Source organism: Pseudomonas corni, assembly GCF_057128765.1.
On the sequence record NZ_JBSKHW010000013.1, the window covers coordinates 1 to 114,349 of the forward strand.

A 114,349-nucleotide genomic window follows, 5' to 3' on the forward strand; every position below is an offset into this window, starting at 1 on the left:
GCGTCATGTTTAAAGCCTCGCGAACAAGTTCGCTCCTACAGGTTCGAGGTGCGTCAGATAGCGCGGTTCTGTAGGAGCCAACTTGTTGGCGAGGCGATCTTATTGCGCGTCATGTTTAAAGCCTCGCGAACAAGTTCGCTCCTACAGGTACGGGGTCACTGATCCGCAAAAAACGTCTTCGAGTCCTGCAGATATTCTTCCCGCTTGGCCATCCATTCTGCATAGAAGCCAATCAGTTTGGTGACGCGCAGCACGCGCATTTCCCGGTTGATGATTTCCATCGCCTGGTGACCTTTCACGCTGTTGGAGCAGCCGATGTGGGCGAACTGATATTTTGGGGCGTCCTTGACTGGGAAGAATTCCAGTTCATCGAGTGGGACTCCCTGTTGTTGAGCGTGAAAGCGCGCTTCCGGCCAGTAACTGATCAGCGCCTGAAAACGCCCCATTCGCTCCATCTGCAACATGCTGCCAACGGCGGCATTGCCGTAATGCAGCACCAGGTTGTCTTGCGCGGATTGGTGCAGCACCTTGTCGATGACCGGCCCGTAGCTGCGCTCGGCGACAATGCCGACCTTTACCGAATTGCTGGTCAATACAGCCGCCAGATCGATGTGCCCGTCTTCGCTGACGAAAGGCGCAAACCGCGCATGATCCCTGCGCTCGGTGATCAGGCCATTGCCCGGCGTGGCGTAGGTGGGGATGGAAAACAGAATGGTTTTTGCCCGCTCGGCCGTCCACAGCAGCGTCGGATCACAGGCGAAAATCTCCGGGTCCTGAAGCATCTGAATCCCGCGAGCGCGGTTAACGTGCACGATTTGGTGATCGTATTCGGGCATCCGTGCGATCAGTTCAGGCATCAGTTTGTCGATGGCGCCCTGACCCTTCAACGGCCCGGTAACAATGTTGAGCGGCGGGAAGTCACGCAGCACCCAGACCAACGTGTCCTTGGCCTGGCTCTCACGAGGCAACGCTGTGAAGAGCGCCGTCATGAACAACAAAGCAAATAGACAAGGCCGGGCGGACCCCCAGGATCGATAGACCATCCGTTGCTGTAATCCTTAAAAAAATGGGCCGAAATCAAAAGGCATCAAGCGAACGCCGATCCCAGGCGAGCGATTACTGACAACACGGTAAGTGCACCCCTGAGATCTCCTGGCCCAGGATTTCGCTAAAGGGTATCGCTGATGTGGATCATTTGCTTAACAGCCGTAACCTTCGCGTGAGTAAAGCACTGCTCGCAGCACCCGGCACGCTCTATTTGCGCCAGCCGGTCGCCCGATGCTGCGAGTTCGGTCGTTCAATGGTGGCGCATCGGTTAGACTTGCCGCCTTTCTTTATCTTCAGAAGCCCGTTCATGGCCCAGCCGTCCACGACCTACAAGTTTGAATTGAATCTCACCGACCTTGATCGCTCGGTCTACGAGAGCGTCAAACAGACCATCGCCCGGCACCCGTCGGAAACCGAAGAACGCATGACTGTACGCCTGCTGGCCTACGCCTTTTGGTACAACGAGCATCTGTCTTTTGGCCGTGGTCTGTCAGACGTAGACGAACCCGCGTTGTGGGAAAAAAGCCTGGATGATCGGGTTTTGCACTGGATCGAAGTCGGCCAGCCTGACGCCGACCGTCTGACCTGGTGCTCACGGCGCACTGAGCGTACCAGCCTGCTGGCCTATGGCAGTCTGCGTGTCTGGGAAGGCAAAGTGATCCCGGCGATCAAGACGTTGAAGAACGTCAACATCGCCTCGGTCCCGCAAGAAGTGCTCGAAACCCTGGCCAAAGATATGCCCCGCGTCATCAAGTGGGACGTGATGATCAGCGAAGGCACCATCTTTGTGACCGATGATCGCGGTCAACACGAAGTGCAGTTGCAGTGGCTGGCCGGCGAGCGCGGCTGATCGTCGCCGCATATCGTCGTTACAGCGAAATGAGTACCTGAAAACCAAGCGGAACCCGAATGCGCATCGAACCTCGTCTGTTGCCCGACACCTTGCCTTTTCTTGGCGATCTACCGCCTTTGCTGACTCGCCTGTACGCCGCCCGCGGTGTGCTTTCGCAGGAAGAACTGGACAAGGGTCTGGCGCGGTTGATTCCGTATCAGCAGCTCAAGGGCATTGACGCTGCGGTGGACCTGCTGGTGATCGCGCTGCAACAACGCCAGCGCATCCTCATCGTCGGCGACTTCGATGCCGATGGCGCCACGGCAAGCACCGTCGGCGTGCTGGGTTTGCGTTTGCTGGGCGCCGCTCATGTCGATTATCTCGTGCCTAACCGCTTCGCATTCGGCTACGGCCTGACCCCGGAAATCGTCCAGGTCGCGCTGGAGCGCACGCCTGATCTGCTGATGACCGTGGACAACGGCATTTCGAGTGTCGAAGGCGTGGCAGCGGCCAAGGCGGCGGGGCTTCAAGTCCTGGTCACCGATCACCACTTGCCGGGCCACGAGCTGCCGGCGGCCGACGCTATCGTCAATCCCAATCAGCCGGGCTGTACTTTCCCGAGTAAAGCGCTGGCCGGCGTCGGTGTAATTTTTTACGTGCTGATGGCTCTTCGTGCGCGGCTGCGGGACATCGGCTGGTTCGCGGCCAATGGTCAGGCGCAGCCTAATCTCGGGGAGCTGCTGGACCTGGTTGCGCTGGGTAGCGTCGCGGACGTTGTGCCGCTGGACGCCAACAATCGCATCCTCGTGCATCAAGGCTTGATGCGCATCCGCGCCGGTCGTGCGCGGCCTGGGCTGCGGGCAATCCTGGAGGTTGCCAAGCGTGAGGCATCGCGCATCACTTCCACCGATCTGGGCTTCATTATCGGGCCTCGGCTGAACGCCGCCGGTCGTCTGGATGACATGAGCCTGGGCATCGAATGCCTGCTATGTGAAGACGAAATCCAGGCGCGAGAAATGGCCGTGCAACTGGACGAGTTGAATCAGGACCGCAAATCCATCGAGCAGGGCATGCAGCGCGAAGCGTTGGCCCAGCTCAAGGACTTGCCGATCGAATCAATGCCCTTTGGCCTTTGTCTTTACGAGGCCGAGTGGCACCAAGGGGTTATCGGCATCCTCGCTTCACGCATGAAAGAGCGCTATCACCGCCCGACCATCGCTTTCGCCAGTGCGGGGGAGGGCGTGCTCAAAGGGTCGGCGCGTTCGGTGCCAGGTTTTCATATTCGCGATGCGCTGGATGCTGTCGCCGCAAGGCACCCCGAGCTGATCAGCAAGTTCGGCGGGCACGCGATGGCGGCAGGGTTGTCGTTGCCGGAAGAAAATTTCCAGGCATTCGCCGAAGCCTTCGATACCGAAGTGCGCCGCCAGCTCAATGAGGAAGACCTTACCGGTCGGTTATTGTCGGACGGCACGCTGGCGGTCGAAGAGTTTCATTTGGAGCTGGCGCGCGCTCTGCGCAATGCCGGGCCTTGGGGACAGCATTTCCCGGAGCCGCTGTTTCACGGCGTCTTTCAGTTGGTTGAGCAGCGTATCGTCGGCGAACGGCATCTGAAAATGGTGCTCAAGACCGAATGCGGCACGGTGAAGCTCGACGGTATTGCGTTCAGCGTTGATCGCGAAGTGTGGCCCAACCCGACCATTCGCTGGGTCGAATTGGCCTACAAGCTGGACCTCAATGAGTTCCGGGGAAATGAAACGGTTCAGCTTCTGGTGGCGCACCTGTCGCCGCGCTGATCATAGCAGTGCAAGATGCGCTGAACCCTCTCTTAAAGGCAGTTGTCGACTAGGCTCAATGTTCTGAAAAGACAATGTGCCTGGAACCCGATTCTTCCACTTGAGAGGTCCCCATGAGCCTGCTGCTTGAACCCTATACCATTCGCCAACTGACCCTGTTAAACCGCATCGCGGTGTCTCCGATGTGTCAGTACTGCTGCGTCGATGGCCTGGCCAATGACTGGCATCTGGTACACCTGGGCAGCCGCGCGGTTGGCGGCGCCGGTTTGATTTTTACTGAAGCCACCGCTGTAACAGAAGATGGTCGCATCACCCCCGAGGACTTGGGGCTGTGGAATGACGATCAGATCGAACCCTTGCAGCGCATCACCCGTTTCATCACCGCTCAAGGCGCCGTCGCGGGCATTCAGTTGGGGCATGCCGGTCGCAAGGCAAGCACGTGGCGGCCATGGCTGGGTAAGCAGGGCAGCGTGCCGCTGGACCAGGGCGGCTGGCAGTCATGGGGCGCATCGGCTATCGCCTTCGATCCTAATCACAGGGCGCCAACGCCGCTGGATGAAGCGCAGATCAAGGACGTGATTCAAGCGTTCGTGGATTCCGCCAAGCGTGCGCTGACCGCCGGTTTCAAGGTGGTAGAAATTCACGCGGCCCACGGCTATCTGCTGCATCAGTTCCTGTCGCCGTTGAGCAATCAGCGCCGCGATCAATACGGCGGCTCGTTCGATAACCGCATTCGCCTGACCCTTGAAGTTACCGAAGCGATCCGTGCCGTCTGGCCGGAAGAGTTGCCAGTGTTCGTGCGGGTGTCGGCCACCGATTGGGTGGAAGACGGCTGGAATCCCGATGAAACCGTGGAGCTGGCTCGTCGCCTTAAAGCCTTGGGCGTGGACTTGATCGATGTGTCGTCAGGCGGCACGGCAGCCCATGCGGAGATTCCCGTTGGGCCGGGTTATCAGACCCGCTTTGCCGAGCGCGTGAAGAAAGAGGCCGGAATTGCCAGTGGTACCGTGGGTATGATCACTGAACCTGCGCAGGCGGATCACATCTTGCGCACTGGGCAGGCGGATTTGATCCTGCTGGCCCGCGAGCTGCTGCGTGACCCTTACTGGCCGCTGCACGCCGATGACGATCTGGGCGGTCGAAAAGCGATCTGGCCAGCGCAATACCAGCGGGCAACTCATCGCGATCAGCCGATTCATGAGTCCGATTTGCGCGATTGATCAAAGTGGTCCTCCGCGCGCTTCGGCTTTTGATTCTGGCCGAAGACCGCAGGAGTGCTGCTGCTTGCTCGCGATGCGTTCGCTCAGCCGAAGACGTACCGACTGACTTACCGCAATCGCGAGCTAGCTCCCTCCCACATGGCTATGTGGTGCCCGGCTTGATGAACAGAATCAACGCCCACCCATGATCGCGATGTAGTCCTTCGTCCACCTGCTATACGGCACGAATTTGCCGCCTTCGGCCTGCGGGGTTTTCCAGAAAGCGATCTTCTCGAACAGGTCGAACCCGTTAGTGGTGCAGCCCTCGGCGCCAAGCAGTTCGCTGGATTTGCACGCCGCAGGCACCACCGGCAACGAGCCGAACCACGCCGCTACATCGCCCTGGACTTTCGGTTGCAGCGACCAGTCCATCCATTTGTAGGCGCAATTTGGATGTTTGGCGTCGGCGTGCAACATAGTCGTGTCCGCCCAGCCCGTGGCGCCTTCCTGCGGGATGGTCGAAGCCACCGGCTGTTTGTCCGCCTGCAGGCCATTGACCATATAGCCCCACGAACTGGAAGCAGCCACGCCTTCGTTCTTCACGTCGCTCATCTGCACAGTCGCGTCGTGCCAGTAACGGTGAATCAACGGCTGCTGTTCGCGCAGCAGATCGAGCACTGCCTTGTACTGGGTTTCAGTCAATTGATACGGGTCTTCGATCTTCAAATCAGGCTGTTTGGTTTTCAGGTAGAGCGCCGCGTCGGCAATGTAGATCGGTCCGTCATAGGCCTGTACCCGGCCTTTGTTGGGCTTGCCGTCGGGCAGGTCCTGAGGCTCGAACACCACGCTCCAGCTCACCGGCGGGGTTTTGAACACATTGGTGTTGTACAGCAGCACGTTCGGGCCCCACTGATACGGCGTGCCGTAGGTTTGCTTGTCGACCACGTACCACTGGCCCCCGACCAGGCGCGGGTCGAGGTTTTTCCAGTTGGGGATCAGCGAGGTATCGATGGGCTGTACCCGCTTGCCCGCGATCAAGCGTAACGAAGCGTCGCCGGAAGCGGTCACCAGGTCATAGCCGCCCTTGGTCATCAGGCTGACCATTTCGTCCGAAGTGGCGGCGGTCTTGACGTTGACCTTGCACCCGGTTTCTTCTTCGAAGCCCGTCACCCAGTCATACGCCTTGTCACTTTCACCGCGCTCGATGTAACCCGGCCACGCCACGATATCGAGCTGGCCTTCGCCAGTGCCGACAGCCTTGAGCGTTTCAGCGGCCTGCAATGTGGCGCTGGCGAACAATGCGGTGATTACAGCGCTTAACAGCGTGGTCTTGTGCACTGACATGGGGTTCCCTCTTTTTCAAATTATGGTCGGGGCAGTGTGAAGTGACGAATCTGGCGCAATGGCCTTATCGACGGGGCTATGCGCTTGTTTTTGTCGGATGCGATGAGTCTATATCGTTTTAATCAAAGGGCCATTACGTGATAGCAACATCTGGAAGCACTCCTGAGAACAGCCCATGAGCTGTTCGTTTTAATCTGCGAGCCGTTGAATTTTCCGACGACAACTCAGGAGAACTCCTATGAATACCCGTGGATTGTTGGATCAGTTGCTCAAATCCGGTCAAGACCTGCTACAGAACAAGGCAGGCGGTGCCGGTCAATCTCAAAACAAAAGCGGCGGCCAGGGCGGCCTGAGTGATCTGCTTGGCAAAGTGGGTGGCGGCAATCTTGGCGGTTTCTTGTCCGGCGCAGGTGGCGGCGCGGCAGCCGCGGGGGCAATGGGCCTGCTGCTGGGCAATAAAAGCGCGCGCAAGATGGGCGGCAAGGTGCTGACCTACGGCGGATTGGCCGCCCTCGGGGTAATTGCCTACAAGGCATATGGCAACTGGCAGGCCAATCAAGGCAGCGCGCCGCAGACTGAACCGCAGACTATCGACCGCGTGCCACCCGCGCAGGTTGAACTGCACAGTGAAGCCATCCTCCGCGCCCTGGTTGCTGCGGCCAAGGCAGACGGCCACGTCGATGACCGTGAGCGCGAATTGATTGAAGGCGAATTCACCCGATTGACCGGCGATCAGGAATTGCAGCACTGGCTGCATGCCGAACTGAACAAACCCCTGGACCCTTCCGACGTGGCCCGCGCAGCAAAAACGCCGGAGATCGCCGCCGAGATGTACATCGCCAGCGTGATGATGGTCGACGAAGAGCATTTCATGGAGCGCGCCTACCTGGATGAACTGGCCAAGCAACTCAAGCTTGATCCTGCGCTCAAGACCGAACTGGAGACCCAGGTCCGACAAGCCCAATAAGCGCGCTGCTCGCAATCTGTAGGAGTGAACTTGCTCGCGATGGGCTTGCGAAGTGGCGTCAAAACTTAGCGACCGTGTTACGCCTGACACACCGCATGCACCGGTTTACTGCCGCTGCGCAGCAGATCGCGAGCAAGCAACGCTCCTACGGCCTGCGGCCAGAATCAAAAGCGTTCGATGGCGCATTCCGATTCGTGTGCGGCCTGCGGCCAGAATCAAAAACGGGTAGCGCCACAGATCTGCTTCTGCGCGGAGCGCGTAGGAGTCTGGCTTGCCGACGATGGGCTGCGCAGCGGCCCCAAAACCTGCAAACCGTGTTTACGCCTGACACACCGCATGCACTGGTTTACTGCCGCTGCGCGCTAGATCGTCCGGATGCGGCCCAGAGCAAGCAACGCTCCTACGGCCTCGGCCAGAATCAAAAGCGTTCGATGGCACATTCCGATTCGTGTGCGGCCTGCGGCCAGAATCAAAAGCTTCGCGAGCAAGCCTCGCTCCAACGGGGTTGCGCCGTTGATCGCGGTTAGGTCCCAAGGGCTGGGCCGAGAATCAGAAACCCCGCACCCACTCTTAAAGCAACTCCCCTTCATGCCGACAACTTGTCAGAAGCGTCTGATATCCGTGTCGGAAAGTCAGCAAAACAGGTCAGAAACAGTCCGGTAAGTGCGTAAGCCGCTGGGCTATACTCCCGCTCGCTTTGGACCGTTGATCGGTCCGCTTCTTGAACCCGGCGTGGCCGCTGGCGTTGAACTCTTGAGGGCTGACTGTGAAGAACTGGACGTTGCGTCAACGGATTTTGGCGAGCTTTGCTGTGATCATCGCCATCATGCTGCTGATGGTAGTGGTGGCTTACACCCGGCTGTTATCGATTGAGTCCAGTTCGGAGGCGGTGAGTGAGGATGCCATTCCCGGCGTTTATTACAGCACTTTGACCCGCAGCGCCTGGGTCGAAAGTTACCTGCGCACCCTTGAGCTGCTCGGCGAAGACGAAGGCCGTCCGCTGACCAAGGAAGAAAGGGATCAGTACCAAGAGTTCGAAACGCGCCTGAACGCGCAGATGAACAACTATCGCAAAACCATCTTCGACGCAGCCGATCAGGCCGGTTTCGACAATTTCGAGAAGCTGCACCAAGTCTTCAATAAAGCGCTCGATGACACGCTTCGTGCCTACGAGGCCAACGATTTCATTGCTGCGCGGCAGATCTTCAAAGAGCGCATGAGCCCTGTCTGGATTGACGGTCGCCGTCAGCTCAATGACATTATTTTGATGAACAAGAAAGTTGCGGACGATGCGTCCCTGGCCATCCATTCCTCGGTGCAGAGCGCCAAGATCAGCATGGGCGTTTCCCTGTTGGTGGCCGTGCTTGCGGCAGGCGCCTGCGGGCTGCTGCTGATGCGCACGATTCTGGCGCCGATGACGTTGATCGTGCGCATCCTCGACACCATGCGCACGGGCGATCTGAGCAGCCGTTTGAACCTGGACCGCAAAGACGAATTCGGTGCAGTGCAAACCGGCTTCAATGACATGGTCGCCGAACTGGCGGCACTGGTGTCCCAGGCGCAGCGTTCTTCGGTGCAGGTCACCACTTCGGTCACCGAAATCGCGGCCACTTCCAAGCAACAACAGGCCACCGCCACGGAAACCGCAGCCACCACCACTGAGATTGGCGCGACTTCCCGGGAAATTGCTGCCACCTCCCGTGATCTGGTGCGCACCATGACAGAAGTCACCTCCGCCGCTGATCAGGCGTCGATTCTCGCAGGCTCCGGCCAGCAAGGTCTGGCGCGCATGGAAGAAACCATGCATTCGGTGATGGGCGCCGCAGACCTGGTGAACTCCAAGCTGGCGATCCTCAATGAGAAGGCGGGCAACATCAATCAGGTGGTCGTGACCATCGTCAAGGTGGCCGATCAGACCAACTTGCTGTCGCTCAACGCCGCCATCGAAGCGGAAAAAGCCGGCGAATACGGCCGTGGTTTCGCCGTGGTTGCCACCGAAGTGCGTCGCTTGGCCGATCAGACCGCGGTCGCAACTTACGACATCGAACAAATGGTGCGCGAGATTCAATCCGCCGTGTCCGCAGGCGTCATGGGCATGGACAAGTTTTCCGAAGAAGTGCGCCGCGGTATGTTCGAAGTGACCCAAGTGGGCGAGCAGCTTTCGCAGATCATCCATCAGGTGCAGGCCTTGGCGCCGCGCGTGCTGATGGTCAACGAAGGCATGCAGGCTCAGGCCACTGGCGCCGAACAAATCAATCAGGCGCTGGTGCAGCTGGGTGATGCCAGCAGCCAGACTGTGGAATCCCTGCGCCAGGCCAGTTTTGCTATCGACGAGCTAAGCCAGGTGGCGATCGGGCTGCGCGGCGGCGTTTCGCGATTCAAGGTCTGAGTCGGATCGATGATCGAGCACTCAGCCAGACGCGGGGCGCCCGTGTTGCCCAAGAACAAGCTGTTTCTGCTGTTTCGGATTGGCGCCGAGCGTTATGCGCTGGAAGCTGTGGAGGTGGCCGAAGTGTTGCCTCGGCTGGCGCTCAAACCCATCGCCCAGGCGCCACATTGGGTTGCCGGTGTGTTCGCTCATCGCGGCGCGGTCATCCCGGTTATCGACCTGAGCGCGCTGACGTTTGGTCATCCCGCGCAATCACGCACCAGCACCCGTCTGGTGCTGGTGCATTACCGGCCGGATGCAGAACGAGGGGCGCAACTGCTCGGGTTGATTCTGGAGCAGGCCACCGACACCCTGCGTTGCGCTGCTGCCGAGTTCAAGGATTACGGCGTGGACAACCGTCAGGCGCCGTACTTGGGGCCAGTGCGCGAAGACGAGATCGGTCTGTTGCAGTGGATCCGCGTTCAGGACCTGCTCAACGAACCGGTACGTGAACTGCTGTTTCCGTCCCAGCCGCTGAGTGTTGAAGCGTTCGAGGCGATGCCATGAGCGAAGACTCGCGTTTCTTCGCGTTTCTCAAGGATCGCATCGGCCTGGACGTGGCGTCGGTGGGCGAGGCGATCATCGAGCGTGCCGTTCGCCAGCGCTGCACCGCCTCCCACTCGGCGGACAACGATACTTATTGGCAATTGCTAGCAGGCTCGGCGGACGAGCAGCAAGCGCTGATCGAAGCAGTGATCGTCCCCGAGACCTGGTTTTTTCGTTACCCCGAATCCTTCGCCACGCTGGGCAAACTGGCTTTGGCGCGATTGGCGGAGCTGGGCGGTGCAAGGCCATTGCGTATCCTCAGTCTGCCATGCTCAACCGGTGAAGAACCGTACTCCATCGCCATGGCGCTGTTCGATGCAGGCGTGGCGCCGGGGCAGTTCAAGGTCGATGCGGTGGACATCAGTCCGCTTTCGATCCAGCGCGCGCGGCGTGGCGTGTACGGCAAAAACTCGTTTCGTGGCGATCAGTTGAGCTTTCGTGAACGTTATTTTCAGCCGGTCGAAGAAGGCTATCGACTCGATGAACGAGTGGCCGATCGGGTGGATTTTCAGCCCGGCAACCTGCTTGACCCGCATATGCCGCTGGCCCAGTCGGCCTACGATTTCGTGTTCTGCCGCAATTTGCTGATCTATTTCGACGTGCCAACCCAGCGCCTCGGTTTTGAGGCTCTCAAGCGCATGACCCGCGAGGAAGGCGTGCTGTTCATCGGCCCCGCCGAAGGCAGTTTGCTGGGGCGCATGGGCATGAGTTCCATCGGCATAGCGCAGTCGTTTGCCTTTCGGCGTCGCTCTGAAGTGGCGATAGAGCTACCCGTCATTGCTGCCACTTGGCCGATAGCCGAGCGCGCCAGGTTGCCCGTCAAAGCGCCGGTCTCGATGCCGTTTCGCACGCAAGTTCCAGCGCCGGTCAAACCCTTCTCGACGATCAAAACGCCCATCGCGAGTGCGCCCAGCAGCGACGCCAACACCTTGCTCGCCACCATCGGCAGCCTGGCCAACGAAGGCAAGACCGCTGACGCCAAAGCGGCCTGCGAACGCTACTTGAAGCAGCACGAACCGGTGGCGACGGTGTTCTATTGGCTGGGTCTGCTCAGCGAAGTCGCGAGCGACACGGCTCAGGCGTCGGGTTTTTATCGCAAAGCGCTGTATCTGGAGCCGCAGCATCCCGAAACGCTGGCGCAAATGGCTGCATTACTCGCAAGCCAGGGCGATGTGGCCGGGGCCAGACGGTTGCAGGAGCGTGCTGCGCGCGGGATGAATAAAGAAGGACGCAATCGATGAGCCAGTTGCACAGCGAATTGATGGTCACCGATGACGCGCACACCATCGATGATTGCTGGAACCGGATTGGCATCCACGGCGACCGTTCGTGTCCGTTGCTGGTCGAGCACATTCATTGCCGCAACTGCTCGGTGTACTCGGCGGCGGCCACCCGGCTGCTGGACCGCTACGCCCTGGCGGTGCAGGACCGCGCGGTGGTGCAGTCGAGCATCCTGCCGGGCGAAATCAAGACCCGTTCGATTGTGGTGTTTCGCCTCGGGGAAGAATGGCTCGGGCTGCCGACCCGCTGTCTGGTGGAGGTAGCAAACCTGCAGGCCATTCATTCACTGCCGCACCAACGCTCGCGGGCGCTACTGGGCGTGGCCAACGTGCGTGGCGCGCTGGTTGCCTGTATTTCGCTGGTGGAATTGCTTGGGCTCGACACTGCAAGCGGCGTGGCGCCTTCGGGCCGGATCATGCCGCGCATGTTGATCGTCGCTGCCGAAGGCGGGCCGGTGGTAGTGCCGGTAGACGAAGTCGATGGTATTCACGCCATGGAACAACAACTGCTGGACGCTGCCTCTGCGCCAGGTGAACACGCCACCGCCAGGTTCACCCAAGGCGTTTTGCAGTGGAAGCAACGCAGCTTGCGCCTGCTGGATGAAGCGCAGGTGCTGTCTGCTGTGAACCGGAGCCTCACATGACCCCCGACTGGATGCGTGACGCTTCGCTGTTCGAACTCTTCACTCTGGAAGCCGAAGCCCAGACTCAGGTATTGAGTGCAGGCTTGCTGGCGTTGGAGCGCAACCCGACCCAGGCCGACCAGCTCGAAGCCTGCATGCGCGCGGCTCATTCGCTCAAGGGCGCGGCGCGGATCGTCGGAGTCGACGCTGGCGTCAGCGTTTCCCACGTCATGGAAGATTGTCTGGTCAGTGCCCAGGAAGGCAGGCTTCACTTGCAGCCCGAACACATCGACGCCTTGCTGATGGGCACTGACCTGCTGATGCGCATTGCGACACCGGGTGCCAGCAGCGTCGGGCCGTCTGACGTCGACGGTTACGTGGCGCTGATGAACGATCTGCTCACTCCACTGACCACTGCCACGCCACTGGGCGAACCGCTGTCGGCTGATGAAATGCTGCTGGCCAACGCGCAGTTGCTGCTGGCTGTCTCACCCGGATCAGCGCCGGCACCCGCCGCGCCGCTGCCACCCGCGCCCAGCCAAAATGCCGCGCTGCCGGTTGCTGCGCCTCAATTGGCGACCTCGCCAGATCCAGAGGCCGATCCTGAGCCCGTCGCTAAAAACGCTGTGCCCCGAGGCGAGCAACGCCCGGCTCCCGGCAGCGAACGGGTCTTGCGGGTGACGGCTGAGCGTCTGAATAACTTGCTGGATCTGTCGAGCAAATCGCTGGTGGAAACCCAGCGCCTGAAGCCGTATCTGGCAGCAATGCAGCGGGTCAAACGCTCCCAAAGCGGAGCGAGCAGGGCCCTCGACAGTCTTGAAGCGCTGCTTGACGCAACGGTAGATCCCGACGCGCAAAAAGCGCTGGAAGAAGCGCGCCGCCTGTTGAGTGAAGCGCAGCATTTATTGATCCAGCAAACCGCCGACCTGGACGAATTCGGTTGGCAGGCCGGTCAGCGCGCGCAATTGCTCTACGACACCGCGCTCGCCTGTCGCATGCGCCCGTTCGCTGACGTCTTGGCAGGCCAGGCGCGGATGGTCCGGGATCTGGGCCGTTCCCTTGGCAAGCAAGTGCGGCTGGAGATCGATGGCGAGAAAACCCAGGTCGATCGTGACGTACTGGAAAAACTCGAAGCGCCGCTGACCCACCTGCTGCGCAACGCAGTGGATCACGGCATCGAATCCCCTGAGCAAAGGCTGGCGATGGGCAAGCCTGCCGAAGGGTTGATCCAGCTCAAGGCTTCGCATCAGGCTGGTTTGCTGGTGGTGGAACTGATCGATGACGGCGGTGGCGTCGATCTTGAAAAACTGCGCCAAAGCATCATCGAGCGCAAATTATCGCCGGTTGAAACCGCATCCCAACTGAGCGAAGAAGAACTGCTGAGCTTCCTGTTTTTGCCCGGTTTCAGCATGCGCGACAAAGTCACTGAGGTGTCCGGACGCGGCGTCGGGCTGGACGCAGTGTTGCACATGGTTCGTCAGTTGCGGGGCGGCGTCGAACTTGAGCAGCGCGCGGGCGAAGGCAGCCACTTTCATATCGAGGTGCCGCTGACCCTGTCGGTGGTGCGTAGCCTGGTAGTGGAGGTGGGCGGAGAAGCCTACGCCTTCCCGCTGGCGCACATTGAACGCATGCGCGACGTCCAGGCCGACGAGATTGTGCAGCTGGAAGGGCGTCAACACTTCTGGCACGAAGAGCGACACGTCGGCCTGGTCGCGGCCAGCCAGTTGCTCAATCGACCCCAAAGCCAAAGCGCCGAAGACGTGCTCAAAGTGGTAGTGATCCGCGAGCGCGATGCCGTGTACGGCGTGGCCGTCGAGCGGTTTATCGGCGAGCGCACGCTGGTGGTGCTGCCGTTGGACCCGCGTCTGGGCAAGGTGCAGGACATCTCCGCCGGAGCGCTGCTGGATGACGGTTCTGCGGTATTGATCATCGATGTCGAAGACATGCTGCGCTCGGTAGAGAAACTGCTCAATACCGGGCGCTTGGAGCGCATCGATCGACGTAATCGTCAGACCAACGCGGTACCCCGCAAGCGTGTGCTGGTGGTCGATGACTCCCTGACCGTGCGCGAGCTTGAGCGTAAATTACTCCTCAGCCGTGGCTACGAAGTGGCGGTGGCGGTGGATGGCATGGATGGCTGGAACGCGTTGCGCGCCGAAGATTTCGATTTGCTGATCACCGACATCGACATGCCGCGCATGGACGGTATCGAACTGGTCACCTTGCTGCGGCGCGACAGCCGGCTGCAGTCCTTGCCGGTGATGGTGGTGTCATACAAGGACAGAGAAGAGGACCGCCGTCGCGGGCTGGACGCAGGTGCCGATTATTATCTGGCCAAGGCCAGCTTTCACGACGATGCACTGCTCGATGCCGTCGTTGAGTTGATAGGAGAAGCGCAAGGATGAAGATCGCTATCGTCAACGACATGCCTATGGCGATCGAAGCGTTGCGCCGGGCTATCGCGTTCGAGCCGACGCACGAAGTGGTCTGGGTAGCCCGCGATGGCGCCGAAGCGGTCGACCGCTGCGCCGAGCTGACACCCGATGTCATCCTCATGGATTTGATCATGCCGGTGATGGACGGGGTAGAGGCCACTCGGCGTATTATGGCGGCCACGCCTTGCGCCATCGTGATTGTGACGGTCGACCGCGAGCAAAACGTGCACCGCGTCTTCGAAGCCATGGGCCACGGCGCGCTGGATGTGGTGGATACCCCGGCCATTGGCGGCAGCAATCCGAAGGAAGCGGCGGCGCCGTTATTACGCAAGATCCTGAACATTGGCTGGCTCATCGGCCAGCGTGACAGTCGGGTGAAGTCAGCCCCGGTGCCAATGCGTGAAGCTGTACAGCGTCGCAGTCTGGTGGCGATCGGTTCATCGGCCGGCGGACCTGCAGCGCTGGAAGTACTGCTCAAAGGGCTGCCGGTGAACTTTCCGGCCGCTATCGTCCTGGTGCAGCATGTTGACCAGGTGTTTGCCGCAGGGATGGCCGAATGGCTGAGTTCATCGTCGGGCATGCCTGTGCGACTGGCGCGCGATGGAGAGCCGCCGCAGCCCGGCCAAGTATTACTGGCGGGAACGAATCACCATATTCGCTTATTGAAAAACGGCACGCTGGCTTATACGGCGGAGCCGGTGAACGAAATTTATCGGCCGTCGATCGATGTGTTTTTCGAGAGCGTGGCCAGCTATTGGAACGGTGATGCAGTGGGCGTTTTGTTGACAGGTATGGGCCGTGATGGAGCTCAGGGGCTCAAGCTGATGCGTCAGCGCGGGTTTTTGACCATCGCCCAGGACCAGCAAAGTTGTGCGGTTTACGGCATGCCCAAAGCGGCCGCTGCCATTGATGCTGCCAAGGAGATTCGCCCTCTGGACACCATCGCGCCTCGCTTGAAAGAGGCATTCAGCCAATGATTTTCCAGGTGAATTCACAGTCCGTCTGTGACCAGGAGACTGTTAATGCATGATTTGCAGTTGGACGACGTGAAGACGACCGACGAGAACGCCGCGATGGTGCTGCTGGTTGACGATCAGGCCATGATCGGGGAAGCAGTGCGGCGCGGGCTGGCCCATGAAGACAATATCGATTTCCATTTTTGCGCCGATCCCCATCAGGCCATCGCTCAAGCCGTGCAGATCAAACCGACGGTCATTCTTCAGGACCTGGTGATGCCGGGTCTGGACGGGCTGACGCTGGTGCGCGAATACCGAAACAACCCGATGACCCGCGATATCCCGATCATCGTGCTGTCGACCAAGGAAGACCCGCTGATCAAGAGCGCGGCTTTCGCGGCCGGGGCCAACGATTATCTGGTCAAGCTGCCGGACAACATCGAGCTGGTGGCGCGTATTCGCTATCACTCGCGCTCCTACATGACGCTGTTGCAGCGCGATGAAGCTTATCGGGCGCTGCGAGTCAGTCAGCAGCAATTGCTCGACACAAACCTGGTGTTGCAGCGCTTGATGAACTCCGACGGCCTGACCGGGCTGTCTAACCGTCGACATTTCGACGAGTACCTTGAGCTGGAATGGCGTCGCGCGATGCGTGAACAGGGTCAGTTGTCGCTGATGATGATCGACGTAGATTATTTCAAGGCCTACAACGACAGCTTCGGCCATCTGGAAGGGGACGAAGCGCTGCGTCAGGTGGCCAAAGCCATTCGCGCCAGCGGCAGCCGCCCCTCGGACTTGCCTGCCCGTTATGGTGGCGAAGAGTTCGCGCTGGTGCTGCCCAATACTTCCCCGGGCGGCGCGCGTCTGCTGGCCGAGAAGCTGCGTCAGACCATCGCTGGCATGAGCATCCCCCACAACGCCCCGGTCGAGGGTTCGGTGCTGACGGTCAGCATCGGGCTGTCCACGGTGGTGCCACAGGTGGGCAGCCACAGTCGCCAGTTGATCCAGAGCGCCGACCAGGGTCTGTATGCAGCCAAGCACAATGGGCGTAATCAGGTGGTGGTGGGCTGAAACCTGGAGGAGCGCGCTTGCCCGCGATTGCGTTGTGTCAGATAAACCGCGAAGCAATACCGCTGACACGCCACCTTCGCGGGCAAGCGCGCTTCTACAATGGGGGCATTCTCATATTGACAACCCTGCCCAACGGCCTGCCATACCGAGGCCGGCTAGGGTATACTCGCCGGCTTTGAAAATTTCGCCTGCGAGTGCTGCCTACCATGGAAATCAACCCGATCCTAAACAGCATCAAGGACCTGTCCGAGCGTTCCGAAACCATTCGGGGGTATCTTTGACTACGATCACAAACATGATCGTCTGACCGAAGTTAACCGCGAGCTCGAAGATCCAAACGTCTGGAACAAACCCGAATACGCACAGAGTCTGGGCCGCGAGCGTTCGCTGCTGGCACAGATCGTCGACACCCTGGACGAAATGTCCACCGGGCTTGCCGATGCCAAAGACCTGCTGCTGATGTCTGCCGAAGAAGAAGACCAGGCTGCCGTCGATGACGTCGCTGCCGAAGTCGAGCGCTTGCGCGAATCGTTGGAGAAGCTTGAATTCCGTCGCATGTTCAGCGGCGAAATGGACCCCAACAATGCCTACCTCGATATCCAGGCCGGTTCCGGCGGCACCGAGGCTCAGGACTGGGCCAACATCCTCTTGCGCATGTACCTGCGCTGGGCCGACAAGCGCGGCTTTGAAGCCATCATCATGGAATTGTCTGCCGGCGAAGTCGCCGGGATCAAAGGCGCAACCGTCCACATCAAGGGCGAATATGCTTTTGGCTGGCTGCGTACTGAAATCGGCGTGCACCGTCTGGTGCGCAAGAGCCCGTTCGACTCCGGCAACCGCCGTCACACCTCATTCTCGGCCGTGTTCGTGTCGCCTGAAATCGATGACAACATCGAAATCGACATCAACCCGTCGGACCTGCGCATCGACACCTATCGCTCCTCGGGTGCCGGTGGTCAGCACGTAAACACCACTGACTCGGCGGTACGTATCACCCACGTTCCGACCAACACCGTGGTCAGTTGCCAGAACGAACGCTCCCAGCACGCGAACAAAGACACCGCCATGAAAATGCTGCGGGCGCGCTTGTACGAGCAGGAAATCCAGAAGCGCAATGCAGCCTCGCAAGCGGTTGAAGACACCAAGTCCGACATCGGCTGGGGTCATCAGATTCGCTCCTACGTGCTCGACGCCTCGCGGATCAAGGATTTGCGCACCAGCGTTGAACGCAGCGATTGCGACAAAGTGCTCGACGGCGACATCGACGAATACCTGATCGCGAGCCTCAAGCAAGGGCTGTAAACGCGACACCACTGTTGCGGGCCGGCACGTCATCATGATGCTGCCGCCCGCGATCCCTCGATCAAGTCGAGGGGCAACGAACCTGTGACGGAAAATCAAAAGACATGAGCGACCAACAACTCGACCCGCAAGCCCTGCAACAGGAAGAAAACTCCCTGATCGCCCTGCGCAAGGAAAAGCTTGCCGCCGAGCGCGCCAAGGGTCAGGCCTTCCCCAACGACTTCCGCCGCGACAGCTACTGCAATGACCTGCAGAAACAGTACGCGGACAAGACCAAGGAAGAGCTGGCAGAGGCTGCGATCCCGGTCAAGGTTGCCGGTCGCATCATGCTCAACCGTGGCTCGTTCATGGTGATCCAGGACATGACCGGTCGCATTCAGGTTTACGTCAACCGCAAGACCTTGTCCGAAGAAACCCTGGCCTCGGTGAAAACCTGGGACATGGGCGACATCATTGCTGCCGAAGGCACGCTGGCGCGCTCCGGCAAGGGCGACCTGTACGTTGAAATGACCACCGTGCGCCTGCTGACCAAATCCCTGCGTCCGCTGCCCGACAAACACCACGGCCTGACCGATACCGAGCAGCGCTATCGTCAGCGCTACGTTGACCTGATCGTCAACGAAGACGTGCGCGAAACCTTCCGCGTGCGCTCGCAAGTCATCGCCCACATCCGCAGCTTTCTGATGAAGCGCGACTTCCTCGAAGTCGAAACACCGATGCTCCAGACCATTCCGGGTGGCGCAGCGGCCAAGCCGTTCGAGACTCACCACAACGCGCTGGATCTGGAAATGTTCCTGCGTATCGCGCCGGAGCTGTACCTCAAGCGTCTGGTCGTGGGTGGGTTCGAAAAGGTGTTCGAGATCAACCGCAACTTCCGTAACGAAGGTGTTTCGACCCGCCATAACCCCGAGTTCACGATGCTTGAGTTCTATCAAGCGTATGCGGACTACGAAGACAACATGGACCTGACCGAAGAGCTGTTCCGCGAGCTGGCGCAGCTGGTTCTGGGCAGCACCGACGTGCCGTATGGCGACAAGGTGTTCCATTTCGGCGAGCCGTTCGTGCGTCTGTCGGTGTTTGATTCGATCCTCAAGTACAACCCTGAGTTGACTGCTGACGATTTGAACGACATCGACAAGGCTCGCGCCATCGCCAAGAAAGCCGGCGCTAAGGTGCTGGGCTTCGAAGGTCTGGGCAAATTGCAGGTGATGATTTTCGAAGAGCTGGTCGAGCACAAGCTGGAGCAGCCGCACTTCATTACCCAATACCCGTTTGAAGTCTCGCCACTGGCCCGTCGTAACGATGACAACCCGAACGTCACCGACCGCTTCGAGCTGTTTATCGGCGGCCGTGAAATCGCCAACGCTTATTCCGAGTTGAACGACGCGGAAGACCAGGCGGAGCGCTTCATGGCGCAAGTGGCCGATAAAGACGCGGGCGACGACGAAGCCATGCACTACGACGCCGATTTCGTCCGCGCGCTGGAATACGGCATGCCGCCAACGGCGGGTGAGGGCATCGGTATCGATCGTCTTGTCATGTTGCTGACCAACTCGCCATCGATTCGAGATGTCATCCTGTTCCCGCACATGCGGCCGCAAGCGTAATTGCTGTATGAAAAAGCCGCCTGAGTTGGGCGGCTTTTTTTTGGCTGTTCAGTGAGTGTTCAGGTGACTCAACGGACGCTATCGCGGGCAAGCGTGCTCCTACAGTGGACCGCGTTCCAAAGTAGAAGCGCGCTTGTCCGCGAAGGCGTCGGTCCAGACGATAAAGATTTTCGATCCAATCCACTACAACGCACCAAAGAGGAAAACCTGTCGTGAATCGTACGATCGCTCAAAAGGGAGCCGCCGGCCTGGCAACGGCCGTGGCGGAGAGTGTTCAGTATCAGGGCCGCAAGGCCAGTCGACAGGGAAGCGAACAGCGTCGACAGCAGATTCTCGACGCGGCAATGCGCATTGTCATTCGTGACGGAGTGCGCGCGGTGCGTCATCGGGCGGTGGCGGCAGAGGCCGCTGTTCCGCTCTCCGCGACCACCTACTATTTCAAAGACATCGACGACTTGCTCACTGATGCCTTCGCCCAATACGTCGAGCGCAGCGCGGCCTACATGGCAAAACTGTGGGCCAACACCGAAGTCGTACTGCGCGAAATGCTCGCCCGCAACGACGGCAGTCACGACGCCCGCGCGCGCCTGGCTGATGAAATCGCGCGTATGGCCATGGACTACATCCGCCATCAGCTAATGACCCGTCGCGACCAATTGATCGCCGAACACGCGTTCCGTCACGAGGCGTTGATTAACCCCAGGCTTGGCGCGCTGGTCAGTGCTCACCAGCAGATTTTGCTGCAGGGCAGCAGTCAGTTTCTGGAGGTCATGGGCTCTAAACAGCCTCATCTGGATGCTCAAGTGTTGACGGGCATTATCTGTCGGATGGAATATCAGGGCCTGCTGAACGGACCACAGCCCCATGCAGATGAAGAAATGCTCGCTATTCTCAGTCGCCAAATGCATCTGGTGCTGGGCACTGCGCAGCCAATAGGCGCGTAAGATCGCTCATTTCAGGAGAACCCGATGAAAGCCTGGCGCGTGTTGCTCGCTTTGTCGTTCGCGCTGTTGAGCGGATGCCTGGTGACGTTCAAGGACCCCTTGCCCGCCAATGAAACCGCCCCGACCAAGCTGTTGGGGACCTGGACCAGCAAAAACGCCTGGGGCGAGCCGCTGGAACTGGAAATCAGCCGGGCTGGCGCCAATCAATACAAGGCCGTCAGTTATCGCAAGGGCGATCGCAAGAACCGCGATGAGTACGCCTTCACCGTCAGCCGTCATGGCAGCCGTTGGTATCTCTCGGCGGCGCTGCCGGAAAAATACGGCGCCAATTACGTCATGGCCGGTTTCGAATTGATCGACAACGACGCATCGGCAGACGAGTTAGTGGTCTACGACCTGGACGTGGACCGCTTGCAGCAGTTGGTCGATCAGAAAGTATTCGACGGGCAGGCAACGGATACGGAAAAGGGCCCCGGCGTATTGATCACCAGCCCTCTGAACAGCGTTTTCGCCTATCTGGACGACCCGGCCAACTCCGATGTATTTCTCAAAGCAGCTCAATACCAGCGTATGACCAAGCAGTAGTGCTGCTAATCAAAAAGGAATGTTGAGTGGACGAATACCAGCTAACCATTCGCGCGTTATCCGACCGTATCGTCGTCGCGCAGACGCCCATTCGTGTCCTAGATGCGGTGAAGTGGGACGACTCCATCAAGCAGGATTTTCTGGCGGCCAAAGGCAAAAAAATGCCTGCCGTTGATCGTGCGTATTACGAAAACCGTCCGCTGGGGTTTGACTCCGGAGCTGCCAAACTGGAGTTCCAGAACATCGAGCGTGACATCACCCGACAGTTGGGCCAGTTCAACCCGGTCGGGCAAATCATGCGGCGCATGTGCAAGGAATACCGAATGGTAATCCGCATGCTGGAAGCGCGCGGCACGCCGGATTTCGGGCTCATTTCCCAAGAGCTCTACGGCTCGGCGTCCGATGCATTTCACGCCGGCGACCCGACATTGGCCGATCTGGGGCTGATGCTCTCGGATTATTTGAACAATATCGCCGGTCGCGGCGATTTGAAGGACGAGCCAAAAATCCTGACAGCCAAGGATGCCGTGGACTTGCTGCAAAGCCGGTTGAATCGGGTGTTCGGTGAAGCTGAAGGCACGATCCGGGTTTTCGAGTCGGACGGCATCGTGGCTGACGCAGCGGCGGGCGCCGATTACATCAAGATCCGCAGCGACGCGATGTTCAATGAACGTGATGTTCGGGCGCTGGAGGTTCACGAAGGCCTGGTACACGTGGGCACCACGCTCAACGGGCAGAATCAACCGATCTGTACCTTTCTCGCCAAGGGCCCGCCGTCGTCGACAGTGACGCAGGAAGGCCTGGCAATCCTCATGGAAGTCATCGCCTTCGCGTCCTACCCGAGTCGTCTGCGCAAGCTGACCAACCGCACTCGGGCCATACACATGGCCGAAGAGGGCGCGGATTTCCTGCAGGTGTTCGAATTCTACCGTGAGCAGGGTTTCGGCATGCCGGAAAGCTATGGCAATGCCAGCCGCGTTTTCCGCGGCTCTGTGCCCAATGGTCTGCCTTTCACCAAGGACTTGTCCTACTTGAAGGGCTTCATCATGGTCTACAACTACATCCAGTTGGCCGTGCGCAAAGGCAAACTGGAGCAGGTGCCGTTGTTGTTCTGCGGCAAGACGACCCTGGAAGACATGCGCACCCTGCGGCAGTTGGTGGACGAGGGACTGGTGGTCGCGCCCAAATACCTGCCCGAACAGTTTCGCGACATGAACGCGCTGTCGGCATGGATGTGCTTCTCCAACTTCCTCAATCACCTGAGCCTGGACCGGATCGAGGCGGATTATTCCAATATCTTGTGAGCTGGTGAATTGTAGGAGCGCGCTTGCCCGCGATGGCGATATTGCCCGCAACAAAAGGGTTAACTGACACACCGTAATCGCGGGCAAGCGCGCTCCTACAACGGCATTTGCCTGGCTGGATGATTCAAAATAAAAAGGAATCCGCTTGAAGCCCCTCATTACCCTCGCTCTGACACTGATCCTCTCCGGCTGCACCAGCCTGCTGTTTTATCCGGAAACCGGCCTGCCGCTGACTCCCGACAAAGCACATCTGCAATATCGCGACGTCAACCTGACTGCCGCAGACGGCACGCATCTGCGCGGCTGGTTTTTGCCCGCTAAAGAGGGTGTGCCGGTCAAAGGCACGGTGCTGCACCTGCATGGCAACGGCGGCAATATGTCGTGGCATCTGGGCGGTACGTGGTGGCTGCCTGAAGAGGGATATCAAGTCCTGTTGCTGGACTATCGCGGTTATGGATTGTCCGAAGGCGAACCAAGCCTGCCGGCGATCTATCAGGACATCGACGCCGCATTCGACTGGCTGAACAAAGCCCCTGAGGTGCAAGGCAAACCATTAGCAGTGCTGGGCCAGAGCATCGGCGGCGCGCTTGCCGTGCATTACTTGGCTGAGCATCCGCAGCAGCGAGCTCGGGTCAAGGCGTTGGTGCTCGATGGAGTGCCAGCGAGTTATCGTGAGGTCGCGCGCTACACCCTCAGCACGTCCTGGCTGACCTGGCCATTCAAGCGTCCGCTGTCGTGGGTGATTCCAGACGAAGACAGCGCCATCAATGGCCTGCCGAAGCTGGCGGGTACACCCATGCTGTTGTTCCAAAGTCTGGACGACACGCAAGTGCCGCTCTACAACGGCATCAGTCTGTATCAAGCCGCGCCCCCGCCCCGTGTGCTGCAGCTGACCCGAGGAGCTCATGTCCAGACCTTCGCAGACCCGACCTGGCGCCAGGTCATGATTCGTTATCTGGAAGACCCGCAGCACTTCAATGGCCTGCGCCGTCTGGCCGAAGTGCCCAATTATCCTGAGACTGGCACGCCGAAAGCTTCGCCATCTACCGAGACTGCGCAATGACCGAAGAACGCAACGCCATCCCCCTCATCATTACGGGCATCGCCTGCATCCTCGGTACGGTAGGGGTGCTGTGGTACTACGGTTATCTGCACTTCGCCAAGCCGGAGGATGCGTTGCTATTAGATCAATTCACGCTGCTCAAGACAGTGCCGGGCGAGGACTACAAAGTCGCGCTCGAACCCGCGGCGCAAGTTGCGCAATGCATCGACGGAGTCCTGGTGCTATTCGACACCGAGCAAAAAGGCCTGACCGGCGTGCTGATCAATAGCAAAAAGCAGGCAGTGCGTTGCATGGGGCAGGAGACGCCGCAGCAGTTGCTGCCGTGAGATTTCCCTTACACCATGGCACCGTGGAAGCGGACCTCTCCGCGAAGAGGGCGGCACATTCGCCGGATTTGTAGCGTCTGAAACGCCGCATTCGCGGACAGGTCCGTTCCCACAGGAAAGGGCCATTGCCTTTCGGAATCGGTTTATGGCTCACACAAAAAAGCCCCGCCTGTTATCAACAGGCGGGGCTTTGTTTTACAGCGTCAGTCGATCACTGCATCGAAGTACGCGGTGCAACCGGCTGGTTGTCGTTGGAAATGGTCACTTCCACACGACGGTTCATGGCACGGCCCGAAGCGCTGGTGTTATCAGCAACCGGGTATTCCTTGCCATAACCCTGCGACACGATGCGCTCAGGACCTACACCCATTTTGACCAGGGCCATGCGCACAGAATTGGCGCGACGCTCGGACAGGGACTGGTTGTAAGACGCCGAACCGCTGCTGTCGGTGTAGCCTTCAACGATCACTTTGCGATCAGGGTTTTCCTGCAGGAACTGGGACAGCTTGTTCACGTTGACCAGACCGCTGGATTTCAGCTCAGCCTTGTTCAGGTCAAACAGCACGTCACCGAAAGTTACCAGCGTACCGCGTTCGGTTTGCTTGGCGTTCAGGCTGTTCTGCAGTGCCTTGATCTGTGCATCGCGAGCGTCCAGACGCGCTTGAGCACGTTGGGCTGCGGCGTTTTTCAGATCGCCTTCGGCGGTTTTCAGATTGATGGTCTGCTTGGCCAGCTCAACGCGCTGGTTAGTCAGATAAGCCAGCTGATCGACTTTTTTCTCGTCGTCATTGTGGCGGTAAGCAGCGTCGGCCTTGTCCAGCCACTCGCTCGCATCTTTGGTCTCCAGAGCCGCCAGTTGGCTGGCTTTTGGATTGCTTTGCAGCGCCGTGTAGTTGGTGCGCGCTTGTTCCAGGTTCACGTTAGGTGGTGTGGAGCAAGCAGCCAGACCAACGCTCAGGGCCAACAGGGCAGGGATAAGTACTTGTTTACGCATAATAGGTTCGTCCTTTAAATCAATGGCCAATGCTTGAGGGGCGCAGAGTTACTTGCTGATCGGCTGGATCTGACGCATGCCGTCTTCACGCAGCTCGTTGACACCCTGACGCGCGTCTTGCACAGCTCTCTGAGCCTTGGCAGCCTGAGCTTTACGCTCTGCTACGCGAGCATCCCATTCAGCTTGTTCGGCATATTTGCGGGCTTCGTCGTATTTCTTTTCTTGCATGGCCAGTTCAGATTGCTTGAACTTGTCTTGCGCCGACTTCATTTCCACTGGGGCGAATTCGGTACCGCCGGCAGTCACGGCAGCATTGACTGCCGATTGAGTGACTGCGTATTGCTCGGAAGGCGGGTTACCTGCACAACCGGCGAGGATAAAGCTGGTACCGAGAGCCAGCGCGGCCAATTTAAGCCCGCGCAGGCCATTGAACTTGGTTTTGGCAGTGCTGGTGTTCATCGTAATCAACTCCATTGTGTTACTCCTGAAAACATAGTTTTTCCAAGACAGTCATTGCGCCTGTAGAGGTCTGGCCCAAAGGCCGCGAGCCTCTGCCATCTGTCGGCTTTTTCTGTAATGGCTAACTGCTCGGACCTGCGCGGTTTTTGAATAGTTCAGCCTTTATCATGAACATTCGGCCTGCATTTGTTTCGCGTTGTAAAATTGACGCCTCAAAATTGACACAAGAAAATACACACCGAGCCCGATTTAGAAGGGCTGGCGTGCATTATCCGAAGGTGAAAAGCGACGTCGTAATCAGTGCTGCTGCGTGTCTTGCTGATCGGTCAAATCCTGCAGATAGCGCTTGGACAATTCCAGAAAACGAGGCGTGGGACCGACGTCTTCGTAAAGCGGATCACCTTCTTCATCCGTAGCGACCACGTGCGACCCTTTCACGTACGGGAAGCTTGCCTCCAGTTCCTCCAGCGCAGCGCCGATCAGTTCACCCAGTAGCTCTTCGGGAACGCGTTTGGGATACATCTGGGCGATGGCGGCCAGACGCGCTGCGGCCTCGACGTCCAGATGGACCTCATAACCGGTCTTTGTCAGGCGACCTTTGGCGGTTTGTTCCCAGTGGTTGGCGAGTTCGCGAATTTTCATACTGACCTCTTCAAAGACCCGCGTAGCGGCGGGTGCAAGCAAGTATTAGCGCCCTGATGGGGTTCGTTGATGAGACTAGCCGGATCTGGGCGGTCGGTAGCACTTGTGTGAATTTGTTGCGCTATGCACAGTAGATAGAGACGGATTTTGCGCGCGCGTTCAGTTTCGACCTGGTTCAGGCTGAACCGTCCCCGGATAAAAACGCTAAGGAGAAGGGCTAGATGGCTGATATCGATGCACGTTTGCGCGAGGACGTTCACCTGCTGGGTGAACTGCTGGGCAACACGATCCGCGATCAACGCGGCGCTGATTTTCTTGAGAAGATCGAGCGCATCCGCAAGAGTGCCAAAGCTGGGCGACGCGCCTCGACCCAGAGCACCGAGCAGTTGAGTTCCAACCTGGAGAGCCTGAGCGAGGACGAGTTGCTCCCCGTCGCACGGGCCTTCAACCAGTTCCTCAACCTGGCCAATATCGCCGAGCAATATCAGCTCATCCATCGTCGCGACGACAGCAAGCCGCTGCCCTTCGAATCACGGGTTCTGCCAGAACTGCTGGAGCGACTCAAGCAAGCCGGTCACGCGCCTGAAGCCCTCGCGCGGCAAATCAGCAAGCTTGAAATCGAACTGGTACTGACTGCCCACCCCACGGAAGTGGCGCGGCGAACCCTGATTCAGAAATACGACGCCATCGCCGCGCAACTGGCTGCCCTGGATCACCGCGACCTGAATAAGCAGGAGCGCGCGCAGATCACCGAGCGCTTGCAGTTGCTGATCGCTGAAGCCTGGCACACCGAAGAAATCCGCCGTACGCGTCCGACTCCGGTCGATGAAGCGAAATGGGGATTTGCCGTCATCGAGAACTCGCTTTGGCAGGCCATCCCCAATTATCTGCGTAAAGCGGACAAAGTGCTGCATGCGGCCACCGGCTTTCATCTGCCCCTTGAGGCCGCGCCAATTCGCTTTGCTTCCTGGATGGGCGGCGACCGCGATGGCAACCCTAACGTGACAGCTGCGGTGACCCGTGAGGTGCTGTTGCTGGCGCGCTGGATGGCGGCCGACCTTTACTTGCGTGATGTCGATCAACTGGCCGCCGAGCTGTCGATGCAGCAGGCCAATGACGCCCTTCAGACGCTGGCAGGTGACAGCGCCGAACCCTATCGCGCCGTGCTCAAGCAATTACGTGAACGACTGCGCGCTACTCGCAACTGGGCACATGCCTCGCTTGCGGTTACGCAGCCTGCGCCGGAAGCGGTGTTGCACAATAATCGCGAGCTGCTGGACCCGTTGCAGCTGTGCTATCAGTCGCTGCATGAATGCGGCATGGGTGTGATCGCCGATGGACCGCTGCTCGACTGCCTGCGCCGGGCCGTGACCTTCGGTTTGTTCCTTGTGAAGCTGGATGTGCGTCAGGACTCCACCCGACACAGGTCGGCGATGACCGAGATCACCGATTACCTAGGCCTGGGTCGTTACGAGGACTGGGACGAAGAAGCGCGTATCGAGTTTCTGCTGCGTGAGTTGAGCAACCGCAGGCCACTGCTACCGAGTCATTTCAAACCAGCGGCCGACACCGCCGAAGTGTTGGCGACCTGCCGTGAAGTGGCGGCTGCGCCCGCTGCGTCGCTGGGCTCCTACGTTATTTCCATGGCGGGCGCTGCGTCGGACGTCTTGGCGGTGCAGTTGTTGTTGAAAGAGGCGGGGCTGCAGCGGCCGATGCGGGTGGTGCCGCTGTTCGAGACCCTGGCCGACCTGGATAACGCAGGTCCCGTGATCGAAACTTTGCTGAGCCTGCCGGGCTATCGATTGCGTTTGCACGGGCCTCAGGAAGTCATGATCGGCTATTCCGATTCGGCCAAGGACGCAGGCACCACCGCTGCGGCGTGGGCGCAATACCGTGCTCAGGAAAAACTGGTCGAGATCTGCCGTGCCCAGCAGATCGAACTGCTGTTGTTCCATGGTCGTGGCGGCACGGTGGGTCGCGGCGGCGGTCCCGCCCACGCGGCCATCTTGTCGCAACCTCCAGGATCGGTTGCCGGTCGTTTCCGCACCACCGAACAGGGCGAGATGATCCGCTTCAAATTCGGGCTGCCGGACATTGCCGAGCAAAACCTCAATCTCTACCTGGCCGCTGTGCTGGAAGCGACTCTGCTACCGCCGCCGATGCCGGAACCGGCCTGGCGCACGATGATGGATCAATTGGCCAGCGATGGCGTGGCGGCCTATCGCGCAGTGGTGCGCGAGAACCCCGAATTCGTCGAATATTTCCGTCAGGCCACGCCCGAGCAGGAACTGGGTCGGCTGCCATTGGGCAGTCGTCCAGCCAAGCGGCGTGAGGGCGGCGTCGAAAGTTTGCGTGCTATCCCATGGATCTTTGCCTGGACCCAGACCCGCCTGATGTTACCGGCCTGGCTGGGTTGGGAGTCGGCGTTGAGCAAGGCGCTGGAACGTGGCGAAGGGGATGTGCTGGGACAGATGCGCGAGCAATGGCCGTTTTTCAGAACCCGTATCGATATGCTTGAAATGGTGTTGGCCAAAGCCGACAGCGACATTGCTCAGCTGTATGACGAACGTCTGGTGGAGCCGGGCTTGCAACATTTGGGGGCGCATTTACGCGACTTATTGTCGCAGGCATGCAAGGTGGTGCTGGGTCTGACCGGGCAGGAGCAATTGCTTGCCCACAGTCCTGAGACCCTGGAGTTCATCAATTTGCGCAATACCTATCTTGATCCTCTTCATCTATTGCAGGCTGAATTGCTGGCTCGTTCGCGCACTCAGGATGCAACGCTCGAAGGTCCGCTTGCGCAGGCACTGCTGGTGTCTGTCGCAGGGATAGCCGCCGGATTGCGCAACACCGGTTGAGGGCGGCAGGTCGCGAGCGGGACACGCGCCCCCGTGATTCGCGGCGCAAGGATGATCGGGAACGGCGCATCCCTATAAGGTTGCGCCACGTCATACCCACTCGTTGAACGCCAGCAAGCTACCGATTTGTCTCGGGTTACTGCGACTTTCGGCGGCTTGTGCCGCCTGTGTCGGCTGTGTATCTTGATCAGCCTTTGGCCGTTGGGTCAGTATTTCTTTTTTTTAAGATTGGCCCCACGAGGCGAATCCGACGACATCTTTATAAAAATTGAGGAGCACAACAATGCGCGTGATTCTGCTGGGAGCTCCCGGGGCCGGAAAAGGTACTCAGGCAAAGTTCATCACCGAAAAATTCGGTATCCCGCAAATTTCCACTGGCGACATGCTGCGCGCAGCAGTCAAGGCCGGTACTGAGTTGGGCCTGAAGGCTAAAAGTGTCATGGACAGCGGCGGCCTTGTGTCCGACGACCTGATCATTGGTCTGATCAAGGATCGCCTGTCAGAACCCGATTGCGCCAATGGCGTCCTGTTCGACGGCTTCCCCCGCACTATTCCTCAAGCTGAAGCACTGCTGGCTGCCGGTCTGACCATCGATAACGTGGTCGAAATCAAAGTCGACGACGAAGAGATCGTTCAGCGTATTTCCGGGCGTCGCGTTCACGAAGGCTCGGGCCGTGTTTATCACCTGGTCTACAACCCGCCAAAAACCGAAGGCGTGGACGATGTGACCGGCGAGCCGCTGGTGCAGCGCAAGGACGACGTTGAAGCCACCGTGCGTCATCGTCTGTCGGTCTATCACTCGCAGACCAAGCCGCTGGTAGATTTCTACGAGAAACTCGAAACCAAGAATGGCAAGCCAAAGTGCAGCCATATCGAAGGCGTAGGTTCTGTAGAAGCCATCACCGCCAAGGTGCTGGAAGCGCTGAGCTGATAGTTGCTCGGACGCAGTTAACGACGGCCCGCTTGCGGGCCGTTGTTGTTTATAATGCGGCACTTTTTACCTACCATGGAAACCCCGATGAGCACCTTGCTGGCCCTGGATACCGCCACTGAAGCCTGTTCAGTTGCTTTGCTGCATGACGGCAAAGTACTGACTCACTACGAGGTGATCCCGCGCCTGCATGCCCAGCGCCTGTTGCCGATGATCAAAGATTTGCTGGCCGAAGCCGGTATTGGTCTGTCGGCGCTGGACGCCATCGCTTTTGGCCGTGGACCGGGGGCTTTCACTGGCGTGCGGATCGCCATTGGCGTGGTTCAGGGGCTGGCGTTCGGTCTCGACCGTCCGGTGCTGCCGGTGTCGAATCTGGCCGGTCTGGCCCAACGTGCATATCGCGAACAGGGCGCTCTTCAAGTTGCGGCCGCCATCGACGCGCGTATGGATGAGGTGTATTGGGGTTGCTATCGGGCTGCATCCGGGGAAATGCGTTTGGTCGGCGCCGAAGCCGTATTGCCTCCCGAACATGCCGCGTTGCCGGTCGATGCCAGCGGCGACTGGTTCGGTGCCGGAACCGGCTGGGGCTACGCCGAGCGCATGCCCGTGACTCTGGTCGGCGCGGACGCAACCATGCTGCCCCATGCGCAAGACCTGCTCACCTTGGCCACCTTCGCCTGGCTGCGCGGCGAAGCGATTGTCGCTGATGATGCTCAGCCGGTTTACCTGCGCGACAAGGTCGCTACACCCAAAGCCCGCTGAGCCGACGATTGTAGGAGCGCGCTTGCCCGCGATAGCTTCCGCCCATTCAATATTGATCTGCCTGACCCACCGTGATCGCGAGCAAGCGCGCTCCTACAGGGGGTAGTGGCGGACTCAAGGGTGCCAAGCGGCCATAACCCCGTTGAAGCGAGGCTTGCCCGCGAAGTTGACGCCTCGGTGTATCTGACACCCCTCGTCGTGCTCCTATGGACCGCCGCGTACGCAACATTCGGCAGCCAGGTCACGCAAATCACGACCGTTCGGCGACAAAACGTTTATTTCCGCTCGGCGGCTTTAAACGTTTTGTAATAACTGTGGTCTAGTTAACGTTCGCAGGTTGCATAAGGCTGGCCCGCGAGATTAAATTGCCACTACAAGACGCCGAGTAAGTATCGATGCGCATCACTGGTCCCTCACAACAGTCGTATCCGATCAAGCGCAAGCCTCGCAAAGGCTCTGCGCAGGTGGACGCGAGCTTTGAAGAACTGGATAGCGACATCGAAGTGGTTGCCCAGCAGCCGCGCCGTCAAACCGGCAGCACAGCCAACGTGCCCGCCCGCCAGCAAGACATCATATTCCCCCGCGCCATGAGCACCCGAGTTGCCCACGCCCTGAGCAGCTATCTGACGACTTCTACGTTTGTCGATTGGGACCTTGAGGTCTCAGGACTCGATTTACACGTTTGAACGTCGCCAACCCGCCTTATTACATCGGTTGTCCGTCCTGGAGTGAAAGCGCCTGGCGCCAGTCGCTGTACCCCGAAGACGCCCGTAGCACTGATTTCCTCGGGCTTTACGCCCAAGTGTTCAACGCCGTAGAAGGCAATACCACGTTTTACGCAAGCCCTGCGCCGAGCACGGTGCAACGTTGGGCTGAAACCATGCCCGAACACTTTCGATTCACTGCCAAGTTCCCCCGTGACATCAGCCACGGCGGCGACCTGCGCGATCACCTTGTCGCCATGGAAGGTTTCGTCCAGTTGCTGGCGCCGTTGGGCGCACGGGTCGCGCCATTCTGGCTGCAATTGTCGGCGAGCTTCACGCCGTCGCGACTGAACGAACTGGCGGCATTCATTGATGCGCTAGAGCGACCGCTGGCGGTGGAAGTCCGCAATCTGGCGTTCTTCGAAAAAGGCGACGACGAGAAACAGCTCAATCGCCTGTTGCTGGACCGCGGCGTCGAGCGCATCTGCCTGGACTCCCGCCCGTTGTTCAGCTGCGTGTCCACTGACCCTGCCGTACTGCATGCACAATCGAAAAAGCCCAAGGTGCCGCCACGTCCGGCTGCGCTCACTCAATTTCCGCAGGTGCGCTTTATTGGCCATCCGCAACTTGAGGCCAACGATAGCTTTGTCGAGCAATGGGCTCAGAAAGTAGCTGGCTGGATCGAGGAGGGCCGCACGCCGTATGTGTTCCTGCATACCCCGGACAACATTCAAGCGCCTGATCTGGCGCGGCGTTTTCATGAGCAGATGATGATTTTGCTGCCCGGACTTCCCCCGTTGCCGGTGCTGGATCGCGGGCCAGAGGTCGAGCAGTTAGGCTTGTTGTAGGCAACGATTAGCAACGTTTTGCGCTGAACTCTTGCGTAGGAAATTGCACTACTCTTTGCCATCCCTATCCTTCCCCCAATCCCCAGAGACCGGTCCGATGGAACCCTCACAGCTAATCCGCGCGCAAACCTTCAAAGCGCTGCATGAGCGCGACGGGGCGTTCGTCATCCCTAATCCATGGGACGCAGGCTCGGCCAAGATGCTTGCCTCCATGGGCTTTGAAGCGCTAGCCACCACCAGTGCAGGCCTGGCGTTTGTTCTGGGGCGGGCGGACGCCGAAAGCGCAATCAGCCGCGAAGAATCTCTGGCCAATGTCTCAAGCATCGTTGCCGCTACCTCACTTCCTGTGGCGGCTGATCTGGAAAATTGCTTCGCTGACTCCCCCGAAGGCTGCGCCGACACGCTGTTGAAAGCTGCGGCGACGGGTATCGTTGGGGGTTCTATCGAAGACGCAAGCGGCAACCCGGACGATCCGATTTATGACTTCGAGCTGGCAGTCGCGCGAGTCAAGGCAGCGGTGGCCGCCGTACGTAGCCTGCCGTTCCCCTTTATGTTGACGGCCCGCGCGGAGAATCTTCTGAACGGCCGGATGGATCTTTCCGACACGATCAAGCGGCTTCAAGCCTATGCCGATGCAGGCGCGGATGTGCTGTACGCGCCGGGGTTACGCACCCGAGAAGAGGTGATTGCTGTGGTGCATGCCGTCGCGCCGAAGCCGGTGAATGTGCTGATGGGCCTTGGCGGCGTGACGCTGTCGGTGGCGGATTTGACTGAGTGCGGGGTCAAGCGCATCAGCGTCGGTTCCTCACTGGCCCGTGCGGCATGGGGTGGTTTCTACCGCGCTGCCGAGGAAATCCGCAGCGCCGGTACATTCAGCTACGCCGAGGACGCATTGCCGTTCGATCACTTGAACACGTTGTTCAAAGGCTGACGGTGCGCGGTTTGTGGCTATTTCTTTTGTTGGTGCTGGCTTGTGCGGGCGCGGTGTTTTCGGTCTGGAGGGGCTGGCTGGACGTGCCGCCACGCTGGAATCCCTGGGCGCCGCTGGACGTGCGCGATACGCCGAATCTGCTGACCTCCTACAAACTGTCCAGACTGCAGAACGATCCTGAGCTGTGTGATCAGGCGCTGCGCACCTCTTCCCTACGTTTCAGCCATCAGGCCGACAGTGCGCCCGATGCGAAATGTCCACTGACCAATACGCTGCGGATTCAGGGGGGGGATGTCGCACTCAGCAGCAGCTTTCTTGCCAGTTGCCCGCTGGCTGTGGCTTACGCGCTGTTTGATATCCATGCGCTGCAACCGGCTGCACAACAGGTGTTCGGGCAAAAGGTGACGCAGGTTGACCACCTTGGCAGCTTCGCCTGTCGCAATGTCTACAACCGTTCCGAGGGACGACTCAGCCAACATGCCTCCGCCAACGCGCTGGATATCGCCGGATTTCGGCTCGCAGACGGGCGAAGGATTTCGGTGCTAAAGGATTGGAAAGAGGCGGCCGATGACGGGCGGTTTCTAAGGCTGGTGCGCGATGGCGCCTGCAAGAACTTCAACACCGTGCTCAGCCCGGACTACAACGCCGCACACCGCAATCACTTTCATCTGGATATGGGCGGTTGGCGGGTTTGTCGGTGAGTAAGTAATTTCGCGCGGGCTTGATGTCGCGGACCCCGCTTCTCTGTAGGAGCGAACTTGTTCGCGAGGCAATCTTGCGGATGACGCTGAAGCCGCCTCGCCAACAAGTTGGCTCCTACAGGGCGCGGCGACGCTTCGATAAAAGGCGTGTGTCGCGCGCGAAAATCAAGCAGCCTGACGCAAATTCTGCAGCACGATCGGTCGCGCCCAGCCGTTGTCGAAATCCAGGTTGCGCTGTTGTTCGATCATCTCGTTCAGGCTGAACGGCTCGGCAGGCTTGTCGGCCAGATCCCATTCCAGCTCGGCAATCGGCAGAAACAGTGGACGGGGTTGCGGCCCAGGGCCAGGTATGACGCTGTCGTCATAAGGTGCCAACACCGTTGGGCGAACCCAGTTGCTGTCGAATTCCAGATTGCGTTGTTGTTCGATCAGTTCGCCAGCGCTGAACGGCTCGGCAGGTTTGTCGGCCAGATCCCACTCAAATTCGGCGATGGGCAGGAACAGCGGTTCTGGTGGTTTGCGCTCAGTGTCGTGAACCTGCAGTTCGCGTTGATCGACGATTTTGCCCAAGACCTTCGCGCCAGCGACTGGCTCGCCAGTCATGCTGTCCATCGCAGCTTCGACGGGGAATTGCGGCGCCTCGCCAGCGTTGTCCTCGACCTGCTGCGCCATCGCCCGTGCGAATGCATCCTGCCAGAGCTGCGTGACGCCGCTCAGGGTCTGGGTATTGCGTACGCTGTAGTCACCAGCGTACGTCAAGTAACCTATGGAGGATGATTGCTGAATGTCTGACATTGGGCTCAGTACATACCGTGGGTTCTGGCAAAATGCCGGATACTTTTGTTATCGGCAGTCGTTGCCAATCATTAAGAAAATTTGAGCGTGTGGACACAATGAGTGAGCAACAAACGGGCAGTCGCATCCGGGTCCAGGCATTGACTGCCGAGGGGCAGGCGCTCGCTGAGCAGTGGGCGCAGCGTCTGGGTTTGCCGCTGGAAGATGCCGAGGCGGATTTTGCCCTGCAAGTGACCGACGCCGGTTTGCAGTTGCAGCAGTTGGGCGATGACGTGCCGGGCGCTGTGCGTGTGGATTTCGTCGAAGGGGCAGTGGCTCATCGGCGGTTGTTCGGAGGCGGCAGCGGGCAAATGATCGCCAAAGCGGTCGGCATTCAGCCGGGGGTTCGCCCCAAGGTGCTCGACGCGACTGCGGGGCTGGGAAAGGATGCTTTCGTGCTGGCGAGTCTGGGATGCGAGATGAGCCTTATCGAACGCCAACCGATCATCGCTGCGTTACTGGAAGACGGCCTGGCGCGGGGTCGACGAGACCGGGAAGTGGGCGCGATCATCAGCCAGATGCGCTTGTTGACGGGCAATTCCATCGAGTTGATTCGCAACTGGGAAGGCGAGCCGCCGCAGGTGATCTACCTCGATCCGATGTTTCCCCATCGTGAGAAAACGGCACTGGTGAAGAAGGAAATGCGCCTGTTCAGACCTTTGGTCGGCGATGACATGGACGCCCCGGCGTTGCTCGAAGCGGCCTTGGCGCTGGCAACCCACCGTGTTGTGGTCAAACGCCCGCGCAAGGCGCCGTGCATCGAAGGGCCTAAACCGAGTTATGCGCTGGATGGAAAATCCAGCCGGTATGACATCTATCCGAAGAAGGCGTTGAAGTCCTAGGTTAGGCCCCGCTCCTTCTGTGGGAGCCAACTTGTTGGCGAGATCCGCCACTGCGGTGTGTCAGGCGTATCGCCTCGCGAACAAGTTCGCTCCTACAGGGTTTATCACGCGTTTCTATAACCCCGCAAAAACAACCCCACCACGTCCTGCACATGACGCTCGGCCGCCTCGTCGTCCGGCAATTCGCCGCAGCCAATCAGCAATCGAAAATTGCACGCGCCCTTCACCAGGCTCAGGAAATGTTCGCCTGCGCTGGCCGGCGAATCGAAGTGCAGGCCTTCGGTGTCGTTGACGTGTGTGAGAAATCGCTCCATCTCATGAAGAATTCGCTGCGGACCCGCCTCGAAAAACACCCGTGACAGCTTTGGGTCCTGACTGCCAAGGGCAATCATCAGGCGGTGCAGCTCTAACGATTCCGGGCTGTTGATCAGCGTCTGAAACCCTCTCGCAATACCCAGCAACACTTTCTCCACCGGCATATCCACGGGCAAATCCACAAACAGTTCGGGCACCTGCTCTTCACAGCGCGCCACCACCGCCGCAGAAAACAGCGTCTCCTTATCGGTGAAATGACTGTAGACCGTGAGCTTGGATACCCCGGCTTCAGCCGCAACCGCATCCATGCTGGTGCTCGCATAACCGTTGCGCACGAACAGGTTTTTCGCCGCGTCGAGAATCGCCTGGCGCTTGATCAGGTCTTTCGGGCGACCAGGGCCGGAAGGGGAGGTTGGATCGGTCATGGGTTGGTCAGGCATATTCATTTCAATAGTGGACTGGTCAGTTTGGTAATTTTAAATATACTCGGCAGTACAATTATTCCAAGCCCTCCTTGCGCAGGTTTCACATCATGTTCCGCGATGCTTTGTTCCTCGCCGTCTCCATCAGCCTGGCGTCATTTCTGACAGCCTGCGGTCAGGAAGTATCAGTCCCCGCCACCGTGCGCCCGGCCATGGTAGTGCAACCACAGCCTACCGCCCAATCGATGGACAGCTATCCCGGTGAAGTGCGCGCCCGGTTCGAGCCGGAACTGGCGTTTCGAATCCCCGGCAAAGTAAGCAAGCGCCTGGTGGAAGAGGGCGAGCGAGTCAAGGCCAATCAACCGCTGGCAGAGCTCGATGCCCAGGACGTGCGCCTGCAACTGGATGCCACACGCGCTCAAGTCGCCGCCGCCGAAGCCAATCTGCAGATGGTCCGTTCCGAACGTGACCGTTACAAGACGCTGATGGACAAGCAAATGGTCAGCAAATCTCAATACGACAACGCCGAAAATCTCTACCGCGCCGGGGACGCGCGCCTCAGACAGTTGAAAGCAGAGTTCACAGTGGCCGGCAATCAAACCAGTTACGCCGTGCTTCGTGCTTCTCAGGACGGGGTGGTTGCCAAGCGCCTGGTGGAAGTCGGGCAAGTAGTGGCGGCGGGGCAAACGGTGTTTACGCTGGCCGCCGACGGCGAGCGTGAAGTGCTGATCAGCCTGCCGGAGCAAAACTACGGTCGTTTCAAAATCGGCCAGCCGGTGTCGGTTGAGCTTTGGACCCAGCGCGATCAGCGTTTCCCCGGCCGTATCCGTGAACTGTCCCCGGCAGCCGATCCAAGGTCGCGTACCTTCGCAGCCCGCATTGCCTTTGCCGAGGGCAAGGTGCCTGCCGACCTGGGCCAAAGCGCCCGGGTGTTTATCCAGTCAGAACAAAATGTTCCGTTGTCGGTGCCCTTGTCGGCGCTGACTGCCGAGAACGGCGAGACTTACGTCTGGCGCGTGCAAAGCGACAACACGCTCAAGCGTACGCCGGTGCAGGTCGGCGCCTATGGGCAGGAAACGGTGCCCGTCCTGAGCGGGCTTGAAGCCACCGATTGGGTGGTCGCAGCCGGTGTGCATGTGCTGCACGAGGGCGAACCGATTCGTCCAGTGGATCGCAGTAATCGAGCGGTGAAACTGGCGGCGAAGGAGTAGGCCCGGATGCGTTTCAATCTCTCGGAATGGGCCCTGCGCAACCGCCAGATGGTCCTGTATTTAATGATTCTTCTGGCGGTGGTTGGCGCGCTGTCTTACACCAAGCTGGGGCAAAGCGAAGACCCGCCGTTCACCTTCAAAGCCATGGTCATTCGCACGTTGTGGCCCGGCGCCAGCGCTGAAGAGGTTGCGCGGCAGGTTACTGATCGCATAGAAAAGAAGCTGATGGAAACTGGCGATTACGAGCGCATTGCCTCGTTTTCGCGACCCGGCGAGTCTCAGGTGACATTCGTCGCGCGGGACAACCTGGTGTCGGCAAAACTGCCCGAGCTTTGGTATCAGATCCGCAAGAAGATCAGCGATATCCGTCAGACCCTCCCCGTCGGCGTGCAGGGTCCGTTCTTCAACGATGAGTTCGGCACCACGTTTGGTAACATCTACGCGCTGACCGGCGAGGGGTTTGACTACGCCGTGCTCAAGGATTACGCCGATCGCATCCAGATCCAGCTGCAACGGGTCAAGGACGTGGGCAAGGTCGAACTGCTCGGGTTGCAGGACGAGAAAATCTGGATCGAGCTGTCCAACGTCAAACTCGCCACCCTCGGACTGCCGATGCAGGCGGTCCAGCAAGCCCTCGAAGCACAGAATGCTGTCATCGCCGCGAGCTTTTTTGAAACCCCGAGCGAGCGCGTGCAACTGCGCGTGACCGGGCGTTTTGAAACCGTCGATGAGATTCGCAGCTTCCCGATCCGCGTGGGCGACCGCACGTTCCGCATCAGCGATCTGGCCGAAGTTCATCGTGGTTTCAACGATCCTCCGGCGCCGCGCATGCGTTTTATGGACCAGGACGCTATCGGCCTGGCCGTGGCCATGAAAGACGGCGGAGACATTTTGGTTCTGGGCCGGGCGCTAGAAGGTGAATTCGCGCGATTGCAAGGCAACCTGCCCGCTGGCATGCAATTGCGCAAAGTGTCGGACCAGCCGGCGGCGGTCAAAACCGGCGTGGGTGAGTTCGTCCAGGTACTGGCCGAAGCGCTGGGCATCGTCCCGCTGGTGAGCTTTTTCTCGCTGGGTATGCGCACCGGCCTGGTCGTCGCGCTGGCGATTCCGCTGGTGCTGGCGATGACGTTCGCCTGCATGTACTACTTAGGGATCGGCTTGCACAAGATTTCCCTCGGCGCTCTGGTGTTGGCGTTGGGACTGCTGGTGGACGACGCGATCATCGCCGTTGAAATGATGGCGATCAAAATGGAGCAGGGCTACGACCGGATGAAGGCCGCCAGTTTCGCCTGGACCAGCACCGCGTTCCCGATGCTCACCGGCACGCTGATCACGGCGGCGGGTTTTTTGCCGATTGCCACTGCGCAGTCCAGCACCGGCGAATACACGCGTTCGATCTTCCAGGTGGTGACCATCGCGCTGCTCGCTTCGTGGGTCGCGGCCGTGGTGTTCGTGCCGTATCTGGGCGAGCGCCTGCTGCCGGACCTGGCGAAGATTCACGCAGCCAGACATGGCACCGGCCCCAATGCGCCCGACCCTTATGGCACGCCGTTTTATAAGCGCGTCCGGGGTTTGGTGGGCTGGTGCGTGCGCCGACGCAAGACGGTCATCGTCCTGACGCTATTGCTGTTCGTGCTGTCGATTGCGATGTTTCGTTTCGTGCCTCAACAGTTCTTTCCCGCCTCAGGGCGACTGGAGTTAATGGTCGATCTGAAGCTGGCCGAAGGCGCTTCGTTGAGCAGTACCACCGAGCAGGTCAAGCGTCTTGAGGCGATGCTCAAAGACCACGAAGGCATCGACAATTACGTTGCGTATGTCGGCACCGGTTCGCCACGTTTCTATTTGCCGCTGGACCAGCAATTACCAGCGGCGAGCTTCGCGCAATTCGTCGTTCTGGCTAAAACCATCGAAGACCGAGAGGTCCTCCGTAGCTGGCTGATCACCACCCTGGATGAGCAGTTTCCGATGTTACGCCCTCGGGTGACACGCCTGGAAAACGGCCCGCCTGTAGGGTATCCGGTGCAGTTTCGGGTGACCGGCGAGCACATCGATCAGGTGCGCGCACTGGCGCGTAAGGTTGCCGCCAAGGTCCGTGAAAACCCCCATGTGGTGAATGTGCATCTGGATTGGGAGGAGCCGAGCAAAGTCATTTATCTGAACGTGGATCAGGATCGTGCGCGTGCCTTGGGCGTCACCACGGCGGATCTGTCGCGCTTCCTGCAGAGCCAGTTGACCGGTTCAAGCGTCAGCCAATACCGCGAGGACGACGAACTGATTGAAATCCTGGTGCGCGGCACCGAGCGCGAGCGACAGGAACTGGGCGCGCTGTCGAGCCTGTCGATCCCGACCGCCAATGGCAGCAGTGTGGCGCTGTCGCAAGTGGCGACGCTGGAATACGGTTTTGAAGAGGGCGTTATCTGGCATCGCAACCGCCTGCCGAACGTGACGGTGCGAGCTGACATTTACGGCAAAGAGCAACCGGCAACGCTGGTCAAACAGATCATGCCCACCCTCGATGGCGTGCGCGCAGAACTGCCGGACGGATATCTGCTGGAAGTCGGCGGCACGGTTGAAGATGCGGCGCGCGGGCAGAATTCGGTGAACGCCGGTGTGCCTTTGTTCATCGTGGTAGTGCTGACGTTGCTGATGATCCAGCTGCGCAGTTTCTCACGCACCGTGATGGTGTTTCTGACCGCCCCACTCGGTTTGATCGGGGTCACGTTGTTCCTGCTGATCTTCGGCCAGCCGTTTGGCTTCGTCGCGATGCTCGGGACCATTGCCCTGTCGGGGATGATCATGCGCAACTCGGTGATTCTCGTGGATCAGATCGAGCAGGACATCGCCGGTGGGCTAGACCGTTGGCAGGCGATCATCGAAGCCACGGTGCGACGTTTCAGACCAATTGTGCTGACTGCGCTAGCGGCGGTGCTGGCGATGATTCCGCTGTCACGCAGCGTGTTCTTCGGCCCGATGGCGGTGGCGATTATGGGAGGGCTGATCGTGGCGACGGCGCTGACACTACTATTTTTGCCTGCGCTGTATGCGGCGTGGTTTCGCGTCAAAAAAACCCACTGATGCCAATCCTGTAGGAGCGAACTTGTTCGCGAGGCGTCTTACCTGACACACCGCAGTGCCCGATCTCGCCTGTAGGAGCGAACTTGTTCGCGAGGCGTCTTGCCTGACACACCGCAGTGCCCGATCTCGCCTGTAGGAGCGAACTTGTTCGCGAGGCGTCTTGCCTGACACACCGCGGTGCCCGATCTCGCCAACAACTTGGCTCCTACAGATGAAGCACCACCCGTTAAAGTGCGCCAAAAACCTTCTTCGCCAGACTGGTCGCCGCCGCTGCCGGGTTCGCACGAATGCTCTCTTCCTGCTTGGCGATCATCTCGAACAGCCCGTTCAGCGCCTGTTCGGTCACGTAGCCCTCGATGTTGGCGCTCTTGGCATCCAGCACGCCCAAGGTCGCAGCCTGACCGGCAAACGCGTTGTACTTCTGCGCGAGCCCGACCTTGTCAGTGGACTGTTTGACGATGGGCAGGAACTTGGTGCGAATCTGCTCGCGGCTGGTTTTGCTCAAGTACTGGGTCGCTGAATCCTTGCCGCCGCTGAGAATGCCCTTGGCATCTTCCACACTCATCTTCTTCACAGCATCCACCAGCAGCGCCTGGGCCTGAGGCACAGCGGCTTCAGCGGCCTGGTTCATGCTGGTTTCCAATTGATCGACCTGCGCGCCCATGCCGAACTGCTTCATTTTCTTGGCCACTTTGCCCAGGTTGCCCGGCAGTTCGATGCGCACGTCCTGGTTATTGCTGAAGCCGCCCGGCACCCCCAACTGCTTGACCGCGACTTGCGCGCCTTGGGTTAGCGCGTCTTTCAGACCGCCCGTGGCGTCCGATTGCGAGAGATCGCCCAGCGACAGCGCGAACGCATTGGCCGAGAGCAACAGGCCAGCGCACAGGCCGGTGAACGTAAGGGTGCGAAGCAGCATGAGCAGCGTCCTTTTCAAAAATGGGGGCGTGTAATGGAGCTTAGCGCGCCGGGTTCAAACGAATACGCACGGGCGGTTTTTCTTCTAGTGTCAGGTCCACGCTGTAGCGTTCGGTGCTGATCATCAGCAGCTTGCCATCCACCTCGATGCGCGCACTGACCGAGTAGGTGTGACCTTGCTGGATCTGTTTCTGATCGTAAGTCAGGTGAAACGGCATCGGCACCTGCCCTTGAATCGGTCCGCTTTGTTTGGCCAGGGTTTGCGCCGGCGCGTCTGCCAGCGACACGTCCTGCAGGCTGACGGTCAGCGTCGCAGTTGGCGGCAGCGCCATGCGTTGCAGGTAGAACACTTCGCCATCGAGGCTGCCGCGAAGGTTATCCGGGGCATGCGTACACGCTGCAAGGAGCATGGTAAGAAGCGTGAGCGACAGTTTTTTCATCGGGATCTCCGTATCGACGGCGCCCGGATGATCCCGGACGCCGCTGCAGATTCTACGGAAAGTACAATGAGTTATCTGCCCTCAAAGGGAGCTGATTTAATTGCTATCACGCAGTCAGGTCGATTTGCTCCGGATGGATCGTCAGCGCAGCCTTTACGCCCCGGTCGTTCTCATAACCGGTGATTGCATACTTCTTACCCGGCTTGACCCTCGCTGGATCGTAGCTGACGTACGCCCCCGTTTCTTCCCAATCGCTAGTCGACTTACCAATGACCGCGGTCGAATCGTCGGCTTCATGCAAAACGGCTGACCAGGTTGCCCCGGCAGAACGTGCGCGATTAGGCGGATCAATGATATCGGCATACACGTAGCCTTCCGGGCTTAGAAACACGTGATGTTCCCGATCGCCGGTCAGTGTTAGCACATGCTCGCACTCCAACAATAACGGTTTCTTTTTATGGAAAATGCTGACGTTGACTGAGTGCTCAAGCTCCCAGATTGGTGTGTTGGTTTTTTCGAGGGTAAATACGACGCGCCATGGAAACGTCGGCATTTGATAGCTGGACGATTCCAGTACGGTGCGTGAGCTATCCGGGTTGGAAATATCGTGTGCGGTGACATGAACAAGCACGTCTTTGTGTGGCAGAACATAGCCAGCGGGCATGTGAAAGATGACGGTGATTTCGGTTTTGTCGTTCATGATCGATATCCTTATCGATTACGTCGGTATTGACGTGAGCTTCAGCCTAGCGCCGATTTCAGGACCGAAAATCCCCGTCCTTGTTTCCTGTTCTGTTTAAGGACGGGGATCACGATGGGAGGGGATTTTTCCCACTTAACCAGCGTTGCCCTCAGGCTCAGGTTCTTCATTGCGGTGCAGTGCAACCTGGCGAATCGACAAACGAATTTCCGCAGGCAGAACACGCTTCGCCGCGCCCTCGGCGAGCTCACCCAGCAGTTCGTGGTAACCAAGTTTGCCGGCTTCGTCCTTGCGAACCACACCTTGATCTTGCAGCGACTGAATAAAGTGACGAAACAGGCTTTTATCGAAGAACTCCGGAGCATTCAATCCATGCAAAATCGACAGCCGTTGGGCCATGACCGTACACAGGTCTTCCAGCTCCTCGGCGCTCAGCGTGTGTTGACCGCTGTTGAGTAACAGCGCGATAGCCATGTAGAAGCGCTGCAACGTCTGAGCAATCGCTCGGGACAACAATGTCAGTAGCACAAAATGGCGTGAGCTCGGCGCCGGACGCAGATATACCCCGTTCTCGAAACGCAGCAAGCCTTGTTCAACGAACGCCTCCAGCCATTGATCAACCACTGCGTCCAGTTGATCCATCGGCCAGCGAATGAACAGCTCCGACTGCAGATACGGATATAACGCGCGGGTGTAGCGCAGTATCTGCTCACGACTCATGCGCGACGAACTCTGGAAGAAGCTCGCCAGTAAGGAGGGCAGGGCGAAAATATGCAGCACGTTATTGCGGTAGTAGGTCATCAGAACGGCGTTCGGCTCGTCCAGATACAGAATCTTGCCCAGCGCGTCTTTCTGCTCGGACAGCAGGTCCATGCCTTTGACGTGCTCGATCAACACGCGGCCATCCCCTTCAGGCAGCGTGGTGTGCGGCGAGTACGGCACGCGACGCAGCAGGGTCAGATACAGGTCCAGCACACGCGCCAACGCTTGATCATCCAGGGCGTGTCTTTGCGTTGACAGCAACGCCAGCGCCACCAGATTCACGGGATTGATCGCCGCCGCTTCGTTCAGATGCTGAGCCACGCGTTCGCCCAGACGGTGAGTGGTTTCGTGCAACCACGCCGGTTTGAACTGCGGGCCAAGCGCCTGCGCGCGCCAATCGGGTTGTTGATGGTCGAGAAATTCGGCCAGTTTGATCGGCTCCCCGAAATTGACGGATACCTGGCCGAAACGCTGCTTGAGCGCGCCAATGACTTTGAAGATGTCGAAGATCGACTCTTTCTTCTTCGCTGCGCCACGCAGTTCGCCCAGGTAAGTGCGGCCTTCCAGGACGCGTTCGTAGCCGATGTACACCGGGACGAAGACGATCGGCGTTCTGGAATTGCGCAAGTAGCTGCGCAGAGTGATTGCGAGCATGCCGGTCTTGGGTTGCAGCATGCGCCCTGTGCGTGAGCGCCCGCCCTCGACGAAATATTCAACCGGGAAGCCTTTGGTGAACAGGGTGTGCAGGTATTCGTTGAACACGGCGGTGTAGAGCGGGTTGCCCTTGAAGGTACGGCGCATGAAGAACGCGCCGCCGCGTCGAAGCAGGCCGCCAATCACCGGCATGTTGAGGTTAATGCCAGCGGCGATGTGCGGCGGCGTCAGCCCGTTGCGAAACAGCAGATAGGACAGCAGCAGGTAATCGATGTGGCTGCGGTGGCACGGCACGTAGATGATTTCGTTGCCTTGGGCGACGTTCTGCACGCCTTCGATGTGGCTGACCTTGATGCCGTCGTAAATCTTGTTCCAGAACCAGCTCAGCACCACTTCCATGAAGCGGATCACCGTGTAGGTGTAGTCCGAAGCGATTTCGTTGCCGTAATGCAGGGCCTTTTCCCGGGCTTTTGCCTCCGGGATTTTCTCCCGTTCTGCTTCCTCCAGGATCGCCTGCTTGACCATCGGATCCGCCAGCAAACCCTTCACCAGATTGCGTCGGTGTGACAAGTCAGGACCGATGACGGCGGTTTTCAGATTGCGGAAATGCACCCGAAGCAGACGTTGGGCCATGCGCACGGTGCGTTCGTAGCCTTTGTTTTCGTCGACCAGTTCGCGCAAATGAATCGGCGCCGAAAACTGCACGCGGGTTTTGCGGCCCAGGATCAGGATGGTAATGAACTTGCGCAGCCGTCCGGTGACCGCCCAACTGTCAGCGAACAGCAGCTTCCACGGGCTGTCTTCCTTGTCCGGAGATTGGCCCCAGAACACGCTGACCGGGATGATCTGTGCGTCTTCAGTCGCATTTTGGGTTACCGCGCCCACCAGCCGCTCCAGCGTTGGCGGCGCGCCTCGCTTGTCCTGTCGCCCCAGCCAGTCTGGCGCAGGCGTCAGGTAAAAGAACGCCGCAGGCTCCGTCAGATCACCCACCGCCACCGAAAGCACGGGCCTTGGCAAACCGGCCTTGCGGCACTCGGTGTCGAGTACCGCCAAGTCGCTGATGGACGGGTTTTGCAGGGCGTAGAAGACCGGCCTGCTGCGGTCCAGATTGAGGGTGAACGAGGATTGATTGATCGTTTCCGAGCGAACCCAGAGGTACAGCAATCGACGCACGGTGCCGAACACAAGACGGCGCAACGGGGAACGGGTCATACGGAATCTGCTGAAAGGGGGCGAGGCCCGCGAGGGCGCCAGTTTGCCGCATATGGGGGGGATGGGCAAAGTCAGCTAATGGCGCCGCTTATTGTAGGAGCGCGCTTGCCCGCGATAGCTTTCTTTCAGCCAACATTGTTATGGCTGACACAGCGCATTCGCGGGCAAGCGCGTTCCTACCGGGTTACGCCGTGCGCCAGGTGATTTCTTCTTCACCGTCGGCACTGATGCGAATCCAGCGATCTGCCGCTTCGTCTGCTTCTTCTTCGACCCAGGTCCCGGGCGCGCAGCGCACTTCCACGTTCAACGCGGCGAATGCGGCACGGCCGCAAGCGATGTCGTCTTCCCACGGGGTTTGATCGCTTTCCAGCAGCAGGCTGTTCCACTTGCCCACGGCTTTGGGGACCCACGTCACCGGAATTCCGGCAGTGTTGCATTTCCAGGTCTGGCCCTGTTGAGCCCAGTCGCTGCACGGGCCAATGGCCGACGTGAGCCAAGCCGTGATGGCTTTGTGATCAACGTCGCTGTCTTTCAGGTAAATCTCGATGTCAGGTTGGCGCATGGATGCCTCGTCGGTGATCTTGAAAATCCATTCGCGGATTCAGTCTTGAAACAGGGCTACCCAGGCAGCCCTTTGAAATTGCGGCTTGTGCGTCATTGCAGAACGAAATAATCGTAGCGCATCGACACCGTGACCTCGAAAGGCTCGGCCTGCTCGATGACCGCAGCTCGGCGTTCGGCACTGGCGCGCCAACCGTGGGGCGTCATGGCCAACAGATTAGCGCGGGACTGACCATCCACCAGGCTGAGTGTGAAGCGCAGGGTTTCACTGTGCGCAAGGGTCATGCCTTCGGGGATCAGTGCCAGGTGTTTGTCATCGGCGTAGTCACGCACTTCGTCGTACAGCCGTTCGCGCAATTGCATCAGGTGTTCGTTGGTCGGTCCTACACGCATCAGTCCGCCGCCCTTGCTCAGCAAGCGCTTGGCCTCTTGCCAGTCCAGCGGGCTGAACACGCTGGCAATGAACTGGCAGCTGTCGTCCGGCAATGGCACGCGGGCCATGCTGGCGATCAACCAAGTCAACGCCGGGTTGCGGCGACAAGCGCGTTTGACGGCCTCGCGGGAGATGTCCAGCGCATAGCCTTCGGCATCTGGCAGTGCCTCAGCGATCTGCGTGGTGTAATAACCCTCACCGCAACCAATATCGAGCCAGCGCTGCGGCGCGTATTGGGCGGCCAGTTCAGCCAAGCGCTTGGCGACCGGCGCGTAATGCCCGGCGTTGAGGAAATCCCGGCGCGCCTCGACCATGGCTTGATTGTCGCCTGGGTCGCGGCTGTTTTTATGCTGCACCGGCAGCAGGTTCAGATAACCCTGGCGCGCGCGGTCAAAACGGTGGCCTGCTGGGCAGACCACGCCGTTATCCGCAGCATCCAGCGGCGCTGAGCAAATCGGGCAAGTCAGCATCACGCGAGCAACTTAACCAGGGTGTGGTAGTAAATCTCGGTCAGCACGTCGAGATCGCTCGCCAGAATGCGCTCGTTGACCTGATGAATCGTTGCGTTGACCGGCCCCAGTTCGACCACTTGGGTGCCAAGCGTGGCGATAAAGCGACCGTCCGAGGTGCCGCCGCTGGTGGACGCTTTGGTCTCACGACCGGTGACATGCTTGACGCTGGCTGCCACTGCATCAAGCAGCGCGCCGGGTTCGGTCAAAAACGGCAGGCCGGATAGCGCCCATTCAACGTGCCAATCCAGTTGATGCTTGTCGAAAATGTCGGCAACGCGCTTCTGCAGACCTTCGACGGTTGATTCGGTGGAGAAACGGAAATTGAACACCGCCACCAGATCCCCCGGAATCACGTTGGTCGCGCCGGTGCCGGAATTGAGATTGGAAATTTGAAAACTGGTCGGCGGGAAGAATGCGTTGCCTTCGTCCCAGTGCTCGGCGGCCAATTCGGCCAGCGCAGGGGCGACGAGGTGAATCGGGTTCTTGGCCAAATGCGGATAGGCGACGTGGCCCTGAATGCCGCGAACGGTGAGGGTCGCGCCCAACGAGCCGCGACGGCCGTTTTTCACCACATCGCCCACCAGCGTGGTGCTTGACGGCTCACCGACGATGCACCAGTCCAGCCGCTCTTTGCGCGCCGCCAGTCGCTCCACCACCGCTTTGGTGCCGTGGTGCGCCGGACCTTCTTCGTCGCTGGTGATCAGGTAAGCGATCTTGCCTTTGTGGTTGGGGTGATCGGCGACGAACCGCTCTGTGGCGATGATCATGGAGGCCAGGCTGCCCTTCATGTCGGCGGCGCCACGGCCACACAGCATGCCGTCTTCATCGATCAAAGCGCTGAACGGATCGTTCTGCCAGGCTTGGACCGGGCCGGTGGGGACCACGTCGGTGTGACCGGCAAAGCACAGCACCGGACCGTCCTGCGTGCCGTGGGTCGCCCAGAAGTTATCCACATCCTCAATGCGCATCGGCTCCAGCGTAAAACCGGCATCGCCCAGGCGTTTCATCATGACGGCCTGGCAATCGGCATCCAGCGGCGTGACCGATGGCCGGCGGATCAGGTCGCAGGCGAGTTGAAGAGTGGGCGAAAGGTCGGCTGGGGCTGTCATGGAAGATCCGATGAAATGGGTGTGATCTTGTAGGAGCGCGCTTGCCCGCGATTGCATTTGTCCTGACGCCGATGCATTGACTGATGCACCGCAATCGCGGGCAAGCGCGCTCCTACAGCGGAAAAAGGCGCTTATCTTAAAGCAAAACGGCGACCCAAAGGCCGCCGTTTGGCTATGCATTTACCCGCTTTAGACCGTCACCGGCTCAATCACAGTCTTGGGTTTAGGCAACGACGACAGAAACGCCATGATCAGCGCGGCCAGGTATGGCAACGATTGCACCAACAGCATGGCGACCCAGAAGCGCATGTCATTGCTCGGCAAGCCTTGTACCAGGCAAATCCCCAGCGCCGCGCCCCACAGCAGCAACATGATGAACATCTCTTCGCGGGCCTCGGAAATGGCGACCAGGAAGCCATGGCTGCTGGCGTTTTTCGGCGTCCGGAAGAACGGAATGCTGGTGGTAAAGAAGCCGTATAGCACCGCTTTGGCGATGGTGTGCGACAAGGCCAGCCCGGCCAGCGCGGCGAAGAACGCATCCTTCAGGTTCACGCCCACGGCGCGACGATAAAGGAAGATGATCTTGCCGACTTTGAAGAAGAACAGCGCCAGTGGCGGGATCGCAAAAATCAGCAACGGCGGATCGACGCGCTTGGGCACAATGATCATCGCCGACGACCACATCAATGCGCCGACGGTGAAGAAGATGTTCATGCCGTCCGCCACCCACGGCAGCCAACCCGCGAGGAAGTGATAACGCTGACCGCGGGTCAGTTCGGTGTCTTTGCCACGCAGCAGGCTGGCGGCATGGCGCTTGATGATCTGGATGGCGCCATAGGCCCAGCGAAAACGCTGTTTCTTGAAGTCGATGAAGGTGTCGGGCATCAGCCCCTTGCCGAAGCTGTTGTGAGCGTAAGCAGCCGAATAACCCTTTTCGAACACCCGCAGCCCCAGTTCGGCGTCCTCGCAAATGCACCAGTCGGCCCAGCCAAGTTCTTCGAGCACAGAGCGACGGGTCATGGTCATGGTGCCGTGCTGAATGATCGCGTCGCGGTCGTTGCGAGTGACCATGCCGATGTAGAAGAAGCCTTTGTATTCCGAGTAGCAGAGCTTTTTAAAAGTGCTCTCGTTCTGGTCACGATAGTCCTGCGGAGACTGCACAACGGCGATTTTCGGGTCGGCGAAATGCGGGACCATGTGTTTGAGCCAGTTGCGATCAACGCAGTAATCCGAATCGATCACGGCAATGACTTCAGCGTCAGCGGCTGTGTGCGGAATCAGGTAATTGAGCGCGCCGCCTTTGAACCCTGCCAGTGGCGCGACGTGGAAGAACTTGAAGCGCGGGCCGAGCATTTCGCAGTGTGCTTTGACCGGCTCCCAGACGGCGGGGTCCTTGGTGTTGTTGTCGATCAACAGCACTTCGAAGTCTGGATAGTCGAGAGCGGCAAGTGCGTTGAGGGTCTGTTTGACCATCTCCGGCGGCTCGTTGTAGCACGGCACGTGGATGGACACTTTCGGTCTGTAGGCGCTGTCCGTTTCCACCGGCAGGAATTCGCGACGCCGCTTGTGGGTCCATACCGCTTCCGCCAGTTCATGGGCTTCCGTGAGCAAGACGATGAACACGCCCAGCGCGCCCAATGCTAGCAAAAAGCCCACCAGCAAGCTGAACCAGGTGCTGTATTGCTGGCTGTAGTCGTAGCCGATCCACACCAGCACCGACCCGCACAAAAACGCGATGAAGGTCAGGAAGGTGCGACCACGCTGACGAAGGGCCGAGCCATCGATCAGCAGCAGCGCCAACGACAACATCGCCAGCACTGCTGAGCCCGTAGCCAGTACGCGCCACTGCGGGATCGCGACCACCGGGCCTTCGAAATTGAATTTCTGCTGGCGGTTGGCGTTGTAGACGCCCCAATACGCGCCGACCGAACCTTCGTCGCTGGCCTTCCACGGCTGGTCGAACGCTTCGATGACGAAGTAGTTGAAGCCCTGACGGTTTAGCTTGTTGACCAGTGTGCGTAGATAGACCGCCTGATCGGCAGGGGTCGCGTCAGCACCGCCGCGCATGTGTCCGTTGCTCGGCCAGCCAACTTCTGACAGCAGCAACGGCTTTTTCGGGAACATGCGTTTGAGCTCTCGCGCACGGTCAAAAACGAACTGCCCGGCGTCGGCCATGGGCACAAATTCCCAATAGGGAAGAATGTGCGCGGCGATCAAATCTACGTGCTTGCCCAGCTCGGGATTGTCTTTCCAGATGTGCCATTGCTCGGACGTGGTCACCGGGACTTTCACTGCCGCGCGCACGCGATCAATGACCGCGATGAGCTCTTGAACAGTGATCTCTTTACGAAACAGGGCTTCGTTACCCACCGTCACCCGCACGACGCTGCGGGTGGTGTTGGCCAGTTCGATGGCGCGAGTGATTTCCCGCTCGTTGCGTTCCTGGTCGGGGCTGATCCAGATACCTAGCGTCACCCGCAGGCCGAACTCTTCCGCCAGTTTTGGAATGTCGCCCAAAGGGCCGTCAACCGAATAGATGCGGATGCTGTCGGTTTGTTTACTGATCAGCTCCAGGTCCTGACGCATTTCGTCGTCGGACGGGTACACGCCTTTCTGTGGGTTTTGTCCAAGGCGGAAGGGCGAATAGGAGAAGCCAGAGATTTGTTCCGGCCAGTTGGGCGCGGTTACCGGGCGATTGATTAACGCCCAGAAGCCCGTGAACAGCGCGGCGATAGCCACGACCACGACTAGGTTGAGTCCAAATTTACGCGATGGCATAGATGTTTCGGGTTCCGAAGGGTGGAACAAGCGATCACCGAAGAGCTTCGGTAGGCTGGGTATTTGGCAGCCTACACAGCGTGAAGTTCTATTCAGTTTTTGGTGTAGGAAGATTCTACCGGGTGGCATCTGCTGTAGGAGCGAATTTATTCGCGAAGGTTTTCTCGACCTGCCCCCCTTTGTCGGATGGATCGGCGGCTCGCGAATGAATTCGCTCCTACAGGCCGCGCGCAAGACCTATAATGCGCGCCGGTTTTTGGGGGATTGGTCATGAGCACAGAAGATCCGCGTTTCGCTGGCGTCGCCCGGTTGTATGGCATTGAGGGCCTGGAACGCCTGCGCGCGGCGCATGTGGCAGTGGTCGGCATCGGCGGCGTGGGGTCGTGGGCAGCGGAAGCCATGGCTCGCTGTGGCGTAGGAGAAATCTCGCTGTTTGACCTGGACGACGTCTGCGTCAGCAATAGCAACCGTCAATTGCACGCTCTGACCAGCACCGTCGGGCGCGTAAAAGTCGAGGTCATGGCCGACCGCCTGCGTGAGATAAACCCCGACTGCGTCGTCCACGCGGTAGCCGATTTCGTCACCCGCGAGACCATGGCTGAGTACATCACGCCAGACATCGACTGCGTGCTCGACTGCATCGACAGCGTCAACGCCAAGGCCGCGCTGATCGCCTGGTGCAAGCGCCGCAAGATACAGATCATCACCACTGGCGGCGCAGGCGGACAAATCGACCCTACGCTGATTCAGGTCTGTGATCTCAACCGTACCTACAACGACCCGCTGGCCTCGAAAGTACGCTCGACCCTGCGCCGCGATTACGGCTTCTCACGCACCGTCACTCGCCATTACAGCGTGCCATGTGTGTTCTCGACCGAACAGCTGCGCTACCCGAAACCTGATGGCAGCATCTGTCTGCAAAAAAGCTTCGTCGGCGATGGGGTGAAGCTTGATTGCGCTGGCGGTTTTGGCGCTGTGATGATGGTGACAGCCACGTTCGGGATGGTCGCGGCGACCAAAGCGGTGGATAAAATCGTCGCTGGCGTGCGACGTCCATCCGACCGCATCAAAGCAAGCGAAGCCGCTCAGCCCGCCAGTTGACGCATCCGCTGCAGCACGGCATTGAGACCGTTGCTGCGCGAAGGGGAGAGCTGGCGGCTCAACCCCAATTGATCGAACCAGTGGTTCAGGTCGACGCTTTGCAGCTCGGCCGCCGACAAGCCGTTGACTCGTGCCAGCAACAGCGCCACCAGCCCGCGAATCAGCCGCGCGTCACTCGCCGCGCGAAACTGCCAGCGGCCGTCCTTGAAGTCGGCCAGCAACCAGACTTTGCTTTCGCAGCCGTCGACCAGATGCTCATCGGTTTTTTCGTCTTCAGCCAAGGCAGGCAAGCGCTCGCCCCATTGCATCAACAATCGGGCGCGCTGCTCCCAGCTCAAGGGCGCGCTGAAGGTTTCCAGCGCTGTCTGTGCGTCGATTGGCAAACTCATCGCAGCAACTCCAACGCCTGATCCAGAGCGGAAAAGAACCGCTCAAGATCGTCGGAATCGTTGTACATCCCCAGCGACACTCGAATCGCCCCGGCCAGGCCCAGACTGTTCAGCAGCGGAATTGCGCAGTGATGGCCGGCGCGTACCGCGATGCCTTGTTCGGTGAGCAAATGCGCCAGATCAGCGTTGTGTACGCCTTCCACCACAAAGCTTGCGAGGGCCAGGGTCGGGCTGCCGAGCAGTTGCACGCCGGTCCGGGTGAGCAGACCTTCGCGCAAGAGGGCGTGGAGGCCTGCCTCATGCTCCGCGATGGCTAGACCGTTCAGACTGCTGAGGTAATCGAGCGTTGCCCCCAGGCCGATCACCCCGGCAATGGGCGGAGTGCCTGCTTCAAATCCAAGGGGAGCGGGGCGGAAGGTCGCGTCGTGATAGCTCGTCTGCAGCAGCATTTCGCCGCCAAACTGCCAGTGACGCAACATTGCCAGCGCTTGATGCCGACCAAACAGCACGCCGACACCGTCCGGCCCGTACAGCTTGTGGCTGGAAAAAACGTAGAAATCGCAGCCCAGTGCCGCTACCTCCTGTCGACCATGGACCACGCCCTGCGCACCATCGACCACGGTAATCGCATTATGGGTTTGAGCCAGCTCCAGCAATTGCGCCAGCGGTTGCCAGGCACCCAGCACGTTCGACAGCTGGCTCACCGCCACCAGGCGCGTGCGTGGGCCGATGAGAGACGCCGCCGCATCCAGATCGATCAGGCCATTTTCAGCGAGCGGCAGCACCACCAGTTTCAAACCCCGGCGCTGCGCCAGTTGCTGCCACGGCAACAGATTGGCGTGGTGTTCCAGGGCACTGATGACGATTTCATCGGCGGGTTCGAATAGGTGCTCCAGCCCGTAAGCCAGCAGGTTGAACGCCGAGGTCGCGCCATGGGTGAACACCACTTGTCCGGCTGAACCGGCATTGAGCCATTGGCCGACTTTATGGCGAGTGTCTTCATAGGCTTGAGTGGCCAGTGCGCCGGGCAAATGTTGCGCCCGATGAACGTTGGCCGCGCCGTTGCCGTAGTAGTGGCTCAAGGCGTCGATCAGGCGTTGCGGTTTTTGAGCGGTGGCGGCGCTGTCCAGATACGTCTGGCCTTGCCGTTGCAAGGCGGCGATGGCTGGAAAGTCAGCGCGCCAGGGAGAGGGAAGCAACATGTTCAGGAACTCGGTGGGCGGGTTCCAAGCCCGAGAGGCTCCGAACCCGCACGCAGCATCGATCAGTTGTGAGCGTGCAGCGCTTCGTTCAGCTCGATGGCCGACTTGTGGGTTTTGCATTCCACGGCGCCGGTCTGCGAATTGCGGCGGAACAGCAGGTCAGGTTGACCGGCCAGGTCACGCGCTTTCAGCACTTTGACCAGCTCATTGTTTTCATCGAGCAGCGCGACCTTGGTGCCGGCGGTGACGTACAGACCGGATTCAACGGTGTTGCGATCGCCCAACGGGATGCCGATGCCAGCGTTCGCGCCGATCAGGCAGCCTTCGCCGACTTTGATCACGATGTTGCCGCCGCCGGACAAGGTGCCCATGGTCGAGCAACCGCCGCCCAGGTCCGAACCTTTGCCAACGAATACGCCAGCCGACACGCGACCTTCGATCATGCCCGGACCTTCGGTGCCGCCGTTGAAGTTGACGAAACCTTCGTGCATGACGGTGGTGCCTTCGCCGATGTAAGCACCGAGACGAACGCGCGCGCTGTCAGCGATACGCACGCCACTCGGCACAACGTAGTCGGTCATTTTCGGGAATTTGTCGACGGAGAACACTTCCAGCAGCTCGCCTTTCAAGCGCGCTTCAAGCTGACGCTGAGGCAGTTCAACCAGATCAACTGCGCCCTGGCTGGTCCACGCCACGTTCGGCAGCAACGGGAAGATGCCGGTCAGGTTCAGGCCGTGAGGTTTTGCAAGACGATGGGACAGCAGATGCAGCTTCAGGTAAGCCTCAGGCGTTGAGGTCAGCGTGGCGTCTTCGGCCAGCAATGTGGCGACCAGCGGCTTGTGGCTTTCGGCCAGACGGGTCAGCAGGGCTGCTTGAACCGCGTCTACGGATTTCAGTGCGTCGGCCAGTTTGGAGGCCAGATCGGTATTGAATGCGATGGCCTGGTTGCCGCCGGTATAGCCCAGGACAGGTGCGACCGCGGCGATCAATTCAGCCGACGGATTAACCAGTGGCTGAGCGTAAAACACTTCCAGCCAGGTGCCTTGACGGTTTTGTGTGCCAACGCCGAAGGCCAGGCTGAACAGGGAAGTGGACATGTAAATACCTCTTAACGATTAAAGGCTATCTCAATCAGGCGATAGCCGCTGCGTACAGTTCGGGTTTGAAACCAATCAGGGTTTTGCCGCCAAGATCCAGCACGGGGCGCTTGATCATTGAGGGTTGCGCGAGCATCAGTTCGATGGCCTTCTCTTGGTCGAGATCGGCTTTCTGAGCGTCGTCGAGCTTGCGGAAGGTCGTGCCGGCGCGATTGAGCACCACTTGCCATCCGTGCTCGTTGCACCATTGAGTCAGGTGCTCACGATCAATGCCTACCGCTTTATAGTCGTGGAAATCGTAATTCACCGATTTTTCATCGAGCCAGGTGCGAGCCTTTTTCATCGTGTCGCACGCTTTGATCCCGAACAGGTGCAACGTGTTGATTTCATCAGCCATGAACGTGTCGCCGGTGAGGAGTTGGAAAAAACGGTCACGGATTATGCCACGACCAAACCGATTGGGCTTGGCCCGCTGGCGGGTTTATCCGGTCGATACCTGTGTGCGGTCTGTTTATACCCATGGGTAACAGCGAAATGACAGCTTAACCCGTTAAGATGGCACTTCGAAGCTGCAGCGCAGTCAGTCTCCGGACGACTTACTCCACTCGTCCGATCAGGAAAGTACGCCGATGCAAACAGCCTATACCGTCCTTATTTTGTTGACGCTGGTAGGCCTCTCCCGGTTAGTGGCACGGGTCATTCCGTTGCCATTGCCGTTGGTGCAGATCGCTGCCGGAGCCTTGCTGGCCTGGCCGACACTGGGTCTGCACGTGGCCCTTGATCCCGAGCTTTTTCTCTTCTTGTTCCTGCCTCCACTGCTATTTTCAGACGGTTGGCGCATGCCTAAGCGTGATCTCTGGCGTTATCGCGGGCCAATTCTTACGCTAGCGGTCGGCTTGGTGATCTTCACCGTCGTCGGTGCCGGTTATTTTATCCACTGGATTTTGCCGACCATTCCACTCCCGGTCGCTTTCGCACTGGCAGCAGTGCTTTCGCCTACAGACGCCGTGGCAGTTTCGGCCATTGCTCAAGACCGTTTGCCCGCGCCTATCATGCGTTTGCTGCAAGGCGAAGCGCTGATGAACGATGCGTCTGGTCTGGTGACGTTCAAGTTTGCCCTGGCCGCTGCGATCACCGGCGTATTTTCTCTGGCCGACGCCAGCCTGACCTTCGTATTAGTGGCAGTGGGTGGTTTGGCGGTGGGTGTGGCGTTGAGCTGGCTGGTAGGGCGATTTCGCAGCTGGATGATCGCGCGAGGCTGGGACGACCCGGCAACGCACGTGGTGTTCATGCTGCTTGTGCCCTTTGCGGCGTACGTGCTCGCCGAACAACTGGGCGCCTCGGGCATTCTTTCTGCCGTGGCAGCCGGGATGATGCAAAGTTGGGTCGATCTGCTGCCTCGTCAAACCAGTACCCGTCTGCTTAATCGCAGCGTCTGGACACTCCTGGAGTTTGCCTTCAACGGGCTGATCTTTTTGCTGCTGGGTTTGCAGTTGCCGGACATCATCGGCGCTGTCGCTCACGACCAGACGGCACTGTGGCCGACGCTGATGTGGCGTTGCCTTGATGTACTGGCGATTTTCCTGGTGCTGATCGCGCTACGTTATATCTGGGTTCAAAGCTCATGGCGTCTGATGATTGCGATCAGGCGCTGGCGCGGACGCGGCGACGAATCACTGGAACCGACTACCCGTTCGGCATTGCTGTTGACCGTTGGTGGTGTGCGCGGGGCAGTCACCCTGGCCGGTACATTGTCGGTGCCGATGCTGATTGCGGCGGGTGTGAACTTCCCCGAGCGCGATTTGCTTATTTTCATCGCCGCCGGGGTGATTTTGCTATCGCTGGTCGCTGCCAGTATTGCGCTGCCGCTGCTGCTGCGAGGGGTGGAAAATCAGCCCGATCTGAAGTTGAAGCGCGAAGTCCGTGACGCCTGGAAACACACTGCTGAAGCCGCGATTCACGCCCTGGAAAGCGAAGAAATGACCGACGCTACGCTCTCGCCGGACGCAGCCCAAGCCGTGCTCGCCACCGAGGTGAAGGCGCGGATCATGTCGGAATATCGGCACCGGCTGGAGATATTCAACGACACTGCGGAAGCACAGGCGCTGGCCTTTCAGATGGACGTGCTGGAACGCAAAATGCGCGTCAAGGCGCTGCGAGCTCAACGGCTTGAGCTTTACCGGCTGCATCGTCATCGCCAGATCGGCGATGACGTCCTCGCGCAGATATTGGCTGAACTGGACCTGAGCGAGGCCAATCTGGGGCAGGGCAGGTAGCGCTGTTAAGCCTCCTGGTTTGCGGACGCCTGGGGGTATATTCCGGCCATGAACTCAATGTCTTTAGTGCTCAGGGTTTTGCCGCTGTTGTCGATCTCGAAGTCATTGCGGGTAAACTTCTTAGGTACGTTGTAGTGCATCACTGACGTCGGGTCATAGTTTGAATAGGCGTAATCGCCGGAGTTTAGCTTTCTGAGCATGTTCCAACGAACGTTCTCTTCGGTAACCCCGCTGCCCTTGAATGCCTTTATGACCTTGTCCTCATCCCAAGGGATGTTGGCGTCCGGGTGCTGATGTTCATGTTCGGCACCCAAGGCATGACCAAACTCATGCAGCACGATTCTCTTGAAATCCGGCAGCCAGACTTTGCTGGTGTCGAAGCGAAACAGTGTTCGTCCGGTCGGCAGCGCTAATTTGCTCATGTCGATCAATTCGCTGACGTTGAAGCCCATGGTAGGCAGGCTCTGGTCCGAATAGGCCAGCATGGCGTCGGTGCCAATGGCGCTACCATTGATTTTCCAGTCCAGCGCGATGCGTATTTCGCAATCTTCTTCAGGCGCCAACACAAACTTGAGATTGATATGCGACAGCCATTCGCACGCCGCGTCGAAGATGGCTCGATAGAAGAAATCGAAGGCAGGCGTTATGAACTTTATCTTTAGCGTCCGGCCTGGAATCCAGTATTTGCTGTGCGCAGTAATCAGTCGGGGTTGGTTCGCGAGCGTTCTGCCCGCCGAGTCGATGACGGCGATGCTGGCATTGTTCGGGTCCTCATGTATGGCTGCTGCGTAGGAGGAATGCGGATCGTCCGGTCTCAGAACGCTGCACGGATGTAATACAAGGTTGCTCATGGGTATTCCTTAACTCCCTTCGCAAGAAGGGTCGCCGTTTGTATGGGCGATGGGTGAATGAAGCGATCACCTGTCAGCTACTGACGGTGATCGTTCACTCACGTTAAGGAGATTGTTCACGACCAGGTGCTACATATTGCTAGTGTTTCGAAAACTGGAATTGAACGACGCTAACGACGGATCGAGCCTGTCGGAAGCAGAACCCCCGGCAGTTTCTATTGATCACATTTTTGGATAAGCCTTGCGCATGAATTCTTTGTCCTTTTCGCTTAGCTTGCGATTTTGACCCACCTCCCAGTCGCCCAGGGTGATCTTGTTCGGAATGGGGTAATGCATGATCGAATCCTTGTCGTAGGCCGTATAGGTCGAGGGGCCTGACTCGAGTCTGCTCAGGACGGATTCGTCGACGGTCTCTTTGGTGTGGCCGGCTGCAGCGTAGTACGCGTACACGGCAGGCAAGTCCCAAGGAATATTCGCTTCCGGGTGTTGGTGCTCGTGCTCAGCCCCCAACGCATGACCAAACTCATGCATGACGATAGATTCGAATTTTGGATCGTCTGGATTTACACCCAGCACCATGGTGGGCGTCCATGGATCATTGAGTCTGGCGTCGGTGCCGATGAGCGTGTAGTTGAGGTCAGGGCCAACATTGGTCGTGATGCGGATGTCTCCCTTACCATATTCGGGTGCCCCCTCTCGACCGTCGATGAATTCAAACACCAGACTGACATAGGGTTGCCACTGGTTGATGGCACGCATAATTGCCTGTTGGTGGGAATCGGTAAGGTCGTCATCGGTAAACGCGATTTTAAGCGTGCGGCCATTTGCCCATAGTCGCGAAAATGCAGCGACTGCCCGTTTTTTGCGCCTGCCCGGGATGGGCGCACCACCGTTAGCGGGGTTTTCTTCAATAGCTGCTTCATACGACGCTTGTACGTCTTTGTACGGGCGTGCGAAACACAGTTGAACGTCACTCATATTCGAACTTCCTTGTTCGTGAAACTTAGATAGGAAGTTCGATTATCTAGCACTGAGATCACGCCGAGGCACTACATATGTATTGCCTTCGACGTTCAGCTTTGAAGGAGAATGACCGCTCCTGTTTTCCCGGACCTCAGCCCTTGATGAAGCTACGAATCCGCTCAGCCGCCTCGATACATTCCGCCAATGGCGCGACCAATGCCAGACGCACGCGGCCAGCCCCCGGATTGAAACCGTCTACTTCCCGAGAAAGGTACGAGCCCGGCACAACGGTCACGTGTTCCGCTGTGTACAAGTCGCGGCAGAATGCGGCGTCGTCGGTGCCCACGTCGGGCCATAGATAGAAACCGCCGTCCGGGCGCTGTACGTCCATGACCGGCGAGAGGATATCGAGCACGGCGTCGAATTTTTCGCGGTACAGCGCACGATTGGCGCGCACGTGTTCTTCATCACTCCAGGCTGCGATGCTCGCCAGCTGGGTTTGAATCGGCATGGCGCAGCCGTGATAGGTGCGATACAGCAGAAACGCCTTGAGAATTTCGGCATCGCCTGCGACGAAGCCCGAACGCAGGCCCGGCAGGTTGGAACGCTTGGATAGGCTATGGAACACCACGCAACGCTTGAAATCCTTACGGCCCAAAGCGACGCACGCGCTTAACAAACCGGCAGGAGGAGTTTCTTCGTCGAAGTAAAGCTCGCTGTAGCATTCATCTGCGGCGATTACGAAATCATGCTTGTCGGCCAGCGCGATCAGCTTCTTCAGCGTTTCCAACGGGATTAGCGCGCCTGTAGGGTTGCCGGGGGAGCAAAGGAAGAGAATCTGGCAGCGGTCCCAGATGTCATCCGATACCGCGTCAAAGTCGGGGTTAAAACCATGGCTTTTCAGGCACGGTAGATAGTGCGGCTGAGCACCGGCAAGAAACGCTGCGCCTTCGTAAATTTGATAAAACGGGTTGGGGCTGATCACAAGGCCATCGTCGCTGCGGTTGACAACGGTCTGGGTGAAAGCGAACAGCGCTTCACGGGTCCCGTTGACCGGCAAAACGTTTTTCGTTGGATCAAGCCAGCCGTCCGGTACGCCGAAGCGGCGCTCGCACCAGCCGGAGATAGCTTCGCGAAGCGCCGGGATGCCCGCCGTCGTCGGATACACCGCCATCTGATCGAGATTGTCGGCCAATGCCTGGGCCACGAAGGCAGGCGACTTGTGCTTAGGCTCACCAATGGACAGAGCAATGGGACGCTTGGTCGGGTTCGGCGTGGCGTCGCCAAGCAGGATACGCAGCTTTTCGAACGGGTAGGGCTGAAGCTGTTGCAGGGCGTTGTTCATCGGATATCAGTCTCAATAAGCGGGGCGGCTGCGTTCGCTCGAGCGAAACGCGGGCGCCGTTAAATCAAATGTTCTGGCCAATCAGATGCTGATGCGACCCTCGACGGCGGGCTCTTGCGTGACGCTTAGCTGTTCAACGATGGCTGCCTGTAAGCGCATACACAATTGAGGGTCGGAAAGCGGCTGATTGTTTTCATCAGTTATGAAGAAAACGTCCTCCACTCGCTCGCCCAAGGTGGCGATCTTCGCGTTCTGCAGCGACAGGTCGAACTCCAGAAAAATCTTGCCGATACGCGCGAGCAATCCCGGCCGGTCTGGAGCGCTCAGTTCCAATAACGTCACAGGCCGCTGGGCATCGTTGGAAATCGTGACCTGAGGCGGGAAGGCAAAATGTTTGAGCTGGCGCGGTACACGGCGTTTGATAATCGTCGGGTAATCGTCCGGATTACGAAGCGCTTCAGTCAAACCTTCACGAATGTCCTTGATGCGCTGCGGATTGTCACCGATCGAGCCGCCTTCACTGTCCAGGACGATGTAGGTGTCGAGGGTGAACTGGCTACTCGATGTGATGACGCGGGCGTCATGGATGTTCAGGTTGAGCTGATCCATGGCGGCCACGGTCACCGCAAAGAAATCATGTTGGTCCGGCGCATAAATGAATATCTGCGTGCCGCCCTCAAATTCGCGCTGGGTGGTTTCCTTGATCAACACCAAAGGCCCGCCGTCGGCAGGTTGCTGCAGAATGGCATCGCTGTGCCAGGCCACGTCGCCTGCGGTATGACGCAGAAAATAGTCGTCCCCCAACTGCGACCACAGCTGCTCGACGTCGTCCGGATCAGTGCCGTTGCGCACCAATATGTCCAGCGCAGCGGTTTGCGTGCGGCGAATCTGCTCTTCGCGGTCCACCGGGTTTTCCAGACCGCGTCGCAAGGCGCGTTTGGTTTCGGTGTACAACTGGCGCAACAGGCTGGCGCGCCATGAATTCCACAGTGTCGGATTGGTCGCATTGATGTCGGCCACGGTCAGCACGTACAGATAGTCCAGATGCACTTCGTCACCGACGAACTGGGCGAAATCGTGGATCACCTGCGGATCAGACAAATCCTTGCGTTGGGCGGTGGTCGACATCTGTAGGTGGTTCTGTACCAGCCACACGATCAGATGGGTGTCCCAATTGGGCAACTGATGGCGAATCCCGAACGCTTCGGCGTCAAGTGCGCCCAGCTCTGAGTGATCGCCGCCACGGCCTTTGCCGATGTCGTGGTACAGGCCCGCCAGGTAGATCAGCTCGGGTTTGGGCAATTTGCCCATGATCTTGCTGGCGAGCGGGAATTTTTCCGACACCTGCGTGTACTGCAACTTACGCAGGTGCTTGATCAGATTAAGTGTGTGGGCATCGACGGTGTAGATGTGGAACAGGTCGTGCTGCATTTGCCCGACGATATGGCCGAACTCCGGCAGATAAAGCCCCAGAATGCCGTAACGATTCATCCGCCGCAGATTGCGATGGATGCCGATCTCGCATTTGAACAACTCGATGAACAGGCTGGTATTGCGAATATCGTTGCGGAAGTCGTCGTTGATCAGATGCCGGTGCTCGCGCAGCAGACGAATGGTATCTGCGCGCACGCCCTTGATTTCCGGGCGTTGAGCCATCAGCACGAAAATCTCGAGCATCGCAAACGGCGTGCGCTTGAAGACGTTCGCGTGCGTGGCTTCGATGTAGCCGTCGTGAAGCTGGAAGCGCGAGTTGATCGACTCGGTGAGCTCGTTTTGATCGTCCGAAAGAATCACTTCCTCGAAGTGCTGGATGATCAGATCGCTCAGTTGCGCGATGCTCATCACCACGCGGTAGTACTTCTGCATGAAACGTTCGATCGCCAGTTTCGCATCGCTGTCCTGATAACCCAGCAATCGTGCGATGGTGCTTTGGTGGTCGAACAGCAGCCGATCCTCGGAGCGCCCCGCGAGCATGTGCAAGGCGTAGCGCACTTTCCAGAGAAACTCCTGGGACGAGGCCAGCAGGTTGTTTTCACTCTCCAGCAGGAAGCCTTCGCCTGCCAGCGCGTGGAGATTCAACGTCCCGTATTGGCGACGGGCAACCCACAAAATGGTCTGGATGTCGCGTAGTCCGCCAGGAGAACCTTTTACATTGGGCTCCAGGTTGTATTCGGTGTCGTTGTACTTGTGATGGCGATTCTTCTGTTCGGCGCGTTTGGCCAGGAAGAATTCCTTGCTCGGCCACATCTGGCTCGGGCTTGTGACTTCCAACATGCGCTGGCGCAGTCGCTCCGGCCCGGCAATGGTGCGGCTTTCCATCAGGTTAGTGATCACCGTCAGATCGGCGCGCGCCTCAACGGCGCACTCATCGACCGAGCGCACACTTTGCCCCACTTCCAGGCCGATGTCCCAAAGCAGCGTGAGAAATCGCTCGATGGGCTCGCGGAAAACTTCGTGGTCGGCGCTGTCCAGCAGAATCAGCAAATCGATGTCGGAATAGGGGTGCAGTTCGCCACGCCCATAGCCGCCGACTGCCAGCAGCGCAATGTCGGCGTCTTCACTCCAGTTGAACTGATCCCATGCCTTTTGCAGGATGTTGTCGACAAACCAGGCGCGGTCCTCAATCAGTCTGCGGATGTCGCGGCCTGATTTGAAACGTGCGTCCAGCACTTCATGCGCCTGACGGATGGCTTTCTTGAACGCAGCTATAGGGCTCGCCTTCAGCGCCAGTTCGGCCTGAAACTGACCGCGATCGAACAAATCTGGATCCACCTGCGGCATCGAACTGCTTTCCTTCTATCTATATCGGGCCGAATGTCAAAGTCGGCGCAACCATCAGGCCGAGGTGCGGGCAATGGTGTCGTCGCTGCGAAGGGTGAAGATTTCGTAGCCGTCGGCAGTGACAAGAATCGTGTGTTCCCATTGCGCCGATAGCTTGCGGTCCTTGGTGATCGCTGTCCAGCCATCGCCAAGCAGGCGAGTTTCAGCTTTGCCCTGGTTGATCATGGGCTCGATGGTGAAGGTCATGCCTTCTTTGAGCTCAATACCATCGCCGGCTTTGCCGTAGTGCAGGATCTGTGGTTCTTCGTGGAACACTTTGCCGATGCCATGGCCGCAGTATTCGCGAACTACCGAAAACCCGCTTTTCTCGGCGTGCTTCTGGATCACTTCGCCGATATCACCCAGGTGTGCGCCGGGTTTGACGACCTCGATGCCTTTGTACAGGCACTCCTGCGTAATGCGCGAAAGGCGTTCTGCCCACTCAGGGACCTTGCCGACGTGGAACATTTTGCTGGTGTCACCGTGGTAGCCATCTTTGATGACGGTGACATCGATGTTGAGCACGTCGCCTTCCTTCAAAGGTTTCTCATTGGGAATGCCATGGCACACTACGTGATTGATCGAAGTACAGATCGACTTGGGGAAGCCTTTGTAGTTGAGCGGGGCAGGGATGGCCTTTTGCTCGTTGACGATGTAGTCGTGGCAGATGCGGTCAAGCTCATCAGTGGTGACACCGGGCTTGACGTACGCACCGATCATTTCCAGTACGTCGGCGGCCAGACGGCCGGCAATGCGCATCTTTTCGATGTCTTCAGGGGTTTTGATGGTAACGGTCATACAAGGCTCTCTGGTCGCGGCGCAGCCGCAGCTAAATACGGAAAAACGCGATTCTATCAGACCACTGGAAGGGCGGTTATCATCGTGGCTTACACTCAGAGTGCAGGCAGGGTACCGATGCCTTTGCGATCACAGCAAAAACACCCGAAGAAACAGGCGCTTATTTCGTGTTTCGTTATCGAGTCTTTTGTGATATAAAATGCGCCGCTTTCCGGGGTCCGTCCCTGCGAGCTTAAACCCACACACGTGTCGACACGATGACCTGGGTGCCCTCGGCTTTAGCCGCTGGTTGGTCATTGGGATACGTGGAGGCCTAACCCGACTTATCAAGGAACTATCATGTCCCAAGTCAATATGCGCGATATGCTGAAGGCCGGTGTGCACTTCGGTCACCAAACCCGTTACTGGAACCCGAAAATGGGTAAATACATTTTCGGCGCGCGTAACAAGATTCACATCATCAACCTTGAAAAAACCCTGCCTATGTTCAACGAAGCTTTGACTTTCGTTGAGCGCCTGGCGCAGGGCAAAAACAAGATTCTGTTCGTCGGCACCAAGCGTTCCGCTGGCAAGATCGTTGCTGAAGAAGCGGCACGTTGCAACTCGCCGTACGTCGATCACCGCTGGTTGGGCGGCATGCTCACCAACTTCAAAACCATCCGTGCTTCCATCAAGCGTCTGCGCGACCTTGAAGTTCAGGCCGAAGACGGTACTTTCGCCAAGCTGACCAAGAAAGAGGCGCTGATGCGCACTCGCGATCTGGAAAAGCTGGATCGTAGCCTGGGTGGTATCAAGGACATGGGCGGTCTGCCAGACGCACTGTTCGTTATCGACGTTGATCACGAGCGCATCGCGATCACCGAAGCCAACAAGCTGGGCATCCCGGTTATCGGCGTAGTCGATACCAACAGCAGCCCGGAAGGCGTTGACTACATCATCCCAGGCAACGATGACGCAATCCGCGCTATCCAGCTGTACATGGGTTCGATGGCTGATGCTGTAATCCGTGGTCGTAACAATGTTGCTGGCGGCACCGACGTATTCGTCGAAGAAGCTCCAGCTGCAGTCGTTGAAGGCTGAGTAGTTAACGCCTAGCGTTTACTCAGTACGCAAAAAGGGGGCTTAGCCCCCTTTTTGCCACCTCGAAAACCCTTCTGGCGTTGTCATCGATCAAATGGTCATGTGCAGATGTCAGCATGGATTTTCAAGAATTTGAACGCCCGCTTTAGCGGGTGGAATGGTTGAAGACCTATCCAAAGAGGATTTTGAAATGGCAGAGATTACTGCAGCGTTGGTCAAAGAACTGCGCGAGCGTACCGGCGAAGGCATGATGGATTGCAAGAAAGCCTTGACCAAGGCTGGCGGCGACATCGAAAAAGCCATTGATGACATGCGTGCTTCGGGCGCTATCAAGGCAGCCAAGAAAGCAGGCAACGTTGCTGCTGAAGGTGCTATCGCCGTTAAAGTCAGCGAAGATGGCAAGCGCGCTACCATCATCGAAGTCAACTCGCAGACTGACTTCCTGGCTCTGCAAGACGATTTCAAGAATTTCGTCAACAACAGCCTGGAAAAAGCATTCGCTGATAAGCTGACTGATGCCGCTCCGTTGATCGAAGCGCAAGAAGTCGAGCGTACTGCACTGGTTGCCAAGGTTGGCGAAAACGTCAACATCCGTCGTCTGGCCAGCATCGAAGGTGATGTGGTCAACGCTTACCTGCACGGCAACAAGATCGGCGTAGTTGTCGTTCTGAAAGGCGGTGACGCTGAGCTGGCAAAAGACATCGCGATGCACGTTGCTGCAAGCAACCCTGAGTTCCTGCTGCCGTCGGAAGTTTCGGCTGAAGCGATCGAGCGCGAAAAGGGCGTCTTCCTGCAGTTGAACGAAGACAAGATCAAGGGCAAGCCAGCCGAAATCGTTGAAAAAATGGTTGGCGGTCGTATCACCAAATTCCTGGCTGAAGCCAGCCTTGTTGAGCAGGCGTTCGTTAAGAACCCTGAAGTCAAGGTCGGTGAACTGGCCAAGAAAGCCGGCGCTGAAATCGTTTCCTTCACTTACTACAAAGTGGGCGAAGGCATCGAAAAGCCAGTCGACAACTTCGCTGAAGAAGTCGCTGCTCAAGTAGCTGCCAGCAAGAAGTAAGACGGTTGTCCAACTGTCGCCCCGAAGAGGCTGCCCGCTTACGCGCGCAGCCTCTTTTTCAAAGCGGCAAGGGGAATTTGTTTTTCAGGGAGTGGTCCACAAGGCTGCTTTTACCTGACGTTGTAGCCTAGAGTAAGCGCAGGAACGGGCTCGCAACCTGATTTTTTTATAACGCCGCAGGAGAGATTCGCAATGGCTCAGCAGGGCAGTGGTTATCAAGCTCGCTATAAACGCATTCTACTCAAGCTTAGCGGCGAGGCCCTGATGGGGTCTGAAGAATTCGGTATTGATCCCAAGGTGCTGGATCGCATGGCGCTTGAAGTCGGCCAACTGGTCGGTATCGGTGTCCAGGTAGGTCTGGTCATCGGTGGGGGCAACTTGTTTCGTGGCGCGGCGCTGAGTGCTGCGGGCATGGATCGGGTGACAGGCGATCACATGGGCATGCTGGCCACAGTAATGAATGCTTTGGCGATGCGCGATGCGTTGGAGCGCGCCAACATCTCGGCCATCGTCATGTCGGCCATTTCCATGGTGGGCGTGACTGATCACTATGATCGTCGTAAGGCTATGCGTCATCTGAACGCCAAAGAAGTCGTGATTTTCGCAGCTGGTACGGGCAACCCGTTCTTCACCACTGATTCGGCCGCTTGCCTGCGAGCGATCGAAATTGACGCCGATGTGGTGCTCAAGGCGACCAAGGTCGATGGCGTGTACACTGCGGACCCATTCAAAGACCCACACGCCGAGAAGTTCGATCATCTGACCTACGATGAAGTTCTGGATCGCAAATTGGGTGTTATGGATCTGACAGCTATCTGTCTGTGTCGCGACCACAAGATGCCGCTGCGTGTATTTAATATGAACAAGCCCGGCGCCCTGCTGAATATCGTGCATGGCGGCGCTGAAGGCACCCTGATCGAGGAAGGCAAACAATGATCAATGAAATCAAGAAAGACGCTCAAGAGCGGATGCAAAAATCCCTTGAGTCCCTGGCCCATGCGTTTGGACAGATCCGCACCGGCAAGGCGCATCCAAGCATTCTGGGCAGCGTGATGGTTCCTTACTACGGCTCGGACACTCCATTGAGCGGCGTCGCCAACGTGACCGTCAAGGATTCCCGGACCCTGCAGGTCGTGGCGTTTGAGCGCAACATGCTCGCAGCAGTCGACAAGGCTATCCAGAGCGCTGGCCTCAACCTCAACCCTACCAACCTGGGTGAGTTGCTGTTGATCTCCATGCCAGCCCTGACTGAAGAAACCCGCAAGGGCTTCACTAAGCAGGCTCGCAGTGCAGCAGAGGACGCTCGCGTGGCCGTACGCAACATTCGCCGCGATGCCTTGGGTGAATTGAAAAAGCTGGTCAAGGACAAAGAAATCAGCGAAGACGAAGAGCGTCGTGGTGCAGCAGATATCCAAAAGCTGACTGATAAGGCTGAAGCGGATATCGATGCCGCAACCAAGACTAAAGAAGCAGACCTGATGGCCGTATAAGGGTCCGGAAGCTTTCATGGAAAAGACTAAGCTGGCTGAGCCGTCGTCGGTGCCGCGTCATGTCGCGATCATCATGGATGGGAACAATCGTTGGGCGAAAAAGCGCTTGCTGCCGGGTGTCGCCGGTCATAAAGCAGGCGTGGACGCCGTTCGTGCAGTGATCGAAGTGTGCGCGGAGGCCAAGGTCGAGGTGCTGACGCTGTTCGCCTTTTCCAGTGAAAACTGGCAGCGTCCTGCCGAGGAGGTTGGGGCGTTGATGGAACTGTTCTTCACCGCTTTGCGTCGAGAGACCAAGCGGCTGAATGACAACGGCATCAGCTTGCGTATCATCGGCGATCGCTCTCGTTTCCACCCCGAGCTGCAAGCAGCCATTCGCGAGGCGGAAGCGCGCACGGCAGGTAATGATCGGTTTGTCCTGCAAATTGCTGCCAATTATGGCGGACAGTGGGACATTGCCCAGGCGGCGCAACGCTTGTCACGTGAAGTTCAGGCAGGACATCTGCGGCCCGAGGACATAACCCCCGAACTGCTGCAGACCTGCCTGTCGACAGGTGATTTGCCATTGCCTGACTTGTGCATTCGTACCGGCGGCGAGCACCGGATCAGTAACTTCCTGTTATGGCAGCTGGCATATTCCGAGCTGTACTTCTCCGACCTGTTCTGGCCGGACTTCAAACACGAAGCCATGCGCAAAGCGCTGGCCGATTTTGCTTTGCGCCAACGCCGCTTCGGGAAAACCAGCGAGCAGGTAGAAGCCGGAGCCCGAGCTTAATGCTGAAACAACGAATCATCACTGCGCTGATTTTGCTACCGATCGCCCTGTGCGGCTTCTTCCTGCTCAAAGGCGGCAGTTTTGCACTGTTCATCGGTGTGGTCGTTACGCTTGGGGCCTGGGAGTGGGCGCGTCTGGCCGGGTTCGAGGCTCAATCATCGCGGGTGCTCTACTCGGTCGTTGTCGCGGTTTTGCTGTTCCTCCTTTATTTGCTTCCGGGACTGGCGCCTTGGGTGTTGGTGGCGGCACTTATCTGGTGGCTGGTTGCGACCTGGATGGTGCTGACGTATCCAGAGTCCAGCGAGCACTGGTCCAGCTCTATCTGCAAGCTGGTCATTGGGCTTTTGATTTTATTGCCAGCGTGGCAAGGCTTGATCTTGATCAAGCAGTGGCCGTTAGGTAACTGGCTGATTCTGTCGGTCATGGTGCTGGTCTGGGGGGCGGACATCGGTGCCTATTTCTCGGGCAAAGCATTCGGCAAGCGCAAGCTGGCACCCAAAGTCAGCCCTGGCAAAAGTTGGGAAGGGCTGTACGGCGGGCTGGTCGCCAGTTTGCTGATTACCGCCGTGGTCGGGATTTACCGCGACTGGTCCATTTCGCAATTCTTCTTCTCATTGATCGGCGCGGCCATCGTTGTGCTGATTTCGGTGGTTGGCGATTTAACGGAAAGCATGTTCAAGCGCAAATCCGGGGTGAAAGACAGCAGTAATCTGCTGCCCGGGCATGGCGGCGTGCTTGATCGTATCGACAGCCTCACGGCTGCAATACCGATTTTCGCTCTGCTGCTATGGGCTGCCAATTGGGGCGTAATGTGAGCCAGCTCCAGCAGATCACCGTTCTGGGTGCTACAGGGTCGGTGGGCTTGAGCACGCTGGATGTCATTGCAAGACATCCGGAGCGCTACCAGGTCTTCGCCTTGACCGGTTTTAGTCGTCTGGCCGAATTGCTCGCGTTGAGTGTGCGCCACAAACCGCAATTTGCGGTCGTACCGACGGCAGAGGCCGCGCGGACATTGCAGATCGATCTGCAGGCCGCTGGTCTGGACACGCGCGTGTTGGTCGGGGAGGGCGGTCTTTGTGAGGTGTCTGCTCATCCCGAGGTCGATACCGTTTTGGCCGCAATCGTCGGCGCCGCGGGTTTGCGTCCGACCCTGGCTGCCGTCGAGGCCGGGAAAAAAGTCCTCCTTGCCAACAAGGAAGCGCTGGTCATGTCTGGAGCCTTGTTCATGCAGGCGGTCAGGCGCAGCGGCGCAGTATTGTTGCCTATCGACAGTGAACACAACGCGATCTTTCAATGCCTGCCGGGTCACTACACCAATGGTCTCGATGCGGTAGGGGTGCGTCGCATATTGCTGACAGCCTCGGGCGGTCCGTTTCGCGAAACACCGCTGGCTGAGTTGAAAGATGTGTCACCGGAACAAGCGTGCGCGCACCCTAACTGGTCAATGGGCCGCAAGATCTCGGTCGATTCTGCCAGCATGATGAACAAGGGTCTTGAGCTGATCGAGGCCTGCTGGTTATTCGATGCCAAGCCTGCACAGATCGAAGTGGTGATTCATCCGCAGAGCGTCATTCATTCAATGGTTGACTACATAGACGGCTCGGTGCTGGCTCAGTTGGGCAATCCTGATATGCGCACCCCCATAGCCCATGCACTGGCATGGCCTGAGCGTATCGATTCAGGGGTGGCGTCACTGGATCTGTTCTCAATTGCGCGTCTGGACTTTCATGCTCCTGACGAGCTGCGCTTCCCATGCCTGCGGCTGGCGCGTCAAGCTGCGGAAACGGGCGACAGTGCGCCCGCCATGCTTAATGCGGTGAACGAGGTGGCTGTTGCTGCGTTTCTGGACCGGCGTATTCGCTATCCGGAAATCGCGAGTATGATCGACGAGGTTTTGAACAAGGAGGCTGTGGTCTCCGTATCCGAACTTGATGCTGTGTTCGCCGTGGATGCCAAAGCCCGCGAGCTGGCCGGGCAGTGGCTTCGCCGAAATGGGCGCTAATCTGGATATGTCATTCTTTATAGGTCAGTTGGCTTGCGCATGCGTGGATAAGCCTTTGCCAGGAGAACAGCAATGAGCGCGCTATATATGATTGTTGGCACCTTGGTTGCGCTGGGTGTGCTGGTGACCTTTCACGAATTTGGTCACTTCTGGGTCGCCCGGCGCTGTGGCGTCAAAGTGCTGCGGTTTTCAGTCGGCTTCGGTATGCCGCTGTTGCGCTGGCATGATCGTAAAGGCACCGAGTTTGTCGTTGCCGCGATTCCGTTGGGTGGTTACGTCAAAATGCTTGATGAGCGGGAGGGCGAAGTTCCCCCTGAACTCGCTGATCAATCGTTCAATCGCAAGACCGTCTACCAGCGTATCGCCATCGTAATTGCCGGTCCGGTCGCTAACTTTTTACTGGCAATTGTATTTTTCTGGATACTCGCAATGCTGGGCAGCCAGCAGGTGCGGCCTGTTATCGGTGCCGTGGAAGTGGGCAGTATTGCCGATAAGGCAGGCCTGAGCGCTGGGCAGGAAATTGTTTCCGTAGACGGTGAGCCGACTTCCGGATGGGCTGCAGTTAATTTGCAGCTGGTCAGGCGTCTGGGCGAGAGCGGCACTATCGCATTGAAGGTGCTCGACAAGGATTCCACTGCGCAGTCCCCTCATGAGTTGGTTCTGAGTGATTGGCTCAAGGGCGCCGATGAGCCCGATCCGATCCGCTCGCTGGGTATCCGTCCGTGGCGTCCAGCGTTGCCACCAGTTTTGGCTGAGCTCGATGCCAAAGGTCCCGCTCAGGCTGCCGGTCTGCAAACAGGAGATCGCTTGCTGGCGATGGACGGTCAGCCGCTTGCGGAGTGGCAGCAAGTGGTCGATTGGGTTCGTGTCCGCCCTGAAACCAAAGTTTCGTTGCGCGTTGAGCGTGATGGTGCGCAAATCGACGTCCCTGTCACTCTCGCCGCACATGGCGAAGGTAAGGCTGCTACCGGTTATCTGGGTGCGGGCGTCAAAGGTGTCGATTGGCCATCGGAAATGCTTCGGGAGGTCAGTTACGGGCCTGTAGCCGCCATTGCAGAAGGTGCGCAGCGTACTTGGACCATGAGCGTGCTGGCGCTCGATTCGCTCAGGAAAATGTTGTTCGGCGAGCTGTCCGTAAAAAACTTGAGCGGACCGATAACCATTGCTAAAGTGGCGGGCGCTTCGGCCCAGTCGGGTGTAGGTGACTTCTTGAATTTCCTTGCTTATCTGAGCATAAGCCTGGGAGTTCTCAATTTGCTGCCCATTCCAGTATTGGACGGGGGGCACTTGCTGTTCTATCTGATCGAGTGGGCGCGTGGTCGTCCCTTGTCAGAAAAAATACAGGGCTGGGGGGTTCAGATCGGTATCAGTCTGGTGGTCGGAGTGATGTTACTCGCACTGGTCAATGATCTGGGACGACTGTAAAAGCTACACCGAATTGTGAATCTGCCGCATTTTGCGGCAGTTTGTTTATTGCCAGTTGGAATAAGAAAGGACTTCATGAAACGTCTGCTGCTAACTGCGGTTCTTGCCGTACTGATGATCGCCGAAGTTCACGCTGAGTCCTTCACTATCTCCGATATCCGTGTCAATGGCCTGCAGCGGGTGTCCGCTGGCAGTGTCTTTGGTGCGCTGCCGCTGAACGTGGGTGAGCAGGCGGATGATTCGCGTCTTGTTGACGCGACTCGTGCGTTGTTCAAGACCGGATTCTTCCAGGACATTCAGTTGGGTCGCGACGGCAACGTCCTGGTCATCACTGTCGTCGAGCGTCCTTCCGTCTCGAGTATCGAAATCGACGGTAACAAGGCAATCACCACTGAGGACCTGATGAAGGGCCTCAAGCAGTCAGGCCTGGCGGAAGGCGAAATCTTCCAGCGTGCCACCCTTGAAGGCGTGCGTAACGAACTCCAGCGTCAATATGTGGCTCAGGGTCGCTATTCCGCCGAGGTTGCCACTGAGGTTGTTCCTCAACCGCGCAACCGTGTTGGTCTCAAGATCAACATCAATGAAGGCGCTGTCGCAGCCATTCAGCACATCAACGTGGTGGGCAACAATGTCTTCGCTGACGACGATCTCATCGATCTGTTCGAGCTCAAGACCACCAACTGGCTATCCTTCTTCAAGAACGACGACAAATACGCTCGCGAAAAACTCTCGGGCGACCTTGAGCGTCTGCGTTCGTACTACCTCGATCGCGGCTATATCAATATGGATATCGCCTCGACTCAGGTCTCGATCACGCCGGACAAGAAAAGCGTTTTCATCACCGTCAACATCAATGAAGGTGAGAAATACAGCGTTAAATCGGTCAAGTTGAGCGGTGACCTCAAGGTTCCTGAAGATCAGGTGAAATCGCTGCTGCTGGTCAAGCCGGGCCAGGTCTTCTCCCGCAAGGTCATGACCACCACGTCCGAGCTGATCACCCGTCGTCTGGGTAACGAGGGTTACACCTTCGCCAACGTCAACGGTGTGCCGACCGCTCACGACGAAGACCACACTGTCGATATCACCTTTGTCGTCGATCCAGGCAAGCGTGCGTACGTCAACCGCATCAACTTCCGTGGCAACACCAAGACTGCGGACGAAGTGCTGCGTCGTGAGATGCGCCAGATGGAAGGCGGTTGGGCTTCCACTTACCTGATTGACCAGTCCAAGACTCGTCTCGATCGCCTTGGCTTCTTCAAGGAAGTGAACGTTGAAACTCCACCGGTGCCGGGCACCGATGACCAGGTTGACGTTAACTATGCCGTTGAAGAGCAGGCATCCGGTTCGATCACTGCCAGCGTTGGTTTTGCGCAGAGCGCTGGTCTGATCCTTGGCGGCTCGATCAGCCAGAACAACTTCCTCGGTACGGGTAACAAGGTCAGCATCGGTCTGACCCGCAGCGAATACCAGACCCGCTACAACTTTAGCTACGTCGATCCGTACTTCACGCCGGACGGTGTGAGCCTGGGTTACAGCGCGTTCTACCGTAAGACCAACTACGACGACCTCGACGTCGACGTGGCGAGCTACTCGGTGAACAGTCTGGGTGCCGGTATCAACATGGGCTACCCGATCAACGAAACATCGCGTCTGAACTTCGGCCTGTCCGTACAGAACGATGAGCTGAGCACCGGTCGCTACACTGTCGATGAAATCTTCGACTTCATCGACAAAGAAGGCGACAGTTTCACCAACTTCAAGGGTTCGATTGGCTGGTCCGAGTCGACCCTGAACAAGGGCACCTTGCCTACCCGTGGTTCGTCCCAGAGCCTGACGCTTGAAACTACCCTGCCGGGCAGTGACCTGTCGTTCTACAAAATTGACTACCGCGGTCAGTTGTTCCACCCGATCACCAATAACTACACCCTGCGTCTGCACTCGGAGCTGGGTTATGGTGACGGCTACGGTTCGACCTCCGGTCTGCCGTTCTACGAGAACTACTACGCAGGTGGCTTCAACTCGGTGCGTGGTTTCAAGGACAGCACATTGGGTCCACGCAGTACGCCTAGTAAGGGTTTTGGAAACCCTGGTGGTAAACCGGGAACGATTCAGGACCCGGACCAAGATCCACTGCCGTTCGGTGGCAACGTTTTGATCTCCGGTGGTGCTGAAATCCTGTTCCCGCTGCCGTTCATCAAGGATCAGCGCTCGCTGCGCACCTCGCTGTTCTGGGATGTGGGTAACGTTTTCAACACCAATTGCGGTGCTACTAAAACCACACTTGATCAGGAAAAAGTCGAGTGCAACGGTCCTGACCTGTCCGGTCTGGCCAGCTCCGTGGGTGTCGGCGTGACCTGGATCACCGCTCTCGGCCCGTTGAGCTTCGCTCTGGCGATGCCGATCAAGAAGCCGGACGACAGCACCGAAACCCAGATCTTCCAATTTTCTCTCGGTCAGACCTTCTAATCGTCTGCCCTTCGATAACGACAACGGATTCTGTAGGAGTACATCGTGCGTAAGTTGACCCAATTGGCATTGCTGGCAACGGTTTTGATTGCCACTCCCGTATTTGCCGACATGAAAATCGCTGTTCTGAACTATCAGATGGCACTGCTGGAATCTGACGCAGCCAAGAAATACGCTGTAGACGCAGAGAAGAAATTCGGCCCGCAACTGGCCAAGCTCAAAACCCTGGAAAGCAGCGCCAAAGGTATTCAGGACCGTCTGGTCGCTGGCGGCGACAAGATGGCCCAGCCAGAGCGCGAGCGTCTTGAGCTTGAATTCAAACAAAAGGCCCGTGATTTCCAGTTCCAGTCCAAAGAGTTGAACGAAGCCAAAGCTGTTGCTGACCGTGAAATGCTCAAGCAACTCAAGCCTAAGCTGGACCAGGCTGTAGAAGAAGTGATCAAGAAAGGTGCCTTTGACCTGGTATTCGAGCGCGGTGCTGTGATTGACGTCAAACCTCAGTACGACGTTACTCGCCAAGTCATCGAGCGCATGAATCAGCTGAAGTAACTTCATGACCGCGACTATCAAACTCGGCGAGTTGGCCGAGTTCCTCGGCGCCACACTACGTGGCCCTGCGGACAAAGAAATATCCGGGCTGGCCACGTTGCATGAGGCGGGTCCCGGTCAGGTCAGTTTTCTGGCCAATCCGCAATATCGTAAATTCCTCGCCACGACCCACGCCTCTGCGGTGCTGCTAAAGCCCGCGGATGCCGAAGGTTTTGCCGGGGATGCGTTGCTTATAGATGACCCGTACCTGGCCTACGCACGAATTTCCCACCTGTTCGATCCGAAACCCAAGTCAACTGCGGGCATTCACCCGAGCGCTATCGTTGCTGATGATGCTCAGGTTGACGCAACTGCCAGCGTGGGTGCTTTTGCGGTCATCGAAAGCGGTGCGCAGATCGCGGCGGGTGTCACGATCGGCGCGCACTGCTTTATCGGGGCGCGCAGTACCATCGGGGAGGGTGGCTGGCTTGCCCCCCGCGTCACGCTCTATCACGATGTGCGGATCGGGCAACGCGTCGTTATACAGTCAGGTGCGGTCCTTGGCGGCGAAGGTTTTGGTTTCGCTAACGAGAAAGGCGTCTGGAACAAGATTGCGCAGATCGGTGGCGTGAGCATTGGCGACGATGTCGAGATCGGTGTGAACACCGCTATCGACCGCGGCGCAATGGATGACACGCGTATCGGAAACGGAGTCAAACTGGACAATCAGATCCAGATCGCGCACAACGTCCAGGTGGGGGATCACACCGCCATGGCCGCCTGTGTGGGGATCTCCGGCAGTTCAAAAATTGGCAAGCATTGCATGCTTGCAGGCGGGGTTGGACTGGTCGGGCACATCGAGATTTGCGATGGGGTTTTCATCACCGGGATGACCATGGTCACCCGGTCGATTACCGAGCCTGGCGCTTATTCATCGGGTACTGCAATGCAGCCTGCCGCTGAATGGCGCAAAAGCGCAGCGCGTATGCGTCACCTCGATGACATGGCCCGACGCCTGCAACAGCTGGAAAAGATTGTCGAGGCAGTGACCTCAGGCGGTAAAGCTTCATCTGATGGCTGATACCTTTTTCTTATCAAGTGTGCACAGCCGATAAACTGCCTCCTTGATTTGCTAGAGGAGTGCTGCGCAACCGTCGCGCACTCCCAATCTTTACTACAGGCTTCCTCTCGAAATGATGGACATCAACGAAATTCGCGAATATCTGCCCCACCGTTACCCGTTCCTGTTGGTGGATCGGGTGGTGGAGCTGGATGTTGAGACTAAAAGGATTCGAGCCTACAAAAACGTCAGCATCAATGAGCCGTTTTTCAACGGCCATTTCCCCCAGCATCCAATCATGCCGGGCGTGTTGATCATCGAAGCAATGGCGCAAGCTGCTGGCATCCTTGGCTTCAAGATGCTTGACGTGAAGCCTGCTGATGGCACTCTTTATTACTTCGTGGGCTCCGACAAGCTGCGCTTCCGCCAGCCAGTACTGCCAGGCGACCAATTGATTCTTGAAGCCAAGTTCCTCAGCTGCAAGCGTCAGATCTGGAAGTTTGAGTGCCAGGCTTCGGTAGACGGCAAGCCGGTATGCTCCGCAGAAATCATCTGTGCGGAACGTAAACTATGAGTTTGATTGACCCTCGCGCAATCATCGATCCGACAGCCATTGTGGCTGACAACGTTGAGGTCGGCCCTTGGTCGATCGTCGGAGCCGGTGTGGAAATTGGCGAGGGTACCGTGATTGGTCCACATGTGATCCTTCGCGGGCCTACCAAAATCGGTAAGCACAATCACATTTACCAGTTTTCATCAGTGGGTGAAGACACGCCTGACCTGAAATACAAGGGTGAAGAAACTCGCCTGGTCATCGGCGACCATAACGTGATTCGCGAAGGCGTGACGATTCATCGGGGCACGATTCAGGACCGCTCTGAAACCACTCTCGGTGATCACAATCTGGTCATGGCCTATGCCCACATCGGTCACGACAGTGTTATCGGTAATCACTGCATCCTGGTGAACAACACCGCGCTGGCTGGCCACGTCCACGTCGATGACTGGGCGATCCTTTCAGGTTTCACGCTGGTTCATCAGTATTGCCGCATCGGTGCCCACAGCTTTTCCGGCATGGGCACTGCAATCGGCAAAGACGTGCCTGCGTTCGTCACAGTGTTCGGCAACCCCGCCGAAGCGCGCAGCATGAACTTCGAGGGCATGCGTCGTCGCGGCTTCTCCGAAGACTCCATCCACGCCTTGCGTAGCGCCTACAAGGTTGTCTATCGCAAAGGGCTGACAGTGGATCAAGCCATCGCCGATCTGGCCGAGCCAGCCGCGCAATTCCCTGAAGTCGCGTTGTTCCTTGAGTCCATCCAGACTTCGACTCGCGGCATTACCCGCTAATCATGGCTGCCCTGCGTATCGCGCTGGTTGCCGGCGAAGCGTCCGGCGACATCCTGGGCTCGGGACTGATGCGTGCTATCAAGGCTCGGCATCCGGATGCAGAGTTCATCGGCGTCGGTGGTCCGCTTATGGAAGCCGAGGGGATGACGACCTATTTCCCCATGGAGCGGCTGTCGGTCATGGGGCTGGTAGAAGTCCTTGGTCGCCTGAAGGAGTTGCTGGCCCGCCGCAAAGAGCTGATTCAAACGCTCATTGCCGAAAAGCCCGACGTCTTCATCGGAATCGATGCGCCAGATTTCACCCTTAATATCGAACTCAAGCTACGTCAGGCCGGCATTAAAACCGTGCATTACGTCAGCCCGTCGGTATGGGCGTGGCGGCAGAAACGCGTACTGAAGATTCGCGAAGGCTGTGATCTGATGCTGACACTGCTGCCTTTCGAAGCGCGCTTTTACGAAGAGCAGGGCGTGCCGGTGCGTTTTGTCGGTCATCCGCTGGCCGATACCATTCCTCTGGAAGCGGACCGAGATGCTGCGCGCGCCCAGCTGAAACTTGGCAGCGGCCCGATAGTGGCGTTGATGCCTGGCAGCCGTGGCGGCGAAGTCGGGCGTCTTGGCGCTTTGTTCTTTGACGCAGCCGAGCGAATGCTCGCGGCCCGTCCCGGGATGCGCTTCGTGCTGCCCTGTGCCAGCCCTCAGCGCCGGGCGCAGATCGAGCATCTGCTTCAAGGTCGCGACTTACCACTGACTTTACTCGACGGTCAGTCTCATCTCGCGTTGGCGGCCTGTGACGCGGTGTTGATCGCCTCCGGCACCGCTACCCTTGAAGCGCTGCTGTACAAACGACCGATGGTGGTTGCCTATCGCTTGGCGCCGCTGACCTTCTGGATACTCAAGCGTATGGTGAAAAGCCCGTACGTATCCCTGCCAAATCTGTTGGCCCAGCGCATGCTGGTCCCGGAACTGTTGCAGGATGCGGCGACCGCCGATGCCCTGGCCCAGACGCTGCTCCCGTTGCTGGACAACGGCGTAGCACAGACGGCCGGTTTCGACGACATTCACCGGACCTTGCGTCGCGATGCATCCAATCAGGCCGCCGATGCGGTATTGAGCCTGATCGGCGCTTCGCCTTCACAATGAGCACGTGTTAAATGCAAATGGGTCTGAACTTCAATCTGGTCGAAGAGCTTGTCGCTGGCGTCGATGAGGTGGGCCGTGGCCCGCTGTGTGGCGCTGTTGTAACGGCAGCTGTGATTCTCGACCCCAAGCGCCCCATTCTTGGGCTCAATGACTCAAAAAAGCTGACGCAAGCCAGGCGCGAAAAGCTGTTCGACGAGATCTGCGAAAAGGCCTTGTGCTGGCACATTGCGCGGGCCGAAGTCGAAGAAATCGACGAGCTCAACATCCTTCACGCCACGATGCTGGCGATGAAGCGTGCTGTCGAAGGCTTGCTCATTACACCGAAGCTTGCGCTGATTGATGGAAATCGTTGCCCGCAACTGTCTGTGCCCAGTGCGCCGGTGATTCAGGGTGACGCGCAGGTTCCGGCCATCGCGGCGGCGTCGATTCTGGCCAAGGTGAGCCGCGACCGCGAAATGGCCGCCATGGAGCTGATTTATCCGGGCTACGGGATCGGCGGGCACAAAGGCTATCCAACGCCCGTGCATCTGGAAGCCTTGGCTCGACTGGGCCCGACGCCTATTCATCGCCGTTCATTCGCACCGGTACGTGCTGCTCACGAAGCGCGCGACATGATGATCGCCACATCGTTTACGCCGCTGCCATTCGTGTGAGCGCGTGCTGATGTTTTCATACGAGGCCGGTACAATCCGGCCTTCGTTTTCTGTGCTTGATAGGATCACCCATGCCGGCTTCTTTCGTTCATCTACGCCTGCACACCGAATATTCCCTGGTTGATGGTCTGGTCCGGGTCAAGCCGCTGGTCAAGGCCTTGGCCGGTATGAATATGCCTGCGGTGGCGGTGACCGATCAGAACAACATGTGTTCGCTGGTCAAGTTCTACAAGGCGGCGATGGGCGCAGGCATCAAACCCATCTGCGGCGCGGATTTGTGGCTGGCCGGGCGAGATAAGGATGCGGCGCTGAGCCGTATCAGCTTGCTGGTGATGAACCCCAAAGGCTATCGCAACCTGACCGAACTGATTTCCCGAGGCTTCATTAGTGGCCAGCGCAACGGTCTGGTGATCATTGAGCGTGAATGGATCGCCGAAGCCAATGAGGGTTTGATTGCTCTGTCCGCCGCCAAAGAAGGCGAGATCGGCATGGCGTTGCTCGGTGGCAATCCGGGCGAGGCCGATCAGTTGCTAAAAGAGTGGATGGGCGTTTTCCAGGACCGTTTTTACATCGAGGTTCAGCGCACCAGCCGAATCAATGACGAAGAACATCTGCATGCCGCTGTCGCCCTTGCTGAGCGCCACGGTGCGCCGCTGGTGGCCACCAATGATGTGCGCTTCATCAAACAGGAAGATTTCGAAGCCCACGAAACCCGTGTTTGCATCGGCGAAGGCCGCGCCCTTGACGACCCTCGTCGTTCGCATAACTACAGCGATCAGCAATACCTGAAAAGCGCCGCCGAAATGGCCGAGCTGTTCAGTGATTTGCCGGACGCGCTGGAAAACACCGTCGAGATCGCCAAGCGCTGCAACATCGATGTGAAGCTGGGCACGGCTTTCCTGCCCAACTTTCCGATTCCTGATGGCATGACCATCGATGAGTATTTCCGTAAGGTTTCCTTTGACGGTCTTGAAGAGCGCCTCGCCGTGCTTTGGCCCAAAGAGACCACTCCAAACTACGACGAAAAGCGTCAGGTGTACGTTGATCGGCTGAATTTCGAGCTGGATATCATCATCCAGATGGGCTTCCCCGGTTATTTCCTGATCGTGATGGACTTCATCCAGTGGGCAAAAAGCAACGGCGTGCCAGTGGGCCCTGGCCGTGGTTCGGGTGCCGGTTCGCTGGTGGCTTATGTGCAGAAGATCACCGACCTCGACCCCCTGCAATATGACCTGCTTTTCGAACGCTTCCTGAACCCGGAACGGGTCTCAATGCCTGACTTCGACGTCGACTTCTGCATGGACGGTCGTGATCGGGTCATTGATTACGTGGCTGAGAAGTACGGCCGCAACGCGGTGAGCCAGATCATCACCTTCGGGTCGATGGCGGCCAAGGCGGTGGTTCGTGACGTGGCGCGGGTGCAGGGCAAGTCATATGGATTGGCTGATCGCCTGTCGAAGATGATTCCGTTCGAAGTCGGCATGACCCTGGAAAAAGCCTACGAGCAGGAGGAAATCCTGCGTGACTTCCTCAAAGTTGACGAGGAAGCGGCAGAGATCTGGGAGATGGCGCGCAAGCTTGAGGGCGTCGTGCGTAACGTTGGCAAGCACGCCGGTGGTGTGGTCATCGCACCGACCAAGCTGACTGACTTCTCGGCCATTTATTGCGATGAAGAGGGCGGTGGTCTGGTTACCCAGTTCGACAAGGATGACGTCGAAGCCGCTGGCCTGGTGAAGTTCGACTTCCTCGGCCTGCGAACGCTGACCATCATCGACTGGGCGCTCAAGACCATCAATCGCGACCGTGCCAAGGTCAACGAACCGCCGTTGGACATCGCGTTCATTCCGCTGGACGACGCGCCGACCTACGAGCTGCTGCAAAAAGCCGAAACCACGGCCGTGTTCCAGCTTGAGTCGCGGGGCATGAAAGAGCTGATCAAAAAGCTCAAGCCCGACTGTCTGGAAGACTTGATCGCACTGGTAGCGTTGTTCCGTCCCGGCCCGCTGCAGTCGGGCATGGTTGACGACTTCATTAACCGTAAACACGGTCGCGCTGAACTGTCGTACCCGCACATCGATTATCAGTATGAAGGCCTCAAACCCGTGCTACTGCCGACCTACGGCATCATCCTGTATCAGGAACAGGTGATGCAGATCGCTCAGGTAATGGCGGGCTATACGCTCGGCGAGGCAGACATGCTGCGTCGTGCGATGGGTAAGAAAAAGCCCGAAGAAATGGCCAAGCAGCGTGGCGGTTTCATTGATGGCTGCAAGACCAATAACATCGAGCCGGACCTGGCCGGTAACATTTTCGATCTGGTGGAAAAATTCGCCGGTTACGGTTTCAACAAATCTCACTCGGCGGCCTATGGCCTGGTCTCTTACCAGACTGCCTGGCTGAAGAAGCACTATCCGGCGCCGTTCATGGCGGCGGTGTTGTCGGCGGACATGCACAACACCGACAAGGTCGTAACGCTGATCGAAGAAGTGCGCAACATGAAACTGCGCCTCGATCCGCCGGACGTGAACACTTCCGAGTTCAAGTTCACCGTGGACGACGACGGTCGCATTCTGTATGGCCTGGGCGCAATCAAAGGCGTGGGCGAGAGTCCGGTCGAAGCGATCACGGAAGCGCGCATGGACGGCCCGTTCACTGATCTGTTCGACTTCTGCGCCCGCGTGGATCTCAAGCGCGTCAACAAGCGCACCCTCGATGGCTTGATCCGTAGCGGTGCGCTGGATCGTCTCGGGCCGTACTTTTTCGACGAGCCAAAACCGTATCAGGCCAACATCGACCGCAACCGCGCGGTCTTGCTGGCTGCACTGGCTGAAGCGATCCAGGCCGCAGAACAAACAGCACGCAGCCATGACAGTGGTCATGCCGACCTGTTTGGTGGTTTGTTCGTTGAAGAAGATACCGACGTGTACGCCAACCATCGCGCAGCCAAGGAAGTCACGCTCAAGGAGCGACTGCGTGGCGAGAAAGAAACTCTGGGGCTGTACCTGACCGGTCACCCGATTGATGAGTATGAAGGCGAGATCCGGCGCTTTGCCCGCCAACGCATCGTTGATTTGAAGCCTGCTCGCGACACCCAGACCGTTGCTGGCCTGATCATCAACCTGCGAGTCATGAAGAACAAAAAGGGCGACAAGATGGGTTTCATCACCCTCGATGACCGCTCCGGACGTATTGAAGCATCGCTGTTTGCCGAAGCGTTCCATTCCGCTCAGTCGTTGTTGCAGACCGATGCGATGGTCGTGGTGGAAGGGGAGGTCAGTTCGGACGACTTCTCCGGTGGCCTGCGGTTACGCGCCAAGCGGGTGATGAGCCTGGAAGAAGCGCGTACTGGTTTGGCCGAAAGCCTGCGCCTGACCGTGCGCAGCGAGTCGCTCAAGGGCGATCGTCTACGCTGGCTGGGCGATCTGTGCAAAAAACATCGCGGCGCATGCCCGATCACACTCGACTACACCGGGCTGGATGCCAAGGCGTTGTTGCAGTTTGGCGAGTCGTGGCGAATTGATCCCGCAGACAGCTTGATTCAAGCGTTGCGTGACCAGTTCGGGCGAGAGAACGTCTTCCTGCAGTATCGTTGAACGCACAGGTACCGTTGCGAATGCTGGCCGCGAAGGTCGGGTTCAAACAGTGCCTGTTCTCAGCCCTGAATTTTTAATCTCGACCTGAATGCGCCATCTCCCTTATGGTATGGCGCTTACGGATCAACCGGCCGGCCTCTTGGCCGTCGACCCAAGACGGATGCCTATGAACCCGAATTTTCTGGATTTCGAACAGCCGATCGCTGACCTGCAAGCCAAAATCGAAGAGCTGCGTCTGGTTGGCAATGACAATTCGCTGAATATCGGCGATGAAATCTCTCGTCTGCAAGAGAAGAGCAATACGCTCACCGAAAGCATTTTCGGCAACCTGACCAGCTGGCAGATCGCGCGTATGGCGCGTCATCCGCGTCGTCCTTACACACTCGATTACATCAGCCACATCTTCACTGAATTCGATGAGCTGCACGGCGATCGGCACTTCTCCGATGACGCTGCCATCGTCGGCGGTATTGCTCGCCTGGACAACCAGCCTGTCATGGTGATCGGTCATCAGAAGGGCCGTGAGGTGCGCGAGAAAGTTCGCCGCAACTTCGGCATGCCGCGTCCTGAGGGCTACCGCAAGGCTTGCCGTCTGATGGAAATGGCCGAACGCTTCAAGATGCCGATCCTGACGTTCATCGACACGCCGGGCGCCTACCCTGGCATCGACGCCGAAGAGCGTAACCAGAGCGAGGCGATTGCCTGGAACCTGCGTGTGATGGCCCGTCTGAAAACCCCAATTATCGCCACCGTAATCGGCGAAGGCGGATCGGGCGGCGCATTGGCGATCGGTGTTTGCGATCAGTTGAACATGCTGCAGTACTCCACTTACGCGGTTATCTCCCCGGAAGGCTGCGCTTCCATTTTGTGGAAAACCGCCGAGAAGGCGCCGGACGCTGCGGAGGCCATGGGTATCACGGCTGACCGCCTGAAAGGCCTGGGCATTGTCGATCAGGTTATCGGCGAGCCGTTGGGTGGCGCTCATCGTGATCCAGCGGGAGCTGCTGCGTCGATTCGTGAAGAGTTGAGCAGCCAGCTGTCGATGCTCAAGGGGTTCAAGACTGACGAACTGCTGGCTCGTCGCTATGACCGTTTGATGAGCTACGGTATTTGATTCAGCGTCATCCTTGATTGACGTCCGGCCAGCGTAACGCAGGGTCTTTCCAGCATGAGCAAGCCGGACTCCAACAAAAAAGAACTCTCCACCCGATTGCTCTCGCGCCTGGCTCCCTGGCGCGAGGCAGCCGGTTGGCGAATTGCCTTCTCCGGTGGTCTCGATTCCACTGTCCTGCTGCACCTGCTCGCTGATCTTTCCAGACACGAGTCGCTTCCTCCTCTCTACGCAGTACACATCCATCATGGCCTCCAGAGCGCTGCCGATAATTGGCCAGCGCATTGTCGTCGCGTCTGCCAGATCCTGGACGTTCCGCTGCAGGTCATATCGGTTCAGGTCTTGGCCGGGCCCAGTGTCGAACAGGCAGCACGGGAGGCTCGTTATGCCGCATTCAGTGAGTTATTGCTGGAGGACGAAGTGCTGCTCACGGCGCAACACCGGGATGATCAAGCCGAAACCCTACTGTTTCGTCTGCTGCGCGGGGCCGGTGTTCGAGGTCTGGCGGCGATGCCCTTTGAGCGCGAGCTAGGCGTAGGCCGACTGTTGCGACCGCTGCTCGATGAGTCTCGGGAACGACTGGAGGCATACGCCCGTGAGCAGGGTTTAAGCTGGGTTGAAGACCCGAGTAACGAGAGCGGCCGCTTCTCGCGTAATTATCTGCGGCACCGGGTCATGCCGCTATTGACCTCGCGCTGGCCGCAAGCGGTGTCGAGCATGGCGCGCGCAGCAAGTCATCTGGCCGAAGCTCAGACATTGCTGACGGAGCTGGCCGAGCAGGATCTGGCTCAAGCGTCAACGCAATCGCCTTTCGACTGGCTCGACATCCCCTCGCTGGAGCTGGCGCCACTCGAGGCGTTATCACCGGCGCGGCAACGCAACGCACTGCGTCATTGGCTGAGCGCGCGAACGCGTCTGCCTGACAGCGATCATTGGGCTGGATGGGACAGCTTGCGCGATGCTGGCCCCGATGGACGTCCGATCTGGCGTCTGACCGATGGCCAGTTACACCGCGCGCAAGGGCGCATCTGGTGGTTGGCCGGCGTCTGGATGCGCAACGTCAGCGGCGCGCACGCCTGGCCGATGCCTGATGAACCGCTGATCCTTCCGGGCAATGGTCAGCTGGAGTTTTTGGGAGATGCGCCCAAAGGCGGTCTGCACATGCACTACCGGCAGGGCGGCGAAATGATGAATCTGCCTGAGCGCGGGCGGCGCGATCTCAAAAGGCTGCTCAACGAACGCGGCGTGCCCATGTTTTTGCGCGGCCGATTGCCGCTGCTGTATCGCGGCGAGGAGTTATTGGCTGTCGCCAACCTGCCCGGGCTGGACGCTGAGGCCCGTGGACAATGGCGATTGCACTGGTCGCCGCCGACGAACGACCAAAGTTTGAGCTGAAAGGGCGTTTCCGGTAGACTACGCTCCCTTCTTGATACAGCTTCTGTCGACCCATCTGGATCGATGAAAGTTGCCGATTACCAGCCAGTATTTACTGGGCGATTCTCAAAAATGTGGCGAACTATGGACAGGCCTTCATCCGGTCAGCCGTTTCCAGCGCAACAGTTTCAGGAATGCACTGTGAAGCACGCAGGTCATCGGGGGCTTCGGCCTTCCTTCGCTCTCCCCGGCGGCTCTGACCGCTTTAACGCAGACTTCTAGGGTTTTTCATGACGCGCTACATCTTCGTCACGGGCGGTGTTGTTTCTTCATTGGGGAAAGGCATTGCTTCGGCATCATTGGCGGCCATCCTGGAGGCGAGGGGACTTAAGGTCACCATGCTCAAACTGGACCCGTACATCAACGTCGATCCGGGCACCATGAGCCCTTTCCAGCACGGTGAAGTGTTCGTCACTCACGACGGCGCCGAAACTGACCTGGATTTGGGTCACTACGAGCGTTTCATTCGCACCACCATGACCCAGAACAACAACTTCACCACCGGCCGTGTTTACGAACACGTCCTGCGCAAAGAGCGCCGTGGTGATTATCTGGGCGCGACCATTCAGGTCATTCCGCACATCACCGACGAGATCAAGCGCCGCATCATCAAGGGTGCAGGCGACGCCGATGTTGCATTGGTCGAAATCGGCGGCACCGTGGGCGACATCGAGTCGCAACCGTTCCTCGAAGCGATCCGTCAACTGCGTTTCGAAGTCGGCGCACGCCGCGCGATGTTGATGCACCTGACTCTGGTGCCTTACATCGCTACCGCTGGCGAAACCAAAACCAAGCCGACGCAGCACTCGGTCAAGGAATTGCGTTCCATCGGTCTGCAGCCAGACATTCTGGTCTGCCGTTCCGATCACCCGATCGACATGTCGTCCCGTCGCAAAATCGCGCAATTCACCAACGTTGAAGAACGTGCGGTAATCGCGCTGGAAGACGCAGACACCATCTACAAAATCCCCGGCATCCTGCATTCTCAAGGCCTGGACGACTTCGTCGTTGAGCGCTTTGGTCTGCAATGCTCCGGCGCGGACCTGTCCGAGTGGGAAGCGGTGGTCGACGCCAAGCTCAATCCTGAGCATGAAGTCACCATTGCCATGGTCGGCAAATACATGGAATTGCTGGACGCTTACAAGTCGCTGATCGAAGCGATGAGCCACGCCGGCATCACCAACCGCACCAAAGTCAATCTGCGCTACATCGACTCTGAAGATATCGAAAATCAGGGCACCGGCCTGCTGGAAGGCGTGGACGCAATTCTCGTCCCTGGCGGTTTCGGTCTGCGCGGCGTAGAAGGCAAGATCACCGCTGTTCAGTTCGCTCGCGAAAACAAGGTGCCGTACCTGGGCATCTGCCTGGGCATGCAGGTGGCCGTCATCGAGTTCGCACGTAACGTGCTGGGCTGGAAAGACGCCAACTCCACCGAGTTCGATCGCAGCAGCCCGCATCCGGTTGTCGGCCTGATCACCGAGTGGGAAGACGCCACCGGCGCTGTCGAAACCCGTACCGAAACCTCCGATCTGGGCGGCACCATGCGTCTGGGCGCACAGGAATGCCAACTGGAAAACGGTTCGCTGGTACATGACTGCTATGCCAAAGACGTGATCGTCGAGCGTCATCGTCATCGTTATGAAGTGAACAACAACCTGCTGCCGCAACTGATTGGTGCCGGTCTGAAAATCTCCGGTCGTTCCGGCGATGGAGCTTTGGTTGAAGTGGTTGAAGCGCCGGATCATCCGTGGTTCGTGGCTTGCCAGTTCCACCCTGAGTTCACTTCGACACCACGCGACGGCCACCCGCTGTTCAGCGGTTTCGTCAAAGCAGCACTTGTCCAACATCAGAAAAAAGCCTGATAGGGAATTCATTACATGGCACAGAAAACTATCCGCGTCGGTTCTATCGAGATTGCCAACGACAAGCCAATGGTCTTGTTCGGCGGCATGAACGTGCTGGAATCGCGGGACATGGCCATGCAGGTCTGCGAAGAATACGTGCGGGTCACCGAAAAACTCGGTATCCCCTACGTGTTCAAGGCGAGCTTCGATAAAGCCAACCGTTCTTCGGTGACGTCGTATCGCGGGCCAGGTCTGGAAGCGGGTATGCGTATTTTCGAAGAGATCAAGCGCACCTTCAATGTGCCGGTGATCACTGACGTGCATGAGCCGGATCAAGCGGCGACGGTGGCTGAGGTCTGCGACATCATTCAGCTCCCAGCATTCTTGTCCCGCCAGACCGATCTCGTTGTGGCAATGGCTAAAACCGGTGCTGTGATCAATATCAAGAAAGCCCAGTTTCTCGCGCCCCAGGAAATGAAACACATCCTGTCCAAGTGCGAAGAAGCGGGTAACGGTCAGTTAATCCTGTGCGAGCGTGGTTCGAGCTTCGGTTACAACAACCTGGTGGTGGACATGCTCGGCTTCGGCATCATGAAGTCGTTCGAATACCCGGTGTTTTTCGACGTGACCCACGCGTTGCAGATGCCGGGCGGTCGCTCGGATTCAGCAGGAGGGCGTCGGGCTCAGGTGACTGATCTTGCTAAAGCAGGCATCAGCCAGGGCCTGGCGGGTCTGTTTCTGGAAGCGCATCCGGACCCGGACAACGCTAAATGCGACGGTCCGTGTGCATTGCGCCTGGAAAAACTCGAGCCGTTCCTGACTCAGCTCAAGACGCTGGATGATTTGATCAAAAGCTTCCCGCCCGTAGAAACCGCGTAAGACAGGCTTCTCTGGCGCTGCACCCTCCGGTAAAGTGCCGCTCGTTCAGTTCCCGACCAATGGGTCGGGAATTTTGTCGTTTCAAGGCCTGCCCGTTGTCCTAGAGCCTTGAGATGCACAGCCGTTTCCAGCTGCGTCGTTTTCGTCAATCTTGGAGTGTTTACAACAATGGCAAAAATCGTCGACATCAAAGGTCGTGAAGTTCTCGACTCCCGTGGCAATCCCACCGTGGAAGCAGATGTGCTCCTCGACAACGGCATCATCGGCAGTGCGTGCGCGCCGTCCGGTGCTTCCACCGGCTCGCGTGAAGCACTTGAGCTGCGTGATGGCGACAAGAGCCGTTACCTGGGCAAAGGCGTTCTGAAAGCCGTGGCCAACATCAATGGCCCGATCCGCGACCTGCTGCTGGGCAAAGACCCGGTTGATCAGAAAGCGCTCGACCACGCGATGATCGCGCTGGATGCCACTGAAAACAAAGCCAGCCTGGGCGCCAATGCGATCCTTGCTGTGTCTCTGGCGGCTGCCAAGGCTGCGGCGCAGGATCAAGACCTGCCGCTGTACGCACACATTGCCAACCTGAACGGCACCCCGGGTGTCTACTCGATGCCGGTCCCGATGATGAACATCATCAACGGTGGCGAGCATGCCGATAACAACATCGATATTCAGGAATTCATGATCCAGCCAGTCGGCGCCAAGACCTTCTCCGAAGGCCTGCGCTGGGGCACTGAAATCTTCCATCACCTCAAGGCCGTTCTCAAAGCCCGTGGCTTGAACACTGCTGTGGGTGACGAAGGTGGTTTCGCGCCAAACCTGAACTCCAACGCCGACGCGCTGGACGCCATCGCTGAAGCCGTCGCCAACGCCGGTTACAAGTTGGGCACCGACGTGACCCTGGCGCTGGACTGCGCCGCCAGCGAGTTCTACAAGAACGGCAAGTACACGTTGAGCGAAGAAGGCGAGTACGACTCCGCCGGTTTTGCTGACTATCTGGCCGATCTGGTCAGCAAGCACCCGATCATCTCCATCGAAGATGGCCTGGATGAATCCGATTGGGCGGGCTGGAAAGTTCTGACCGACAAGATCGGCGACAAGATCCAGCTGGTGGGCGACGACCTGTTCGTGACCAACACCAAGATCCTGAAAGAAGGCATCGACAAGAAGATTGCTAACTCTATCCTGATCAAGTTCAACCAGATCGGCACCCTCACCGAAACCCTGGAAGCCATCCAGATGGCCAAGGCCGCCGGGTACACCGCCATAATCTCCCACCGTTCGGGTGAAACGGAAGACTCGACCATTGCCGATCTGGCTGTGGGCACGGCAGCCGGGCAGATTAAAACTGGCTCGCTGAGCCGTTCTGACCGTGTAGCCAAGTACAACCAACTGCTGCGTATCGAAGAGCAATTGGGCAGTAAGGCGAAATACAATGGTCGCGGCGAGTTTCGCGGCTGACACGGAGATGGTAAAAAGGCAGCAGGCGTTGTAGGAGAATTCTCGTTTTTGAGAGTTTTTGGACGTTCTGATCCGTGAGCCCGGTGATAATCGGGCTTTCGGTCGTTTTGCATGGTCGCTTCTGCTGTCTTTTTCTTCACCGGGTAACTGATATTTCCAATGCGCAGTCCTAACTGGTTGTTCCTTGTTCTGCTTTTACTGCTGGCTGGCTTGCAATACCGACTTTGGGTCGGAAACGGCAGCCTTGCGCAAGTGGCAAGTCTGACCCAGCAGATCGCTGATCAACACGCTGAAAACGATGTGTTGCTGGAGCGTAACCGCGTTCTCGACGCCGAAGTGCTGGAGCTGAAGAAAGGCCTGGAAACTGTCGAAGAACGTGCCCGGCACGAACTAGGCATGGTCAAGGATGGCGAAACCCTCTACCAGTTAGCGCAATGATGTTGGTGCAATGACACATTCCCTTCCTGCCTTTTGGGCAGTGATACCCGCAGCGGGCATTGGCGCTCGCATGGCGGCAGACCGACCCAAGCAATATCTGCAACTGGGCGGCCTCACCATTCTGGAACACAGCCTGCTTTGTTTTCTCGATCACCCCCGGTTAAAGGGGCTGGTGATCAGCCTGGCTGTGGACGACCCTTACTGGCCGACATTGCCTTGCGCCCTAGACTCGCGAATTCAGCGTGTGGACGGTGGCAAGGAGCGTTCGGGTTCAGTGCTTAACGCGTTGCTGCATCTGCATGCGAACGGCGCGGACGACAATGATTGGGTGCTGGTCCATGACGCCGCCCGGCCGAATCTTGCGCGCAGCGATCTGGACAATCTGTTGAGTGAGCTTTCCGATGACCCCGTCGGCGGCCTGCTTGCTGTGCCAGCGAAAGACACCCTCAAGCGCGCGGACAGCAACGGCCGGGTCACAGAAACCGTCGACCGCAGCCTGATCTGGCAGGCGTATACGCCGCAGATGTTTCGCCTTGGCGCATTGCATCGGGCGTTGGCGGATAGCCTTGTTTCGGACGTCTCGATCACTGACGAGGCGTCGGCCATTGAGTGGGCGGGGCAGTCGCCTCGTCTCATCGAGGGGCGTGCCGACAACATCAAAGTCACGCGGCCAGAGGATCTGGAGTGGCTGCGGCAGCGGCGCAGTGATTTCAACCGGTAACCTGTAGGAGCGCGCTTGCCTGCGATTGCAATTTGCCTGCGCCGATTGCATTGACTGACACGACGCTATCGCGGGCAAGCGCGCTCCTACAACGTTGGGTGCTTACCCTGCCCGATACTCCTCCCGCATCGCCAATCCTTCCTTCAGATAATCCACCAGCTTCCTCACTTTCGGCGACAAATGCCGTTGCTGCGGGTACAGCCCCCAGACCGCTGTGTTAGGCGGCTGATGCGCCTCGAGCAGTGAGATCAACGCGCCGCTTTTCAAATGGCCCAGGACGTAATAATCCGGAAGCTGACACAAGCCTGTGCCGTGCAACGCCGCATCCAGCACCGCTTGCCCACTGTTACAGCGCCAGTTGCCGTGAATCCGTTGGGAAAATTCCTTGCCGTTTTGCTGGAGCAGCCATGTATCGGAGCTGCCAATCAGGCAGTTGTGTCGGCTCAGCTCCGACACGCTGTGTGGACGACCGTAACGCTGGATATAGGAAGGGGAGGCGCACAGATACATTCGCCGTGGCGCCAGGCGCGTCGCTACCAGTCGTGACTCCTGCAGACGGCCCAGCCTGATCGCCAGATCCATGCCCTCGTGTACCAGATCCAGCGTGTCGTTGGTCAGCTCGACGTTCACGCGCAACTGCGGGTATTGGTCCATGAAGCGCGTTACCAAAGGCGCGATAAACCGCTCGCCATAAGCGACTGCGCAGGTCATGCGCAAAAGCCCCTTGGGTTCGCTGGTGAGATCGCCGACTGCGCGTAACGCTTCTTCGCGACCGTCCTGCAAGCGTTGGCAGTGGTGCAGAAACGTCTGGCCGGCCTCCGTTAAAGCTACTCGTCGTGTGCTGCGATACAGCAGCTTGGTCTGCAAGCGCTCCTCCAAGCGGGCAATCTGCCGACTGATGTGCGATGACGACACGCTGAGGCGTTCGGCGGCGGCAGTGAATTGCCCGCATTCGGCCACTGCGACGAATTCATCCATTCCTTCCCAACGATTGGCGGACATCGATTATCCCTGTACAGCATTAATGTTTTGCTTTTGGCTGGATTATTCATCAACTGGCGATGTATTACACTCCATGGCTTGCGTTTACATCACTGGAGAAGATTGATGATCAAGTCACGTGCTGCCGTTGCCTTCGGCCCTAACCAACCTTTGCAGATCGTTGAAGTGGACGTCGAGGCGCCAAAGGCGGGTGAAGTCTTAGTCCGAATCGTCGCCAGCGGTGTTTGCCATACCGATGCATACACCCTGTCCGGCGCAGACTCTGAAGGCGTATTCCCCTGCATCCTTGGCCACGAAGGCGGCGGCATCGTTGAGGCGGTAGGCGAGGGCGTCACTTCTCTGGCTGTCGGCGACCACGTAATCCCGCTCTATACCGCCGAATGCCGCGAGTGCAAATTCTGCCTGTCCGGCAAAACCAACCTTTGCCAGAAAGTACGTGCTACTCAGGGCAAGGGCCTGATGCCTGATGGCACCACGCGTTTCAGCTACAAGGGCGAGCCGGTTTATCACTACATGGGCTGCTCGACCTTCTCCGAATACACCGTGTTGCCTGAAATCTCCCTGGCAAAAATCCCTAAAGAAGCCCCGCTGGAAAAGGTCTGCCTGCTTGGTTGCGGCGTGACCACCGGTATTGGCGCCGTGCTGAACACCGCCAAAGTAGAAGAGGGCGCGACGGTCGCGGTCTTCGGCCTCGGCGGCATCGGCCTCGCCGCGATCATCGGCGCGAAGATGGCCAAGGCCTCCCGCATCATTGCCATCGACATCAACCCGGCGAAATTCGATGTGGCCCGTGAACTGGGCGCCACTGATTTCATCAATCCGAAGGACCACGACAAGCCAATCCAGGACGTCATTGTCGAACTCACCGATGGCGGCGTGGATTACAGCTTCGAATGCATCGGGAATGTGGGCCTGATGCGCGCAGCGCTGGAGTGCTGCCACAAGGGTTGGGGCGAGTCGGTCATCATCGGCGTGGCACCTTCGGGCCAGGAAATTTCCACCCGGCCGTTTCAGCTGGTTACCGGTCGCGTCTGGCGCGGTTCGGCGTTCGGCGGCGTAAAAGGCCGTACCGAGCTGCCAAGCTATGTCGAGAAATCCCAGACCGGGGAAATCCCGCTGGACACATTCATTACCCACACCATGGGGCTGGATGCCATCAACGAAGCGTTTGACCTGATGCATGAAGGCAAGAGCATTCGCACAGTCATTCACTTCTAACAGCAGCTATTAGCTGCAAGTTTCAAGCTGCAAGAGGAAGGGTGTATCACTTTCTTGCAGCTTTTAGCTTGCGGCTTGCAGCTGGGAGCCCGCGACCATGACCCTGGAAAATATCTCCTGCCAGAAAAGCTTCGGCGGCTGGCATAAGCGTTACAAGCATCATTCCGATGTGCTCGGCTGTGACATGACCTTTGCCGTTTACCTACCGCCGCAAGCCGAGCAGGGCGGCAAGCTGCCCGTGGTGTACTGGTTGTCAGGCCTGACCTGCACCGATGAAAACTTCATGCAGAAGGCGGGGGCACATCGTGTCGCGGCCGAGCTTGGGTTGATCATCGTGGCGCCAGACACCAGCCCCCGCGGCCCTGACGTTCCGGATGATCCCGAAAAGGCCTGGGACTTCGGACTGGGTGCCGGTTTTTACCTCAACGCCACCCAGCAACCCTGGACTCGGCATTACCACATGCATGATTACGTGGTGAAAGAATTGCCGGCGCTGGTCGAGGCGCATTTTCCAGCCTCTGATGTGCGCGGTGTAAGCGGCCATTCAATGGGCGGGCATGGCGCGCTGGTGTGTGCGTTGCGCAATCCGGGTCGCTACAAATCAGTGTCGGCGTTTTCACCGATCACTAACCCGATGGATTGCCCATGGGGCCAGAAAGCGTTTTCCAACTATCTGGGTGAGGATCGCGCGCGCTGGCGTGAATGGGACACCTGCGCCTTGATTGCCGAGGCGACAGAAAAGCTGCCGATCCTTGTGGATCAGGGTGATCGTGACGATTTCCTGGCCACTCAGCTTAAGCCCGAGGCGCTGGTTCAAGCGGCCAAAGCAGCCAATCACCCGCTTGAGTTGCGCCTGCAACCGGGCTATGACCACAGCTATTTCTTCATCGCCAGCTTCATCGAAGACCACTTGCGACATCATGCACGCGCCTTGATGCGCTAATGCGCTACAAAGTAGGTAGAATCACGCCCTGACTTTTTCAGGGCGTTTTTTTATGCGTATTGGCCACGGCTACGATGTGCACCGTTTCGCTGAAGGCGATTTCATTACCTTGGGTGGGGTGCGGATTGCGCACAAGTCCGGTCTGCTTGCTCATTCAGATGGTGACGTGCTGCTTCACGCTTTGAGCGACGCATTGCTCGGCGCGGCTGCATTGGGCGATATAGGCAAACATTTTCCTGACACTGACCCTCAATTCAAAGGCGCCGACAGCCGCGTTCTGTTGCGTCACGTCTTGGTGCAGGTCCAGGCCAAGGGCTGGAAAGTTGGCAATGTCGACGCCACGATCGTTGCCCAGGCCCCAAAAATGGCTCCGCACATTGACGCTATGCGTGCATTGATTGCCGCTGACCTGCAGGTCGAGCTCGATCAGGTCAACGTCAAGGCCACTACCACCGAAAAGCTTGGATTTACTGGCCGCGAAGAGGGCATTGCGGTTCATGCCGTTGCTTTGCTGATTGCCCAATGACCGAATTCGAATTGTTGGGCCCGCGTGCCTATGGCGATGCGCTGGGAAGTGCTGTGTTGAAAGCCACTGCCGAAGACTTCCAGGTCGATGAAGTGCTGGACATCCCGTTGTCGGGCGATGGCGAACACCTGTGGTTGTGGGTCGAAAAACGCGGTTTGAACACCGAAGAGGCCGCGCGCCGACTGGCAAAGGCGGCCGGCGTGCAATTGCGCACAGTGAGCTATGCCGGACTGAAAGACCGTCAGGCCCTGACCCGTCAGTGGTTCAGCATTCAGTTGCCCGGCAAGGCCGACCCGGACCTGTCCGCCGCCGAAAACGACACCCTCAAAATTCTCAAGAGCACCCGGCACAAGCGCAAGTTGCAGCGCGGCGCCCACGCGGCCAATGGCTTCACCCTGCGCCTGACGCAATTGCAGGCTGACACCGCAGCGCTGAATGCCCGCCTTGAATCGATCAAGCTCAAAGGCATTCCCAACTATTTTGGTACCCAGCGTTTTGGCTACGAAGGCGGCAACGTCGGGGAAGCGCGTCAGTACGCGGAGCGCAAGGCGTTGCCCGAACAACGTAATGTGCGGTCGCGATTACTTTCGACTGCCCGCAGTTATCTGTTCAACAAGGTGTTGGCGGCACGTGTAGCCGATGGCAGCTGGCAGCGCGCGCAAGTGGGCGATTTGCTGGCGTTCACCGACAGCCGCAGTTTCTTCCCGGCAGGTGAAGCCGAGTGCAGCGATCCGCGCCTGGCGATCCTCGACCTGCACCCGACCGGGCCTCAATGGGGCGAAGGCGATTCGCCCGCTTCAGGGGTGACCGCCGATCTTGAAAACGCTATTGCCGGTGACGAGTCTGCGCTGCGTGACTGGCTGATCAGGGCGGGGATGGAGCACGAACGGCGCATCCTGCGACTGCCCATTGGGCAGTTGACGTGGCATTATCCCGAGCCTGACATTCTGCAACTGGAATTCGTCCTGCCGGCCGGATGCTTCGCCACTGTTTTGGTGCGCGAACTCCTAGATCTGGTGGCGGTAGGGCAGACGGACAGCTCATGCGTATTCTGATTTCAAATGACGATGGGGTCACTGCACCCGGCATCGCTGCGCTCTATGGTGCGCTGGCCGATTATGCCGAGTGCGTTGTCGTGGCTCCCGATCAAGATAAAAGCGGGGCGAGCAGTTCGCTGACACTCGATCGGCCGCTGCATCCTCACACGCTGGACAACGGTTTTATCAGCGTCAACGGCACGCCAACCGATTGCGTTCATCTTGGGCTCAATGGCCTGCTGGACGTCGAGCCTGACATGGTGGTATCCGGAATTAACCTGGGCGCCAACCTGGGCGATGATGTGCTGTATTCGGGTACGGTCGCAGCTGCACTCGAGGGGCGCTTTTTGCAGCGTCCGTCATTTGCCTTTTCATTTTTGTCACGTCAGGTCGATAACCTTGCAACCGCAGCCCATTACGCCCGTTTGCTGGTCCAGGCCCATGAGCTGCTCGATCTGCCACCGCGCACCGTGTTGAATGTGAATATCCCAAACCTGCCCCTCGAACATATACGCGGTATTCAACTGACGCGCCTCGGCCATCGCACCCGTGCGGCCGCGCCTGTGCGCGTGGTCGACCCGCGCGGCAGGGCCGGTTACTGGATTGCCGCTGCGGGTGATGCCGAAGACGGCGGTCCGGGCACTGATTTTCATGCTGTCATGCAAGGTTATGTATCGATTACCCCGTTGCAGCTGGATCGGACCTATCAGGACGGTTTCAACAGCCTGAACGCTTGGCTTGAGGGAATGGCCTGATGTCGCGTGAACAAGATGACCTGCTGCGTCGCGGCGTAGGGATGACCTCCCAGCGTACGCGCGAGCGTTTGATTCAACGCTTGTATGAAGAAGGCGTATCCAACGCCCAAGTATTGGAAGTGATCCGCAAGACGCCTCGGCATTTGTTCGTCGACGAGGCATTGGCCCATCGCGCCTATGAAGACACCGCGTTACCGATCGGCCATAACCAGACCATCTCCCAGCCCTACATGGTGGCCCGAATGAGCGAGCTGCTGCTGGCGGCTGGCCCGCTGGATAAAGTGCTGGAGATTGGCACCGGATCGGGATATCAGACGGCTGTGCTGGCACAACTGGTCGAGCGCGTATTTTCAGTGGAGCGCATCAAGGTGCTTCAGGACCGGGCGAAGGAGCGTCTGGTCGAGCTGAACTTGCGCAACATGGTTTTTCGTTGGGGGGATGGCTGGGAAGGCTGGCCTGCGCTGGCGCCGTACAACGGCATCATTGTGACCGCAGTGGCGACCGATGTGCCTCAGGCGCTGCTTGATCAACTCGCGCCGGGTGGGCGTCTGGTGATTCCGGTGGGGTCGGGTGAGGTACAGCAGTTGATGCTGATCATTCGTGAAGAAAACGGATTTTCACGACACGTACTGGGCGCCGTACGCTTCGTGCCGTTGCTCAACGGACCTTTGGCGTAGTGCTCGTTTCACGCAGTAATGAATTCTCGCTGATGCCGTCTGTCTACAGGCTGGCATTTTGGCGCTTTGCCAGGATCAGGTCCCGGTAATCGTTACAACGCATATCTATACCAGCAATCGTCAAGCTGTCCGCCGTATGCTCGGCACCTCAGGCAGCTTCAATTCAGTCACCAGTAAAGGGAGTGGCGGGTGAGTCTCACAGTCATTCGGCAGCGTATGTCTTCAACAAGTTTTCAGCGGCTGGTGATTGGCATTGCCCTCAGTGTCCTGTTGGTCGGCTGTTCCAGTACCCCATCCGGCGGCGTCCGCGTCGTTGATCGCAACGGTAAACCTATCGCGCCTCAACGCCAGCCAGTCACGACCGGGCAGTATGTGGTCAAGCGTGGCGACACCCTGTTTTCCATTGCTTTCCGTTACGGTTGGGACTGGAAAGCGCTAGCGGCGCGCAACAGCATTCCTGACCCGTACACCATTCACGTGGGTCAGACCATCCGGTTTGATGGTCGCTCCAATTCCGCTTCGGGCACCGTCGCTTCAGTAGCGCCAAGGACCACGACAAGCAGCTCGACATCGCCTTCAGGGTCCCTGAAAACCACGGTTATTTCTCGTCCCGTGGGTGGCGCGCCGGTTGTTGTACCTCCGGTTGTAACGACACCTGCGACCACGCCGGTTATCGCCGGAGTGAAGTCGGCAAGCGGCTGGGCATGGCCAACAAACGGCATTTTGATCGGCAAATTCTCTTCAAACGGTAGTTTGAATAAAGGAATTGATATCGCTGGGGATTTGGGACAGCCTGTTTTGGCTGCGTCTGATGGTGCGGTGGTTTACGCCGGGAGTGGCTTGCGGGGCTACGGCGAGTTAATCATCATCAAACACAGCGATACCTACGTCAGTGCTTACGGTCACAACCGTAGGCTGTTGGTACGGGAGGGGCAGCAGGTCAAGGTCGGGCAAACAATTGCCGAGATGGGGTCGACGGGTACTGACCGGGTGAAACTGCATTTTGAGATTCGCCGCCAGGGTAAGCCTGTAGATCCGCTGGAATTTTTGCCGCGTCGTTGATCAGTTGTCAGCCTGTTCCTGCCGTAGAGGGAACAGGCTCAAGCGTTGCCAAGGAAAACACAGGCGTCGCTAGAGCTTGAGGTCGAACTCACCAAAGGACTATAACAATGGCTCTCAGCAAAGAAGCGCCGGAGTTTGACATAGACGACGAAGTTCTCCTGATGGAGCACGCAATCGTTCTGGATTCGGCATCGGACAAGAAGCCAGCTACGCCTTCTGTCCGTGCCAAGCCCAAAAACTCCACAGCGCTCAAGCAACACAAGTACATCGATTACACACGGGCGCTCGACGCCACTCAGCTGTATCTCAACGAAATTGGTTTTTCTCCTTTGCTTTCTCCGGAAGAGGAAGTCCATTTTGCGCGGCTGTCGCAAAGCGGATGTCCGGCCGGGCGCAAGCGCATGATCGAAAGCAACCTGCGGCTGGTTGTGAAGATCGCCAGACGTTACGTCAATCGTGGGCTTTCACTCCTGGATCTGATCGAAGAGGGCAACCTCGGGCTGATTCGGGCGGTAGAAAAGTTTGATCCGGAGCGCGGTTTTCGCTTCTCGACTTACGCAACCTGGTGGATTCGTCAGACCATCGAACGCGCCATCATGAACCAGACCCGGACCATCCGGTTGCCTATTCATGTGGTCAAAGAACTCAACGTTTACTTGCGTGCGGCACGCGAGTTGACACAAAAGCTCGATCACGAGCCGTCTCCTGAAGAAATCGCCAATCTGCTGGAAAAGCCGGTGGGCGAGGTCAAGCGCATGCTTGGTCTGAACGAGCGGGTTTCGTCTGTCGATGTTTCTTTAGGTCCGGACTCGGACAAAACCCTGCTCGATACTCTGACCGATGATCGTCCGACCGATCCTTGCGAGCTGCTACAGGACGATGATCTTTCTCAAAGCATCGACCAGTGGCTTTCGGAGCTCACCGATAAGCAGCGTGAGGTAGTCGTACGCCGCTTTGGATTACGCGGACACGAAAGCAGCACGCTGGAAGATGTGGGCCTGGAGATCGGTCTGACCCGGGAACGTGTCAGACAGATCCAGGTTGAAGGCCTCAAGCGCCTGCGTGAGATTCTTGAAAAAAATGGGTTGTCGAGTGAGTCACTGTTCCAGTGATGAGCTGACTGCCTACGTAAAAAAATAGCCCCGACCATTCGGGGCTTTTTTATGCCTGCGCCAAAGGTGCGGGAATCGAGTAGCGGTTTATCTCGACGGGATTTGAATGGCGTAATTCATATGATTTTTTAGAGGGTCAGCTTCGGACTTCGCCTGTAAGCGATCGCTTACTTGTGCTGTAAGCGATGTTGGTATCAGGGGGGAAGTTTTAAGTCCGAAGGAAGTAGGATGATTCTTATGTATTTGATTTATAACGATATCTATAAAGTATTGGGTGCGCGCAGGTATTTTTTTGTAAGGTTTGGGTGGTTGCGAACAGCGCTCAAACCACTAATATCAGAACTGTGTCGAGGGATCGACGCAAGCGGTCAAGGAAGACTGCTCAAGGACATCGCAGGACGCGATTCATCAGGATGATGAGAAGGATTAAAGGGATTAAGGAAAAAATGTGGGCGGGTCATACCGCCCCTTTTTTCGCCTGCAGAAAAGTGCTCAGGCCATCTGAAAGTAAAAAGGGCCCAAACGAGGCCCTCTGCTGGTGTCGCCTTGATCAGCGTTCCAGATCGGCAATCTTCCCGGTCTTGCCATCCCACTCTTTCGCATCAGGCAACGCATCTTTGCGTTCGGTGATGTTCGGCCAGATGTCTGCCAGCTCAGCGTTCAATTCCGTGAAGTTCTCCATGCCAGCGGGCACTTCATCTTCTGAGAAAATCGCATTGGCGGGACACTCAGGCTCACACAACGCACAGTCGATGCACTCATCCGGGTGAATCACCAGGAAATTCGGGCCTTCGTAGAAGCAGTCCACCGGACATACTTCTACGCAGTCGGTGTACTTGCACTTGATGCAGTTGTCGGTGACGACGAAGGTCATTTCTAATTCTCTCCTCAGGCGGCGGCAGCAAAGCCCTGCACGCGGGGCTGCTAGGTTCGGGAAGTCCCCCGGCCGTTAAAACTCAGCTTTTGCCAAGCAGCGCGCTGATTGTTTACCTCAGCTGCACTGCTCGACCCTGGTTCGCTGCGTTTAAGCACGGCTCGGATTCTATGAAGCCAGGCTAAAAGCTCACAGCATCCCAAACCGCGCGGGATTCTAGCAGCTTGTTACGATTCTCGTTAGAGCCGTGTTTGCAATACGTACAACAAGTCCAACGCCTGACGCGGTGTCATGTCATCTACTTTGACTTTCGACAGCTCTTCGAGCACTGGGTGCGGCAGACTTGCGAACAAGTCGCTCTGCATGGGAACCGGCGGCTTGCCAGGTTTCGCCTTGGGCTGTTCGTGGGGCAGGCTGGTGGTTTCAAGGCGCTGCAGATGCTCCTTGGCGCGACTGATGACCTTTGAGGGAACCCCCGCCAGTTGCGCAACCGCCAAGCCATAACTCTGACTGGCAGGACCAGGCAGAACACGGTGAAGAAACACGATGCGTTCGTTATGCTCGGTTGCGTTCAGGTGTACGTTGGCCACCAACGGCTCGCTTTCCGGGAGCACGGTCAATTCAAAGTAATGCGTTGCGAACAGCGTATAGGCACGGAGTTGCGCCAGGCATTCCGCCGCCGCCCAGGCCAGCGATAGACCGTCGAAGGTACTCGTGCCGCGTCCGACTTCGTCCATCAGCACAAGGCTTTTGTCGGTGGCGTTGTGCAGAATGTTCGCGGTCTCACTCATTTCCACCATGAACGTAGAACGACCGCCAGCGAGGTCATCGCTCGAGCCGATCCGGGTAAAAATCCGGTCGACGAGAGACAGTTCGCAGCTGGCTGCAGGCACGTAACTGCCAATATGTGCCAGCAGAACGATCAGCGCGGTCTGGCGCATGTAAGTGGATTTACCGCCCATGTTCGGGCCCGTAATGACCAGCATGCGCGTGTTGTCGTCCAGCGCCAGATCGTTGGCCACAAACGGGGAGGCGAGTACCTGTTCAACCACCGGATGACGGCCTTGCTCGATGCGCATGCAGGGCTCATCGACGAAGCGCGGGCAGTTCAGGTCCAGATTCAGTGCCCGCTCGGCCAGATTACTCAGCACGTCCAGTTCTGCAAGCGCCGCGGCGGTGTCCTGCAGTGGCGCAAGGTGGCTGATCAAATCTTCGAGCAGTGCTTCGTAGAGCATCTTCTCCCGCGCCAGCGCGCGGCTCTTGGCAGAGAGTGCCTTGTCTTCGAATTCCTTGAGTTCTGGCGTGATGAAGCGCTCGGCGCCTTTGAGCGTCTGGCGTCGAATGTAATCAGCGGGGGCCTGTTCGGCCTGCTTGCTTGGCAGCTCGATAAAGTAGCCGTGCACGCGGTTGTACCCAACCTTCAAATGCGACAAACCGGTACGAGCCTTTTCGCGGGTTTCGAGATCAATCAAGAACTGACCAGCGTTTTCGCTCAGCGATTGCAGCTCGTCGAGTTCGGCGTCGTAACCGGTTTTCAGCACGCCGCCGTCACGGATGATGGCAGGTGGATTGTCATTAATTGCGCGTTGCAGCAAGTCGGCCAGTTCCGGGTAGGTGCTGGTGGTCAGTGCCAGTTGCTGCAGGTGTGGGGTGTCCAGGTCGACCATGGCCAGTTGCAATTCCGGCAACGCGCCGAGTGCGTCACGCAGTCTCGCCAGGTCCCGCGGGCGGGCGTTGCGCAAGCCGATCCGCGCCAGGATTCGCTCGATGTCACCGATCTCCTTGAGCTGCGGCTGGAGTTTCTCAAAGCGATACTGTTCGAGCAGGCAGGTGATCGATTGCTGACGCGCCTGGAGGATATTCAGGTCTCGCAGCGGGCGGTTGAGCCAACGGGTCAGCAGGCGCGTGCCCATGGCGGTCTGGCAGCGGTCCACTACCGATTGCAGCGTGTTTTCGCGACCGCCAGACAGGTTGGTGTCCAGCTCCAGATTGCGTCGGCTGGCGCCATCCAGCACCACCGTGTCGTCCAGGCGTTCATGTCGCAAGCTGCGCAAATGCGGCAGGGCGGTGCGCTGGGTTTCCTTGGCGTAACCCAGCAGACAGCCGGCAGCGCCAATCGCCAGTGTCAGGTTCTCGCAACCGAAGCCTTTTAAGTCCTGAGTCGAAAACTGTTGGCACAGGCTTTTGTGCGCCGAGTCACGCTCAAAGTCCCACGGCGCACGACGACGAGCGCCACGACGTTTCTCGGCGGGCAACCCCTGAGGCCAGTCATCCGGGATCAACAGCTCCACTGGATTGATGCGTTCCAGTTCTGCGAGCAGATTTTCCCAGCCCTTGATTTCAAGCACGCTGAAGTTGCCGCTGGTGATGTCCAGAACGGCCAGCCCGAACAGGCGCTCATCGCCCAACACGGCAGCAATGAGGTTGTCGCGGCGCTCGTCGAGCAGGGCTTCGTCACTGACGGTACCCGGCGTGATGATGCGTACCACTTGCCGATCAACGGGGCCTTTGCTGGTCGCCGGATCGCCGATCTGTTCGCAGATCACCACCGACTCGCCCAGCTTGACCAGTTTTGCCAGATAGCCTTCGGCCGCGTGATACGGAATGCCGCACATGGGGATGCTCTGGCCCGCCGACTGACCCCGCGCCGTCAAAGTGATATCCAGCAGCTTGGCGGCTTTCTTGGCGTCTTCGTAGAAGATCTCGTAGAAGTCGCCCATGCGGTAGAACATCAACTGGTCCGGATGCTGGTTTTTCAGCTTCCAGTACTGCTGCATCATCGGCGTGTGTGCGGAGAGATCGGAAATTGCTTTATTCATCAGGTATTTAGGCAAATTCGTTGGGAGGTGGGGGCAAATACGGGACAGCGGACTGGAATACCACCTACATGGTCTGTCGATATGTCCGATTGCTTTTGCGATGGGCGCAAGGTTAACACGCGCACTTGAGGGGCGCCGAACCGGTGCAATCGTCACCCTTCATTTCAAATCGATATTTTTTGCGGATTGCTCGCTAGGCTGTCGGAACCGCCGCCAATTAAGGCGGCTCATATCAAAAGGACTTTATATGAAAAGAAAACGTGGGCGTGATTCGGTGAATGGACGCTTCATTCCGCTCGAGGAAGCCAAGCGTCGTCCGAACGAAACCGTGATTGAAACAGTCAAAAAACCCTGCCCTCAAAAAGAGCGCACCGCAGAAAAGGAACCCGCTTAGGTGGGCGTTCAGCCGGCGGCTACTTCGGTAGCCGTTCCGGGCCTTGCACCAGAATCTGCCTCGTGTACGGTATCGTTTTTTACCCACCCCCACAGGAACATCTGCTTTGGATGAGATCTCGCAACTGGCCGCGGCATTGGGTAAAACCTTGCGGGCATCGGGCGCCCAAGTGACCACCGCCGAGTCTTGCACTGGCGGTGGTATCGCGGAGGCTATTACGCGTATTCCCGGCAGCTCTGCATGGTTCGAAGCAGGTTATGTGACTTACTCCAATGCTCAGAAGACTCGACAGCTGGGTGTGCCGAGCGATTTGTTTCAGTCAGTGGGTGCCGTCAGTCGGGAAGTCGTCGAAGCCATGGTCGTTGGCGCGCTTGAGAAAAGCGACGCACAGTTTGCAGTGGCGGTCAGTGGTGTCGCAGGTCCGGATGGCGGCTCCCTCGACAAGCCTGTCGGCACGGTATGGATCTGCTGGGGCGCTGGCGAGCAGTTACACACCAGCCGCTGGCATTTCGACGGAGACCGGGATGCGGTTCGCCGACAAACGGTGAAGGCCGCGCTAGAGGGGCTGGTACGGCTCGCTTCTGGAGAAATACCAAACCGGGGGTAGGCGCGCGCCGAACCCTGTGGAATAATACTGTCTACTTATACAGTTGTGTCGGCCGTCAGGCCCCAAATTATTACGTGAGGACTTCAATGGACGACAACAAGAAGAAAGCCTTGGCTGCGGCCTTGGGTCAGATCGAGCGTCAGTTCGGCAAAGGTGCCGTAATGCGCATGGGTGACCATGACCGCCAGGCTATTCCTTCTATCTCTACCGGCTCGCTCGGTCTCGATATCGCATTGGGTATCGGCGGCCTGCCAAAAGGCCGGATCGTGGAAATCTACGGTCCTGAGTCTTCCGGTAAAACCACTCTTACCCTGTCGGTGATCGCCGAAGCCCAGAAAATGGGCGCAACGTGCGCGTTCGTCGATGCTGAGCACGCCCTCGATCCTGAATACGCCCTCAAGCTGGGCGTCAATGTTGACGACCTGCTGGTTTCGCAACCGGATACCGGTGAGCAAGCGCTGGAAATCACCGACATGCTGGTGCGTTCCAACGCCATCGACGTCATCGTTGTCGACTCCGTTGCGGCACTGGTGCCGAAGGCCGAAATCGAAGGCGAAATGGGCGACATGCACGTCGGCCTGCAAGCCCGCCTGATGTCTCAGGCACTTCGTAAAATCACCGGTAACATCAAAAACGCCAACTGTCTGGTCATCTTCATCAACCAGATCCGTATGAAGATCGGCGTCATGTTCGGTAGCCCGGAAACCACCACCGGTGGTAACGCGCTGAAGTTCTACGCTTCGGTCCGCCTCGACATCCGCCGCACTGGCGCGGTGAAAGAGGGTGATGAGGTCGTTGGTAGTGAAACCCGCGTCAAGGTCGTGAAGAACAAAGTGGCTCCGCCGTTCCGTCAGGCTGAGTTCCAGATTCTTTATGGCAAGGGCATCTACCGTAACGGCGAAATCATCGACCTCGGTGTACTTCATGGCTTCCTGGAAAAATCAGGCGCCTGGTACAGCTATCAGGGCAGCAAGATCGGTCAGGGCAAGGCTAACTCAGCCAAGTTCCTGCAGGACAATCCTGAAATTGGCGCCACCGTCGAGAAGCAGATCCGCGAAAAACTGCTGACCGCCGCACCTGACGTCAAAGCTCAATCGACCCGTGTTCCTCAGGACGATTTGGCTGAAGTCGAAGACGCCGACATCTGATCACGTCTATGTCAGCGGTACTTGATACACCCGTCGCCATACGGCGCACTGCAATGGACCTGCTCGCACGTCGCGAGCACGGTCGGGTCGAGCTGACGCGTAAATTGCGTCAGCGCGGCGCTCCCCCTGAGTTGATTGATGCTGCCCTCGACCGTTTGACGGAAGAGGGTCTGCTCTCCGAATCCCGTTATCTCGAAAGTTTTGTCTCGTACCGTGCCCGATCAGGCTACGGCCCTTCGCGCATTCGCGAAGAGCTGGGGCAGCGCGGTCTGCAGCGCGACGATATCGAGCGCGCGCTGAGAGAGTGCGGTATTGATTGGCAAGAAAAGCTCGAAGAAACCTGGAACCGAAAATTTTCCGGACAGCTACCTACTGATATTCGCGAGCGGGCTCGTCAAAACCGTTTCCTGAGTTATCGTGGCTATCCGCTGGAGATGATCGGCCGCCTGTTAAGCGGCCGCAGAATGGACGACTGAGGCAGCCTCCTCTGACTGCCCGTACGTCCCGCCTCATGTTTCCCGCAGCGGCTCACGGGTCTGAACGGTATCTGATTGCGAAGTCGTCACCCAATTCCCCGACTGGTTGATGAAGTTCACCAGTTCGCGCAGACGTCCTTGCGTCCGGCCATTGAAATTGAATGCCAGGCGAGTCAAGTCGCTGAACTGTACGTCATCGTGTTCCTCACCCATATACACGTGCTGATGGAAGTCGTCGTTCTGGCGCAAGTCAGCAAATGCATCATGGATATGAGCCAATGCCGAGTCGTTTAGCGCATGGCGCATGCGGATGACGAACTTCTTTTTCAGCCAGCGGGTTGAATGGAAGTTGCTGTAGAACTGATTGATTTCCTCAACCGCTTCATCTGCGCTGTAAACCAGTTTAAGCAGGTTCATGTCGGCGGCCAGGATGTAATGGTTGCCTTCCAGCTCTTGCTTGATGAAATCAAGCGCTCCTTTCCAGAATGTACCGCCCGGTGCGTCCAGCAAAACGATTGGCACCAGCGGGCTCTTTCCCGTCTGGATCAACGTGAGCACTTCCAGAGCCTCATCCAGCGTACCGAAGCCGCCAGGGCAGAGGACCAAAGCGTCAGCTTCCTTGACGAAGAACAACTTGCGGGTGAAAAAGAAGTGGAAGGGCAGTAAGTGATCAGTGCCATCGACGGTTGCGTTGGCGTGTTGTTCAAATGGCAAAGTGATGTTGAAACCAAGGCTGTGATCCAGACCGGCCCCCTCGTGAGCCGCAGCCATAATTCCGCCGCCTCCACCGGTGATCACCATCAAGTCCGAGGCGGCAAGCTTGGCTCCCAGCTCTTGGGCCAGAGCATAGACGGGGTGCTCGCGCGGAGTGCGTGCGGAGCCAAAAACGGTCACCTTGCGCTGGCCCTTGAAGGCATCAAGCACGCGAAAGGCGTTTTCCAATTCGCGCAGCGCCTGCAAAGTGATCTTGGCGTTCCAGCGATTGCGATCGTCCTGAGCCATGCGCAGGACAGTCAGCATCATGTCGCGGTACAGCCCGATGTTAGGGCTGTCGGGTGCTACTCGATTGATTTGCTCTTCGATACTGTTAACGAGATCAGCACCGTTGCTTTGAAAATGGGAAGACAGGGCATCATTAGATTCGTACGGCATTAAAGCTTTCTCCTTCTGCAGAATCATCGACCCGTCGTTTATGACCGATCGCGACGCATCATGCGTCGCTGCTGGCAGCCTCTTATGGTGAAGGCGCGCACGGATGAAATGCCACACTCATCCACACTGATTCTGCCTTTGTCCTGGGTTTAAAAAATATCGTTGTGGATAACACGCTCGGCAATCCGGGCTTGCCTAAAGACAATCACATTGCTCAGGTCGCTGCCGTTGATGATGTGCCTATAAGCGCCGCTCAGGCAACAGCCGTCGAGGCTGGCGGTGATGAAGAACTGAATCGGCAGGTTTAGCGGTCAGTTGATCGACGCAGCGAAAAGCAATCACACGACCCTTGGGCAAGAGTACATGGGACGATTGGCGTCAGGAGGGGATAAACGCATTGCATGCAGTCGTTATAGGCAGACATGCACGCCGACGATCTGGAGCGACGCGCAGTCAAGCACTAAGCTGGCGAACTATTTTTTGGCGGGTTTCGCGGCACAGTCAGCAGCGGTAAAGACCTGGCTGGTGATAGGGCGGTTAGTCTTGTACTCAGAGAACTGATACTTGAGCGTCGCGCCTTTAGCCATCAGCTGACGAAACCCGGTGTTGTGGCAAACGCTACTGCCCAGCTGGTTGCGCACGGCATCAGGGTTCGTGCGCATTTGCTGCGCTTGGCCCGACTGCACGCTCAGGTGGTTGATCAGCTCCTTGCCGTTAACGGTGTAGCCCTGATCCAGAATGTCTTCGTTAATGGCTCGGGGGGTGCCGACGCTGCTTTCCGTCGCAACTTTTTCCAGCATTTTGCTCAGTTCGAAATCCTGCTTCGACGCCGCTTGGGCGCAAAGGGGAGCGACGAGTAAAAGCGTGAGGGTAGGGACGATGAGGCGCAGCATTAAATTCTCCTGGTTCAGTGAATGGGCGTTGGACCCAACATAGGTGCAGGCGTTCACTGGCGGCACGGGTGCTTTGAAGCGCCGCAGTATAGGTGAGTCGCCGGGGCCGACACCAGTCAGTGCGCAGTGTCTGCTAGAATCCGCCGACTTTTTTACCTGAGCTTCCCCCTCCGATGTGCATCCTTACCCCGATCAATTGCCCATGGCTGACGACGCAATGAGCCACGCGGTGTCTCGTCTGCGTGCCGAGCGTCTGGCGCGCAGTACCAAGCCTTTTATCGCGAGGGGATCGCGTGCGCCTCGCTGTGCAGGTTGTAGGGTCATTGACAGCTACTGCCTTTGCGCGTGGAAGCCAGAGGTCCAGGCTCTTTCGGCGATGTGCCTGTTGATGTACGACACAGAGCCGCTCAAACCGACCAATACGGGTTGGTTGATCGCTGACGTAATTAAAGACACCGAAGCTTTTGGCTGGTCGCGCGTCGACGTGGACGCCCAGTTGCTCGCATTGCTCAGCGATCCGCAATGGCAGCCTTATATTGTCTTTCCTGGGGAGTTCGTTGCGCCGGAACGCGTGGTCACTGAGGTCTCTGTCGAGAAGGGCAAGCGCCCGTTGTTCATTCTGCTGGACGCTACCTGGAACGAAGCGCGCAAGATGTTTCGCAAAAGTCCCTACCTTGATCGCCTACCGGTGCTAAGTCTGGCGCCGGAGCAGATGTCGCGCTATCGCTTGCGGCGATCCAAACGCGACGACCATTTTTGTACGGCGGAAGTGGCGGCTTTGTGCCTGGAGTTGGCCGGTGACAACGTCGCGGCGGGCGTGCTCGACGCCTATCTGGATGTGTTCAGCGCGCATTATCTTGGGGCAAAATTCCAACGTCCGATCAATCTGGACGATGCTGCGCACACCCATCTCAAGGCTTTTCTATAAGCGCGTTGGTGTGAGCAATGAGGTCGGCGTCTTTGCGTGGCCATAACTGCGCCAATAGCATTCCGGCAAGCATCAGGGCGCAGCCCAGGTAGCCGCGCATCTGCAGGGATTCGCCCAACAGCCAAGCGCCTGCGATAGCCGCGAATACGGCTTCCATCGAGAAAATGATGGCAGCGTGAGAAGCGATGGCGTCTTTTTGGGCGACGACTTGCAGTGTGTAGCCGATGCCAACAGCTACCACGCCGCCGTAGAGCAGCGAGGGTAGAGCACTGACAATCGAAGAAAGCTCGATGGGTTCGAAGCCGACCGCCAGCAACAGGCTGACTACCGCGCAGGTGGCAAACTGCAAAAACGCCAGACGGATTGGATCGTGACGGCTGGCAAATACGCCCACCAGCACCACGTGTCCGCCCCACACAAACGCCCCGATCAGTTGCAGCCAGTCGCCTGACGCGACATGGAAATTGTCGCCAACGCTGAGCAAGAACATGCCGATCACTGCCAGCGCGCAGCCAATCCAGATCCCGACACCGGTTTTATGTCCCAGCATCAGACCCAGAAGCGGAACTACAATCACATACAACCCGGTGATGAACCCGGAGTTAGTCACACTGGTAAACAGCAGGCCTACTTGCTGCAGGTTTATGCCCAGCGCTAGTGCAACACCCATGATTACGCCGCCCTGCAGCAGTCCGCGGGTCAACAGGGGTTCAGGTGGCGGCCCTTCGGCAGGGCGGCGAAGAATCAACGGAAGCAGGCACAGTGAGCCCAGCGCAAAACGCAATCCGGAAAACAGATAGGGGCCGATGTGATCCATTGCGGCAGTCTGTGCGACAAAGCCGGAACCCCAGATCATGGCTATAAGCAGCATCAGCAGATCGGCGCGAAGGGCTTTTTTTCTCATGGTACGGCTCAACGGGTCAGGGGCCGCAGACTTTGCCGTAAAGCGCCGAACTTGACCACCCCGGATTCGCTGGGCATCCTTGGCGCCGCGTGACTGCCTGAACGCCGTTTTCTGCATGTCTGGCGTTGTATGCGCCCCGTTGGCGCAGCGTGTATGTGTTGGCATTCGCGGGTGCCATCGCGACGACTGAATCCTTCAGCCATCGCCTATAAAAACAGGATCATTGAAATGACCTACGACATCCTGATCGCCGATGACCACCCTCTGTTTCGCAGCGCCTTGCATCAAGCATTGACGCTAGGCCTTGGGCCCGATGCGCGGCTGGTGGAAGCGGAGAGCATCGCTGATCTGGAAGCGCGCCTGAACGAAAAGTCGGATTGGGATCTGGTCCTGCTGGACCTGAACATGCCAGGCGCGTACGGGTTTTCCGGTTTGGTGCTGTTACGCGGACAATATCCTCAGGTGCCCGTGGTGATGGTTTCAGCCCAGGAAGAAGCGTCGGTGGTGGTGAAGTCCAGAGAGTTCGGCGCCAGTGGCTTCATTCCCAAGTCAAGTTCACTCCAAACCATCCAGCAAGCGGTTCGTCTGGTACTCGATGGTGATGTCTGGTGGCCGCCGCAGGTCAACGAAACAATCAGTGTGTCACCCGAAGCCAAGGCGGCGAGCCAGGGTCTGGCCAGCCTGACACCACAGCAGTTTCGGGTACTGACGATGGTCTGTGAAGGGTTATTGAACAAGCAGATCGCCTATGAATTGAGCGTTTCCGAAGCAACCATCAAGGCTCACGTCACAGCGATATTCCGCAAACTCAACGTTCGCACTCGAACCCAGGCCGCGCTGCTGTTGCAACAATTGGAATCGATTGCGCCGAGCTAAGGTGCCTTTCATCCAGCGTTTGCGGGCTAACCGTCGGTAAGTCTTCACACATTTTTGACTGGCTCTGCACTAGCCTCCCTCGTCCTCATTATTAGTAGCCTTATTTATGTCTTCGCCCTTCAAAGGTCAAACCGGCCTAAAACGTATTCTCAACGCATCGGGTTATTCGCTCGACGGCCTGACCGCTGCTTTCAAGGGTGAGGCTGCGTTCCGTCAGTTGGTCATGCTGAACGTCATCCTGATTCCCATCTCGTTCCTGCTGAACGTCAGCCGTGTCGAGCGGGCCTTGCTGATTGCAGTCTGCCTGCTGGCGCTGATTGTCGAGCTGCTGAATTCGGCCATTGAAGCAGCGATTGATCGTATTTCCCTTGACCGTCATCCCCTGTCCAAGAACGCCAAAGACATGGGCAGCGCTGCGCAGTTTGTGGCACTCACGATGATCGGAGCGGTCTGGTTACTGATTCTGCTTGGCTAATCAGGCAATGCTGGGCAAGACAATCTCATCGCTGCGGCGCACACCCGCAGTGAATGAGCGACAAAGGTCGAGGAATTCGCGAATCGCCGATGTCTGATATTTCTGCTTGTGCCAGATGAAATAAAACTGCCGCACCAAATCCAGTTCCGGCGTCTCTACCGCCACCAGACTTCCCCGTCGAAACGCGTCGCGCAGTGCCAGGCGTGAAATACAGCCAATCCCCAGTCCTGACTCCACAGCGCGCTTGATCGCTTCGGTGTGCTCAAGCTCCAGTCGCACGTTCAGACTGTTGAGGTGGTGGCGCATGGCTTGATCGAAGGTCAGCCGAGTGCCCGATCCTTGCTCGCGCAGAATCCAGGCTTCCCTGGTCAGCTCCTCCAGGCTCGCTTTACCCCGTTTGGCCAGCGGATGCTGTGGCGCGCAGAACACCACCAACTCATCCTCCACCCACGTCTGCACCTCGATGTCCGGGTGGCTGCAATCACCTTCGATCAGTCCCAGGTCAATTTCGTAGTGAGCGACTTGCTGCACGATGTTGGCCGTATTTTGCACGTGCAATTTCACCTGGCTTTCAGGGTGGCGCTGCATGAAGCTGCCGATCAGCAGCGTCGCCAGATAGTTGCCGATGGTCAGCGTGGCGCCGACCGCCAGTGAGCCGAAGCCTGACTTGCCATTGAGCAGGTCTTCGATTTCCTTGGCCTGATCGAGCAGCGCGACGGCTTGCGGGAGCAGTTGCCGACCCGTGGCATTGAGGCTGAGGCGCTTACCGGCGCGATCAAACAGCTGGCAACTGGACTGACGCTCCAGTTCAGTTACCGACGTACTGGCCGCCGATTGCGAAAGAGAAAGCTGCACCGCAGCACGGGAAACGCTTTCCTGCTGGGCGACGGCGACGAAGACCTGGAGCTGACGAAGAGTAAATCGCATATCTATATAACCGATAACCCATATCTTAATAATTCAGTTAACAGATATTGTGTCTGCCACTAGAATGTCGCGCAATGGCGCATTCACCGGCGCAGGCATATTTCAGGAGTTCCCACGTACCATGAGCAACATGAATCACGAGCGTGTCCTCAGCGTCCATCACTGGAACGACACCCTCTTCAGTTTCAAGTGCACCCGTGACCCAGGCCTGCGATTTGAGAACGGTCAGTTCGTCATGATCGGACTGCAGCAGCCTAACGGGCGCCCGCTCATGCGTGCTTACTCCATCGCCAGCCCGAACTGGGAGGAGCATCTTGAGTTCTTCAGCATCAAGGTTCCGGACGGTCCGCTGACCTCGCAACTTCAGCACTTGAAGGAAGGCGACGAGATCATCATCAGCAAAAAGCCTACGGGCACGCTGGTACTGGATGACTTGAAGCCTGGCAAACACCTTTATCTGCTCAGCACCGGTACGGGTTTGGCGCCTTTCATGAGCGTGATTCAGGACCCGGAAACCTACGAGCGCTTCGAGAAAGTCATCCTCTGCCACGGCGTACGCTACGTGAACGAAGTCGCTTACCGCGAGTTCATCACCGAGCATCTGCCGCAGAACGAATTCTTCGGCGAATCCCTGCGTGACAAGCTGATTTACTATCCCACTGTTACGCGCGAGCCTTTCGAAAACGAAGGCCGCCTGACTGACCTGATGCGCAGCGGCAAGTTGTTCAGCGATATCGGTCTGCCACCGATCAACCCGCAGGACGACCGCGCCATGTTGTGCGGTAGCCCGAGCATGCTCGACGAGACAAGCGAAGTACTGAACAGCTTCGGCCTGACCGTTTCGCCACGTATGCGCGAGCCGGGTGATTACCTGATCGAGCGGGCGTTTGTAGAGAAGTAATTTCGGCTAACGCCACCTGACTTTGTAGGAGCTGCCGAAGGCTGCGATAAGAGCTGAATGCTGTTTATCGATTCGATCTGATCGCAGCCTTCGGCAGCTCCTACAGGGGGAATGTGTATTTCACGTTCCGCGTGTACAAAAAAACCGCCTGGAGGTCACGGACCAGGCGGTTTTTTTGTGGGTGAAGATCGCAAGGTGCCGTTTGGGCTCAATAACCAGCCAGAACGACCTCAAGCACCCTTATCAAGCCCGGCTGCGGATAATGCCAGCGCACATCCACGTCCCAGAACTGCGCGCCGTAGCGGCGCTCTGGTGTCGGCAGTTGATATGCCGGACGCGGGTCCTGCGCCAGGCACTGCTCAATCAGTTCAATCATCGGCTCGCCCAGGCGCAAGCCGTGTTCGCGGCCTTGAGCCAGCGCGGCCAGCTCCCACTCCACGGCAATCAACGTCGGCGCGGCGCTGGCCATAGTGTTGGTCGCTTCACTGATGACGTCGGCGTAAGGCACATACGGTTTGATGTCCAGCACCGGGGTGCCGTCCAACAGATCGATGCCCGACAACCAGAGTTTTCCGGCTTCGACTTTGTCCAGTTTGACCACCGATTGCCCGATGCCATTCGGCCTATGGGTGGCCCGCGTTGCGAACACCCCCATGGACTGATTGCCGCCGAGCCGTGGAGGGCGCACCTTCAGGCGCGGCTTGTCTTCCAGTGCCTGATGAAACACGAACAGCAGCCAGACATGACTGACGTGTTCCAGTCCCTGCACCGCCTCGTCCTGATCGAACGGCGCCACCAGCTCCAGCACGCCACGGGCAGCTGGCGCCAACTGTGGCTGCCGCGGGATGGCGAACTTTTCCTTGAAGCACGAACGAACGTAGCCGACAGGAGAAACGCTGAACGTCTCAGACATCGCGAATCAACAGCCGTTAGCCGCGAACGCGCAGGGTCAGGCCCTTGAGGAAGTTGCGCAGGAACTGATCACCGCAGGCGCGGTAGTTGTTGTGACCGAACTTGCGAAACAGCGCGCTCAGTTCAGGTTTTGAGACCGGGAATTCAGCGGCCTTGAGGATTGCGTGCATGTCTTCTTCCTTCAGTTCGAAGGCTACACGCAGCTTTTTCAGAACAGTGTTGTTGGTCATCGGCAATTCAGTGGCGACTGCCGGGCGGCTTTCATCCTTGCCGCGCTTGAAGAACACCAGGCCGTCGAGAAAGGACGCCATGATCTCGTCGCTGCACGGCTCGTAGCCTTCTTCTTCGTCTTTCTTGGTGAATGCAATCACGTCAGCTTTGGTCACCTCGTGGCCACCGAGCTTGATGATGTCTACGACTTTAGCGTCGCTGATATCAAGCATGTAGCGGACGCTACGCAATACATCGTTGTTCATCATGGTGCTGGTGTCCTGATCAATCGGGTTAAGCGGCGCGCAAGACTGCGCGCATCACTGAAAAAGAGGGGCTGCGGGATTAAAACTTTTCTTTGTCATTCATGTAGCGCCATTGGCCTTCTGGCACCTTGCCGATCGACACGCCACCGACGCGGATCCGGCGTACTGAAACGACCTTCAGTCCGACCGCTTCGCACAACTGTGCTATCACGCCCGGCTGCGGGTTTTTCATGGCGAAACGCAGGCGGGTTTCGTTCTGCCAGCTGGCTTTGACCTTAGGCAATTCCTTGCCCTTGTAGGTCATGCCGTGGTTCAGGCGATTCAGTCCGTGGGCGACCATGTCGCCGGAGACCTCGACCACGTACTCCTGCTCGATCTTGCTGCGATCGTCGGTCAGTTTGCGCAGGATTTTCCAGTCTTGGCTGAAGATCATCAGGCCGCTGGCGTTGGCCTGCATGGTCGATATCGGCTCCAGCCGCAAAAAGTGACCTTTGAGCGGGCGCTTGCTGAAGCTGTGGTCTGCAGACAATGTGCCCGGCGTGATAAGCGCCAGAGCCACATCGTCGGCCATGCCGGCCGGTTTGTTCAGCAGGAGGGTCACTGGCTCCGGGGCATCGGCCTTGGCATCCGGGCTGAGTTCGACTTTTTGATTCTCGACCTTGAACTGCGGCTCCTCGATAACCTGGCCATCAACAGTGACCCAGCCACCTTCAATGAACAGCTCGGCCTCCCGACGGGAGCAGCCGACCAGTTCGATGAGGCGTTTGGAAAGGCGAATGGGGTCAGTCATGAGAAAAGCCGTTACAAAGAGGAAAGGCGCCCATTGTACCCGTGCAAGCAGCGTTAATCGCGGCCACATTAAAAATGCACGGCCAATAGCGTCTATTCCGGAGATTTTTTCTGGGAGCATCGCTCCGCGTTGTGGTCTTCTGCTCATCCCACGACACTTTCGACCCTGGAGTTTTTACATGGCCAAGTGGCTTCCCGCGTTGCTTTTGAGCTTCAGCCTGCCGTTGATGGCGGCTGAAAAACCTTCCTACGGCCCGCAACTGGAAGGGTTTGAATACCCGTTCTCGGCGCAGAATTTCAGCTTCGAGTCTCAAGGCCAGAACGTTCAGATGGGCTACATGGACATCAAGCCTACCAGCGCCGCCAATGGTCGCAGCGTGGTGTTGTTGCACGGCAAGAATTTCTGCGGCGCGACCTGGGAAGGCACCATCAAGGCGCTGAGTGCAGCCGGATATCGGGTGGTCGCGCCTGACCAGATAGGCTTCTGCCGTTCGAGCAAGCCTGCCGACTACCGCTATACCTTCGAGCAGCTCGCGCAGAACACAAAAGCGCTTTTGACCCATTTGGGCATCGACCATGTGACCGTGGTCGGTCATTCGATGGGCGGCATGCTGGCCACACGTTTTTCGCTGCTGTACCCCGAGCAGGTAGATCAACTGATGCTGGTCAACCCGATCGGTCTTGAAGACTGGAAGGCCAAGGGCGTGCCGGATCGCAGCTTCGATGACTGGTATGCCCGGGAGCTGAAGACCAACGCCGACAGCATCCGCAAATATCAGCAGTCGACGTACTACGCCAATGAATGGCGGCCTGAGTTTGATCACTGGGTCGACATGCAGGCCGGAATGTTCAGCGGCAAGGGCAAGGAGG

At 58.1% G+C, this 114,349-nt stretch carries 105 protein-coding genes (1 of these 105 cut by a window edge); 71 read left to right on the plus strand and 34 right to left on the minus strand.

Going from position 1 to position 114,349, the window contains the following annotated elements; genetic code table 11:
- Positions 1–155 precede the first annotated feature (155 nt).
- The gene (locus tag ACWKV9_RS19325) at positions 156–989 is read right to left on the minus strand and encodes a TIGR02285 family protein (protein WP_483837742.1); all 834 of its coding nucleotides are present in this window, start codon (positions 987–989) and stop codon (positions 156–158) included.
- Between the two features lie 365 nt (positions 990–1,354).
- Between ACWKV9_RS19325 and ACWKV9_RS19330 the strand changes: the two genes are divergently transcribed.
- The 3 genes from ACWKV9_RS19330 (at position 1,355) to ACWKV9_RS19340 (ending at position 4,892) form a co-directional block, all read left to right on the plus strand.
- On the plus strand, positions 1,355–1,897 hold the full coding sequence (locus ACWKV9_RS19330) for a YaeQ family protein (protein WP_483837743.1): 543 nt from the start codon (positions 1,355–1,357) through the stop codon (positions 1,895–1,897).
- Positions 1,898–1,956: 59 nt separating this feature from the next.
- A complete protein-coding gene (gene recJ, locus ACWKV9_RS19335; protein ID WP_483837744.1) occupies positions 1,957–3,672 on the plus strand; it encodes a single-stranded-DNA-specific exonuclease RecJ in 1,716 nt (571 codons plus the stop codon).
- Positions 3,673–3,785: 113 nt separating this feature from the next.
- Entirely contained in the window at positions 3,786–4,892 is a 1,107-nt protein-coding gene (locus tag ACWKV9_RS19340) for an NADH:flavin oxidoreductase/NADH oxidase (RefSeq protein WP_483837745.1), read from the plus strand.
- 171 nt (positions 4,893–5,063) lie between these two features.
- Here ACWKV9_RS19340 and ydcS read toward each other — a convergent pair whose 3' ends face one another.
- Positions 5,064–6,215, minus strand: a complete 1,152-nt coding sequence (gene ydcS, locus ACWKV9_RS19345) for a putative ABC transporter substrate-binding protein YdcS (protein ID WP_483837746.1) — start codon at positions 6,213–6,215, stop codon at positions 5,064–5,066.
- A 238-nt stretch (positions 6,216–6,453) separates the two neighbouring features.
- Between ydcS and ACWKV9_RS19350 the strand changes: the two genes are divergently transcribed.
- The 15 genes from ACWKV9_RS19350 (at position 6,454) to ACWKV9_RS19420 (ending at position 23,652) form a co-directional block, all read left to right on the plus strand.
- Positions 6,454–7,182: a tellurite resistance TerB family protein gene (locus tag ACWKV9_RS19350; RefSeq protein WP_483837747.1), complete on the plus strand. Its 729-nt coding sequence runs from the start codon at positions 6,454–6,456 to the stop codon at positions 7,180–7,182.
- A 766-nt stretch (positions 7,183–7,948) separates the two neighbouring features.
- On the plus strand, positions 7,949–9,571 hold the full coding sequence (locus tag ACWKV9_RS19355) for a methyl-accepting chemotaxis protein (protein WP_483837748.1): 1,623 nt from the start codon (positions 7,949–7,951) through the stop codon (positions 9,569–9,571).
- 9 nt (positions 9,572–9,580) lie between these two features.
- The gene (locus tag ACWKV9_RS19360; protein WP_483837749.1) at positions 9,581–10,117 is read left to right on the plus strand and encodes a chemotaxis protein CheW; all 537 of its coding nucleotides are present in this window, start codon (positions 9,581–9,583) and stop codon (positions 10,115–10,117) included.
- Positions 10,114–11,397 carry a CheR family methyltransferase gene (locus ACWKV9_RS19365; protein WP_483837750.1) on the plus strand — a complete coding sequence of 428 codons (1,284 nt, stop codon included), beginning with the start codon at positions 10,114–10,116 and terminating at the stop codon, positions 11,395–11,397. The genes ACWKV9_RS19360 and ACWKV9_RS19365 overlap by 4 nt, the downstream gene beginning before the upstream one ends.
- On the plus strand, positions 11,394–12,080 hold the full coding sequence (locus ACWKV9_RS19370) for a chemotaxis protein CheW (RefSeq protein WP_483837751.1): 687 nt from the start codon (positions 11,394–11,396) through the stop codon (positions 12,078–12,080). Before ACWKV9_RS19365 ends, ACWKV9_RS19370 begins: the two co-directional genes overlap by 4 nt.
- Positions 12,077–14,464: a response regulator gene (locus tag ACWKV9_RS19375; RefSeq protein WP_483837752.1), complete on the plus strand. Its 2,388-nt coding sequence runs from the start codon at positions 12,077–12,079 to the stop codon at positions 14,462–14,464. The genes ACWKV9_RS19370 and ACWKV9_RS19375 overlap by 4 nt, the downstream gene beginning before the upstream one ends.
- The gene (cheB, locus tag ACWKV9_RS19380) at positions 14,461–15,471 is read left to right on the plus strand and encodes a chemotaxis-specific protein-glutamate methyltransferase CheB (RefSeq protein WP_483837753.1); all 1,011 of its coding nucleotides are present in this window, start codon (positions 14,461–14,463) and stop codon (positions 15,469–15,471) included. Before ACWKV9_RS19375 ends, cheB begins: the two co-directional genes overlap by 4 nt.
- A 45-nt stretch (positions 15,472–15,516) precedes the next feature.
- Positions 15,517–16,521: a diguanylate cyclase domain-containing protein gene (locus ACWKV9_RS19385; RefSeq protein ID WP_483837754.1), complete on the plus strand. Its 1,005-nt coding sequence runs from the start codon at positions 15,517–15,519 to the stop codon at positions 16,519–16,521.
- 206 nt (positions 16,522–16,727) lie between these two features.
- A protein-coding gene (prfB, locus tag ACWKV9_RS19390) for a peptide chain release factor 2 (RefSeq protein ID WP_483837755.1) occupies positions 16,728–17,823 on the plus strand; the annotation gives its coding sequence in 2 pieces (ribosomal slippage) (positions 16,728–16,799 and positions 16,801–17,823; 1,095 coding nt in all).
- A 104-nt stretch (positions 17,824–17,927) separates the two neighbouring features.
- Positions 17,928–19,430: a lysine--tRNA ligase gene (gene lysS, locus ACWKV9_RS19395; RefSeq protein ID WP_483837756.1), complete on the plus strand. Its 1,503-nt coding sequence runs from the start codon at positions 17,928–17,930 to the stop codon at positions 19,428–19,430.
- Positions 19,431–19,642: 212 nt separating this feature from the next.
- Positions 19,643–20,374 (plus strand): TetR/AcrR family transcriptional regulator, encoded by a 732-nt coding sequence (locus ACWKV9_RS19400; protein ID WP_483837757.1) that lies wholly within the window; start codon positions 19,643–19,645, stop codon positions 20,372–20,374.
- 24 nt (positions 20,375–20,398) lie between these two features.
- Positions 20,399–20,959: a hypothetical protein gene (locus tag ACWKV9_RS19405; protein ID WP_483837758.1), complete on the plus strand. Its 561-nt coding sequence runs from the start codon at positions 20,399–20,401 to the stop codon at positions 20,957–20,959.
- A 26-nt stretch (positions 20,960–20,985) separates the two neighbouring features.
- Positions 20,986–22,263, plus strand: coding sequence for a flavohemoglobin expression-modulating QEGLA motif protein (locus tag ACWKV9_RS19410; RefSeq protein WP_483837759.1), 1,278 nt, complete (start codon positions 20,986–20,988; stop codon positions 22,261–22,263).
- Positions 22,264–22,408: 145 nt separating this feature from the next.
- Positions 22,409–23,326 carry an alpha/beta hydrolase gene (locus ACWKV9_RS19415; protein ID WP_483837760.1) on the plus strand — a complete coding sequence of 306 codons (918 nt, stop codon included), beginning with the start codon at positions 22,409–22,411 and terminating at the stop codon, positions 23,324–23,326.
- Complete coding sequence (locus ACWKV9_RS19420) at positions 23,323–23,652, plus strand: PA3694 family proteiin (RefSeq protein ID WP_483837761.1); 330 nt, start codon at positions 23,323–23,325, stop codon at positions 23,650–23,652. Before ACWKV9_RS19415 ends, ACWKV9_RS19420 begins: the two co-directional genes overlap by 4 nt.
- A 211-nt stretch (positions 23,653–23,863) precedes the next feature.
- Here ACWKV9_RS19420 and lptF read toward each other — a convergent pair whose 3' ends face one another.
- The 3 genes from lptF to ACWKV9_RS19435 form a co-directional block, all read right to left on the minus strand.
- Entirely contained in the window at positions 23,864–24,646 is a 783-nt protein-coding gene (gene lptF / locus ACWKV9_RS19425; protein WP_483837762.1) for a lipotoxin F family OmpA-related lipoprotein LptF, read from the minus strand.
- 48 nt (positions 24,647–24,694) lie between these two features.
- Positions 24,695–25,120 (minus strand): DUF4398 domain-containing protein, encoded by a 426-nt coding sequence (locus ACWKV9_RS19430; protein WP_483837763.1) that lies wholly within the window; start codon positions 25,118–25,120, stop codon positions 24,695–24,697.
- 282 nt (positions 25,121–25,402) lie between these two features.
- Positions 25,403–25,747 carry a pilin assembly protein gene (locus ACWKV9_RS19435; protein WP_483837764.1) on the minus strand — a complete coding sequence of 115 codons (345 nt, stop codon included), beginning with the start codon at positions 25,745–25,747 and terminating at the stop codon, positions 25,403–25,405.
- A gap of 221 nt (positions 25,748–25,968) precedes the next feature.
- Between ACWKV9_RS19435 and ppc the strand changes: the two genes are divergently transcribed.
- From ppc to ACWKV9_RS19470, 7 genes are all read left to right on the plus strand, one after another.
- A complete protein-coding gene (ppc, locus tag ACWKV9_RS19440; protein ID WP_483837765.1) occupies positions 25,969–28,605 on the plus strand; it encodes a phosphoenolpyruvate carboxylase in 2,637 nt (878 codons plus the stop codon).
- Positions 28,606–28,888: 283 nt separating this feature from the next.
- On the plus strand, positions 28,889–29,536 hold the full coding sequence (gene adk, locus ACWKV9_RS19445) for an adenylate kinase (protein ID WP_483837766.1): 648 nt from the start codon (positions 28,889–28,891) through the stop codon (positions 29,534–29,536).
- 87 nt (positions 29,537–29,623) lie between these two features.
- Positions 29,624–30,298 carry a tRNA (adenosine(37)-N6)-threonylcarbamoyltransferase complex dimerization subunit type 1 TsaB gene (gene tsaB / locus ACWKV9_RS19450; RefSeq protein ID WP_483837767.1) on the plus strand — a complete coding sequence of 225 codons (675 nt, stop codon included), beginning with the start codon at positions 29,624–29,626 and terminating at the stop codon, positions 30,296–30,298.
- 395 nt (positions 30,299–30,693) lie between these two features.
- Positions 30,694–30,984, plus strand: a complete 291-nt coding sequence (locus ACWKV9_RS19455) for a hypothetical protein (RefSeq protein WP_483837768.1) — start codon at positions 30,694–30,696, stop codon at positions 30,982–30,984.
- Positions 30,981–31,850 carry a DUF72 domain-containing protein gene (locus ACWKV9_RS19460; protein WP_483837769.1) on the plus strand — a complete coding sequence of 290 codons (870 nt, stop codon included), beginning with the start codon at positions 30,981–30,983 and terminating at the stop codon, positions 31,848–31,850. The genes ACWKV9_RS19455 and ACWKV9_RS19460 overlap by 4 nt, the downstream gene beginning before the upstream one ends.
- A 97-nt stretch (positions 31,851–31,947) precedes the next feature.
- On the plus strand, positions 31,948–32,781 hold the full coding sequence (locus ACWKV9_RS19465) for an isocitrate lyase/PEP mutase family protein (protein ID WP_483837770.1): 834 nt from the start codon (positions 31,948–31,950) through the stop codon (positions 32,779–32,781).
- Between the two features lie 11 nt (positions 32,782–32,792).
- Positions 32,793–33,482 (plus strand): extensin-like domain-containing protein, encoded by a 690-nt coding sequence (locus ACWKV9_RS19470; protein ID WP_483837771.1) that lies wholly within the window; start codon positions 32,793–32,795, stop codon positions 33,480–33,482.
- A gap of 165 nt (positions 33,483–33,647) precedes the next feature.
- On the opposite strand, the gene ACWKV9_RS19475 is transcribed toward ACWKV9_RS19470, so the two are convergent.
- Entirely contained in the window at positions 33,648–34,277 is a 630-nt protein-coding gene (locus ACWKV9_RS19475; RefSeq protein ID WP_483837772.1) for an energy transducer TonB, read from the minus strand.
- Between the two features lie 98 nt (positions 34,278–34,375).
- Between ACWKV9_RS19475 and ACWKV9_RS19480 the strand changes: the two genes are divergently transcribed.
- Positions 34,376–35,158, plus strand: a complete 783-nt coding sequence (locus ACWKV9_RS19480) for a class I SAM-dependent methyltransferase (protein ID WP_483837773.1) — start codon at positions 34,376–34,378, stop codon at positions 35,156–35,158.
- 104 nt (positions 35,159–35,262) lie between these two features.
- On the opposite strand, the gene ACWKV9_RS19485 is transcribed toward ACWKV9_RS19480, so the two are convergent.
- Positions 35,263–35,898 carry a TetR/AcrR family transcriptional regulator gene (locus ACWKV9_RS19485; protein WP_483837923.1) on the minus strand — a complete coding sequence of 212 codons (636 nt, stop codon included), beginning with the start codon at positions 35,896–35,898 and terminating at the stop codon, positions 35,263–35,265.
- 107 nt (positions 35,899–36,005) lie between these two features.
- Between ACWKV9_RS19485 and ACWKV9_RS19490 the strand changes: the two genes are divergently transcribed.
- A complete protein-coding gene (locus tag ACWKV9_RS19490; protein ID WP_483837774.1) occupies positions 36,006–37,106 on the plus strand; it encodes an efflux RND transporter periplasmic adaptor subunit in 1,101 nt (366 codons plus the stop codon).
- A 6-nt stretch (positions 37,107–37,112) separates the two neighbouring features.
- Positions 37,113–40,181 (plus strand): efflux RND transporter permease subunit, encoded by a 3,069-nt coding sequence (locus tag ACWKV9_RS19495; protein WP_483837775.1) that lies wholly within the window; start codon positions 37,113–37,115, stop codon positions 40,179–40,181.
- A 226-nt stretch (positions 40,182–40,407) separates the two neighbouring features.
- Here the strand turns inward: ACWKV9_RS19495 and ACWKV9_RS19500 are convergent, their stop codons facing one another.
- From ACWKV9_RS19500 to ACWKV9_RS19535, 8 genes are all read right to left on the minus strand, one after another.
- Positions 40,408–41,097 (minus strand): DUF4197 domain-containing protein, encoded by a 690-nt coding sequence (locus tag ACWKV9_RS19500; RefSeq protein ID WP_483837776.1) that lies wholly within the window; start codon positions 41,095–41,097, stop codon positions 40,408–40,410.
- A gap of 40 nt (positions 41,098–41,137) precedes the next feature.
- Positions 41,138–41,536, minus strand: a complete 399-nt coding sequence (locus ACWKV9_RS19505) for a YbaY family lipoprotein (protein ID WP_483837777.1) — start codon at positions 41,534–41,536, stop codon at positions 41,138–41,140.
- A gap of 106 nt (positions 41,537–41,642) precedes the next feature.
- Positions 41,643–42,236 (minus strand): hypothetical protein, encoded by a 594-nt coding sequence (locus tag ACWKV9_RS19510; protein WP_483837778.1) that lies wholly within the window; start codon positions 42,234–42,236, stop codon positions 41,643–41,645.
- A gap of 135 nt (positions 42,237–42,371) precedes the next feature.
- Positions 42,372–44,864, minus strand: a complete 2,493-nt coding sequence (gene plsB, locus ACWKV9_RS19515) for a glycerol-3-phosphate 1-O-acyltransferase PlsB (protein WP_483837779.1) — start codon at positions 44,862–44,864, stop codon at positions 42,372–42,374.
- A gap of 184 nt (positions 44,865–45,048) precedes the next feature.
- The gene (locus tag ACWKV9_RS19520) at positions 45,049–45,426 is read right to left on the minus strand and encodes a hypothetical protein (protein WP_483837780.1); all 378 of its coding nucleotides are present in this window, start codon (positions 45,424–45,426) and stop codon (positions 45,049–45,051) included.
- A 92-nt stretch (positions 45,427–45,518) separates the two neighbouring features.
- Positions 45,519–46,328 carry a putative RNA methyltransferase gene (locus ACWKV9_RS19525; protein WP_483837924.1) on the minus strand — a complete coding sequence of 270 codons (810 nt, stop codon included), beginning with the start codon at positions 46,326–46,328 and terminating at the stop codon, positions 45,519–45,521.
- Positions 46,328–47,479, minus strand: coding sequence for a succinyl-diaminopimelate desuccinylase (dapE, locus tag ACWKV9_RS19530; protein ID WP_483837781.1), 1,152 nt, complete (start codon positions 47,477–47,479; stop codon positions 46,328–46,330). The genes ACWKV9_RS19525 and dapE overlap by 1 nt, the downstream gene beginning before the upstream one ends.
- A 189-nt stretch (positions 47,480–47,668) precedes the next feature.
- A complete protein-coding gene (locus tag ACWKV9_RS19535) occupies positions 47,669–50,257 on the minus strand; it encodes a glycosyltransferase (protein WP_483837782.1) in 2,589 nt (862 codons plus the stop codon).
- A gap of 270 nt (positions 50,258–50,527) precedes the next feature.
- Between ACWKV9_RS19535 and tcdA the strand changes: the two genes are divergently transcribed.
- Positions 50,528–51,358 carry a tRNA cyclic N6-threonylcarbamoyladenosine(37) synthase TcdA gene (tcdA, locus tag ACWKV9_RS19540; RefSeq protein WP_483837783.1) on the plus strand — a complete coding sequence of 277 codons (831 nt, stop codon included), beginning with the start codon at positions 50,528–50,530 and terminating at the stop codon, positions 51,356–51,358.
- Here tcdA and ACWKV9_RS19545 read toward each other — a convergent pair.
- From ACWKV9_RS19545 to ACWKV9_RS19560, 4 genes are all read right to left on the minus strand, one after another.
- Positions 51,343–51,747, minus strand: coding sequence for a SufE family protein (locus ACWKV9_RS19545; protein WP_483837784.1), 405 nt, complete (start codon positions 51,745–51,747; stop codon positions 51,343–51,345). The two genes, tcdA and ACWKV9_RS19545, sit on opposite strands and share 16 nt — an antisense overlap.
- Entirely contained in the window at positions 51,744–52,949 is a 1,206-nt protein-coding gene (locus ACWKV9_RS19550) for an aminotransferase class V-fold PLP-dependent enzyme (protein WP_483837785.1), read from the minus strand. Before ACWKV9_RS19550 ends, ACWKV9_RS19545 begins: the two co-directional genes overlap by 4 nt.
- 62 nt (positions 52,950–53,011) lie before the next feature.
- Entirely contained in the window at positions 53,012–54,046 is a 1,035-nt protein-coding gene (gene dapD / locus ACWKV9_RS19555; protein ID WP_483837786.1) for a 2,3,4,5-tetrahydropyridine-2,6-dicarboxylate N-succinyltransferase, read from the minus strand.
- A gap of 34 nt (positions 54,047–54,080) precedes the next feature.
- The gene (locus ACWKV9_RS19560) at positions 54,081–54,443 is read right to left on the minus strand and encodes an ArsC family reductase (protein WP_483837787.1); all 363 of its coding nucleotides are present in this window, start codon (positions 54,441–54,443) and stop codon (positions 54,081–54,083) included.
- 232 nt (positions 54,444–54,675) lie between these two features.
- Here ACWKV9_RS19560 and ACWKV9_RS19565 point away from each other — a divergent pair, with 232 nt between their 5' ends.
- Entirely contained in the window at positions 54,676–56,322 is a 1,647-nt protein-coding gene (locus ACWKV9_RS19565; RefSeq protein ID WP_483837788.1) for a Na+/H+ antiporter, read from the plus strand.
- A 5-nt stretch (positions 56,323–56,327) separates the two neighbouring features.
- On the opposite strand, the gene ACWKV9_RS19570 is transcribed toward ACWKV9_RS19565, so the two are convergent.
- The 5 genes from ACWKV9_RS19570 to map form a co-directional block, all read right to left on the minus strand.
- Positions 56,328–57,173, minus strand: a complete 846-nt coding sequence (locus tag ACWKV9_RS19570) for a M12 family metallopeptidase (protein WP_483837789.1) — start codon at positions 57,171–57,173, stop codon at positions 56,328–56,330.
- 222 nt (positions 57,174–57,395) lie between these two features.
- The gene (locus ACWKV9_RS19575) at positions 57,396–58,151 is read right to left on the minus strand and encodes a zinc metalloprotease (RefSeq protein ID WP_483837790.1); all 756 of its coding nucleotides are present in this window, start codon (positions 58,149–58,151) and stop codon (positions 57,396–57,398) included.
- 136 nt (positions 58,152–58,287) lie between these two features.
- Entirely contained in the window at positions 58,288–59,481 is a 1,194-nt protein-coding gene (gene dapC / locus ACWKV9_RS19580) for a succinyldiaminopimelate transaminase (RefSeq protein WP_483837791.1), read from the minus strand.
- 81 nt (positions 59,482–59,562) lie between these two features.
- Positions 59,563–62,262, minus strand: a complete 2,700-nt coding sequence (locus ACWKV9_RS19585; protein WP_483837792.1) for a [protein-PII] uridylyltransferase — start codon at positions 62,260–62,262, stop codon at positions 59,563–59,565.
- A gap of 54 nt (positions 62,263–62,316) precedes the next feature.
- Positions 62,317–63,099, minus strand: a complete 783-nt coding sequence (map, locus tag ACWKV9_RS19590) for a type I methionyl aminopeptidase (RefSeq protein ID WP_483837793.1) — start codon at positions 63,097–63,099, stop codon at positions 62,317–62,319.
- A gap of 339 nt (positions 63,100–63,438) precedes the next feature.
- Between map and rpsB the strand changes: the two genes are divergently transcribed.
- From rpsB to ispD, 23 genes are all read left to right on the plus strand, one after another.
- On the plus strand, positions 63,439–64,179 hold the full coding sequence (rpsB, locus tag ACWKV9_RS19595; RefSeq protein ID WP_483837794.1) for a 30S ribosomal protein S2: 741 nt from the start codon (positions 63,439–63,441) through the stop codon (positions 64,177–64,179).
- 190 nt (positions 64,180–64,369) lie between these two features.
- Complete coding sequence (gene tsf, locus ACWKV9_RS19600) at positions 64,370–65,239, plus strand: translation elongation factor Ts (RefSeq protein ID WP_483837795.1); 870 nt, start codon at positions 64,370–64,372, stop codon at positions 65,237–65,239.
- A gap of 192 nt (positions 65,240–65,431) precedes the next feature.
- Positions 65,432–66,175, plus strand: a complete 744-nt coding sequence (pyrH, locus tag ACWKV9_RS19605) for a UMP kinase (protein WP_483837796.1) — start codon at positions 65,432–65,434, stop codon at positions 66,173–66,175.
- Complete coding sequence (frr, locus tag ACWKV9_RS19610; RefSeq protein WP_483837797.1) at positions 66,172–66,729, plus strand: ribosome recycling factor; 558 nt, start codon at positions 66,172–66,174, stop codon at positions 66,727–66,729. The genes pyrH and frr overlap by 4 nt, the downstream gene beginning before the upstream one ends.
- A 16-nt stretch (positions 66,730–66,745) precedes the next feature.
- Positions 66,746–67,501 carry a polyprenyl diphosphate synthase gene (uppS, locus tag ACWKV9_RS19615; protein ID WP_483837798.1) on the plus strand — a complete coding sequence of 252 codons (756 nt, stop codon included), beginning with the start codon at positions 66,746–66,748 and terminating at the stop codon, positions 67,499–67,501.
- Entirely contained in the window at positions 67,501–68,316 is an 816-nt protein-coding gene (locus ACWKV9_RS19620; RefSeq protein ID WP_483837799.1) for a phosphatidate cytidylyltransferase, read from the plus strand. The genes uppS and ACWKV9_RS19620 overlap by 1 nt, the downstream gene beginning before the upstream one ends.
- Positions 68,313–69,503 (plus strand): 1-deoxy-D-xylulose-5-phosphate reductoisomerase, encoded by a 1,191-nt coding sequence (gene ispC, locus ACWKV9_RS19625; RefSeq protein WP_483837800.1) that lies wholly within the window; start codon positions 68,313–68,315, stop codon positions 69,501–69,503. Before ACWKV9_RS19620 ends, ispC begins: the two co-directional genes overlap by 4 nt.
- 72 nt (positions 69,504–69,575) lie before the next feature.
- Positions 69,576–70,928 carry a sigma E protease regulator RseP gene (gene rseP, locus ACWKV9_RS19630; protein WP_483837801.1) on the plus strand — a complete coding sequence of 451 codons (1,353 nt, stop codon included), beginning with the start codon at positions 69,576–69,578 and terminating at the stop codon, positions 70,926–70,928.
- A gap of 75 nt (positions 70,929–71,003) precedes the next feature.
- Positions 71,004–73,394, plus strand: a complete 2,391-nt coding sequence (gene bamA / locus ACWKV9_RS19635) for an outer membrane protein assembly factor BamA (RefSeq protein ID WP_483837802.1) — start codon at positions 71,004–71,006, stop codon at positions 73,392–73,394.
- 45 nt (positions 73,395–73,439) lie between these two features.
- Positions 73,440–73,943 carry an OmpH/Skp family outer membrane protein gene (locus ACWKV9_RS19640; protein WP_331189061.1) on the plus strand — a complete coding sequence of 168 codons (504 nt, stop codon included), beginning with the start codon at positions 73,440–73,442 and terminating at the stop codon, positions 73,941–73,943.
- 4 nt (positions 73,944–73,947) lie between these two features.
- The gene (lpxD, locus tag ACWKV9_RS19645) at positions 73,948–75,003 is read left to right on the plus strand and encodes a UDP-3-O-(3-hydroxymyristoyl)glucosamine N-acyltransferase (RefSeq protein WP_483837803.1); all 1,056 of its coding nucleotides are present in this window, start codon (positions 73,948–73,950) and stop codon (positions 75,001–75,003) included.
- Positions 75,004–75,115: 112 nt separating this feature from the next.
- Positions 75,116–75,556: a 3-hydroxyacyl-ACP dehydratase FabZ gene (gene fabZ, locus ACWKV9_RS19650; RefSeq protein ID WP_483837804.1), complete on the plus strand. Its 441-nt coding sequence runs from the start codon at positions 75,116–75,118 to the stop codon at positions 75,554–75,556.
- A complete protein-coding gene (gene lpxA, locus ACWKV9_RS19655; RefSeq protein WP_483837805.1) occupies positions 75,553–76,329 on the plus strand; it encodes an acyl-ACP--UDP-N-acetylglucosamine O-acyltransferase in 777 nt (258 codons plus the stop codon). The genes fabZ and lpxA overlap by 4 nt, the downstream gene beginning before the upstream one ends.
- Before the next feature lie 2 nt (positions 76,330–76,331).
- Positions 76,332–77,468, plus strand: a complete 1,137-nt coding sequence (gene lpxB, locus ACWKV9_RS19660; RefSeq protein ID WP_483837806.1) for a lipid-A-disaccharide synthase — start codon at positions 76,332–76,334, stop codon at positions 77,466–77,468.
- A gap of 11 nt (positions 77,469–77,479) precedes the next feature.
- Complete coding sequence (gene rnhB, locus ACWKV9_RS19665; protein WP_483837807.1) at positions 77,480–78,121, plus strand: ribonuclease HII; 642 nt, start codon at positions 77,480–77,482, stop codon at positions 78,119–78,121.
- 71 nt (positions 78,122–78,192) lie between these two features.
- Positions 78,193–81,714: a DNA polymerase III subunit alpha gene (gene dnaE, locus ACWKV9_RS19670; protein ID WP_483837808.1), complete on the plus strand. Its 3,522-nt coding sequence runs from the start codon at positions 78,193–78,195 to the stop codon at positions 81,712–81,714.
- A gap of 166 nt (positions 81,715–81,880) precedes the next feature.
- The gene (gene accA, locus ACWKV9_RS19675; protein ID WP_483837809.1) at positions 81,881–82,828 is read left to right on the plus strand and encodes an acetyl-CoA carboxylase carboxyl transferase subunit alpha; all 948 of its coding nucleotides are present in this window, start codon (positions 81,881–81,883) and stop codon (positions 82,826–82,828) included.
- A 54-nt stretch (positions 82,829–82,882) separates the two neighbouring features.
- Positions 82,883–84,220: a tRNA lysidine(34) synthetase TilS gene (gene tilS / locus ACWKV9_RS19680; protein ID WP_483837810.1), complete on the plus strand. Its 1,338-nt coding sequence runs from the start codon at positions 82,883–82,885 to the stop codon at positions 84,218–84,220.
- Between the two features lie 269 nt (positions 84,221–84,489).
- Positions 84,490–86,121, plus strand: coding sequence for a CTP synthase (pyrG, locus tag ACWKV9_RS19685; protein ID WP_483837811.1), 1,632 nt, complete (start codon positions 84,490–84,492; stop codon positions 86,119–86,121).
- A gap of 15 nt (positions 86,122–86,136) precedes the next feature.
- A complete protein-coding gene (kdsA, locus tag ACWKV9_RS19690; protein ID WP_483837812.1) occupies positions 86,137–86,982 on the plus strand; it encodes a 3-deoxy-8-phosphooctulonate synthase in 846 nt (281 codons plus the stop codon).
- A gap of 168 nt (positions 86,983–87,150) precedes the next feature.
- Positions 87,151–88,437 (plus strand): phosphopyruvate hydratase, encoded by a 1,287-nt coding sequence (gene eno, locus ACWKV9_RS19695; RefSeq protein WP_483837813.1) that lies wholly within the window; start codon positions 87,151–87,153, stop codon positions 88,435–88,437.
- 159 nt (positions 88,438–88,596) lie between these two features.
- Positions 88,597–88,875: a cell division protein FtsB gene (ftsB, locus tag ACWKV9_RS19700; protein ID WP_331189073.1), complete on the plus strand. Its 279-nt coding sequence runs from the start codon at positions 88,597–88,599 to the stop codon at positions 88,873–88,875.
- A gap of 10 nt (positions 88,876–88,885) precedes the next feature.
- Positions 88,886–89,596, plus strand: a complete 711-nt coding sequence (gene ispD, locus ACWKV9_RS19705; RefSeq protein WP_483837814.1) for a 2-C-methyl-D-erythritol 4-phosphate cytidylyltransferase — start codon at positions 88,886–88,888, stop codon at positions 89,594–89,596.
- A 102-nt stretch (positions 89,597–89,698) separates the two neighbouring features.
- On the opposite strand, the gene ACWKV9_RS19710 is transcribed toward ispD, so the two are convergent.
- Positions 89,699–90,598: a LysR substrate-binding domain-containing protein gene (locus ACWKV9_RS19710; RefSeq protein WP_483837815.1), complete on the minus strand. Its 900-nt coding sequence runs from the start codon at positions 90,596–90,598 to the stop codon at positions 89,699–89,701.
- A 105-nt stretch (positions 90,599–90,703) separates the two neighbouring features.
- On the opposite strand from ACWKV9_RS19710, the gene ACWKV9_RS19715 reads away from it, so the two are divergent.
- From ACWKV9_RS19715 to rpoS, 8 genes are all read left to right on the plus strand, one after another.
- Positions 90,704–91,816 carry an S-(hydroxymethyl)glutathione dehydrogenase/class III alcohol dehydrogenase gene (locus ACWKV9_RS19715; RefSeq protein ID WP_483837816.1) on the plus strand — a complete coding sequence of 371 codons (1,113 nt, stop codon included), beginning with the start codon at positions 90,704–90,706 and terminating at the stop codon, positions 91,814–91,816.
- A gap of 97 nt (positions 91,817–91,913) precedes the next feature.
- The gene (fghA, locus tag ACWKV9_RS19720; RefSeq protein ID WP_483837817.1) at positions 91,914–92,759 is read left to right on the plus strand and encodes an S-formylglutathione hydrolase; all 846 of its coding nucleotides are present in this window, start codon (positions 91,914–91,916) and stop codon (positions 92,757–92,759) included.
- 52 nt (positions 92,760–92,811) lie between these two features.
- Positions 92,812–93,285: a 2-C-methyl-D-erythritol 2,4-cyclodiphosphate synthase gene (gene ispF, locus ACWKV9_RS19725; RefSeq protein ID WP_483837818.1), complete on the plus strand. Its 474-nt coding sequence runs from the start codon at positions 92,812–92,814 to the stop codon at positions 93,283–93,285.
- Positions 93,282–94,340, plus strand: a complete 1,059-nt coding sequence (gene truD / locus ACWKV9_RS19730) for a tRNA pseudouridine(13) synthase TruD (protein WP_483837819.1) — start codon at positions 93,282–93,284, stop codon at positions 94,338–94,340. Before ispF ends, truD begins: the two co-directional genes overlap by 4 nt.
- Positions 94,328–95,077 (plus strand): 5'/3'-nucleotidase SurE, encoded by a 750-nt coding sequence (gene surE, locus ACWKV9_RS19735; protein WP_483837820.1) that lies wholly within the window; start codon positions 94,328–94,330, stop codon positions 95,075–95,077. The genes truD and surE overlap by 13 nt, the downstream gene beginning before the upstream one ends.
- Before the next feature lie 41 nt (positions 95,078–95,118).
- Positions 95,119–95,754, plus strand: a complete 636-nt coding sequence (locus tag ACWKV9_RS19740) for a protein-L-isoaspartate(D-aspartate) O-methyltransferase (protein ID WP_483837925.1) — start codon at positions 95,119–95,121, stop codon at positions 95,752–95,754.
- A gap of 189 nt (positions 95,755–95,943) precedes the next feature.
- Positions 95,944–96,816 carry a peptidoglycan DD-metalloendopeptidase family protein gene (locus tag ACWKV9_RS19745; protein WP_483837821.1) on the plus strand — a complete coding sequence of 291 codons (873 nt, stop codon included), beginning with the start codon at positions 95,944–95,946 and terminating at the stop codon, positions 96,814–96,816.
- Between the two features lie 107 nt (positions 96,817–96,923).
- Positions 96,924–97,928, plus strand: coding sequence for an RNA polymerase sigma factor RpoS (gene rpoS / locus ACWKV9_RS19750; protein WP_483837822.1), 1,005 nt, complete (start codon positions 96,924–96,926; stop codon positions 97,926–97,928).
- A gap of 550 nt (positions 97,929–98,478) precedes the next feature.
- Here the strand turns inward: rpoS and fdxA are convergent.
- Positions 98,479–98,802: a ferredoxin FdxA gene (fdxA, locus tag ACWKV9_RS19755; RefSeq protein WP_483837823.1), complete on the minus strand. Its 324-nt coding sequence runs from the start codon at positions 98,800–98,802 to the stop codon at positions 98,479–98,481.
- Between the two features lie 239 nt (positions 98,803–99,041).
- A complete protein-coding gene (mutS, locus tag ACWKV9_RS19760; protein WP_483837926.1) occupies positions 99,042–101,609 on the minus strand; it encodes a DNA mismatch repair protein MutS in 2,568 nt (855 codons plus the stop codon).
- A gap of 259 nt (positions 101,610–101,868) precedes the next feature.
- Between mutS and ACWKV9_RS19765 the strand changes: the two genes are divergently transcribed.
- From ACWKV9_RS19765 to recX, 4 genes are all read left to right on the plus strand, one after another.
- Entirely contained in the window at positions 101,869–102,015 is a 147-nt protein-coding gene (locus ACWKV9_RS19765) for a hypothetical protein (protein WP_483837824.1), read from the plus strand.
- A 106-nt stretch (positions 102,016–102,121) separates the two neighbouring features.
- Positions 102,122–102,622, plus strand: a complete 501-nt coding sequence (locus ACWKV9_RS19770) for a CinA family protein (RefSeq protein WP_483837825.1) — start codon at positions 102,122–102,124, stop codon at positions 102,620–102,622.
- Positions 102,623–102,708: 86 nt separating this feature from the next.
- Positions 102,709–103,770: a recombinase RecA gene (gene recA / locus ACWKV9_RS19775; RefSeq protein WP_483837826.1), complete on the plus strand. Its 1,062-nt coding sequence runs from the start codon at positions 102,709–102,711 to the stop codon at positions 103,768–103,770.
- A gap of 8 nt (positions 103,771–103,778) precedes the next feature.
- Positions 103,779–104,246 (plus strand): recombination regulator RecX, encoded by a 468-nt coding sequence (gene recX / locus ACWKV9_RS19780; protein ID WP_483837827.1) that lies wholly within the window; start codon positions 103,779–103,781, stop codon positions 104,244–104,246.
- Between the two features lie 33 nt (positions 104,247–104,279).
- On the opposite strand, the gene ACWKV9_RS19785 is transcribed toward recX, so the two are convergent.
- Positions 104,280–105,398, minus strand: a complete 1,119-nt coding sequence (locus ACWKV9_RS19785; RefSeq protein ID WP_483837927.1) for an LOG family protein — start codon at positions 105,396–105,398, stop codon at positions 104,280–104,282.
- Positions 105,399–105,562: 164 nt separating this feature from the next.
- On the opposite strand from ACWKV9_RS19785, the gene ACWKV9_RS19790 reads away from it, so the two are divergent.
- Positions 105,563–105,706 carry a hypothetical protein gene (locus tag ACWKV9_RS19790; protein ID WP_483837828.1) on the plus strand — a complete coding sequence of 48 codons (144 nt, stop codon included), beginning with the start codon at positions 105,563–105,565 and terminating at the stop codon, positions 105,704–105,706.
- 165 nt (positions 105,707–105,871) lie between these two features.
- Here ACWKV9_RS19790 and ACWKV9_RS19795 read toward each other — a convergent pair whose 3' ends face one another.
- The gene (locus tag ACWKV9_RS19795; RefSeq protein ID WP_483837829.1) at positions 105,872–106,291 is read right to left on the minus strand and encodes a quorum-sensing-regulated virulence factor family protein; all 420 of its coding nucleotides are present in this window, start codon (positions 106,289–106,291) and stop codon (positions 105,872–105,874) included.
- 217 nt (positions 106,292–106,508) lie between these two features.
- Here ACWKV9_RS19795 and ACWKV9_RS19800 point away from each other — a divergent pair, with 217 nt between their 5' ends.
- A complete protein-coding gene (locus ACWKV9_RS19800) occupies positions 106,509–107,219 on the plus strand; it encodes a tRNA-uridine aminocarboxypropyltransferase (RefSeq protein WP_483837928.1) in 711 nt (236 codons plus the stop codon).
- Here the strand turns inward: ACWKV9_RS19800 and ACWKV9_RS19805 are convergent.
- Positions 107,203–108,123, minus strand: a complete 921-nt coding sequence (locus tag ACWKV9_RS19805; RefSeq protein ID WP_483837830.1) for a DMT family transporter — start codon at positions 108,121–108,123, stop codon at positions 107,203–107,205. The two genes, ACWKV9_RS19800 and ACWKV9_RS19805, sit on opposite strands and share 17 nt — an antisense overlap.
- Positions 108,124–108,351: 228 nt before the next feature.
- Between ACWKV9_RS19805 and erdR the strand changes: the two genes are divergently transcribed.
- Both erdR and ACWKV9_RS19815 read left to right on the plus strand, forming a co-directional pair.
- Positions 108,352–108,999: a response regulator transcription factor ErdR gene (gene erdR, locus ACWKV9_RS19810; protein ID WP_483837831.1), complete on the plus strand. Its 648-nt coding sequence runs from the start codon at positions 108,352–108,354 to the stop codon at positions 108,997–108,999.
- 106 nt (positions 109,000–109,105) lie between these two features.
- Complete coding sequence (locus ACWKV9_RS19815; RefSeq protein ID WP_483837832.1) at positions 109,106–109,474, plus strand: diacylglycerol kinase; 369 nt, start codon at positions 109,106–109,108, stop codon at positions 109,472–109,474.
- Here the strand turns inward: ACWKV9_RS19815 and ACWKV9_RS19820 are convergent, their stop codons facing one another.
- Complete coding sequence (locus ACWKV9_RS19820) at positions 109,475–110,401, minus strand: LysR family transcriptional regulator (protein ID WP_483837833.1); 927 nt, start codon at positions 110,399–110,401, stop codon at positions 109,475–109,477.
- 121 nt (positions 110,402–110,522) lie between these two features.
- On the opposite strand from ACWKV9_RS19820, the gene fpr reads away from it, so the two are divergent.
- Positions 110,523–111,302, plus strand: coding sequence for a ferredoxin-NADP reductase (gene fpr / locus ACWKV9_RS19825; protein WP_005616041.1), 780 nt, complete (start codon positions 110,523–110,525; stop codon positions 111,300–111,302).
- A gap of 208 nt (positions 111,303–111,510) precedes the next feature.
- Here fpr and tsaA read toward each other — a convergent pair whose 3' ends face one another.
- From tsaA to ACWKV9_RS19840, 3 genes are all read right to left on the minus strand, one after another.
- Entirely contained in the window at positions 111,511–112,215 is a 705-nt protein-coding gene (gene tsaA, locus ACWKV9_RS19830; protein ID WP_483837834.1) for a tRNA (N6-threonylcarbamoyladenosine(37)-N6)-methyltransferase TrmO, read from the minus strand.
- Positions 112,216–112,231: 16 nt separating this feature from the next.
- Positions 112,232–112,693: a YehS family protein gene (locus ACWKV9_RS19835; protein WP_483837835.1), complete on the minus strand. Its 462-nt coding sequence runs from the start codon at positions 112,691–112,693 to the stop codon at positions 112,232–112,234.
- A gap of 76 nt (positions 112,694–112,769) precedes the next feature.
- On the minus strand, positions 112,770–113,480 hold the full coding sequence (locus ACWKV9_RS19840; RefSeq protein ID WP_483837836.1) for an rRNA pseudouridine synthase: 711 nt from the start codon (positions 113,478–113,480) through the stop codon (positions 112,770–112,772).
- A 178-nt stretch (positions 113,481–113,658) separates the two neighbouring features.
- On the opposite strand from ACWKV9_RS19840, the gene ACWKV9_RS19845 reads away from it, so the two are divergent.
- A protein-coding gene (locus tag ACWKV9_RS19845) for an alpha/beta fold hydrolase (RefSeq protein WP_483837837.1) crosses the window boundary here: on the plus strand, positions 113,659–114,349 show its 5' portion. 305 nt of this gene lie beyond the right edge of the window; only the first 691 of its 996 coding nucleotides appear in the window; the start codon lies at positions 113,659–113,661; its stop codon lies beyond the right edge, outside the window.

Excerpts from the sequence above, each read along its gene's own strand:
- ACWKV9_RS19350 (WP_483837747.1), top strand. The coding sequence starts at position 6,454 with ATGAATACCCGTGGATTGTTGGATCAGTTGCTCAAATCCGGTCAAGAC.
- ACWKV9_RS19475 (WP_483837772.1), bottom strand. The coding sequence starts at position 34,277 with ATGTCAGACATTCAGCAATCATCCTCCATAGGTTACTTGACGTACGCT.
- ACWKV9_RS19820 (WP_483837833.1), bottom strand. The coding sequence starts at position 110,401 with ATGCGATTTACTCTTCGTCAGCTCCAGGTCTTCGTCGCCGTCGCCCAG.
- ACWKV9_RS19800 (WP_483837928.1), top strand. The coding sequence starts at position 106,509 with ATGAGCCACGCGGTGTCTCGTCTGCGTGCCGAGCGTCTGGCGCGCAGT.
- accA (WP_483837809.1), top strand. The coding sequence starts at position 81,881 with ATGAACCCGAATTTTCTGGATTTCGAACAGCCGATCGCTGACCTGCAA.
- ppc (WP_483837765.1), top strand. The coding sequence starts at position 25,969 with ATGGCTGATATCGATGCACGTTTGCGCGAGGACGTTCACCTGCTGGGT.
- ACWKV9_RS19430 (WP_483837763.1), bottom strand. The coding sequence starts at position 25,120 with ATGGAGTTGATTACGATGAACACCAGCACTGCCAAAACCAAGTTCAAT.
- dapE (WP_483837781.1), bottom strand. The coding sequence starts at position 47,479 with ATGACAGCCCCAGCCGACCTTTCGCCCACTCTTCAACTCGCCTGCGAC.
- ACWKV9_RS19710 (WP_483837815.1), bottom strand. The coding sequence starts at position 90,598 with ATGTCCGCCAATCGTTGGGAAGGAATGGATGAATTCGTCGCAGTGGCC.
- ACWKV9_RS19375 (WP_483837752.1), top strand. The coding sequence starts at position 12,077 with ATGACCCCCGACTGGATGCGTGACGCTTCGCTGTTCGAACTCTTCACT.
- ACWKV9_RS19520 (WP_483837780.1), bottom strand. The coding sequence starts at position 45,426 with ATGCGCCAACCTGACATCGAGATTTACCTGAAAGACAGCGACGTTGAT.
- dnaE (WP_483837808.1), top strand. The coding sequence starts at position 78,193 with ATGCCGGCTTCTTTCGTTCATCTACGCCTGCACACCGAATATTCCCTG.
- ACWKV9_RS19740 (WP_483837925.1), top strand. The coding sequence starts at position 95,119 with ATGACCTCCCAGCGTACGCGCGAGCGTTTGATTCAACGCTTGTATGAA.
- ACWKV9_RS19565 (WP_483837788.1), top strand. The coding sequence starts at position 54,676 with ATGCAAACAGCCTATACCGTCCTTATTTTGTTGACGCTGGTAGGCCTC.
- ACWKV9_RS19485 (WP_483837923.1), bottom strand. The coding sequence starts at position 35,898 with ATGACCGATCCAACCTCCCCTTCCGGCCCTGGTCGCCCGAAAGACCTG.
- lysS (WP_483837756.1), top strand. The coding sequence starts at position 17,928 with ATGAGCGACCAACAACTCGACCCGCAAGCCCTGCAACAGGAAGAAAAC.
- ispF (WP_483837818.1), top strand. The coding sequence starts at position 92,812 with ATGCGTATTGGCCACGGCTACGATGTGCACCGTTTCGCTGAAGGCGAT.
- eno (WP_483837813.1), top strand. The coding sequence starts at position 87,151 with ATGGCAAAAATCGTCGACATCAAAGGTCGTGAAGTTCTCGACTCCCGT.
- kdsA (WP_483837812.1), top strand. The coding sequence starts at position 86,137 with ATGGCACAGAAAACTATCCGCGTCGGTTCTATCGAGATTGCCAACGAC.
- ACWKV9_RS19340 (WP_483837745.1), top strand. The coding sequence starts at position 3,786 with ATGAGCCTGCTGCTTGAACCCTATACCATTCGCCAACTGACCCTGTTA.
- lptF (WP_483837762.1), bottom strand. The coding sequence starts at position 24,646 with ATGCGTAAACAAGTACTTATCCCTGCCCTGTTGGCCCTGAGCGTTGGT.
- ACWKV9_RS19560 (WP_483837787.1), bottom strand. The coding sequence starts at position 54,443 with ATGGCTGATGAAATCAACACGTTGCACCTGTTCGGGATCAAAGCGTGC.
- fpr (WP_005616041.1), top strand. The coding sequence starts at position 110,523 with ATGAGCAACATGAATCACGAGCGTGTCCTCAGCGTCCATCACTGGAAC.
- lpxD (WP_483837803.1), top strand. The coding sequence starts at position 73,948 with ATGACCGCGACTATCAAACTCGGCGAGTTGGCCGAGTTCCTCGGCGCC.
- ACWKV9_RS19405 (WP_483837758.1), top strand. The coding sequence starts at position 20,399 with ATGAAAGCCTGGCGCGTGTTGCTCGCTTTGTCGTTCGCGCTGTTGAGC.
- frr (WP_483837797.1), top strand. The coding sequence starts at position 66,172 with ATGATCAATGAAATCAAGAAAGACGCTCAAGAGCGGATGCAAAAATCC.
- ACWKV9_RS19575 (WP_483837790.1), bottom strand. The coding sequence starts at position 58,151 with ATGAGTGACGTTCAACTGTGTTTCGCACGCCCGTACAAAGACGTACAA.
- ACWKV9_RS19490 (WP_483837774.1), top strand. The coding sequence starts at position 36,006 with ATGTTCCGCGATGCTTTGTTCCTCGCCGTCTCCATCAGCCTGGCGTCA.
- ACWKV9_RS19840 (WP_483837836.1), bottom strand. The coding sequence starts at position 113,480 with ATGACTGACCCCATTCGCCTTTCCAAACGCCTCATCGAACTGGTCGGC.
- ACWKV9_RS19525 (WP_483837924.1), bottom strand. The coding sequence starts at position 46,328 with ATGCTGACTTGCCCGATTTGCTCAGCGCCGCTGGATGCTGCGGATAAC.
- uppS (WP_483837798.1), top strand. The coding sequence starts at position 66,746 with ATGGAAAAGACTAAGCTGGCTGAGCCGTCGTCGGTGCCGCGTCATGTC.
- fghA (WP_483837817.1), top strand. The coding sequence starts at position 91,914 with ATGACCCTGGAAAATATCTCCTGCCAGAAAAGCTTCGGCGGCTGGCAT.
- adk (WP_483837766.1), top strand. The coding sequence starts at position 28,889 with ATGCGCGTGATTCTGCTGGGAGCTCCCGGGGCCGGAAAAGGTACTCAG.
- fabZ (WP_483837804.1), top strand. The coding sequence starts at position 75,116 with ATGATGGACATCAACGAAATTCGCGAATATCTGCCCCACCGTTACCCG.
- dapC (WP_483837791.1), bottom strand. The coding sequence starts at position 59,481 with ATGAACAACGCCCTGCAACAGCTTCAGCCCTACCCGTTCGAAAAGCTG.
- fdxA (WP_483837823.1), bottom strand. The coding sequence starts at position 98,802 with ATGACCTTCGTCGTCACCGACAACTGCATCAAGTGCAAGTACACCGAC.
- rnhB (WP_483837807.1), top strand. The coding sequence starts at position 77,480 with ATGCAAATGGGTCTGAACTTCAATCTGGTCGAAGAGCTTGTCGCTGGC.
- surE (WP_483837820.1), top strand. The coding sequence starts at position 94,328 with ATGCGTATTCTGATTTCAAATGACGATGGGGTCACTGCACCCGGCATC.
- recJ (WP_483837744.1), top strand. The coding sequence starts at position 1,957 with ATGCGCATCGAACCTCGTCTGTTGCCCGACACCTTGCCTTTTCTTGGC.
- ACWKV9_RS19330 (WP_483837743.1), top strand. The coding sequence starts at position 1,355 with ATGGCCCAGCCGTCCACGACCTACAAGTTTGAATTGAATCTCACCGAC.
- ACWKV9_RS19365 (WP_483837750.1), top strand. The coding sequence starts at position 10,114 with ATGAGCGAAGACTCGCGTTTCTTCGCGTTTCTCAAGGATCGCATCGGC.
- lpxA (WP_483837805.1), top strand. The coding sequence starts at position 75,553 with ATGAGTTTGATTGACCCTCGCGCAATCATCGATCCGACAGCCATTGTG.
- ACWKV9_RS19505 (WP_483837777.1), bottom strand. The coding sequence starts at position 41,536 with ATGAAAAAACTGTCGCTCACGCTTCTTACCATGCTCCTTGCAGCGTGT.
- truD (WP_483837819.1), top strand. The coding sequence starts at position 93,282 with ATGACCGAATTCGAATTGTTGGGCCCGCGTGCCTATGGCGATGCGCTG.
- dapD (WP_483837786.1), bottom strand. The coding sequence starts at position 54,046 with ATGTCCACTTCCCTGTTCAGCCTGGCCTTCGGCGTTGGCACACAAAAC.
- recA (WP_483837826.1), top strand. The coding sequence starts at position 102,709 with ATGGACGACAACAAGAAGAAAGCCTTGGCTGCGGCCTTGGGTCAGATC.
- ACWKV9_RS19495 (WP_483837775.1), top strand. The coding sequence starts at position 37,113 with ATGCGTTTCAATCTCTCGGAATGGGCCCTGCGCAACCGCCAGATGGTC.
- ACWKV9_RS19785 (WP_483837927.1), bottom strand. The coding sequence starts at position 105,398 with ATGCCGTACGAATCTAATGATGCCCTGTCTTCCCATTTTCAAAGCAAC.
- ispD (WP_483837814.1), top strand. The coding sequence starts at position 88,886 with ATGACACATTCCCTTCCTGCCTTTTGGGCAGTGATACCCGCAGCGGGC.
- cheB (WP_483837753.1), top strand. The coding sequence starts at position 14,461 with ATGAAGATCGCTATCGTCAACGACATGCCTATGGCGATCGAAGCGTTG.
- ACWKV9_RS19585 (WP_483837792.1), bottom strand. The coding sequence starts at position 62,262 with ATGCCGCAGGTGGATCCAGATTTGTTCGATCGCGGTCAGTTTCAGGCC.
- ACWKV9_RS19370 (WP_483837751.1), top strand. The coding sequence starts at position 11,394 with ATGAGCCAGTTGCACAGCGAATTGATGGTCACCGATGACGCGCACACC.
- ACWKV9_RS19795 (WP_483837829.1), bottom strand. The coding sequence starts at position 106,291 with ATGCTGCGCCTCATCGTCCCTACCCTCACGCTTTTACTCGTCGCTCCC.
- pyrG (WP_483837811.1), top strand. The coding sequence starts at position 84,490 with ATGACGCGCTACATCTTCGTCACGGGCGGTGTTGTTTCTTCATTGGGG.
- ACWKV9_RS19500 (WP_483837776.1), bottom strand. The coding sequence starts at position 41,097 with ATGCTGCTTCGCACCCTTACGTTCACCGGCCTGTGCGCTGGCCTGTTG.
- ACWKV9_RS19835 (WP_483837835.1), bottom strand. The coding sequence starts at position 112,693 with ATGATGAACAACGATGTATTGCGTAGCGTCCGCTACATGCTTGATATC.
- ydcS (WP_483837746.1), bottom strand. The coding sequence starts at position 6,215 with ATGTCAGTGCACAAGACCACGCTGTTAAGCGCTGTAATCACCGCATTG.
- plsB (WP_483837779.1), bottom strand. The coding sequence starts at position 44,864 with ATGACCCGTTCCCCGTTGCGCCGTCTTGTGTTCGGCACCGTGCGTCGA.
- ACWKV9_RS19455 (WP_483837768.1), top strand. The coding sequence starts at position 30,694 with ATGCGCATCACTGGTCCCTCACAACAGTCGTATCCGATCAAGCGCAAG.
- ACWKV9_RS19360 (WP_483837749.1), top strand. The coding sequence starts at position 9,581 with ATGATCGAGCACTCAGCCAGACGCGGGGCGCCCGTGTTGCCCAAGAAC.
- tcdA (WP_483837783.1), top strand. The coding sequence starts at position 50,528 with ATGAGCACAGAAGATCCGCGTTTCGCTGGCGTCGCCCGGTTGTATGGC.
- ACWKV9_RS19465 (WP_483837770.1), top strand. The coding sequence starts at position 31,948 with ATGGAACCCTCACAGCTAATCCGCGCGCAAACCTTCAAAGCGCTGCAT.
- erdR (WP_483837831.1), top strand. The coding sequence starts at position 108,352 with ATGACCTACGACATCCTGATCGCCGATGACCACCCTCTGTTTCGCAGC.
- rpoS (WP_483837822.1), top strand. The coding sequence starts at position 96,924 with ATGGCTCTCAGCAAAGAAGCGCCGGAGTTTGACATAGACGACGAAGTT.
- ACWKV9_RS19325 (WP_483837742.1), bottom strand. The coding sequence starts at position 989 with ATGACGGCGCTCTTCACAGCGTTGCCTCGTGAGAGCCAGGCCAAGGAC.
- tsaB (WP_483837767.1), top strand. The coding sequence starts at position 29,624 with ATGAGCACCTTGCTGGCCCTGGATACCGCCACTGAAGCCTGTTCAGTT.
- tilS (WP_483837810.1), top strand. The coding sequence starts at position 82,883 with ATGAGCAAGCCGGACTCCAACAAAAAAGAACTCTCCACCCGATTGCTC.
- rseP (WP_483837801.1), top strand. The coding sequence starts at position 69,576 with ATGAGCGCGCTATATATGATTGTTGGCACCTTGGTTGCGCTGGGTGTG.
- ACWKV9_RS19535 (WP_483837782.1), bottom strand. The coding sequence starts at position 50,257 with ATGCCATCGCGTAAATTTGGACTCAACCTAGTCGTGGTCGTGGCTATC.
- ACWKV9_RS19550 (WP_483837785.1), bottom strand. The coding sequence starts at position 52,949 with ATGTTGCTTCCCTCTCCCTGGCGCGCTGACTTTCCAGCCATCGCCGCC.
- rpsB (WP_483837794.1), top strand. The coding sequence starts at position 63,439 with ATGTCCCAAGTCAATATGCGCGATATGCTGAAGGCCGGTGTGCACTTC.
- ACWKV9_RS19715 (WP_483837816.1), top strand. The coding sequence starts at position 90,704 with ATGATCAAGTCACGTGCTGCCGTTGCCTTCGGCCCTAACCAACCTTTG.
- ftsB (WP_331189073.1), top strand. The coding sequence starts at position 88,597 with ATGCGCAGTCCTAACTGGTTGTTCCTTGTTCTGCTTTTACTGCTGGCT.
- ACWKV9_RS19420 (WP_483837761.1), top strand. The coding sequence starts at position 23,323 with ATGACCGAAGAACGCAACGCCATCCCCCTCATCATTACGGGCATCGCC.
- ACWKV9_RS19480 (WP_483837773.1), top strand. The coding sequence starts at position 34,376 with ATGAGTGAGCAACAAACGGGCAGTCGCATCCGGGTCCAGGCATTGACT.
- pyrH (WP_483837796.1), top strand. The coding sequence starts at position 65,432 with ATGGCTCAGCAGGGCAGTGGTTATCAAGCTCGCTATAAACGCATTCTA.
- ACWKV9_RS19765 (WP_483837824.1), top strand. The coding sequence starts at position 101,869 with ATGAAAAGAAAACGTGGGCGTGATTCGGTGAATGGACGCTTCATTCCG.
- map (WP_483837793.1), bottom strand. The coding sequence starts at position 63,099 with ATGACCGTTACCATCAAAACCCCTGAAGACATCGAAAAGATGCGCATT.
- ACWKV9_RS19545 (WP_483837784.1), bottom strand. The coding sequence starts at position 51,747 with ATGAGTTTGCCAATCGACGCACAGACAGCGCTGGAAACCTTCAGCGCG.
- bamA (WP_483837802.1), top strand. The coding sequence starts at position 71,004 with ATGAAACGTCTGCTGCTAACTGCGGTTCTTGCCGTACTGATGATCGCC.
- tsf (WP_483837795.1), top strand. The coding sequence starts at position 64,370 with ATGGCAGAGATTACTGCAGCGTTGGTCAAAGAACTGCGCGAGCGTACC.
- ACWKV9_RS19435 (WP_483837764.1), bottom strand. The coding sequence starts at position 25,747 with ATGAAAATTCGCGAACTCGCCAACCACTGGGAACAAACCGCCAAAGGT.
- ACWKV9_RS19620 (WP_483837799.1), top strand. The coding sequence starts at position 67,501 with ATGCTGAAACAACGAATCATCACTGCGCTGATTTTGCTACCGATCGCC.
- lpxB (WP_483837806.1), top strand. The coding sequence starts at position 76,332 with ATGGCTGCCCTGCGTATCGCGCTGGTTGCCGGCGAAGCGTCCGGCGAC.
- tsaA (WP_483837834.1), bottom strand. The coding sequence starts at position 112,215 with ATGTCTGAGACGTTCAGCGTTTCTCCTGTCGGCTACGTTCGTTCGTGC.
- ACWKV9_RS19510 (WP_483837778.1), bottom strand. The coding sequence starts at position 42,236 with ATGAACGACAAAACCGAAATCACCGTCATCTTTCACATGCCCGCTGGC.
- recX (WP_483837827.1), top strand. The coding sequence starts at position 103,779 with ATGTCAGCGGTACTTGATACACCCGTCGCCATACGGCGCACTGCAATG.
- ACWKV9_RS19805 (WP_483837830.1), bottom strand. The coding sequence starts at position 108,123 with ATGAGAAAAAAAGCCCTTCGCGCCGATCTGCTGATGCTGCTTATAGCC.
- ACWKV9_RS19385 (WP_483837754.1), top strand. The coding sequence starts at position 15,517 with ATGCATGATTTGCAGTTGGACGACGTGAAGACGACCGACGAGAACGCC.
- ACWKV9_RS19815 (WP_483837832.1), top strand. The coding sequence starts at position 109,106 with ATGTCTTCGCCCTTCAAAGGTCAAACCGGCCTAAAACGTATTCTCAAC.
- ACWKV9_RS19570 (WP_483837789.1), bottom strand. The coding sequence starts at position 57,173 with ATGAGCAACCTTGTATTACATCCGTGCAGCGTTCTGAGACCGGACGAT.